This window comes from Celeribacter halophilus (assembly GCF_900114135.1).
Classification (GTDB): domain Bacteria; phylum Pseudomonadota; class Alphaproteobacteria; order Rhodobacterales; family Rhodobacteraceae; genus Celeribacter; species Celeribacter halophilus.
Genome location: NZ_FORY01000007.1, coordinates 19,730 through 129,824, shown reverse-complemented (window position 1 = coordinate 129,824; position 110,095 = coordinate 19,730). Strand labels below are relative to the sequence as shown.

Annotated in this window: 118 protein-coding genes; 69 read left to right on the top strand and 49 right to left on the bottom strand. The window is 59.7% G+C overall.

Translation table 11 applies throughout. From position 1 onward, the window contains the following. Positions 1-144 precede the first annotated feature (144 nt). The 8 genes from pncA to BM152_RS09180 all read left to right on the top strand — a co-directional run bounded on the left by pncA (position 145) and on the right by BM152_RS09180 (position 9,083). Positions 145-744 carry a bifunctional nicotinamidase/pyrazinamidase gene (gene pncA / locus BM152_RS09220; RefSeq protein ID WP_066604358.1) on the top strand — a complete coding sequence of 200 codons (600 nt, stop codon included), beginning with the start codon at positions 145-147 and terminating at the stop codon, positions 742-744. Between the two features lie 4 nt (positions 745-748). After that, positions 749-2,008, top strand: coding sequence for a SulP family inorganic anion transporter (locus tag BM152_RS09215; protein WP_066604359.1), 1,260 nt, complete (start codon positions 749-751; stop codon positions 2,006-2,008). A gap of 102 nt (positions 2,009-2,110) precedes the next feature. Continuing rightward, on the top strand, positions 2,111-3,403 hold the full coding sequence (gene pncB, locus BM152_RS09210) for a nicotinate phosphoribosyltransferase (protein WP_066604360.1): 1,293 nt from the start codon (positions 2,111-2,113) through the stop codon (positions 3,401-3,403). A gap of 186 nt (positions 3,404-3,589) precedes the next feature. Next, the gene (locus BM152_RS09205) at positions 3,590-4,729 is read left to right on the top strand and encodes a capsular polysaccharide export protein, LipB/KpsS family (RefSeq protein ID WP_066604366.1); all 1,140 of its coding nucleotides are present in this window, start codon (positions 3,590-3,592) and stop codon (positions 4,727-4,729) included. Between the two features lie 69 nt (positions 4,730-4,798). Further along, positions 4,799-5,821, top strand: coding sequence for an aspartate-semialdehyde dehydrogenase (locus tag BM152_RS09200; protein ID WP_066604368.1), 1,023 nt, complete (start codon positions 4,799-4,801; stop codon positions 5,819-5,821). Positions 5,822-6,531: 710 nt separating this feature from the next. Further along, positions 6,532-8,184 carry a DUF4139 domain-containing protein gene (locus tag BM152_RS09190; RefSeq protein WP_066604373.1) on the top strand — a complete coding sequence of 551 codons (1,653 nt, stop codon included), beginning with the start codon at positions 6,532-6,534 and terminating at the stop codon, positions 8,182-8,184. 363 nt (positions 8,185-8,547) lie between these two features. Continuing rightward, positions 8,548-8,772: a hypothetical protein gene (locus tag BM152_RS09185; RefSeq protein ID WP_066604379.1), complete on the top strand. Its 225-nt coding sequence runs from the start codon at positions 8,548-8,550 to the stop codon at positions 8,770-8,772. Between the two features lie 35 nt (positions 8,773-8,807). Then, entirely contained in the window at positions 8,808-9,083 is a 276-nt protein-coding gene (locus BM152_RS09180) for a hypothetical protein (protein WP_066604381.1), read from the top strand. A 2-nt stretch (positions 9,084-9,085) separates the two neighbouring features. On the opposite strand, the gene BM152_RS09175 is transcribed toward BM152_RS09180, so the two are convergent. Beyond that, positions 9,086-9,733, bottom strand: coding sequence for a carbonic anhydrase (locus BM152_RS09175; RefSeq protein ID WP_066604383.1), 648 nt, complete (start codon positions 9,731-9,733; stop codon positions 9,086-9,088). A 166-nt stretch (positions 9,734-9,899) separates the two neighbouring features. Here BM152_RS09175 and BM152_RS09170 point away from each other — a divergent pair, with 166 nt between their 5' ends. The 3 genes from BM152_RS09170 to BM152_RS09160 all read left to right on the top strand — a co-directional run bounded on the left by BM152_RS09170 (position 9,900) and on the right by BM152_RS09160 (position 12,610). Then, entirely contained in the window at positions 9,900-10,277 is a 378-nt protein-coding gene (locus tag BM152_RS09170; RefSeq protein ID WP_074914159.1) for a hypothetical protein, read from the top strand. A 126-nt stretch (positions 10,278-10,403) separates the two neighbouring features. Continuing rightward, a complete protein-coding gene (locus tag BM152_RS09165; protein WP_066604386.1) occupies positions 10,404-11,786 on the top strand; it encodes a leucyl aminopeptidase family protein in 1,383 nt (460 codons plus the stop codon). Beyond that, a complete protein-coding gene (locus BM152_RS09160) occupies positions 11,783-12,610 on the top strand; it encodes a C40 family peptidase (protein ID WP_066604388.1) in 828 nt (275 codons plus the stop codon). Before BM152_RS09165 ends, BM152_RS09160 begins: the two co-directional genes overlap by 4 nt. Positions 12,611-12,641: 31 nt before the next feature. On the opposite strand, the gene BM152_RS09155 is transcribed toward BM152_RS09160, so the two are convergent. Together BM152_RS09155 and BM152_RS09150 are read right to left on the bottom strand one after the other, a co-directional pair. Further along, complete coding sequence (locus BM152_RS09155; protein WP_066604392.1) at positions 12,642-12,995, bottom strand: DUF2794 domain-containing protein; 354 nt, start codon at positions 12,993-12,995, stop codon at positions 12,642-12,644. Between the two features lie 291 nt (positions 12,996-13,286). Continuing rightward, the gene (locus tag BM152_RS09150) at positions 13,287-13,910 is read right to left on the bottom strand and encodes a TetR/AcrR family transcriptional regulator (RefSeq protein WP_066604394.1); all 624 of its coding nucleotides are present in this window, start codon (positions 13,908-13,910) and stop codon (positions 13,287-13,289) included. A 245-nt stretch (positions 13,911-14,155) separates the two neighbouring features. Between BM152_RS09150 and mbfA the strand changes: the two genes are divergently transcribed. From mbfA to BM152_RS09135, 3 genes are read left to right on the top strand one after another with little or no spacing between them, the layout of a single operon-like run. Further along, positions 14,156-15,133, top strand: a complete 978-nt coding sequence (gene mbfA, locus BM152_RS09145; RefSeq protein ID WP_066604397.1) for an iron exporter MbfA — start codon at positions 14,156-14,158, stop codon at positions 15,131-15,133. A 33-nt stretch (positions 15,134-15,166) separates the two neighbouring features. Next, positions 15,167-15,625, top strand: coding sequence for a YaiI/YqxD family protein (locus BM152_RS09140; RefSeq protein ID WP_066604400.1), 459 nt, complete (start codon positions 15,167-15,169; stop codon positions 15,623-15,625). Next, positions 15,622-16,242 carry an HAD family hydrolase gene (locus BM152_RS09135; RefSeq protein ID WP_066604403.1) on the top strand — a complete coding sequence of 207 codons (621 nt, stop codon included), beginning with the start codon at positions 15,622-15,624 and terminating at the stop codon, positions 16,240-16,242. The genes BM152_RS09140 and BM152_RS09135 overlap by 4 nt, the downstream gene beginning before the upstream one ends. On the opposite strand, the gene BM152_RS09130 is transcribed toward BM152_RS09135, so the two are convergent. Further along, complete coding sequence (locus BM152_RS09130) at positions 16,234-17,487, bottom strand: MFS transporter (protein ID WP_066604405.1); 1,254 nt, start codon at positions 17,485-17,487, stop codon at positions 16,234-16,236. The genes BM152_RS09135 and BM152_RS09130 overlap by 9 nt on opposite strands. Before the next feature lie 111 nt (positions 17,488-17,598). On the opposite strand from BM152_RS09130, the gene zapE reads away from it, so the two are divergent. Next, positions 17,599-18,684: a cell division protein ZapE gene (gene zapE, locus BM152_RS09125; protein WP_066604410.1), complete on the top strand. Its 1,086-nt coding sequence runs from the start codon at positions 17,599-17,601 to the stop codon at positions 18,682-18,684. Between the two features lie 47 nt (positions 18,685-18,731). Here zapE and BM152_RS09120 read toward each other — a convergent pair whose 3' ends face one another. The 3 genes from BM152_RS09120 to BM152_RS09110 all read right to left on the bottom strand — a co-directional run bounded on the left by BM152_RS09120 (position 18,732) and on the right by BM152_RS09110 (position 21,958). Further along, entirely contained in the window at positions 18,732-19,967 is a 1,236-nt protein-coding gene (locus tag BM152_RS09120) for a bifunctional folylpolyglutamate synthase/dihydrofolate synthase (protein WP_066604724.1), read from the bottom strand. Between the two features lie 35 nt (positions 19,968-20,002). Continuing rightward, positions 20,003-20,968, bottom strand: a complete 966-nt coding sequence (gene accD, locus BM152_RS09115) for an acetyl-CoA carboxylase, carboxyltransferase subunit beta (protein ID WP_066604413.1) — start codon at positions 20,966-20,968, stop codon at positions 20,003-20,005. A 78-nt stretch (positions 20,969-21,046) separates the two neighbouring features. Beyond that, complete coding sequence (locus tag BM152_RS09110) at positions 21,047-21,958, bottom strand: CPBP family intramembrane glutamic endopeptidase (protein WP_074914129.1); 912 nt, start codon at positions 21,956-21,958, stop codon at positions 21,047-21,049. Positions 21,959-22,148: 190 nt separating this feature from the next. Between BM152_RS09110 and BM152_RS09105 the strand changes: the two genes are divergently transcribed. The 5 genes from BM152_RS09105 to BM152_RS09085 all read left to right on the top strand — a co-directional run bounded on the left by BM152_RS09105 (position 22,149) and on the right by BM152_RS09085 (position 27,326). Continuing rightward, a complete protein-coding gene (locus BM152_RS09105; protein ID WP_158527950.1) occupies positions 22,149-22,805 on the top strand; it encodes a hypothetical protein in 657 nt (218 codons plus the stop codon). Positions 22,806-22,913: 108 nt separating this feature from the next. Further along, the gene (locus BM152_RS09100; protein WP_066604423.1) at positions 22,914-23,687 is read left to right on the top strand and encodes a DUF6478 family protein; all 774 of its coding nucleotides are present in this window, start codon (positions 22,914-22,916) and stop codon (positions 23,685-23,687) included. Between the two features lie 14 nt (positions 23,688-23,701). Then, on the top strand, positions 23,702-24,088 hold the full coding sequence (locus BM152_RS09095) for a hypothetical protein (protein ID WP_066604428.1): 387 nt from the start codon (positions 23,702-23,704) through the stop codon (positions 24,086-24,088). 100 nt (positions 24,089-24,188) lie between these two features. Next, positions 24,189-26,207: an oxidoreductase gene (locus tag BM152_RS09090; protein ID WP_066604433.1), complete on the top strand. Its 2,019-nt coding sequence runs from the start codon at positions 24,189-24,191 to the stop codon at positions 26,205-26,207. A 213-nt stretch (positions 26,208-26,420) separates the two neighbouring features. Next, positions 26,421-27,326, top strand: coding sequence for a LysR family transcriptional regulator (locus tag BM152_RS09085; protein ID WP_066604438.1), 906 nt, complete (start codon positions 26,421-26,423; stop codon positions 27,324-27,326). 41 nt (positions 27,327-27,367) lie between these two features. On the opposite strand, the gene BM152_RS09080 is transcribed toward BM152_RS09085, so the two are convergent. The 3 genes from BM152_RS09080 to BM152_RS09070 are packed head-to-tail and all read right to left on the bottom strand — an operon-like array spanning position 27,368 to position 29,773. Next, complete coding sequence (locus BM152_RS09080; protein WP_066604440.1) at positions 27,368-28,327, bottom strand: OmpA family protein; 960 nt, start codon at positions 28,325-28,327, stop codon at positions 27,368-27,370. Positions 28,328-28,338: 11 nt separating this feature from the next. After that, positions 28,339-29,046, bottom strand: a complete 708-nt coding sequence (locus tag BM152_RS09075; RefSeq protein WP_066604443.1) for a GNAT family N-acetyltransferase — start codon at positions 29,044-29,046, stop codon at positions 28,339-28,341. Continuing rightward, positions 29,033-29,773 carry a competence/damage-inducible protein A gene (locus BM152_RS09070; protein ID WP_066604448.1) on the bottom strand — a complete coding sequence of 247 codons (741 nt, stop codon included), beginning with the start codon at positions 29,771-29,773 and terminating at the stop codon, positions 29,033-29,035. The genes BM152_RS09075 and BM152_RS09070 overlap by 14 nt, the downstream gene beginning before the upstream one ends. 161 nt (positions 29,774-29,934) lie before the next feature. On the opposite strand from BM152_RS09070, the gene sfsA reads away from it, so the two are divergent. The 3 genes from sfsA to BM152_RS09055 all read left to right on the top strand — a co-directional run bounded on the left by sfsA (position 29,935) and on the right by BM152_RS09055 (position 32,794). Beyond that, complete coding sequence (gene sfsA, locus BM152_RS09065) at positions 29,935-30,627, top strand: DNA/RNA nuclease SfsA (RefSeq protein WP_066604450.1); 693 nt, start codon at positions 29,935-29,937, stop codon at positions 30,625-30,627. A 75-nt stretch (positions 30,628-30,702) separates the two neighbouring features. Further along, positions 30,703-31,542 (top strand): type I methionyl aminopeptidase, encoded by an 840-nt coding sequence (map, locus tag BM152_RS09060; RefSeq protein ID WP_074914157.1) that lies wholly within the window; start codon positions 30,703-30,705, stop codon positions 31,540-31,542. A gap of 154 nt (positions 31,543-31,696) precedes the next feature. Beyond that, a complete protein-coding gene (locus BM152_RS09055; protein WP_066604455.1) occupies positions 31,697-32,794 on the top strand; it encodes a TRAP transporter substrate-binding protein in 1,098 nt (365 codons plus the stop codon). A gap of 119 nt (positions 32,795-32,913) precedes the next feature. Here the strand turns inward: BM152_RS09055 and BM152_RS09050 are convergent, their stop codons facing one another. The 3 genes from BM152_RS09050 to BM152_RS09040 are packed head-to-tail and all read right to left on the bottom strand — an operon-like array spanning position 32,914 to position 35,323. After that, positions 32,914-33,561 carry an HAD family hydrolase gene (locus BM152_RS09050; protein WP_066604457.1) on the bottom strand — a complete coding sequence of 216 codons (648 nt, stop codon included), beginning with the start codon at positions 33,559-33,561 and terminating at the stop codon, positions 32,914-32,916. Further along, complete coding sequence (gene rsmD, locus BM152_RS09045) at positions 33,558-34,118, bottom strand: 16S rRNA (guanine(966)-N(2))-methyltransferase RsmD (RefSeq protein WP_066604464.1); 561 nt, start codon at positions 34,116-34,118, stop codon at positions 33,558-33,560. The genes BM152_RS09050 and rsmD overlap by 4 nt, the downstream gene beginning before the upstream one ends. Next, positions 34,118-35,323: an NAD(P)/FAD-dependent oxidoreductase gene (locus BM152_RS09040; protein ID WP_066604467.1), complete on the bottom strand. Its 1,206-nt coding sequence runs from the start codon at positions 35,321-35,323 to the stop codon at positions 34,118-34,120. The genes rsmD and BM152_RS09040 overlap by 1 nt, the downstream gene beginning before the upstream one ends. A 78-nt stretch (positions 35,324-35,401) precedes the next feature. On the opposite strand from BM152_RS09040, the gene BM152_RS09035 reads away from it, so the two are divergent. Beyond that, positions 35,402-35,890 carry a peroxiredoxin gene (locus tag BM152_RS09035; protein ID WP_066604469.1) on the top strand — a complete coding sequence of 163 codons (489 nt, stop codon included), beginning with the start codon at positions 35,402-35,404 and terminating at the stop codon, positions 35,888-35,890. Positions 35,891-36,026: 136 nt separating this feature from the next. On the opposite strand, the gene BM152_RS09030 is transcribed toward BM152_RS09035, so the two are convergent. Genes BM152_RS09030 through BM152_RS09000 form a run of 7 tightly spaced genes read right to left on the bottom strand, consistent with a single transcriptional unit; the run spans position 36,027 to position 42,687 of the window. Then, entirely contained in the window at positions 36,027-36,875 is an 849-nt protein-coding gene (locus tag BM152_RS09030) for a mechanosensitive ion channel family protein (RefSeq protein WP_066604475.1), read from the bottom strand. Further along, positions 36,868-37,170, bottom strand: coding sequence for a 4a-hydroxytetrahydrobiopterin dehydratase (locus BM152_RS09025; protein WP_066604476.1), 303 nt, complete (start codon positions 37,168-37,170; stop codon positions 36,868-36,870). The genes BM152_RS09030 and BM152_RS09025 overlap by 8 nt, the downstream gene beginning before the upstream one ends. Further along, entirely contained in the window at positions 37,163-38,341 is a 1,179-nt protein-coding gene (locus BM152_RS09020; RefSeq protein WP_066604479.1) for a GNAT family N-acetyltransferase, read from the bottom strand. Before BM152_RS09020 ends, BM152_RS09025 begins: the two co-directional genes overlap by 8 nt. 48 nt (positions 38,342-38,389) lie before the next feature. Further along, positions 38,390-39,148, bottom strand: a complete 759-nt coding sequence (locus BM152_RS09015; RefSeq protein WP_066604481.1) for a glycerophosphodiester phosphodiesterase family protein — start codon at positions 39,146-39,148, stop codon at positions 38,390-38,392. After that, positions 39,148-39,606 (bottom strand): RidA family protein, encoded by a 459-nt coding sequence (locus BM152_RS09010; RefSeq protein ID WP_066604483.1) that lies wholly within the window; start codon positions 39,604-39,606, stop codon positions 39,148-39,150. Before BM152_RS09010 ends, BM152_RS09015 begins: the two co-directional genes overlap by 1 nt. Before the next feature lie 28 nt (positions 39,607-39,634). Then, the gene (locus BM152_RS09005) at positions 39,635-40,951 is read right to left on the bottom strand and encodes an HlyD family type I secretion periplasmic adaptor subunit (RefSeq protein ID WP_066604486.1); all 1,317 of its coding nucleotides are present in this window, start codon (positions 40,949-40,951) and stop codon (positions 39,635-39,637) included. Next, a complete protein-coding gene (locus BM152_RS09000; protein WP_066604489.1) occupies positions 40,948-42,687 on the bottom strand; it encodes a type I secretion system permease/ATPase in 1,740 nt (579 codons plus the stop codon). Before BM152_RS09000 ends, BM152_RS09005 begins: the two co-directional genes overlap by 4 nt. A gap of 220 nt (positions 42,688-42,907) precedes the next feature. Here BM152_RS09000 and BM152_RS08995 point away from each other — a divergent pair, with 220 nt between their 5' ends. Beyond that, on the top strand, positions 42,908-43,681 hold the full coding sequence (locus BM152_RS08995; RefSeq protein WP_066604492.1) for an MlaA family lipoprotein: 774 nt from the start codon (positions 42,908-42,910) through the stop codon (positions 43,679-43,681). Next, positions 43,674-44,258, top strand: a complete 585-nt coding sequence (locus BM152_RS08990; RefSeq protein WP_066604494.1) for an MlaC/ttg2D family ABC transporter substrate-binding protein — start codon at positions 43,674-43,676, stop codon at positions 44,256-44,258. Before BM152_RS08995 ends, BM152_RS08990 begins: the two co-directional genes overlap by 8 nt. Before the next feature lie 138 nt (positions 44,259-44,396). On the opposite strand, the gene BM152_RS08985 is transcribed toward BM152_RS08990, so the two are convergent. Next, a complete protein-coding gene (locus BM152_RS08985; protein ID WP_066604497.1) occupies positions 44,397-46,574 on the bottom strand; it encodes a transglycosylase domain-containing protein in 2,178 nt (725 codons plus the stop codon). A 272-nt stretch (positions 46,575-46,846) separates the two neighbouring features. On the opposite strand from BM152_RS08985, the gene BM152_RS08980 reads away from it, so the two are divergent. The 3 genes from BM152_RS08980 (at position 46,847) to BM152_RS08970 (ending at position 49,444) form a co-directional block, all read left to right on the top strand. Next, complete coding sequence (locus tag BM152_RS08980) at positions 46,847-47,185, top strand: P-II family nitrogen regulator (RefSeq protein ID WP_066604500.1); 339 nt, start codon at positions 46,847-46,849, stop codon at positions 47,183-47,185. Positions 47,186-47,219: 34 nt separating this feature from the next. After that, the gene (locus BM152_RS08975; RefSeq protein ID WP_066604503.1) at positions 47,220-48,557 is read left to right on the top strand and encodes an ammonium transporter; all 1,338 of its coding nucleotides are present in this window, start codon (positions 47,220-47,222) and stop codon (positions 48,555-48,557) included. A 128-nt stretch (positions 48,558-48,685) separates the two neighbouring features. Continuing rightward, positions 48,686-49,444 carry a lysozyme family protein gene (locus tag BM152_RS08970; protein ID WP_066604505.1) on the top strand — a complete coding sequence of 253 codons (759 nt, stop codon included), beginning with the start codon at positions 48,686-48,688 and terminating at the stop codon, positions 49,442-49,444. A gap of 51 nt (positions 49,445-49,495) precedes the next feature. Here BM152_RS08970 and BM152_RS08965 read toward each other — a convergent pair whose 3' ends face one another. From BM152_RS08965 to dapA, 4 genes are all read right to left on the bottom strand, one after another. Beyond that, positions 49,496-50,680, bottom strand: coding sequence for an amino acid aminotransferase (locus BM152_RS08965; protein WP_066604507.1), 1,185 nt, complete (start codon positions 50,678-50,680; stop codon positions 49,496-49,498). After that, positions 50,680-51,534: a 3-mercaptopyruvate sulfurtransferase gene (gene sseA, locus BM152_RS08960; protein WP_066604510.1), complete on the bottom strand. Its 855-nt coding sequence runs from the start codon at positions 51,532-51,534 to the stop codon at positions 50,680-50,682. Before sseA ends, BM152_RS08965 begins: the two co-directional genes overlap by 1 nt. Positions 51,535-51,653: 119 nt before the next feature. Further along, a complete protein-coding gene (gene smpB / locus BM152_RS08955; RefSeq protein WP_066604513.1) occupies positions 51,654-52,136 on the bottom strand; it encodes an SsrA-binding protein SmpB in 483 nt (160 codons plus the stop codon). A 120-nt stretch (positions 52,137-52,256) separates the two neighbouring features. Next, positions 52,257-53,129, bottom strand: coding sequence for a 4-hydroxy-tetrahydrodipicolinate synthase (gene dapA / locus BM152_RS08950; protein WP_066604524.1), 873 nt, complete (start codon positions 53,127-53,129; stop codon positions 52,257-52,259). Between the two features lie 186 nt (positions 53,130-53,315). Here dapA and BM152_RS08945 point away from each other — a divergent pair, with 186 nt between their 5' ends. After that, a complete protein-coding gene (locus BM152_RS08945; protein WP_066604527.1) occupies positions 53,316-55,253 on the top strand; it encodes a lytic transglycosylase domain-containing protein in 1,938 nt (645 codons plus the stop codon). Between the two features lie 22 nt (positions 55,254-55,275). Here BM152_RS08945 and BM152_RS08940 read toward each other — a convergent pair whose 3' ends face one another. Both BM152_RS08940 and mnmC2 read right to left on the bottom strand, forming a co-directional pair. Further along, the gene (locus tag BM152_RS08940) at positions 55,276-56,151 is read right to left on the bottom strand and encodes a DMT family transporter (RefSeq protein WP_066604529.1); all 876 of its coding nucleotides are present in this window, start codon (positions 56,149-56,151) and stop codon (positions 55,276-55,278) included. Then, positions 56,148-56,813, bottom strand: a complete 666-nt coding sequence (mnmC2, locus tag BM152_RS08935) for a tRNA (5-methylaminomethyl-2-thiouridine)(34)-methyltransferase MnmC2 (RefSeq protein WP_066604531.1) — start codon at positions 56,811-56,813, stop codon at positions 56,148-56,150. Before mnmC2 ends, BM152_RS08940 begins: the two co-directional genes overlap by 4 nt. Before the next feature lie 76 nt (positions 56,814-56,889). On the opposite strand from mnmC2, the gene BM152_RS08930 reads away from it, so the two are divergent. After that, positions 56,890-57,930, top strand: a complete 1,041-nt coding sequence (locus tag BM152_RS08930) for an NAD(P)/FAD-dependent oxidoreductase (RefSeq protein ID WP_066604538.1) — start codon at positions 56,890-56,892, stop codon at positions 57,928-57,930. Here the strand turns inward: BM152_RS08930 and BM152_RS08925 are convergent. From BM152_RS08925 to BM152_RS08915, 3 genes are read right to left on the bottom strand one after another with little or no spacing between them, the layout of a single operon-like run. Then, complete coding sequence (locus BM152_RS08925) at positions 57,922-58,458, bottom strand: NADPH-dependent FMN reductase (protein ID WP_066604540.1); 537 nt, start codon at positions 58,456-58,458, stop codon at positions 57,922-57,924. The two genes, BM152_RS08930 and BM152_RS08925, sit on opposite strands and share 9 nt — an antisense overlap. A 12-nt stretch (positions 58,459-58,470) precedes the next feature. Continuing rightward, positions 58,471-59,187 (bottom strand): LrgB family protein, encoded by a 717-nt coding sequence (locus BM152_RS08920; RefSeq protein ID WP_066604543.1) that lies wholly within the window; start codon positions 59,185-59,187, stop codon positions 58,471-58,473. Further along, positions 59,184-59,546 (bottom strand): CidA/LrgA family protein, encoded by a 363-nt coding sequence (locus BM152_RS08915; RefSeq protein ID WP_066604546.1) that lies wholly within the window; start codon positions 59,544-59,546, stop codon positions 59,184-59,186. The genes BM152_RS08920 and BM152_RS08915 overlap by 4 nt, the downstream gene beginning before the upstream one ends. A 238-nt stretch (positions 59,547-59,784) precedes the next feature. Here BM152_RS08915 and BM152_RS08910 point away from each other — a divergent pair, with 238 nt between their 5' ends. From BM152_RS08910 to smc, 4 genes are all read left to right on the top strand, one after another. Continuing rightward, positions 59,785-60,615, top strand: coding sequence for an MOSC domain-containing protein (locus tag BM152_RS08910; protein ID WP_066604553.1), 831 nt, complete (start codon positions 59,785-59,787; stop codon positions 60,613-60,615). A gap of 96 nt (positions 60,616-60,711) precedes the next feature. Next, complete coding sequence (locus BM152_RS08905; RefSeq protein WP_066604554.1) at positions 60,712-61,074, top strand: hypothetical protein; 363 nt, start codon at positions 60,712-60,714, stop codon at positions 61,072-61,074. 78 nt (positions 61,075-61,152) lie between these two features. Next, entirely contained in the window at positions 61,153-61,305 is a 153-nt protein-coding gene (locus BM152_RS19280; protein WP_170125652.1) for a hypothetical protein, read from the top strand. Positions 61,306-61,478: 173 nt separating this feature from the next. Continuing rightward, complete coding sequence (smc, locus tag BM152_RS08900; RefSeq protein ID WP_066604559.1) at positions 61,479-64,934, top strand: chromosome segregation protein SMC; 3,456 nt, start codon at positions 61,479-61,481, stop codon at positions 64,932-64,934. Between the two features lie 85 nt (positions 64,935-65,019). Here the strand turns inward: smc and BM152_RS08895 are convergent, their stop codons facing one another. From BM152_RS08895 to BM152_RS08880, 4 genes are all read right to left on the bottom strand, one after another. Then, a complete protein-coding gene (locus BM152_RS08895; RefSeq protein WP_066604560.1) occupies positions 65,020-65,793 on the bottom strand; it encodes a siderophore-interacting protein in 774 nt (257 codons plus the stop codon). Between the two features lie 104 nt (positions 65,794-65,897). Continuing rightward, positions 65,898-67,076 carry a lytic murein transglycosylase gene (locus BM152_RS08890; protein ID WP_066604562.1) on the bottom strand — a complete coding sequence of 393 codons (1,179 nt, stop codon included), beginning with the start codon at positions 67,074-67,076 and terminating at the stop codon, positions 65,898-65,900. Between the two features lie 52 nt (positions 67,077-67,128). Then, entirely contained in the window at positions 67,129-68,043 is a 915-nt protein-coding gene (gene cbiB, locus BM152_RS08885) for an adenosylcobinamide-phosphate synthase CbiB (RefSeq protein ID WP_066604565.1), read from the bottom strand. Continuing rightward, entirely contained in the window at positions 68,040-68,987 is a 948-nt protein-coding gene (locus BM152_RS08880; protein WP_066604567.1) for a threonine-phosphate decarboxylase, read from the bottom strand. Before BM152_RS08880 ends, cbiB begins: the two co-directional genes overlap by 4 nt. A 368-nt stretch (positions 68,988-69,355) precedes the next feature. On the opposite strand from BM152_RS08880, the gene BM152_RS08875 reads away from it, so the two are divergent. Beyond that, positions 69,356-69,721: a response regulator transcription factor gene (locus BM152_RS08875; protein ID WP_066604733.1), complete on the top strand. Its 366-nt coding sequence runs from the start codon at positions 69,356-69,358 to the stop codon at positions 69,719-69,721. 5 nt (positions 69,722-69,726) lie between these two features. On the opposite strand, the gene BM152_RS08870 is transcribed toward BM152_RS08875, so the two are convergent. Beyond that, positions 69,727-70,701 carry a glutathione S-transferase family protein gene (locus BM152_RS08870; RefSeq protein WP_066604731.1) on the bottom strand — a complete coding sequence of 325 codons (975 nt, stop codon included), beginning with the start codon at positions 70,699-70,701 and terminating at the stop codon, positions 69,727-69,729. Between the two features lie 329 nt (positions 70,702-71,030). On the opposite strand from BM152_RS08870, the gene BM152_RS08865 reads away from it, so the two are divergent. Beyond that, on the top strand, positions 71,031-71,378 hold the full coding sequence (locus BM152_RS08865) for a hypothetical protein (protein ID WP_066604574.1): 348 nt from the start codon (positions 71,031-71,033) through the stop codon (positions 71,376-71,378). A gap of 35 nt (positions 71,379-71,413) precedes the next feature. Here the strand turns inward: BM152_RS08865 and BM152_RS08860 are convergent, their stop codons facing one another. Further along, entirely contained in the window at positions 71,414-72,592 is a 1,179-nt protein-coding gene (locus tag BM152_RS08860; protein WP_066604735.1) for a MalY/PatB family protein, read from the bottom strand. A gap of 206 nt (positions 72,593-72,798) precedes the next feature. Between BM152_RS08860 and def (BM152_RS08855) the strand changes: the two genes are divergently transcribed. The 7 genes from def (BM152_RS08855) to BM152_RS19275 are packed head-to-tail and all read left to right on the top strand — an operon-like array spanning position 72,799 to position 75,841. Continuing rightward, positions 72,799-73,320, top strand: a complete 522-nt coding sequence (gene def, locus BM152_RS08855) for a peptide deformylase (RefSeq protein WP_066604737.1) — start codon at positions 72,799-72,801, stop codon at positions 73,318-73,320. Then, positions 73,320-73,811, top strand: a complete 492-nt coding sequence (gene def, locus BM152_RS08850) for a peptide deformylase (protein WP_066604581.1) — start codon at positions 73,320-73,322, stop codon at positions 73,809-73,811. The genes def (BM152_RS08855) and def (BM152_RS08850) overlap by 1 nt, the downstream gene beginning before the upstream one ends. Continuing rightward, a complete protein-coding gene (def, locus tag BM152_RS08845; RefSeq protein ID WP_066604583.1) occupies positions 73,808-74,311 on the top strand; it encodes a peptide deformylase in 504 nt (167 codons plus the stop codon). The genes def (BM152_RS08850) and def (BM152_RS08845) overlap by 4 nt, the downstream gene beginning before the upstream one ends. Next, positions 74,308-75,213, top strand: coding sequence for a methionyl-tRNA formyltransferase (fmt, locus tag BM152_RS08840; protein ID WP_066604585.1), 906 nt, complete (start codon positions 74,308-74,310; stop codon positions 75,211-75,213). Before def (BM152_RS08845) ends, fmt begins: the two co-directional genes overlap by 4 nt. Before the next feature lie 10 nt (positions 75,214-75,223). Continuing rightward, positions 75,224-75,463, top strand: a complete 240-nt coding sequence (locus BM152_RS08835) for a hypothetical protein (protein WP_066604587.1) — start codon at positions 75,224-75,226, stop codon at positions 75,461-75,463. 4 nt (positions 75,464-75,467) lie between these two features. After that, the gene (locus BM152_RS08830; RefSeq protein WP_066604595.1) at positions 75,468-75,707 is read left to right on the top strand and encodes a GlsB/YeaQ/YmgE family stress response membrane protein; all 240 of its coding nucleotides are present in this window, start codon (positions 75,468-75,470) and stop codon (positions 75,705-75,707) included. Then, a complete protein-coding gene (locus tag BM152_RS19275; protein ID WP_156444363.1) occupies positions 75,704-75,841 on the top strand; it encodes a hypothetical protein in 138 nt (45 codons plus the stop codon). The genes BM152_RS08830 and BM152_RS19275 overlap by 4 nt, the downstream gene beginning before the upstream one ends. 25 nt (positions 75,842-75,866) lie before the next feature. On the opposite strand, the gene BM152_RS08825 is transcribed toward BM152_RS19275, so the two are convergent. The 4 genes from BM152_RS08825 to BM152_RS08810 all read right to left on the bottom strand — a co-directional run bounded on the left by BM152_RS08825 (position 75,867) and on the right by BM152_RS08810 (position 78,595). Continuing rightward, the gene (locus BM152_RS08825; protein ID WP_066604597.1) at positions 75,867-76,490 is read right to left on the bottom strand and encodes a trimeric intracellular cation channel family protein; all 624 of its coding nucleotides are present in this window, start codon (positions 76,488-76,490) and stop codon (positions 75,867-75,869) included. Further along, positions 76,487-76,948 carry a ribonuclease HI gene (rnhA, locus tag BM152_RS08820; RefSeq protein ID WP_066604600.1) on the bottom strand — a complete coding sequence of 154 codons (462 nt, stop codon included), beginning with the start codon at positions 76,946-76,948 and terminating at the stop codon, positions 76,487-76,489. Before rnhA ends, BM152_RS08825 begins: the two co-directional genes overlap by 4 nt. A gap of 19 nt (positions 76,949-76,967) precedes the next feature. Next, complete coding sequence (ispH, locus tag BM152_RS08815; protein WP_066604603.1) at positions 76,968-77,930, bottom strand: 4-hydroxy-3-methylbut-2-enyl diphosphate reductase; 963 nt, start codon at positions 77,928-77,930, stop codon at positions 76,968-76,970. 104 nt (positions 77,931-78,034) lie between these two features. Further along, positions 78,035-78,595, bottom strand: coding sequence for a LabA-like NYN domain-containing protein (locus BM152_RS08810; protein ID WP_066604608.1), 561 nt, complete (start codon positions 78,593-78,595; stop codon positions 78,035-78,037). 146 nt (positions 78,596-78,741) lie between these two features. On the opposite strand from BM152_RS08810, the gene folK reads away from it, so the two are divergent. The 11 genes from folK to recO all read left to right on the top strand — a co-directional run bounded on the left by folK (position 78,742) and on the right by recO (position 87,490). Further along, entirely contained in the window at positions 78,742-79,353 is a 612-nt protein-coding gene (folK, locus tag BM152_RS08805) for a 2-amino-4-hydroxy-6-hydroxymethyldihydropteridine diphosphokinase (RefSeq protein WP_066604611.1), read from the top strand. Positions 79,354-79,440: 87 nt separating this feature from the next. Further along, positions 79,441-79,794, top strand: a complete 354-nt coding sequence (gene rpoZ, locus BM152_RS08800) for a DNA-directed RNA polymerase subunit omega (RefSeq protein ID WP_066604614.1) — start codon at positions 79,441-79,443, stop codon at positions 79,792-79,794. A 45-nt stretch (positions 79,795-79,839) separates the two neighbouring features. Continuing rightward, positions 79,840-81,957 carry a RelA/SpoT family protein gene (locus tag BM152_RS08795; protein ID WP_066604617.1) on the top strand — a complete coding sequence of 706 codons (2,118 nt, stop codon included), beginning with the start codon at positions 79,840-79,842 and terminating at the stop codon, positions 81,955-81,957. A gap of 16 nt (positions 81,958-81,973) precedes the next feature. After that, entirely contained in the window at positions 81,974-82,624 is a 651-nt protein-coding gene (locus BM152_RS08790) for a DUF2062 domain-containing protein (RefSeq protein WP_066604620.1), read from the top strand. An 84-nt stretch (positions 82,625-82,708) separates the two neighbouring features. Further along, positions 82,709-83,455, top strand: a complete 747-nt coding sequence (locus BM152_RS08785) for a pyridoxine 5'-phosphate synthase (RefSeq protein ID WP_066604623.1) — start codon at positions 82,709-82,711, stop codon at positions 83,453-83,455. Then, positions 83,452-83,856, top strand: a complete 405-nt coding sequence (gene acpS, locus BM152_RS08780) for a holo-ACP synthase (protein WP_066604625.1) — start codon at positions 83,452-83,454, stop codon at positions 83,854-83,856. Before BM152_RS08785 ends, acpS begins: the two co-directional genes overlap by 4 nt. Before the next feature lie 110 nt (positions 83,857-83,966). Then, positions 83,967-84,749: a signal peptidase I gene (gene lepB, locus BM152_RS08775; protein WP_066604627.1), complete on the top strand. Its 783-nt coding sequence runs from the start codon at positions 83,967-83,969 to the stop codon at positions 84,747-84,749. After that, complete coding sequence (gene rnc, locus BM152_RS08770) at positions 84,746-85,435, top strand: ribonuclease III (RefSeq protein WP_066604629.1); 690 nt, start codon at positions 84,746-84,748, stop codon at positions 85,433-85,435. The genes lepB and rnc overlap by 4 nt, the downstream gene beginning before the upstream one ends. After that, entirely contained in the window at positions 85,428-86,342 is a 915-nt protein-coding gene (era, locus tag BM152_RS08765; protein ID WP_066604631.1) for a GTPase Era, read from the top strand. The genes rnc and era overlap by 8 nt, the downstream gene beginning before the upstream one ends. After that, positions 86,342-86,674 (top strand): DUF1491 family protein, encoded by a 333-nt coding sequence (locus tag BM152_RS08760; protein ID WP_111481358.1) that lies wholly within the window; start codon positions 86,342-86,344, stop codon positions 86,672-86,674. Before era ends, BM152_RS08760 begins: the two co-directional genes overlap by 1 nt. Positions 86,675-86,746: 72 nt before the next feature. Continuing rightward, a complete protein-coding gene (recO, locus tag BM152_RS08755; RefSeq protein WP_066604633.1) occupies positions 86,747-87,490 on the top strand; it encodes a DNA repair protein RecO in 744 nt (247 codons plus the stop codon). A gap of 18 nt (positions 87,491-87,508) precedes the next feature. On the opposite strand, the gene BM152_RS08750 is transcribed toward recO, so the two are convergent. Beyond that, positions 87,509-89,182: an acyl-CoA dehydrogenase family protein gene (locus tag BM152_RS08750; protein ID WP_066604635.1), complete on the bottom strand. Its 1,674-nt coding sequence runs from the start codon at positions 89,180-89,182 to the stop codon at positions 87,509-87,511. Between the two features lie 303 nt (positions 89,183-89,485). On the opposite strand from BM152_RS08750, the gene BM152_RS08745 reads away from it, so the two are divergent. Continuing rightward, on the top strand, positions 89,486-90,259 hold the full coding sequence (locus tag BM152_RS08745; RefSeq protein ID WP_066604641.1) for a sulfite exporter TauE/SafE family protein: 774 nt from the start codon (positions 89,486-89,488) through the stop codon (positions 90,257-90,259). Between the two features lie 141 nt (positions 90,260-90,400). Here the strand turns inward: BM152_RS08745 and BM152_RS08740 are convergent, their stop codons facing one another. Then, positions 90,401-91,999 (bottom strand): phosphoenolpyruvate carboxykinase, encoded by a 1,599-nt coding sequence (locus BM152_RS08740; protein WP_066604644.1) that lies wholly within the window; start codon positions 91,997-91,999, stop codon positions 90,401-90,403. Between the two features lie 379 nt (positions 92,000-92,378). Here BM152_RS08740 and BM152_RS08735 point away from each other — a divergent pair, with 379 nt between their 5' ends. Genes BM152_RS08735 through BM152_RS08705 form a run of 7 tightly spaced genes read left to right on the top strand, consistent with a single transcriptional unit; the run spans position 92,379 to position 97,778 of the window. After that, positions 92,379-93,080 carry a response regulator transcription factor gene (locus tag BM152_RS08735; RefSeq protein ID WP_066604647.1) on the top strand — a complete coding sequence of 234 codons (702 nt, stop codon included), beginning with the start codon at positions 92,379-92,381 and terminating at the stop codon, positions 93,078-93,080. Then, positions 93,080-94,804, top strand: coding sequence for a sensor histidine kinase (locus BM152_RS08730; RefSeq protein WP_066604649.1), 1,725 nt, complete (start codon positions 93,080-93,082; stop codon positions 94,802-94,804). The genes BM152_RS08735 and BM152_RS08730 overlap by 1 nt, the downstream gene beginning before the upstream one ends. Beyond that, on the top strand, positions 94,801-95,244 hold the full coding sequence (locus BM152_RS08725; RefSeq protein ID WP_170845862.1) for an HPr kinase/phosphorylase: 444 nt from the start codon (positions 94,801-94,803) through the stop codon (positions 95,242-95,244). The genes BM152_RS08730 and BM152_RS08725 overlap by 4 nt, the downstream gene beginning before the upstream one ends. Positions 95,245-95,264: 20 nt before the next feature. Beyond that, the gene (gene rapZ, locus BM152_RS08720; protein ID WP_414835850.1) at positions 95,265-96,146 is read left to right on the top strand and encodes an RNase adapter RapZ; all 882 of its coding nucleotides are present in this window, start codon (positions 95,265-95,267) and stop codon (positions 96,144-96,146) included. 14 nt (positions 96,147-96,160) lie between these two features. Further along, complete coding sequence (locus BM152_RS08715) at positions 96,161-96,553, top strand: PTS sugar transporter subunit IIA (RefSeq protein ID WP_066604653.1); 393 nt, start codon at positions 96,161-96,163, stop codon at positions 96,551-96,553. A 33-nt stretch (positions 96,554-96,586) separates the two neighbouring features. Then, complete coding sequence (locus BM152_RS08710) at positions 96,587-96,862, top strand: HPr family phosphocarrier protein (protein ID WP_066604660.1); 276 nt, start codon at positions 96,587-96,589, stop codon at positions 96,860-96,862. A 1-nt stretch (position 96,863) separates the two neighbouring features. Next, a complete protein-coding gene (locus BM152_RS08705) occupies positions 96,864-97,778 on the top strand; it encodes a lysophospholipid acyltransferase family protein (protein ID WP_066604663.1) in 915 nt (304 codons plus the stop codon). A 153-nt stretch (positions 97,779-97,931) separates the two neighbouring features. Here BM152_RS08705 and BM152_RS08700 read toward each other — a convergent pair whose 3' ends face one another. Then, entirely contained in the window at positions 97,932-98,807 is an 876-nt protein-coding gene (locus BM152_RS08700; RefSeq protein WP_066604665.1) for a 3-hydroxybutyryl-CoA dehydrogenase, read from the bottom strand. 292 nt (positions 98,808-99,099) lie between these two features. On the opposite strand from BM152_RS08700, the gene BM152_RS08695 reads away from it, so the two are divergent. Further along, entirely contained in the window at positions 99,100-99,927 is an 828-nt protein-coding gene (locus BM152_RS08695; RefSeq protein WP_066604667.1) for a DUF6473 family protein, read from the top strand. Between the two features lie 60 nt (positions 99,928-99,987). Here the strand turns inward: BM152_RS08695 and BM152_RS08690 are convergent, their stop codons facing one another. The 6 genes from BM152_RS08690 to BM152_RS08665 all read right to left on the bottom strand — a co-directional run bounded on the left by BM152_RS08690 (position 99,988) and on the right by BM152_RS08665 (position 104,213). Then, the gene (locus BM152_RS08690; RefSeq protein ID WP_066604668.1) at positions 99,988-100,908 is read right to left on the bottom strand and encodes an electron transfer flavoprotein subunit alpha/FixB family protein; all 921 of its coding nucleotides are present in this window, start codon (positions 100,906-100,908) and stop codon (positions 99,988-99,990) included. Then, a complete protein-coding gene (locus tag BM152_RS08685) occupies positions 100,908-101,660 on the bottom strand; it encodes an electron transfer flavoprotein subunit beta/FixA family protein (protein ID WP_066604669.1) in 753 nt (250 codons plus the stop codon). The genes BM152_RS08690 and BM152_RS08685 overlap by 1 nt, the downstream gene beginning before the upstream one ends. Positions 101,661-101,826: 166 nt before the next feature. Beyond that, positions 101,827-102,405: a cob(I)yrinic acid a,c-diamide adenosyltransferase gene (locus BM152_RS08680; RefSeq protein ID WP_066604671.1), complete on the bottom strand. Its 579-nt coding sequence runs from the start codon at positions 102,403-102,405 to the stop codon at positions 101,827-101,829. A gap of 1 nt (position 102,406) precedes the next feature. Continuing rightward, complete coding sequence (locus BM152_RS08675; protein ID WP_066604673.1) at positions 102,407-102,610, bottom strand: twin transmembrane helix small protein; 204 nt, start codon at positions 102,608-102,610, stop codon at positions 102,407-102,409. Between the two features lie 75 nt (positions 102,611-102,685). Next, complete coding sequence (locus BM152_RS08670; RefSeq protein WP_066604676.1) at positions 102,686-103,519, bottom strand: SDR family oxidoreductase; 834 nt, start codon at positions 103,517-103,519, stop codon at positions 102,686-102,688. Between the two features lie 82 nt (positions 103,520-103,601). Then, complete coding sequence (locus BM152_RS08665; protein WP_082715390.1) at positions 103,602-104,213, bottom strand: SH3 domain-containing protein; 612 nt, start codon at positions 104,211-104,213, stop codon at positions 103,602-103,604. Between the two features lie 174 nt (positions 104,214-104,387). On the opposite strand from BM152_RS08665, the gene BM152_RS08660 reads away from it, so the two are divergent. The 5 genes from BM152_RS08660 to BM152_RS19530 all read left to right on the top strand — a co-directional run. Further along, complete coding sequence (locus BM152_RS08660; protein WP_066604686.1) at positions 104,388-106,748, top strand: DNA topoisomerase IV subunit A; 2,361 nt, start codon at positions 104,388-104,390, stop codon at positions 106,746-106,748. A gap of 29 nt (positions 106,749-106,777) precedes the next feature. Continuing rightward, positions 106,778-108,040, top strand: coding sequence for a DUF898 family protein (locus BM152_RS08655; protein ID WP_158527951.1), 1,263 nt, complete (start codon positions 106,778-106,780; stop codon positions 108,038-108,040). Next, positions 108,037-109,197 (top strand): M48 family metallopeptidase, encoded by a 1,161-nt coding sequence (locus BM152_RS08650; protein WP_066604690.1) that lies wholly within the window; start codon positions 108,037-108,039, stop codon positions 109,195-109,197. Before BM152_RS08655 ends, BM152_RS08650 begins: the two co-directional genes overlap by 4 nt. Positions 109,198-109,267: 70 nt before the next feature. After that, complete coding sequence (locus BM152_RS08645; RefSeq protein ID WP_066604691.1) at positions 109,268-109,909, top strand: hypothetical protein; 642 nt, start codon at positions 109,268-109,270, stop codon at positions 109,907-109,909. 91 nt (positions 109,910-110,000) lie between these two features. Then, on the top strand, positions 110,001-110,095 hold a 95-nt coding region (locus BM152_RS19530), incomplete at its 3' end, for a GTP-binding protein (protein WP_002583150.1).

Sequence of the window (110,095 nt, the reverse complement as noted above, 5' to 3'; positions counted from 1 at the left end):
CTCACATGGGAGTAGAGCAGAGAAAGCCTAAGAAACTCTTACCCCTGCGTCCGACCCCATCCGGACTTAGCATCGCATGTGGCGACTTTGTCATCTTGCCCGTGTCCGCTCATGGGTTTACCTCTGTGACAAAGGAGATTTCCCATGCCAGCGCCCAACGAAGCCCTTCTCGTCATAGACATCCAAAACGATTTTTGCCCCGGCGGGGCTTTGGCGGTGACGGGGGGCGACGGGATTGTGCCGGGGGTCAATCAGCTCATGGACGATTTCGCCACAGTGATCCTGACGCAGGACTGGCATCCCGCAGGCCACAGTTCATTTGCCAGCAGCCATAAGGCGGAGCCGTTCACCACCACGCAGATGCCTTATGGCACACAGGTGCTTTGGCCCGATCATTGTATCCAAGGCACCGAGGGCGCCGCTTTTCACAAGGATCTGCGCGTTGATGGTGATCTGATCATTCGCAAGGGGTTCAACCCCGAGATCGACAGCTATTCCGCCTTTTTCGAGAATGACCATACAACGCCCACGGGGCTTGAGGGGTATCTGCGCACACGGGGGATCGACAGGTTGACGATGGTCGGTCTGGCGACAGACTTCTGCGTGAATTTCTCTGCCGTAGATGCCGCAAAGCTTGGCTTTGCTGTCACGGTGCGCACCGATCTGTGTCGGGCGATTGATATGGATGGCTCGCTTGCCGCCGCGATGGACGGCATGAAGCAGGCCGGAGTTGAGGTTCGATAAGGCGATGACACCTAAAATTATTACAACACTGAAAACCTATACACGGGACGAATTCAGCGCCGACCTTTTCGCGGGGGTGACCGTCGCGCTTGTCGCCTTGCCTCTGTCCATCGCCATCGCCATCGCTTCCGGCGCGGTCCCGGCCGTGGGCTTTGTGACCGCGATTGTTGCAGGCTTCCTGATTTCTGCGCTGGGCGGGAGCCGTGTCCAGATCGGCGGGCCGACCGGTGCGTTCATTGTCGTTGTCGCGGGGGTTATCACAACCCACGGCTATGGCGGGCTGGTCACGGCGACCTTTCTGGCGGGGATTATCCTGATCATCGCGGGATTGTTGCGTGCAGGGCAATTGGTGCGCCATGTGCCCGAAGCGGTGATCAACGGCTTCACAATCGGGATCGGGGTTATCATCGGGACCAGCCAGCTTCCCGATTTTTTCGGATTTACCGGCGCTTTCCCCGCTGATTTTCTTGAGAAAATTCCGGCGTTGTTTGCCGCCTTGCCACAACTCAACCCCGCCTCTCTCATGACGGGTGTTGTGACCGTGGTGCTGATCATCCTGTTGCGGCGTGCCTTTCCGCGTCTGCCGGGGCTGATCGTGGCTGTGGCTTTGACCTCGGCGATTGTTGCGTTTTTTGATCTGCCGGTGGAAACCATCCGCTCGCGCTTTGGCGAGTTGCCGCGCAGCCTGCCTGCGCCGCATTTGCCGGAAATGAGCTTTGCAACCTTGCGGGAGCTTTTGCCCTCCGCCTTGGTGATTGCGTTTCTGGCGGGTGTGGAATCCTTGTTGTCCGCGATGGTGGCGGACCGGATGATCGGCGGCAAACACCGTTCCAACGCCGAGCTTATGGCGCAAGGCTGGGCCAATATCGGATCGTCCCTCTTTGGCGGCCTGCCGGCCACCGGCGCGATTGCGCGGACGGCCACCAACGTGCGCGCGGGCGGGAAAACGCCTGTGGCGGGGATTGTCCATGCGCTGACACTTCTGGCGATCATGATGCTGGCGGCCCCTCTGGCGGGCTATCTGGCGCTTCCGGCGCTGTCGGGGCTGTTGCTTCTCACCGCATGGAACATGTCGGAGCCGCATCGCTGGGGCGAATATGCACGCGGTCGGCGCTCTGATCTTGTGCTTTTGCTGGTCACTCTGATCCTGACGGTTGTCACCGACCTGACGGTTGCCATCGGGACGGGCATCGCGCTTGGCCTCGCCATGCGCCTGTCGCGGCGCGGTGTCGATGATCCGGAGTGGACGCCACGCGACAAATAGGCGGGCAGTCTGCCGCCACAAAGCCCGTTTTGCGGCCTTTTCCTTGCCAAACCGGCGTGTGTCCTGCTTTAACAGCGCCGATACAGGAGAAGGGGCCGCCAAATGGTCGATATCGCAACTCGCGTCTATAATCACAAATGGAAGATCGATCCGATCGTCCGGTCCCTCATTGATACGGACTTTTACAAGCTGCTGATGTGTCAGTCGGTGTTCCGCAACAAGCGCGACACCCATGTCACCTTTTCGCTGATCAACCGTTCGAAAGACATCCGCCTTGCCGATATGATCGACGAGGGCGAATTGCGCGAACAATTGGACCATGTCCGCTCGCTTTCGCTCACGCGCGGGGAAAGCACATGGATGCGCGGCAATATGTTCTACGGCAAGCGCCAGATGTTCCGCTCCGATTTCATGGAATGGTTCGAGAACCTGCGCCTTCCGGCCTACCAGCTTGAAAAACGCGACGGGCAATACGAGCTGACCTTCGAAGGGTCGTGGCCGGAGGTCATGCTTTGGGAAATCCCCGCTCTGGCGATCCTTATGGAGTTGCGCTCGCGAGCTGTGCTTGGCCCGATGAAGAAATTCGAGCTTCAGGTGCTCTATGCGCGCGGCATGACCAAGCTCTGGGAAAAGATCAAACAGTTGCAGCCGCTTGAAGGGCTGAAAATCGCGGATTTCGGCACGCGACGGCGGCATTCCTACCTTTGGCAGGACTGGTGCGTGCAGGCGATGATCGAAGGCTTGGGCACCAAGTTTACCGGCACCTCGAACTGTCTCATTGCGATGAAGCGCGATCTGGAGGCTGTCGGCACCAATGCTCATGAATTGCCGATGATCTATTCCGCCTTGGCAGAAAATGATGCCGCCTTGGCGCAAGCGCCCTATGACGTGTTGCGCGACTGGCAGGAGGAGCACGAAGGCAATCTGCGCATCATCCTGCCGGACACTTACGGCACCAAAGGCTTTCTCGAACATGCCCCCGACTGGCTCGCGGGTTGGACCGGTATCCGTATTGATTCCGGCGATCCGGCAACCGGCGCGGAAAAGGCGATCAAGTGGTGGCAAGAGCGCGGCGAAGATCCGACAAAAAAGCTCATCATCTTCTCCGACGGGCTGGACACAAGCAAGATTGTCGAGTTGCATCAGCAATTCAAAGGCCGTGTCCGCACCTCTTTCGGCTGGGGCACCTTGCTCACCAATGATTTCCGCGGGCTGACACCGGACGATGCGCTCGCACCGTTCTCGTTGGTGTGTAAAGCCGTGGAAGCAAACGGCAAACCGACAGTGAAACTGTCCGACAACCCCAAAAAGGCGATGGGGCCTGCTGACGAGATCGAGCGCTACAAGCGGGTGTTCGGTGTTGGCGCACAAGAGGCGATGGACGTGGTGGTCTAAACCTGTCGTGACGGGCTGTTCGCCGTATTGAGGGTGGCGGGCTGTTGCCCTCTCTGTGTCGCAGCCTTGAGCGCAGGCCCAATGTTGCGGCATCGTGCTCTCTTCCGGCTCCCGCGTGTTTGACGTAAGCTGATTTTGGATTTCGCGCGGTATTTGGCGTGGGGAAATGACGAAAGACGGGCTGCGATGATCACCTATCTCAAGGGCTTTTCGAAGAAAAAGGACACGTTCATGTCCTCTGTCGCCGCAGCCGATGGCGGGGCGCGAGTCTTGTGGACCATTCCGCTGTCACGGCGCGATTTCTCCGAGACTTCTGAGCGCGTGGCGGCGGCTTTGGCCGTGGCTAAACGCCAGCCGAAAGGGGCAATGGGGCGGTTTTTCAAACGTCTTTTGCTGAGGCTGCAATACAACGGTTCGCGGCGTTATTTCATGCGGCACCCCGAGACGGTGGCCCTGTGCTGGAACGGTGTCACGGGGTCGCGTCGGGTGTTCATGGCGGGTGCTGCCGATGCGGGCGTGCCGACACTCTATGCGGAACTCGCGCCTTTTTCGGACCGGATGCAGCTGGATCACACTGGGGTCAATGCCTTGGGCTCTCTGCCGCGTGACCCGCGGTTCTATACGGCATGGGCCGCCGGTGTGGCGGAGCGGCAGGGGGAGGGCTGGCGCGCCCTTGGCGAAAACCTGACATCGCGGGCTTCCCGACGGGCGGATGTGCGTCAGGAAAACGGGGCCGCGCTGGCGGGGGATAAATTTCTCTTTGTCCCGCTGCAAGTGCCCAATGACAGCCAGATCACCTTGTTTTCGGGCTGGATCGGTTCGGTCGAGAATATGATCGCGCTTTTGGCAAAGGTTGCTCCGGCCCTGCCCGAAGGATGGCATATCCGGATCAAGGAACACCCCTCTGCGAAAACCTCTCTGTCGGAGGCGTTGTCGCATGCGGTCGAGACCTCCGGCCTCCGGATCGTCGTCGATAATGACACCGACACCTTCGAACAGGTGCGTGCCAGCCAGACGGTTCTGACGATCAATTCCTCTGTCGGACTTCAGGCCTTTTTCTACGACAAGCCGGTCATCACGCTTGGCGAGGCCTTTTTCGCCCTGCCCGGACTGGTGCATCCCGTGGAGGGGAGCGACGCCCTGAACGACGTGATGGCCCATGTGGAATCACTCGGTTTCGATCCGATGCTACGCGCGGCTTTCATGAATTATCTTGATGTGGTCCATTTCCCGAAAGTATCCAAGAACGCGGATGGAGGCCTGACAATCGACGAAACTGCCGCAAAGACGTGCATTCATGCCGCCCGCGCCGCAATCCGCCATTAAGCCTCTTTCCTCCAAAGCCCCTTTCTAGTAAGGGTCCGCGCCAGTCATGTGGACTAAGAGGAGACCCAAATGGGCTATAAAGTCGTCGTCGTAGGCGCCACGGGCAACGTGGGCCGCGAAATGCTGAACATCCTCGCTGAACGCGAGTTTCCTGTGGACGAGATCGTGGCGCTGGCATCGCGCAAGTCTCTCGGCACCGAAGTGAGCTTTGGCGACAAGACCCTGACCACCAAGGATCTCGACACGTTCGATTTCACCGGATGGGATATGGCCCTTTTCGCTGTGGGCTCCGAAGCCACGAAAAAATACGCACCGAAAGCAGCCGAGGCGGGCTGTGTGGTGATCGATAACTCGTCTCTTTACCGCTACGATCCGGACATTCCGTTGATCGTGCCGGAGGTGAACCCCGACGCTATCGAACAGTATTCCAACAAGAATATCATCGCCAACCCGAACTGCTCCACCGCGCAGATGGTTGTGGCGCTCAAGCCGCTGCATGACCGTGCGAAGATCAAACGGGTTGTCGTCTCCACCTACCAATCCGTGTCAGGCTCCGGCAAGGACGCGATTGACGAGCTTTGGAACCAGACCAAAGGCATGTATGTGCCGGGTCAGGAAGTCGCGCCGAGCGTTTATCCGAAGCAGATTGCTTTCAACGTGATCCCGCATATCGATGTCTTCATGGACAGCGGCGACACCAAGGAAGAGTGGAAAATGATCGCGGAGACGAAGAAAATCGTCGACTCGTCGATCAAGGTCACGGCGACCTGTGTGCGTGTGCCGGTGTTCGTGGGCCACTCCGAGTCGATCAACATCGAATTTGAAGACTTCCTCGACGAAGATGAAGCGCGTGAGATCCTGCGCACGGCACCGGGTATCCTCGTGGTCGATAAGCGCGAGGATGGCGGCTATGTGACGCCGGTCGAATGTGTTGGCGATTTCGCGACCTTTATTTCGCGCATCCGTCAGGATGTGACCATCGAGAACGGCCTGAACCTCTGGTGTGTTTCCGACAACCTGCGTAAAGGCGCGGCCCTGAACGCGGTTCAGATCGCCGAGCTTCTCGGCCGTCGCGTGCTCAAGAAGGGCTGAGACTCGTCTGTCGAGTCGGGCCAGTAAGGTTACTAAAGTCTTAACAAAAGGGCGCTTGCGGGCGCCCTTTTTTGTTGGCGTGCGGTTATGCGATTCGCTGCGGGCGGCCTGTTGCGCTCAGAATTCGGACATTTCTGATGTCGCGCTCTGTTGATACGGGCGTGATGCTATTTTTTGATCAGGAGGGGTGAAGTGTTTATTTCACTGAAATTCAAAGGATTTTCAGAGATGAAAGTCGACTGAGGCGTTAACTTTAAACTTTATTCATTCCCGTGGCGTAATTTTGTCGATGCTATGATCCACTTACCGAGACAACAGAACCGGGAGGGTAGGGTGATGTTTCGTGTGAAGATTGACTTCGGGGCTCTCAAGCATGATGCGCGGCGGCAGGAGGCGCCCTGTGAGAGCGGCCTTAGGCGAACTGCGGTTCAGTCGCACTTGGACGAGCGATTGGGAGACTGGGCACAGGAATTGCGCACGCCCGCCCCGCAGCCACTCACCAAGGAAGATCTGTGTCGAACCTTTCACGACAAATTTCAGGCCGAGAGCGTCACAAGAAACAAAGACATCGCCTGACCCCGCCCGGTGAGACGTGCAACAGATCGGCGGGGTTCCGCCATGTTGCGCCGGAGAGGTGAGACGCGACACGATACCGCTTGCGCCCGGATGTGAGGCATTGGACCTTCCTGTTGTTCGCATAGGAGGAAACCATGTTTTCAAAGTCAGTCAGTATTAGCCATTTCACCGCGACGTGCCTCGTGGGTTCTGTCTTGATGGGCAGTCCCGCGCTGGCGGATCGGTTCGAGGCGACAAGCACTGTGACGACCGCGACGCTCTATCCCCAAGGCGCGATGGTTACACGCGAGCTTCGCCTCACGGTACCGCAAGGGACGCATGAGATTGCTCTGGCCGATATTCCTTTGGGTGCGCAGTCGGCGATGGTCCGCGACAGTCTGCAAATCGCGGTCGAAGGAGCAAGGATCGGGCCGGTGCGCTACGGCACGGCAACGTTGGGGGAGGCGGCGCTGTATCAGAGCGACGAGGCACAAGCGGCCAAGGCGATGCTCGATGCTTTGCGGGATGAGTTGCGGATCAAAGAGCGGGAGATCGCCGCCATCCGGCTTGAGGTCAGTGCTGCGGAGGATAGCCTGGCCTATCTTGAGGGGCTCACCGCTGGCGAGAACGCAACAAGCGAGTCCCTTGCGGCGACGGCCCGTATGATCCGTAAGGAATCCTTGGCCGCGCGTCTCGCCGCGCAGGATGCCACCACGCGCGCGCAAGAGGCGGAGCAGGCGCTGGACGCATTGCGCGAAGACATCCGTCAGGCCGAAGTTGAACTGTCGCGGCTTGTTCCCTCTGATGCGGAGCGATTGGCCCTGACTTTGCCCGTCACAGCGGATGCGGCAGGGGAGGTCCATGTCTCCATGACCTACATGACTCCGAATGCCTCTTGGCAACCGCTTTACACTGCGCGGCTGGATACGGAGGCGGAAACGCTCAGTCTCACGCGCTCTGTGCTTGCCTCACAACAAACGGGCGAAGTGTGGGCCGATGTCGCTCTTTCCTTCGCCACAGACAACCCGACCCGCCGCAGTTTCCCTTCTGAGCTCTATGAGAACATCCGGCGGGTGTATGAGCCGCGTCCGGTTGAGCCGGTGATGCGCTCTGAAGCCATGAGTCTCGATATGGCGAGTGCGCCTGCTCCGAAGATGGAGGCGGCGCAGGTCGCGATGCAAACCAATCTTTCTGGTCTCAGTCAGACCTATCACTTTCCGACGCCAGCCCGACTTTATTCCGGCGATGACGCGGTGGAGTTTGCGCTCTCCACGCTCGACCTGACACCGGAGATCACAGTGCGGGCCGTGCCGCTTTATGAGGATGTGGGCTATCTGATGGCGTCGTTCACAAATGACAGTGGCGAGATGCTGGTGCCGGGTCCGGTGCGCCTTTTGCGCGACGGGGTGAGCCTTGGCGAGACGGAGATGGAAACCTTGGTCGATGGGGCGGAGGCCGAGCTGGCCTTTGGCGCAATGGACGGTATCCAGCTTGATCGCGTTGTCCTGACCCGCAACGAGGGGGATCGCGGCGTGATCTCCAAGTCCGGCGAGCATGAGACGGAATGGCGGATCACCGTGACGAACCTGACCGCGCGGGAATGGCCGGTCGAGATTCTGGATCGGGTGTCTGTGTCCGAGCAGGAAGACTTGAAAATCGACTGGACCGCCTCTCCCATGCCTGATGTGGAGGATGTGGATGACAAGCGTGGGGTCTTGGCATGGCATGTTGATCTGGCGGCTGGAGAGAGTCAGGAGATCGTTTTGAGCGAGAGCCTGCGCTGGCCGGACGGCAAGTTCCTGCAATAGGGTGAAACCCGCAATCACCTTTTGCGTGTAATGCGCGGAGGGGTTGCGGGAGCGGCGGCTGGCGCGATTCGGTTAATTTAGGCCTGTGTTAAGCCTGTCATAAAGTCGCCGCAGTATGGCCCGACCGGTGCCATCGGGATCAAAGGGAATTAACCATTCTTCCCGAGATAAGTCGAATTTTAGCTTTCGGATGTCGCGTCTTTTTGAGGCGGCATCCTTTTGATTTTTAAGGTGTAATTTTTAGATCAAGCAAGACTTTGACGCAGATGTTTCAAATTGTATTCATGCACCGTTTCCGCCGTTCCGGAACTCATGCTCCCATCATTTCAAGGGTTCGGGGGTCTGGGATGAAAGGACGGAAACATGATCAAGCTGATGAGAACCACAGGCCAGTCTGTCGTCTCCAAAGGCGCGCTTCTTTTCAACTGGGACGTGCCGGTTGCTGAGGCCGCAGGCCGTCCGGCCAATCATAATCTGACCCAAGCATCGCGGCGCACCAATGTGATCCTTTTGGGCGGGCATTACACAGAGCCGGATTTCCGACCGGATCTCGGCGCCCGCGTCTCGTCACTGGCCATCGCCGCCTGATTCCACCGGAACACCATTTTGGAAAGGACATATCCATGACTGACTATTTCGCCAAAGCACGCCAAGGCCGCATCAACGCACTCAATCTGCATCAAAGCGGGGCCGTGATGTTTTTCCCTGAAGAGATGGAGGAGCCTGTTGCGAGCGCACGGCCTGACGCCGAGCAGATCATGACACAGAGGAGCAAGGCGATGTTCGTGCGCTCGGATGCCACTCAGGCCGAGGCCGCCAATGTGCCTTGCGTGCCGACAGAAGGGCGCGTGGCCCATGACGCGGACGCTGTTGCAAACGTCCTACGTCTGGTGGCCTGATCTCAGACCAGTTTGAAGGACTTCGTTTCGGGATCGTATTGATGCAGATCGCCCTCGCCAATATCCGTCCACAGGCCGTGAAGGGTCAGATCGCCCTTTTCGACAGCCTCGCGGACAAAGGGAAAGGTCATCAGGTTCTCAAGCGAGACGAGGACGGCTTCCTTTTCCAGAGCGTCTTTGCGCTGCTCTTCGGGCACATCCAGAACGCGTTCGTATCCGGGGCGGAGAATGTCCATCCAGCGGCCAACGAAGGAAGATTTCTCTTCCAGTTCAGGCGCATGGCCCGAACACATGTCGTAACAGCCCTGAACGCCGCCGCAATTCGAATGTCCCAGCACGACGATATGGGCGACTTTCAAAGCGCTCACGGCATATTCGACGGCCGCAGAGGTCCCGTGATGGTCGCTGTCGTCGGTAAACGGGGGCACAAGGTTGGCGATGTTGCGGTGGATAAAGAACTCCCCCTGATCCGCGCCGAAGATAGAGGTCACATGCACACGCGAGTCGCAGCAGGAAATGATAAAGGCCCGCGGGCGCTGCCCCTCATCCGCAAGGCGGCGATACCAAGCCTTGTTTTCCGAAAAGATGGTAGCTTTCCAGCCTTGATAGCGTTGCACCAGATAGCTCGGGAGGGGCTTTGCGTATTTCATCGCTGCGGAACTCACTTTGTGGAGGTCAGGGATAATCTCGCAGAATGTAATGATATTTTTCGTAGAATTCGAGTGGAAAACTTCCCCGCAGGAAACCTTTTCTTGAGGCTGATGGGGCAAAGTGGACCGGTAGCGTGTGGGGCGCATCAAAATTTGGGGTATTGATATGATGGTGGCAAAGTTGCGGCCGGATAGTGCCGTAAAGGTAGAACAGGGTCGTTTGGAACAGCTTTATGAACAGTTGGGGCAATCCGGCGCGGATGGCGTTGTTTCCCGTGCGATGGAGGAGCTTGCGATCCGCCTCGCCAAGGTCGAGAGCTGTTATAAAAGGGGCGAACTTCAGGAGATGCAGCGCGCAGCGCGTTCCATGATCGCCATTTCCGAACAGATCGGCATGGTCACCTTTGCGCAGGTGGCCGAAGATGTGAAATCTCTGGCTATGACGCAGGACAGTGCCGCTCTGGCCGCCTGTGTCGCGCGGCTGATGCGGATCGGGGAAAATTCGCTTCTCGCCGTGTGGGATTTTCAGGGCGAGTCGGTTTAGCCCGATTCGGATGGTGGGTCGGGAGGCGGGGTGGCGTCACGGTGAAGTGACCGCGTGACCGAACCGGCTTGCAGGTGGCATCAGTTGCGCTACTCTTGGCGCAACAGTCAAGAAAGGCCTGAACTTATGCCACTTTCCTTTGCCGCCGCTGACCCTGCGTCCCTGCCGCTTTATCTGATCACGCCCGAGCAGCTTGAAACAACGCTGTCAAACCTTGACGAGGCTCAAGCGCAATGGGTGCGTGCCCAAGGGTTTTCTGCCGGAGCGGGTAGTTTCTGCACATTTCCCGGCGCAAGCGGCATTGCGGGCGCTGTGGCCGGATTGGGCACGGAGAAAGAGCGCAAGCGGACGCGCTTCGTCTTGGGGGCCGTGCGTGCGGCCCTGCCTAAGGGGGTGTATCACCTTGAGACCGATGTGACCGGAGAGGCGCTGGAAGAACAGCTTCTGGGCTGGCTTTTGTCCGGTTATGTCTTTGACAAATATGCAAATAAATCTTCTTCCGAGGCGGAACTCGTTGCGCCGGAGGGGGTTGATGCAGCGCGGCTTGAATCCATTGCCGCAGGAGAGGCGCTGACGCGGGATCTCATCAACACGCCGGCCAATGACATGGGGCCGGCAGAACTGGAAGCCGCCGCGCGGGATCTGGCCGACAGCTATTCCGCCAAAATCAGTGTGACCACCGGTGATGCGTTGCTGGCGCAAGGGTTTCCGATGATCCACGCCGTCGGGCGGGCCTCGCCCCGAGAACCGCGTTTGATTGATATGCAATGGGGCAACACGGGGCCGGTCCTGACGCTGGTGGGCAAAGGGGTCTGTTTCGACACGGGGGGGCTCAACCTCAAACCCGGTGCTTCTATGGGCCTTATGAAAAAGGACATGGGCGGGGCCGCTACGGTTCTGGGGTTGGCGAAGATGATCATGGCGCTAGGCTTGCCGTTGCAGCTACGCGTGTTGATCCCTGCGGTGGAGAATGCGGTTGATGGCTCGGCCTTCCGCCCGCAGGATATTCTGACCTCGCGCAAGGGGCTGACCGTTGAAATCAACAACACGGATGCCGAAGGGAGATTGGTTCTGGCCGATGCTTTGGCGCTGGCTGATGAGACGCCGAGTGATCTGGTGATCTCTATGGCGACGTTGACAGGGGCCGCGCGGGTTGCGGTCGGGCCGGATATCGCGCCCTATTTTGCCACCGATGCTTCCGACGCCGCCACTGTGGCCAAGGCCGGAGCGCGAGTTGCCGACCCGGTTTGGCAACTGCCGTATTGGGAGCCTTACGAGACCATGATTGAACCCGGAATCGCCGATCTCGACAATGCGCCTTCAGGCGGTATGGCCGGCTCGATCACGGCGGCATTGTTCCTGCGTCGGTTCGTGACGGAAACCCCGCGCTACATGCATTTTGACATTTACGGCTGGAACCCCTCTGCCAATCCCGCCCGTCCGAAAGGCGGTGTCGGGCAAGGCGCGCGCGCGATTCTGGCCGCTTTGCCGGAGTTGTTGAGCCTATGAGTGATCGCCGCCTGACCCCCGCCAATGCGCGTGTTGCCATGCAGGGCTTTGCCTCTGACGGGCAGGACATTGTGACCCCGACTCCCGCCAGTGTTGCCGTTCCCGTGGCCAATCTTCGGGCGCAGCCGGCGGGCAAACGTGACCGCCAGCTTCTTTGGGGCGAAGGTTTTGACGTGTTGGAGCGCCGCGACGGCTGGGCCTTTGGGGTGGCGCAGCGGGATGGCTATGTCGGTTATGTCGAAGAGACGGCGCTGGAGCCTGTGCAAACCGCGACCCATCTGATTTCCGTGCGCGCCACCCATCTCTACCTGACGGAGTCGTTCAAGGCCGAAGAAGTGACAAGCCTCTCCTTCGGGTCTCGTGTGCGTGTCGTGGATGAGCGGCACAAATTTATGGAGATCGCGACCGGCGATGGCACGGAGACGGGGTTTGTCCCGAAAGCGCATGTCCGTCCGATCGAACGTCCGTTTTCCGACCCTGTGACCATTGCGCAGTTGTTTTTCGGCACGCCCTATCTCTGGGGCGGGAATTCTGCCTTTGGCATTGATTGCTCCGGTCTGACGCAGGCGGGATTTCTGGCCTGTGGTCTTGCCTGTCCGGGAGACAGCGACATGCAGACGGAACTGGGTGCTGCGGCAACCGGCGGCTATCAGCGCGGCGATCTGTTGTTCTGGAAAGGCCATGTGGCGCTTTGCGTGGATCATGAGGTTCTGATCCATGCCAATGCCCATCACATGGCCGTGTCTTACGAGCCGATAGCGCGGGCGATTTCGCGGATCGAGGCGCAGGGTGACGGTCCAGTGACCGCGCATCGCAGGCTGTAAGGGCGTGAAATTTCGGAGGTTTTGAAACGGGTCACTCGACGGCGCGGATCAGTTTGCGCTCAAGGATTCGCAACACGACTCGCAGGTCGCTGCCGCGTTTCAGGATTTGCCCGTCCATGCCAATCACCGCATACATGCCCTGTTTGCCGCGCAGCTTGGGGCGTTTTTCGATGCGATAAAGCGGGTGTTCGGCGGTGCGGCGGAAGACGGAGAACACGGCGACATCCTTGAGAAAGGACATGCCGTAGTCACGCCACTCGCCCGCAGCGACCATCCGTCCGTAAAGCCCCATGATGGCGCCCAGCTCCAGTCGGTTGAAGGCAACCTTGTCAGGCTGGGAGGTGTGTGGCTGGCCCGGAAAGGGCGTTGGCGTTTGTATCGTCATGGGGCCCAGCTTGGCGGGAACGGGCGCACAAATCAAGAAAACTCCACCTGCGGGAGAGTGCTGCCTTAGTTTGGGCGCAATATGGTCCGACTTATTTCTTTATTGCTTCCTCATTTAGCCCGGATCAAAGGGCAAAACAGGTGTTAGAGCGAGAACGCTTTGCCCCGGTGTCGCGGTTTAACAGCCCCCACCCAGTTCGCGACGCCGGGGATCTCGCTCGAAAACAACTTGTAAGGCCGGGACAGGATGACTGTTTCGGCTTTTCCTTTGCCCGATATAGAGAGCAGGATTTTAAGGGCGGGTTCCGTAGCAGGCGAGAAACAGCGCAACGGCACTTTCAACGATCTTGTCGCGTTCTGCGCTGTCTGGCGCACTTGGCCCCTGAAAAAGACGTTTCGGGATCAGACGCACTTTGCACAGTTCGACAAACTGTTCTGCGGCCAGTTCCACATCATCAATCGTAAGCGCCCCCTGTGCGACCCAACTGGCGAGATATTGCGAAAGCCGGTCTTTGACGAGCCTTGGCCCGCTGTCGTAGAATTTATGACCGATCTCTGGGAAGCGTTCGCCTTCGGCTACGGCGATGCGAAAAACCGCGATGCCAAAATCCGAGAGAAGGAAATCGAGGATTTTTCGTCCGGCGGTCGGTAGCACCACTTCGGGCGGGTGGGTGTCGTCGATTCGCTCTTCGAAGGCATCGGCCTGCCGCCGTGTTTCCAGTGCGGCGATTTCCAGAAACAGCACGCGCTTGTCGGGGAAGTAGCTGTAGAGCGTGGCTTTCGACACCGCAGCCTCGCGGGCAATGTCGTCAACCGAGGCCCCTTCGAACCCGTCCCGCAGGAAAACGGTGCGGGCCCCTGCGATCACCTGATCGAATTTCCGGCCTTTTTTGATGCGGGACGTGTTCTGTATCATACCTGATAATCCTCTGGTGTGACCTTAGTGCCTTCGCAACCCTTGATGCCATAAAAAAGGCAGGCCCATAAGGCCCGCCCAGTGCTCGACAGGGATGTCGATTTTGACCGCGAGGGTCGCGAGATAACTAAACCAAGCAGTTTAGCTGTGCAAGGATTGATTGACTGGACGCATGGAGGTGATTTGATGGTTGCGAAAATCAACAGGCTTTACTAGATTAGAACCATTCTAATTCAGAGGCAGACATGCTCCCGGTCATCGCAAATCGAAAACGCTTCAAGGATTTGAGCGAACAGGAAATCATCGCGCTGGCGATTTCTTCCGAAGAGGACGATGCGCGTATCTATCGTCAATATGCAGAGCATCTTCGGGCGGACTTTCCGGACAGTGCGAAAATCTTCGAAGGTATGGCCGAGGAAGAAGACGGCCACCGCGAAGCCCTGATCTCCCTGCACAAGCGCCGGTTCGGGGATGTGATCCCGCTCATCCGGCGTGAGCATGTTTCCGGCTATTATGCGCGTAATCCCGTCTGGCTGGTGGAAAACCTCGGGCTTGAGCGTATTCGCGAAGAAACTCACGCGATGGAAAAGGGGGCAGAGTCTTTTTACCTCAAGGCGGCAGAACGCACGCAGGACGCCGACACACGCGCGCTTCTCGGACGGCTGGCCGCAGCCGAGGCCGGACATGACCGGCGGGCCTCCGAGCTGGAAGGAGAGCATCTGGATGACGAGACCCGCAGCGAGGAAGAAAAGACTGCCCACCGTCAGTTTGTTCTGACTTGGGTCCAGCCGGGTCTGGCGGGGCTGATGGATGGATCGGTTTCCACCTTGGCGCCGATTTTCGCCACGGCCTTTGCAACGCAGAACACCCATACGACATTCCTCGTCGGTCTTGCGGCCTCTGTAGGTGCGGGGATTTCGATGGGCTTTACCGAGGCGGCCTCCGATGACGGTGAACTGTCTGGGCGCGGCTCTCCGTTCAAGCGTGGCCTTGCCTCGGGCGTGATGACAACGCTGGGCGGGTTGGGTCATGCTCTGCCCTATCTGATCCCGCATTTCTGGACCGCGACCATCATCGCGATGGTCGTCGTGTTTGTCGAACTGTGGACGATTGCGTGGATTCAAAAGAAATACATGAATACGCCCTTTATGCGCGCGGCATTTCAGGTTGTGTTCGGCGGCGCTCTGGTGTTCGCTGCGGGGGTGCTCATCGGCGGTGGCTGATGACGTGGTGTTACCAAGAAAAAGACGGATGCCGTGACCAAGATTTATGTCGATGCCGATGCCTGCCCTGTGAAAGCGGAGGTGGAAAAAGTCGCCACGCGGCATAAAATCCAGTGTTTGCTGGTCTGCAATGGCGGGCTGCGGCCCTCTCCCAATCCCTATGTCGAGCTGGTGTTCGTGCCGGATGGGCCGGACGTGGCCGATATGTGGATTGCGGATCATGCGGGGCGTGGCGATGTGGTGGTCACTGGCGACATTCCATTGGCCGCGAAAACCGTCGAGGCGGGGGCGCGGACACTCAAACATGACGGGGAAGCCTTCACGCCGTCCAACATCGGCAATGCTCTGGCGACCCGTGATCTGATGTATGACCTGCGCGCTGCCGATCCGTTCCGCCAAGGCGGCGGAAAGCCCTTCTCGAAGGCGGATCGTTCGCGCTTTCTTGATGCTCTGGAACGCGCCGTGCAGGCCGCAAAAAGGGATGCGACATGACGATTGATGCGGTGATTTTCGACATCGGCAACGTGTTGATCGAATGGCAGCCGGAGCGGCATTACGATGCTGTCATTGGCGAGGCCCGCCGCAAGGCCATGTTCGAGACGGTTGATCTGCACGCCATGAACGATCTGGTCGATCAGGGCCACGATTTCCGCGCCACGATTGAGGCTTGTGCCGCGCAATATCCGGAGTTCAAAGATGAAATCCTGATGTGGTATTTCGACTGGATCAAGATGGCGCAACCGGCGATCTCCGGTTCCATCAAGCTCCTGCGTGCTTTGCGGGCCAAGGGCGTGCCTGTCTTTGCGCTCACGAATTTCGGGAACGAGAGTTTCGAGTTTGCCGAAACCCGCTATCCGTTTCTGACGGAATTTGACCGGCGCTATGTTTCGGGGCGGATGGGCTGTGTCAAACCCCATGCGTTGATCTATGAGATGGTCGAGGCCGATTGCAAAATCCCGCCGCAGAGATTGCTCTTTGCCGATGACCGGCAGGAGAATCTCGACATGGCGGCCTCGCGCGGCTGGCAGACCCATCTGTTCGACGGGCCGGAAGGCTGGGGCAAACGTCTGGTCGCAGAAGGGCTTTTGAGCGCCGAAGATCTAGCCTAAGGCCCGCTCCGCGCGTTGGCCGAGGGGAATTTCCTTCACCGGCAAATGCACGATGGCCGAAAACGCACCAATGCCGACACCGATCCACCAGACCATCGTGTAATCGCCGTAAAGGTCATAAAGCCGCCCGCCGAGCCAGACGCCCAGAAAGGCTCCGAGCTGGTGGGAGAAAAACACAATCCCGTAGAGTGTGCCCATATAGCGCAGCCCGTAGATATGCGCGACAAGGCCGGAGGTCAGCGGCACGGTTGCCAGCCACAAAGCTCCCATGACGACCGAGAACACCAGCACGGATGTGGGCGTGATTGGTAGGGCTATGAACAGCGCTGCAGCGAAAGTCCGGCCAAGGTAGATTCCGGCCAGCAGGTATTTCTTTGAAAACCGGTTGCCCAGAAATCCCGCCAGAAGCGTGCCGCCAATATTGGCCAACCCGATCAGGGAGATGGACACCGCGCCCAGCGTGGAGGTCGATGACACGCCCAGAGCGGCCAAGGTGCCGGACGGATCAATCGCGCCGCACATCTCGGTCACAAGCGCCGGAAAATGCGCGGTGATAAAGGCAAGCTGATAGCCGCAGGAAAAGAACCCCAGAAAAATCAGCGTATAGGTCGGGTCACGAAAGGCCTTGCCCAGAATGGTGCCGAGGCTTTCTTCCAGTTCGGCCTTGCTGGCGGTTTCAGGGCTGCGCATCATCGGCAGCACGGCAAGGGAGGCCAGAACAGCGACGGCGAAGGCCAAGAAGACATTCTGCCATGACATGAAGCCCAGCATCCATTCGGCCAGAGGCGCACCAAAGACCTGCCCCGCTGAACCTGCCGCAGTCACAATCGCCAGCGACATGGAGCGGTTCTCGGTAGAGGAGGCGCGTCCCACAACCGCGAGGATGACACCAAATCCGGTGCCTGCGATGCCAAACCCCACAAGCGTTTCATAGAGTTGGTGGGCCTCCGGCGTGACGGCCATGGAGGACAGCACCAAACCTGCCGCATAAACCAGTGCGCCGAGGATGATCGCCTTGCGGTCCCCGATCCTTTCAGCCAAAGCGCCGAAAAGCGGTTGCCCGATGCCCCAGAACAGGTTCTGGATCGCAATCGCCAGAGAGAATTCTGCACGCGGCCAGTTGAATTCGGCGGCAATCGGGATTTGGAACACGCCAAAGGAGGCGCGGATCGCAAAGCTGATGACGATGACGACACAGCCGGCGATCAGAACCGGTGTGATGAGAGGGGCGCGTGCGTGGGACATATTGTTTTCCTTTGCCCGACCTTTCTCCGAAACGGTGGTTTCGGTCAATCGAATGATGAAGATGTTTCACATCATCTTTCCTTATGCGCGCTGGCGCAGTAGGAACGGTTTATGACAACGTTGATGGATATCTATGCGGCCCGTGTGGCCGACGGCACGCTCCGCGCCGATCCGGCGCAAGAGACGGTTTTGCCAATGCTGGAGCGCGTGCGCTCCGAACTTGCCCAGCAGCCGACGAAAAAAGGGCTGTTGTCGCTTATTGGCGGGCGTAAAAAGCCCGAAGCAGTGCGGGGGCTGTATTTGTGGGGCGGCGTCGGACGTGGCAAATCCATGCTGATGGACCTGTTCCACGATCACTCGCCTGTGCCATCGCGGCGGGTGCATTTCCATGCCTTCATGCAGGAGGTGCAGGATGGGATCAACGCGGCCCGCAAAGCCGGTGTTGCGGATTCCATTGCGCCGATTGTCGATAAAATCTCCCATGAGATCAAACTCCTGTGCTTTGACGAGATGCAGATCACGGACATTGCGGATGCGATGATTGTGGGGCGCTTGTTCGAGGGGCTGTTTGCCAATGGCGTGACGGTGGTCACCACGTCGAACCGTGTGCCGGACGATCTCTATAAGGACGGTCTGAACCGGCAGTTGTTCCTGCCCTTCATCGAGTTGATCAAGGAAAAGCTGGGGGTGCACCACCTCCACTCGCCCGTCGATTACCGGCAGGGCCGTTTGACGGGAACGCCGGTCTATTTCCATCCGGTGACCGCCGATGTGCGGGCGACGGTTGACGATATCTGGAACGACCTGACCGGTGGGGCGTCGGAAAAGCTGACACTCAAGGTCAAGGGCCGCGATGTTGTCTTGCCGAAGTTTCACAACGGCATCGCGCGGGCGACCTTCTGGGACCTGTGTGGCCAGATGTTCGGGCCGGGGGATTACCTTGTGATTGCGGAGGCTGTGAAGCTTTTGATCCTCGAAGACATTCCCCGCCTCACACGCGGAAATTTCAACGAGGCGAAGCGCTTTGTCACCCTGATCGATGCGCTGTATGAGGCCAAGGTGCGCACCGTTTGCACCGCTGTTGACGAGCCGGAGCGGCTTTATAACGAGGGCGCAGGGGCTTTTGAATTCGAGCGCACCGCGTCCCGTCTGCGCGAAATGCAGGACAAGGATTGGGGTGCTGAGGCGAAAAGCTGAGTATTCAGCCTTTCGCCGGAGGGCGTTGTCATGCGCCTTAAGTGTCGTCAGCCGTTGGTCTGAAGCACATGCCCCGCCAGATAGAGCGAGCCACAGATCAGGATACGCGCCTGCGGATTGTCGGCCACGATGGTCCGCACGGCGGTGAGTACACTGTCGGCCTCAATGGCGTTGAAGCCTTCTCCACGGGCAAAATCCGCAGTCTGCTGTGCAGAGAGCGTGGCCTGTGAATCAGGGATCGACACGGCGATCAATCGCTCTGTATGCCGTCTGAGCGGGCGCAGATAGCCGCTGACGTCTTTCGTGTTGAGCATACCGCAGACCATATAGGTCGGGCGCGGCGGAAGGCGGTCCAGCGCTTCGGCCAGAGCTTCCCCGGCGGCGGGGTTATGCCCGCCATCCAGCCACAAATCCGCGTCAGGTGCGGCCTCGACAAGCGGGCCGGTCTTGAGCGTCTGCATCCGTGCGGGCCAATAGGCATCGGTCAGCGCCGCCTCGAAAGCGGCATCGTCATAGCCCAGATGACGCAGCGCCGCGATGGCCGCGCCTGCGTTGAGGATCTGGTGGTGGCCGATGAGCCGTGGCAGGGGCAGGTCGCGCAGCCCGTGTTCGTCCTGAAAAATCAGTCGCCCGCGCTCTTCCCACACATGCCACTCCTGGCCGTAGCGCAACAAGGGTGCGCCGAGGCGGGCTGCGGTGGCTTCGATCACCTCAAGGGCTTCGTCCGGTTGCGGGCCGACAACACAGGGCACGCCGCGTTTGATGATACCGGCCTTCTCGGCGGCAATCTCCGCCAGCGTCTCGCCAAGGAATTGCGTGTGGTCGATGGAGATCGGCGTGATGATGGTCAGTTCCGGCTTTTCCACCACATTGGTGGCATCCAGTCGCCCGCCAAGCCCGACTTCGAGCAAGGTATAATCCGCCGGAGTGCGTGCCATCGCCAGAAGTCCGGCCACGGTGGTGATCTCGAAATAGGTGATGGGCGCGCCGCCATTGGCGCGTTCACATTCTTCGAGAACTTCCATGAGCGCGTCTTCGGAGATCAACGCACCGGCAAGACGGATACGCTCGTGAAATCGTGCCAGATGGGGGGAGGTATAGGCGTGAACACGTTTGCCCGCCGCCTCAAGCCCCGCACGGATCATCGCCTGTGTGGAGCCCTTGCCATTGGTGCCCGCGAGATGGATCACGGGCGGCAGTTTGCGTTCGGGGTGATCCAGAGCGTCCAGTAGACGCCAAACCCGATCCAGAACAAGATCAATGATCTTGGGGTGCAGGGACATCAGCCGGTCGAGGATGATGTCGGAATTCTGGTCTGTCACTTCTTCGCGTCCTCGGCCGGAGGTGTGTCACCCGCAGCCGGGGAATTTGTGGTGTCGTCAGAGGCCGTTTCCGGCACAGGTTCGGGGGCGGGCAGGTCGCCAGCCACAGCCGGAGACATACCGCCCAACATGCGCAGGATGGTGACCAGCTCGTCTTTCATCTTCCGGCGGTCGGTCACGCGGTCGAGCATCCCGTGGTCGAGCAGGTATTCGGCGCGTTGGAAGCCCTCGGGCAGTTTCTCGCGAATCGTCTGTTCGATGACGCGTGGACCGGCAAAACAGATGAGCGCGTTGGGCTCGGCAATATGGATGTCGCCCAGCATCGCGTAGGAGGCCGTCACCCCGCCCGTGGTCGGATGCGTGAGCACCACGATATAGGGCAGACCGGCCTCTTTGAGCATTTCGATGGCAACCGTGGTGCGCGGCATTTGCATCAGGGAGAGAATCCCCTCCTGCATCCGTGCGCCACCTGCGGCGGAGAACATGATGAACGGGCGTTTCAGCTCGATTGCACGCTCGACGCCTGCAATGAAGGCATTGCCCACATACATGCCCATCGACCCGCCCATAAAGGAAAAGTCCTGCGCGGCGGCCACAACAGGGGTGCGACCGATTTCGCCCTCGGCGACCAGCATGGCTTCTTTTTCGCCAGTGGCCTTCTGCGCGGCTTTCATCCGGTCGGGATATTTTTTCTGATCGCGGAATTTCAGCGGGTCTTCGATGGGGTCCGGCACCGCGACCTCGGAGAAAATCCCCCCGTCGAACATCGCGGAGAACCGCGCGCGCGGGGTGATATGCATGTGATGGTCGCAGTTGGTGCAGACGTTCATGTTTTCCGTCAATTCGCGATGGAACAGCATGGTGCCGCACTCAGGGCACTTGGTCCAAAGATTGTCTGGCGTGTCATGTTTGGAGAAGAGCGAATTGATCTTCGGGCGGACGTAGTTCGAGATCCAGTTCATGCGCGGGCCTTTGGACATTACGTTGCGGACGTTGCGTTAATTCAGGCTTCAGATAAGCCTCTTGCCGATGAATTGCAATCAGCGCCTGATCGCAAGACGGGCGACAAGCCAGCTTGTGAACAAAAGAAGCGTCTGGAACACCATCACCTTCGGGTCGGACAGAAGCGTGCTGGGGTCTTCGGTCTGCACGAAAAGGCCGAACCCCGACATCATGTCCTGTTGTGGAGACAGCAGGATCGGAGGCAGGTTGTTGATGAAATGAAGCGCCACGGCGGGGCCGATCGTGCCGGAGCGCATGGTCAGATCTCCTGCCAGAAGGCCAAACCCCATCGCCCAGATCACCGGAAACACCGCCGCCATCCCCTCATAGGAGCCGTTCATATGGGCCAGCCCGAAGAACACGGCAGAGGCGGCGATCCCCAGCGGATAGGATCCTGTGGCAGCGGCGATCTGGCTTTGCATATAGCCGCGAAAAAACAGTTCTTCTGCCGTGACCTGCACCATTAGCCCGAGCAGCGCGAAGGGCAGCCAGAACAACCACATCGCAGACGACAGGTTCGCCACGGGCTCTGCACCTCCATCCCACGGCAGGAAAAAGGTCAGAACCGTAAACCCTGCAATCCATTTCAGCGTGACGCGAAATTGCGCGCGCATGGTGGCAGCGGGACCGGTCAGATCGCGCAGCCCTCTGTTGTGGAGCCGTTTCGCCAGAAAGATCGTGCCAAAGGCCAGCATGGCAAAGCTGGAAAGGATGGTGAACATCCCGCCCGGCGTTGCGCCCACCATGACCCCGCGCGGGCCGTTCTGGAACGGCAGCAGATTGGGAGCAATCACACCGATCACGGCAAGGAACAAAGGGGTCAGGATGGTGGTGATCACAATGCCGCCGAGAATCAGCATGCCGACGCGCCAAAGCTCGGGCTTGCGCATGGCGGAGGCGATGATCGGCGCATAAGGGTGTTGTGGCACAGGAGTGGAATTGCGGCTCATGGGGCCCTCGGACAGCGTTTTTCGAGCGATAGCATGACCATGACTGAAGGGAAAGCGGAGGGCGAAAGCGCGGGATTTTGCCGATGGGGGCAATCCGTCGCCATCTGGTGGCTTGGAAGCCGCGGGCAAGCCCTGTATGCCCTGCCAAATGGTGCGCCGGTCGGGCGTGTGACAAGTGTTCGGAGAGGTCATGGTCATGATGAAAACGGTGTTTCGGGCGGTATGGATTCCCGTGATTCTCATGATGCTTTCGGCCTGCACGCTGGACACAGCGGGTTTGACCGGAGGCTCCGGTAGCGTCTCGCGTGCGCCTCGCACCGTCATCTTGCCCGCAACAGGTATCACCGTGGCCGGACCGTCCGGCTTTTGCGTCGATCCCGACTCGGTGCGCGACAGTGCGGAGGGCGGCTTTGCGCTTTTGGGAAATTGCACAGGGTTGAGCGGCGGTCACAATCCCGCGCTCAAGGGCAAAACCGCTGTTCTGACCTTGTCGGTCTCCGGCCTTCTGGCCGAAGGAGAGCCGCTGGACCTGCCGAGCGTGGAGGCATTCTTTAATTCCGAAACCGGACGCAAGGCCCTGTCGCGCAGCGGCTCTGCCAGCACGGTGACTTTGATCGAGAGCGGTGTGGATGCGACGCACCTCTGGCTCCATGCCCGCGACACGGCACCGACCATGCTTGCGGGGCAGGGGGATGAATACTGGCGTGCGCTTTTTGTCCTCAACGGGCGTCTTGTCACCGTCACCGCAACACCTTTTGCAGAAGCGCCCATGTCTTCGGACCGGTTGCATAGCTTGCTTGAACGGTTCGTATCCGACCTTGAGCGCCGCAATCGCAGGCAATCTTGAGATACTGTTGCTCAAAAGGAACCAAACTCTGGATTCTTCGAGTGTTTGTTGAGTAGAAACCTGTGTTCGCCATAAGTAAGACCCTGAAGAGTAAGAAAAGGTTGCGAAATGCTGCGTCGCCTCAGAAATCAGATTGAAAAACGGTTCAATACCCTCTCGATCCGGCGCTGGGCGCGGCGTGCGAATATGGCCGAGTCTTTGTCTTTGCGTGCGCTGCGGCGGTTGCGTGGACAGGCGCGGGCGTTGCGCTGGGAAATCGACCGGTTTCTTTTCGTGGCCGACGGTCGCCTCGCCTTGCCTCTGATCGGCTCGAATGCGATGCAACTGCCGCTGTATACGGATTGGTCCTATCGGCTCGAACTGTGGCGGGGTCCGATCACGCGGCAGGGGGCCTCTGCCGTGCCGTCAAAGACGGAGATCGGCTCTGAGGCTACGCTCTATCACGATTGCCAGATCTCCGAACTGACCTACCGACAGGTCCGCAACTCATCCGAAGAAGACCTCGCCCCCTTCGGCCTGCGCCTTGAGGTGTTCCGTTTCGACGGCTCTTTCCTGTCGCTGTCAATTGAACTGCCCGAGGATGCCTGCGACGGGTTGAGCCGCCGCCATCTGGTGCGGCTGGATTATACGGTGGACCTTGAGAAAGAGCTTGAGATTTTCGCACGGTTCAATGTGAAACACGGCCCGAATATGGAGCAGGTGGTGCGCGAGCTGCCGCTGCACACGGACGAAGGCTATGTCGAATTTGATCTGGCCTATACGAAGCTCAACGAGAAACGTGTTGAGAAAATCTGGATTGATCTGATTTTTGAAGGCCCCGAAATGAATCAGGTGTTCATTCGGGACCTGACCCTGTCGCGCCGTCCGCGCGCGGAACTTTGAGGGAGACTGATGCGATGGATGAGGTGACACTGGTTAAGACACGGCTTCAGGCGGGAATCTGGGAGGGCGAGCTTTATGTGCCCGACACGGCGACCGACTTGCCGGAGATCGAAGTGACCTATCTCGACCAGCCGGTTCAGGGTCACACGCTGACCGAAGACCCCGAACGCGATGGTGTCTGGTTCTTCCGCTTCGTCGTGCCCTCCGAGATGATCAATGACGGGGTGCAGACCTTTCTGATGACGGAGCGCGAGACGGGCCGTGTCCTCAATTCGCTGTCGATGATCGCGGGCGAAGGTCTGTCGGAGGATATTCGCGCGGAAATGGATTTGCTGCGTCAGGAACTGGACCTGCTCAAACGCGCCTTCCGGCGGCATTGTGTCGAGACCGGCAGCCACTAGTGCTTGTCCGCGTACATCCTTGTTCTGATCTGACGCCGCGTTTCGGGTGACATCCTTCCCGCGACTGCGCATTTTGATGCAGCAAAGGGAGGCACACGACATGACCCACTATCCGCATCTGCTGGCACCGCTCGATCTGGGATTCACCACATTGCGCAACCGGACCCTTATGGGGTCGATGCACACCGGCCTCGAAGAGCGCGGGGACTGGGAGGCCGTTGCCGCCTTTTATGCCGCACGCGCCAAGGGCGGCGCCGGGCTGATCGTCACCGGCGGCATGGCCCCCAATGTCGAAGGCGGCGTCTATCCGGGCGCGGCCGGTCTTTTCACGGATCAGGACATCGCCAACCACCGTATGGTCACGGATCGGGTGCATCGCGAAGGCGGCAAGATCGCAATGCAAATCCTCAACGCGGGCCGCTATGCCTATGGTCCCCAATGCGTGGCTCCCTCCGCGATCAAATCGCCGATCTCGCCGTTCAAGCCGACAGAGCTTGACGAGGCAGGCATCGAGAAACAGATCGCGGATTATGCCACCGCCGCCGCCCGCGCCAAACAGGCCGGATATGACGGTGTCGAGGTCATGGGCTCCGAAGGTTACCTGATCAACCAGTTCCTCGTGACCCACACAAACCGCCGCGAGGACGCGTGGGGCGGCTCTTATGAAAACCGGATGCGGTTTGCCATTGAGGTGGTCAAACGCTGTCGCGCTGCGGTTGGTCCCGAGTTTATCATCATTTACCGCATCTCCATGATCGACCTGATCCCGAACGGTTCGACATGGGACGAGGTCGTGCAGCTTGCCAAAGAGATCGAGAAAGCCGGTGCGACGATTCTCAACACCGGCATCGGCTGGCACGAAGCCCGCGTGCCCACGATTGCCACCTCTGTGCCGCGTGCGGCTTTCGCCGAGGTGACGAAACGCATGATGGGCGAGGTGGCGATCCCCGTTATCACCTCGAACCGCATCAACCACCCGCAAGTGGCCGAGGATGTGCTGGCCGATGGCTGCGCCGACATGGTCTCTATGGCGCGCCCCTTTCTGGCCGATCCCGATTTCGTGGCGAAAGCCATGGCCGACAAGGCCGACGAAATCGCGCCCTGTATCGCCTGCAATCAGGCCTGCCTTGACCACACGTTTTCGGGCAAGCTCACCTCCTGTCTGGTGAACCCGCGCGCCTGCCACGAAACCGAATTGAGCTACACGCAAATCGGCCAGCCGAAAACCGTCGCCGTTGTCGGCGCAGGGCCTGCCGGTCTCATGGCTGGTCTGGTCGCCAGCCAGCGCGGCCATAAGGTGACGCTGTTCGACAAGTCCGGTGAGCTTGGCGGCCAACTCAACATGGCCAAAAAAGTGCCGGGCAAGGAGGAATTCATCGGCCTCGTTGACTGGTTCACCACAATGGTCGCGCGCTCCGCCATCGACCTGCGCCTGAACACCGAGGCAACCGCCGATCTTTTGGCTCCGTTCGATGAGGTGATCCTCGCCACAGGCGTGGTCCCGCGCGATCCGGAGATTCCCGGCCAGAAGGATCATGGCAATGTCGTCACCTATATCGACGTGCTGCGCGGCAGATGCGAGGCGGGCCCGCGTGTCGTCGTGATCGGGGCGGGTGGCATCGGTTTCGATGTGGCAGAATATCTGACAACCACCGACAGCCCGACGCTCAACCTGTCGGAGTGGAAAGAGGAATGGGGCATCACCGATCCCGTCCAACATCGCGGCGGCCTCTCCCCCGAAGGTCCGCACCCCGAACCGCCCGCACGCCAAGTCACCCTGTTGCAGCGCAAGGCCGAGAAACCCGGCAAACGTCTGGGCAAGACGACCGGCTGGATCCACCGCGCAACGCTTCAGATGAAAGCGGTCAAAATGATGGGCGGCGTTTCCTATGACCGCATTGTGCCCGAAGGGCTGTGGATCACCAAAGACAACACGCCACAGCTGATCGAAGCGGATACCATCGTTCTGTGCACAGGCCAGCTTTCCGAGCGCAGCCTTGTCGATGCGCTGGAAGCGGCAGGCAAGCCCTGTCACGTCATCGGCGGGGCGGATGTGGCTGCCGAACTCGACGCCAAACGTGCCATAGATCAGGGTGCCCGCCTCGCGGCTTCGCTCTAACCTGTTTCCTTTGCTGCATAAAATACTCCCGCCGGAGGCATGATCCGGCGGGCATTTTCGCCCGTGTTTCCACCTGTGTTGCGCCCATTGCCGCGTTTCCCGAAACAACACTATTCGCGAAAGACCATGCTATTGTCTCCCGCCCTCCCCATTCTTGCCTGAATTGCGTGACATACCCGATCGCATTGGGGCCAAGATGGTAGGTAAGATTAAATGGATCGACTGACTGAAATGGAAGCCTTCGCCACGGTTGTGGATCAGGGCGGTTTCACGGATGCAGCCAAGAAGATGGGGATTTCCAAATCCGCCGTTTCCAAACATGTTTCCGCGCTTGAGGCACGTCTTGGCGCACGTCTGCTCAACCGCACAACGCGCCGCGTGTCACCGACAGAGATCGGACTGGCCTATTATGACCGCGCCCGCCGCGTGCTCAATGACGCGGGTGAGGCCGACGCGCTTGTGACCTCGATGCAATCCGCGCCGTCCGGCCTGTTGCGCATTTCTGTGGCCACGGATTTCGGCGTGAATCACCTCTCGCCGGTGTTGGGGGAGTTCCTTTCCGAATTTCCCGACATCACTGTGAATATGGTGCTCAACAACCGGTATGTGGAACTGATTTCCGAAGGGTTCGACATGGCTGTGCGTATCGGCGAGCTGGAAGACAGCACCCTGCGCGCCCGCAAGTTGACCGAGACCACCAAGCGCATGGTCGGTGCGCCTGCCTATTTTGAAAAATTCGGTCGCCCGCAAAAGATTGATGACCTGAACGAGCACAAGCTGCTGCATTATTCCAACCAGTCGAACGGCGCGGTCTGGAAGCTCACGGCCCCGTCCGGTGAAAAGCGGCAGGTCCGCACCGCAGGTTGGCTCACAGTGAATGACGGGCAATCCTTGCTCAACGCCTGTATCTCCGGTCTTGGGATCGCCTATCTGCCGTCCTTTCTCTACGCCGATGCGATGGATCAAGGTCTGGTTGTCGAGGCCATTCCGGAGCTTCCGGCAGAGACCCAAGGCATTTATGCCGTCTATCCGCCGGGGCGGTTTACCCAGCCGAAAGTGCGCGCGTTTATTGATTTTCTCGTCCATTCCTTTGCCGACAAAGGGCCGGACAAGTGGTGAATCACCGCTTTTGAATTCTCGTGGAAGAGAGGGCGCAAGCCTTACTGGGTCGAGGCGATTACCGCTTCGACCCTTCTGTTTTGGTCGCGCCCTTCTTCGGTGCCATTGGACACAAGCGGCGCAAGATAGCCGATGCCTTCGGCGCTGATCTGGGCGGAGGACACGCCGTAGCGGGAAATCAGGCGTTGCCGCACCGATTGGGCGCGTTTGCGCGACAGGGCGGTGTTGCTGTCGAGTGCGCCGACATTGTCCGTATGCCCGACCAGAACAATCCGCACCTCGGGATGGGTCATGAGATAGGAGGCAAGCCTTTGCAGCGAGGCAAAGGGACCGTCGCCAAGCGTGGCCGCGCCTGTGTCAAAGGCCAGATCGCCTAGCACCACACGCCCGCGGCTTTCCAGTTGTGTGGCCAGCGCGCCTGTTGGCTGTGCAAGCTGTGGCAAAATCTCGGTGCTGTCCGGTGGTGTCAGTTCGACGGGTGGCGCGTCCGTGGGGACAACCGTGGTGATCTGCATAAAGCCCGAGGTCGGTGCGCGGCTGGTCAGAATCGAGACCACCCGCTCGCTGTCGTCCTGCGCCACAAGATATTGATAATCCCCGAGGTCCACATGCATCGCAGGTTCCGGCAACAGGTCCAGAAGATAGCGGAAATCAAACCCGCCACAGACCGTATCGGCGCAGGTAAACAGAATGTCGAAGCCTTGCGCTTCCAACTGTTCGCGAAGCGGAGAGATCATCTGATAGCTGGTCAGAGAGGTGCCCGTGAGGCGATAGGCCACGCGCTCGATATCGCCTTCGGCCATAATGCGGGGGGTATCAACGCCTTGATAGGCCCGAACCGGAAAAGGCTCGGCAGAGGCCGCCTCGCTATGTCGTCCGGTTTCACTCGCCGCTCCGGGCAGCTCCAGCCCGAACAGATCGCGCGCCTGTGCGTGACCGGCACAGATAAGACCGCAAAATAGTGTGGGCAGGCACAGGGCAAGGCGAAGCGAAAAGGTCATGAGGGTCCGGTTTAAGAGTTGGTTCTGTAGTGGTAGTGCCCCGCCTCTTCCATTCCAAGCGAAGAATAGAGCGCAAGCGCCGCCGTATTGTCGCGGGTCACTTGCAGGGCGAGCTGCGTGGCACCGTTCCGGCGCGCCCAATCTGCCGCCAGCCCCATCATCGCACGGGCAAGCCCTTGGCGTCGTGCGGGGCGGGCAATCTCCAGCGCGTGCAGCACCGCGATTTCACCGTGCAGCCCGACGAAGGCCGTGCCCGCAGGCATGTCGCCCAACCGCCCGAGCAGGCTGCATTTCGGCTCCGGCGCTCGGCGCATCACATCGACCCGCGCCGCCGTGATGCCGCCCTCGGCCCAGATTTCGCACTGGATCGCGGTGGGTGGCCAGCCGACATAGCCGTCTTCGGGCTTCGGGGCGGCAAACCGTTCCACGGGGGCGGTGAGACAGGCGACTGGATCGAACATGCGGTAGCCGCGCTGTTCGAGTATGGCGTCAAAGGCGTCTTCCCCGCTGCGAATCTGGAACAGGGCAGGGCGGGCGTCTTGGGCAAACCGCGCTTCAATGTTGTCCAGCGCCGCATCAAAGAGCGCCCCCTCCAAAGTCGCAGCGGACACGCGACTGCCGCCCCCCGCGCCTTCGCGATAGGTGAAAGGGCCGATGCGCTCACAACGCGCAGCCGGCCATGTTGCTTCGAAGGCGCGGAAAAGCTCAGCCCTGTTCATCGGCAGGGAACAGTTTGGCCAGTTCCATCATCGCGGCTTCGACCAAGGCCCCGTCCTGTCCGCGGATCACGATATTGGTGCCATAGGCTCCGTTCTGAACAAAAGGATAAGACCCCATCGACAGCGCCGGATATTTCTCCGCCAACGTCCCTAGAGGTTGAGCGACCGCGCTTTCGGGGCGGTTGATGCGGTAGGTTTGCGACAGCAAGGGCTTGCCACCGGTGAGCGTCGGCAAAAGCCCCGCCACCATGGCGGAAAAGATATTCGGCACACCTGCCATGACATGCACATTCTCGACCGAGAACCCCGGCGCGATGGACACCGGATTTTCGATCAGGACCGCCCCTTCGGGAATACGCGCCATGCGCATCCGCGCGTCATTGAATTCCACGCCGCGCCCTTCGTAATGCGCGCTCAGAAGCGCCTTGGCATCGTCGCGCACGTCAATGGTGCGCCCGAAGGCCTCCGCAATACAATCGGCGGTGATGTCGTCATGGGTCGGCCCGATCCCGCCGGAGGTGAACACATGGGTGTATTTCGCAGACAACGCACGGACGGCCTCCACAATCGCGGCACGATCATCGGACACCACACGCGCTTCCTTGAGATCAATCCCCGCGCGGGTCAATTCGCCTGCGAGGTGATACATATTCGCGTCGCGGGTGCGACCGGAGAGGATTTCGTCCCCGATAGTGAGAATTGCGGCTGTTGGGTTTTTACTGGTCATCTCGCGCCCTCCTTGAGCGGCTGTCCCCTCGGATATAATGCTTTTTTTGTGAAAGCTGAATCCGGTTTGGAGAAAAACCTTGCCAAAAGGGGCCGGTCTTGTGTCCTGTCCCGTCCCGACGGCGCTTCACGTTTTGCGCGAAAGGCTTTACTCCTCGGCCCATGCGCTTTCAAACAGACCTGATCCCCGCCACGCTTTTACGTCGCTACAAACGCTTCCTCGCGGATATTCGCCTCGAAGACGGGCGGGAGGTGACGGCGCATTGCCCGAACCCCGGCTCGATGATGGGGCTGGCAGAGGAAGGCACGAAGGTCTGGGTCGAACCCAATGACGACCCGAAAAAGAAGTTGAAATACGGGCTGCGGATTGTCGAGTTGGAACAGGCAAATGTGGTGGTCGATACCGGTATCGCCAACCGCGTGGTGAAAGAGGCCCTTTTGTCGGGCGCTGTGCCGGGGCTTGCGGGCGATGTGCGTGCGGAGGTCAAATACGGGGAAAATTCGCGGGCGGATTTTCTGGTGACGCAAGACGGACATCCGATCTGGGTGGAGGTGAAATCCGTGACGCTCTCGCGCTCTGCGGGGCTGGCCGAATTTCCGGATGCGAAAACTGCACGCGGGTCCAAGCACCTGTCCGTTCTGGCCGATCGGGTCGCCGCAGGGGAACGCGCCGTGATGCTCTATCTGGTCTCGCGCGATGATTGCACACGCTTCAAACCCGCTGCCGACATTGATCCGACCTATGCGCAGGCCGAGGCCGACGCCCGCGCCGCTGGTGTCGAGATCATGGTCTTCGGTGTCGAGATCACGCCGCAGCAGGTCGTTTTTGTGCCCAGACCTTTGCAACAGATGTGACACCGCGGCACTGGCCCTTTTGCGACGAACCCCTTATATCGGGGCCAAAGAGAACGGAGTGGACCCTTGGACGAGATGCATCGCGGCCGCATTACCAAAGACGGAATTCGAATTTACGAGGATGCCGATTTCGCCGGCATGCACGCGGCAGGGGCTGTTGCGGCACAGATCCTTGACGAGGTCGGCCCTCTTGTCGTGCCGGGCGCGACCACGGGCGAGATTGACGCTTTTATCGAGCGTCGCGTGACCGAGCTTGGCACCACGTCCGCGACCATCGGCTACAAGGGCTACAAACACGCCTCCTGCATTTCCACCAACCATGTGGTTTGCCACGGCATCCCCGGTGCGAAAATTCCGGGCCACAAGGATGACACGCTCCTCGATGGTGACATCATCAACATCGACGTGACGGTCATCAAGGATGGCTGGTTCGGGGACACGAGCCGGATGTATTTCGTCGGCCAGCCCAAGAAATTCGCGGAACGTCTGGTGCAGGTCACCCATGACTGCCTGATGTTCGGCATTGAACAGGTCAAGCCGGGCAACACGTTCGACGACATCGCCCGTGCGATTCAGGAACATGCCCACAAGAACCGCATGTCTGTCGTGCGCGACTTCTGCGGTCACGGGCTTGGCCGTGTGTTCCACGCGCCGCCGAATGTGCTGCACTATGTCCCGCATCGCCGTCCGGGGGATGAAGCGCCGGTTCTGGAAGAGGGCATGTTCTTCACCATCGAGCCGATGATCAATCTGGGCCGTGCGGAGACCAAAGTGCTGCGCGACGAATGGACTGCGATCACCAAGGACAAGAAACTCTCGGCACAATTCGAGCATTCCATCGGCGTGACGGCCACCGGTTGCGAGATATTTACGCTTTCGCCGGGTGACATCTACTATCCCACTGTGAAGGTCTGAGCGCGCGCAAGTTTTCTTGCCAGACGTGATCTCCCCCACTAGAACAAGGGCAGTTTGCCGTTTCGGCTGACTTGCGGCACGCTTGCCCCTGTCCAACGGCACTCACGCAGGCCTGTCCGAGCGCCGAACCTTGGCGGGCCTTAGGGGGACACCAATGACATCGACCCTTTTGCGGGCGGCGCTTTCGGGTGCTGCCATTTTCTGTGTTGCCACCACCGCTTTCGCGCAGGATGTGACACTTCGTTTCCAACATTTCGTTTCGCCCAACTCCGGGGCTCCGATCTATTTCATGGAGCCTTGGGTCAGGAAGATCGAGGAAGACAGTGGCGGGCGGATCAAGATTGAGATGTATCCGCTCATGCAGCTGGGCGGCAAAGCCTCCGACCAATATGACCTGATCCGCGATGGCGCGATTGATGGCGGTTGGGTGGTTCCGGGCTATCAGCCGGGACGTTTTCCCGAAACCGAGGCGCTGGAACTGCCGTTCCTGATGCCCAAATCGGGCGAACTGGCCTCTGTGGCCGCTTGGAATTTTACCCAGAAATATCTGCTGGATGATTTCAAGGACGTGCACCTTCTGGCCGCGCATATGCATGGCGAAGGGCTGGTGCATAAAAAGGGCGCGGCTTTGGAGGTTATGGAGGATTTTCAGGGCCTCAAACTGCGCGCACCGACGCGGACCTCGACCCTGTTGCTCGATAAGCTGGGCGCGGTCCCCGTAGGGATGCCTGTGCCTGCCTTTCCCGAAGCTCTGGCCAAGGGCGTTCTGGATGGCGGCATGATTACCTATGAGATGGCCCCCTCCCTGAAGCTCGACGAGTTGACCGACAGCCATACGGATGTTGCGGGGGACACGGCCTTTTACAATCTCTATTTCATCTGGGCGATGAACAAGGCGAAATACGACAGCCTTCCCGATGATCTCAAGGCGGTGATCGACCGGAACTCCGGCCTTCTGGCCTCGCAATGGTCGGGTGCGGCCTATGATCTGGGCGACGAAGACGGGCTGCGGGTGATTGCGCAGACCGACAATGAGATTGCCGTGTTGAGCGCGGAGGAGACCGCGAGGCTCAAAGCTGTGGGTGATGAGGTCGTAAGCGACTGGAGCGCCGAGATGACGGCCAAAGGCTATGACGGGGCTGCTCTTGTGGCGGATGTGAAGGCGATGGTGGCCGAGGCGATGGAGCGCCAGCCGTGGATTGACACGCGCGGGGCCTCTGCCGCGCATCTGTCGCAAGATCGCATCCGGTAACTGGCCGGACTGCGGTGTGAATCGTGTTATGAGATGTGAAAAAGGGCCGCCTTCGGGTGGCCCTTTTGCATATTGAGTGTGCGTATCGGGTGCGCCTCGCGCAGGCTTGCAGCCCGAGGTTACAGCCCGAGGCGCGCGGGCAGATCGTGCATATCCGCAAGATGCTCGGCCCCTTCGGCAATGAGACGTGCGCCATCGCCGTGAGGATCGAACCCGAAACATTTCATGCCCGCCCGCCGCGCGGCGATACAGCCGGAGGTGCTGTCGTCAATCACCGCGCAGCCCTCTGGCGCAACGCCGAGATGCTCTGCAGCGATCAGAAACAGATCGGGGGCCGGCTTGGCCGTGCCATAGGTGTGGGCTGAATGGATGCGACCTTTGAGACGGGCAAAGACCGCAGGATGGGCCCCAAGCGTCACATCCATCTTCTCCATCGGTCCGTTCGAGCCGACCGCATAGGGAATGCCCGCCGCGTCCAGCGCATCAAAGGCGGCTTCAACCCCGTCGATCAGCGGCACACCCGCGCCGAGCATCTCGAAAACGCGGGGGTAGACCTCGTCAATCCAACTGTCCGGCAGGGCCGCTCCGGCTTCGCGGGCACGCTCTCCGACCCGCGCCATTGTGCCCCCGACATATTTCGATTCAAGCTCATGGATCGAGATGTCGAGACCGAACCGCGCGAAGTCCTTTTGCAGGAACTCCAGCAAAGGCGGCTCACTGTCCACAATCACCCCGTCGCAATCGAAAATTACGGCTTTTACAGTCATGCTGGCTCCAGAAAGTTGATTTTCGTGTCGCCATATTTGCGCGTGTCCAAAAGGGCGAGCGCGTCAGGCGGGGTGATGGCGGCGCTGTCTTCCCAGACCACAAGGGCGCGGGGCGTCAGCCAGTTTCCCGCCAGAGCCGCGGCGATGGCGACTTCGCCAAGCCCCTTGGCATAGGGCGGATCGAGAAAGACCAGATCATAGGGCGCGGACGGATTGGCTGGCAGGCGCGTGGCATCGGCGCGCATCAGGGTGCAACGCGTCTCGGCACGGCATTTCCTGATGTTCTCGGCAATCAACCCCTGCGCCTTGCGCCCGTCATCGACAAAGGTGACACATTCCGCCCCGCGCGAGAGCGCTTCCAGCCCCAGCGCGCCGGTGCCCGCGAACAGGTCCAGCACGCGGGCCTCCGTCACCGCATCCCCATATTTGCCAGCGGTCAGAACAGAGAACAGGCTTTCGCGCACGCGATCCGTGGTCGGACGCAAATGCGCCCCCGCATCGCCCTTGCCGACAGAGGCCAGCGCCAGCCCGCGAAACTCTCCCGCGATGATCCGCATCAGCCGCGCATCAACTGTTTGAGATCGGTTGATGGGTCGGCCACCTTGTCCGGATCAGCGGTCTTGCCGCTTTCAATCAGACGTTTGGCGACCATATAGCCGCGCGGATCGTTGATGGCGTCGATGGCGATCAGTTGCCCGTCCTTGTAATACCAATGCGAACGCGTCCCGTCGCCCTCGCGGATCACGACCTGATCGTGACCGGTGGAAAGCCCCGCGATCTGGAGTTTGACATCATATTGATCGGACCAGAACCACGGTTTCGGCGTGTAGATCACATCCTGACCGAGCATGTTCTTGGCCACCACGGCCCCTTGGTCAATGGCATTTCCAACGCTTTCGAGACGCATCTGCACACCCTCATGCGGGAAAGAGGCACAATCGCCCGCCGCGAAAATATCGGGGTCCGAGGTCGCGCCATGCAGGTCGGTTTTGATCCCGTTCTCAAGCGCCAGTCCGGCCAGTTCGGCCAGCTCCGTGCCGGGGATGATCCCGACGCCGACAATGACGAAATCCACGTCCAGCGTGGTGCCATCGGTCAGGTCTGCGGTCTTCACGCGACCGTCTCCGCTCAGTTTGACAAGCCCCACGCCCTCGCGCAGGTCAACGCCGTGGGAGCTGTGCAAAGCGCGGAAATAGTCCGAGGTTTCTTTCGAGGCAACGCGCTGCAAAATCCGGTCGGCCATTTCAACGAGCGTGACCTTGAGCCCTTTTTTCGAGGCCACAGCCGCCGCTTCCAGCCCGATATAACCGCCGCCGACGATCAACACAGAGGCCCCTTCGCGGAACTCCGGTTCGATCGCATCGGCATCGGCCAGCGTCCGCATGGTGTAGACCCCCTCAAGCTCTCCGCCAATGGCGGCGGGCAGCAGGCGCGGGGCGGAGCCGGTGGCCAGCGCGAGCTTGTCATAGCTCAACACCTCATCCCCGATGGACACGGTTTTGGCCTTCGGGTCGATGCCGGTGACCTTGGCATTAGTGCGCAGGGTGATGTTCTCGTCTGCGTAATAGCTTTCCGGTCGCAAGAACAGGCGCTCCAGTTCCATCTCTCCCAGAAGATAGGCTTTCGACAGGGGCGGGCGCTGGTAGGGCGGAGCCGGTTCATCCCCGATCAGAGTGATCCGGCCGTCGAACCCTTGGCCGCGCAGAGTGGTGACAATGCTTTGACCGGCCTGTCCGGCCCCGATGACGATGAAGTGGCTCATGATCTTTCCTCTGGTCGTGAAACGCGCTGACCCTATATCGTGGAGAGACAGAATGACAACGCACAGAGGAACAGAATCATGACAATTCGCGTGGGAGACAGTCTGCCGGGTGGCAGCGTGCTTGAAATGACAGCAGAGGGGCCAGCTGCCGTCGAGCTTTCGGACAAGTTCAAGGGGCGCAAGGTTGTGCTGTTCGGTTTGCCTGGTGCCTATACCGGCGTCTGCACAACGGCGCATGTGCCCAGCTTTATCCGCACCAAGCCGAAATTCGAGGAAAAAGGTGTGGACGAGGTGATCTGCGTCGCCGTCAACGACCCTTTTGTGATGGGCGCATGGGCGAAAGACACCGGCGCAGATGAGGCGGGGATCACTATGTTGGGCGATGCGGAAGGCGCGTTTATCAAGGCGCTGGGTCTGGATTTCAGTGCACCGCCTGCGGGGCTGATCAACCGCTCCAAACGCTTCGCGCTCTATGCCGAAGATGGTGTGGTGAAGGTGCTCGAAGTCGAGGCCAGCCCCGGCGAATGCACGATTTCCGCAGGCGAGTCCCTGTTGGAAAAAATCTGATCGGAAGCGTTTCGCGAAAACTTGGGTGACAGGTTGGTGGGAAGCGCTTTGGACAATGCCCTGACACGGGGCCTGAAATGACAAACGCCCGAGGGATGACCTCGGGCGTTCGTGTATTGGTCTTGTTGCTCCGGCCTTATTCGGCGGCGTTGATGACCGTGCGGGTCGGGAAGGGAATTTCCACACCCGCCTCGTCCAGCGCCTCTTTGACCGCACGTTTCATATCGGTCGAGAAGGCGAAGTAGTCCGAGGATTTGACCCAGACACGCACAAGGAAGTCGACCGAGAAGTCGCCCAGATTGTTGACCTGAATGAACGGCTCCGGATCGGTCAGCGCACGCGGATCGGACAGGATCGTCTTGCGGATCACGTCTTCCGCGATTTTCAGGTTCGCGCCATAGCTCACGCCAAAGGTCCACTCCGCGCGGCGTGTGTCATTGGTGGAGTAGTTGGTGATGATATTGCCCCAGACCTGCGAGTTCGGCACGATCACCTGCACATTCGACAGATCGGCAAGCTCGGTATAGTTCAGGGAAATATCCTTGACGGTGCCCATCTTGCCGGAGACTTCGACGAAATCCCCGATTTTGAAGGGGCGGAACAGGATGATCATCACCCCCGCCGCGATGTTCGACAGGGTGCCTTGTAGCGCCAGACCGATGGCCAGACCGGCGGCACCGATCACAGCGACGATCGAGGTGGTCTGGATGCCGAAGGTGTTGAGAACGATCAGAAGGGTAAAGGCCAGAACCGCATAACGCGCGATATTGGCGAGGAAATTGAACAGCGTGTCGTCGAGGGTCTCATATCTTAGCCCGATGGCGCGGATACGGCGACCGACCCAGCCGGAAATGATCATCCCGATCAGCAGCAGAACCAGAGCGCCGACGATGGACCCTGCAATTCCGGCCAGAAATTCGATCGAGAGATACTCGCCCAACGGATGGCCTTCGTAGATTTCGTAACTCATAAGCTTTTCAAACATGTGCGGCTGCCTCGTCCATTGTTCTTGCCAGTTCGATGTCTTTCGCGGTCAAGCCTCCGGCGTCATGGGTGGAAAGCTCCACCTCGACCGTCCGGTAGACATTGCGCCAGTCGGGGTGGTGATCTCTTTTTTCCGCAAAAAGCGCAACCCGTGTCATAAACCCGAAAGCCTCGTTAAAGTTCCGGAATGTGAAACGCTTCCGGATCGCGTTTCCATCGGCGGTTTCTGTCCAGCCTTGCGCCAGAAGCGGGGCCAGCGCCTCGTCGCGTGTGGCACCTTGCAACAGTTCAGTCATGGTCTTGCTCCTGTCCTGTGGATTTGAACGGGCCGTAAGAGGTCAGCACCTCGACCTCCTCGGCCACGGCGGCGCGTTCGGCATCAAGATAGTCGCCCACGGCCCGCGCAAACCCCGGATCCCTGATCCAGTGCAGCGAATGCACCGTGTTGGGCAAATAGCCGCGCGCCAGTTTGTGTTCGCCCTGCGCACCGGCCTCGACACGGTCGAGACCGTGGGCAATGGCGTAGTCGATGGCCTGATAATAGCACAGCTCGAAATGCAGGCTCGGGTGATATTCGGTGCAACCCCAATACCGCCCGAAAAGCCGCGTCCGCCCGATGAAATTCAGCGCCCCCGCAATGGCTCGCCCGTCTTTGAGCGCCAGCACCAAAAGGACATCGTCGCGCATTGTGTTGTGTATCTCGTCGAAAAAGGCGCGGGTCAGGTAAGGCGTGCCCCATTTGCGGCTGCCCGTGTCCTGATAGAACTGCCAGAAAGCATCCCAATGTTCCGGCCGGATCGCCTCTCCGGTCAGTTGCACGATCTCTCCGCCAAACCCCTGCGCCTGCGCACGTTCCTTGCGGATGTTCTTGCGCTTGCGTGAAGACAGCGCCTGTAGGAAATCGTCGAAACTGCCATATCCGGCATTGTCCCAATGAAACTGCTGCCCCGTGCGATGCATCAAGCCCATTGCCTCGCCCGCCGTGACCTCTTCTTCGACGCAAAAGGTCAGGTGCAGCGAGGACAGCGCATTTTGCGAGGCGATCTCAACCGCGCCTTGCACCAAGGCCGCCATGCCGGTCTCCTCGAACCCCGGACGGGTCAGAAGCCGCCGCCCCGTCACAGGGGTAAACGGCACCGCGATTTGCAGCTTCGGATAATAGCGCCCGCCCGCCTGTTCATAGGCATGGGCCCAGTTGTGATCGAAAATATATTCGCCCTGACTGTGCTCCTTGGCATACATCGGCGCAACGGCGATCACCTCGCCGCCAAGCCGCGCCACAAGATAGCTCGGCTGCCAGCCCGTGCCCGCACCGACAGAGCCGGACCGCTCCAGCGCCAGCAGGAAGCGATGGGTCACAAACGGATCTTCCGGCGCGCCCGCCCCACGGGTGGCACAGGCATCCCAGTCCCCGGCGACTATCGCGTCGAGGCTGTCGATCAGGCTAATCTCAATCTGTTCCGTCATATCCCGTGCACCGTGGTCTTCCTGTAACTGGCGCGCCGGACCGCCGCGTCAAGTCGGAAGATAGTTCTCGAATGTGATGTTCTCAGCAACCTTGCTGGCGGTGGCCTCTTCTTCGGCGCTTTTGATCGTCCAGCACAGAATATGCGCACCCGACGCTTTCAACTCCGCAACACGCGGACGCTCCAGATCGGACCATTGATGGCTGATGAAACTTGCTCCCACACGTTCGTAATCGACAATGTCGCGCAGAGGCGCACGGCGCGAGGCCGGAATGAGCTTGGCCGCGTCATCTTCCCAGCTTGCGGTGGTGAGACCGCGCGGCAGATGCGGACAAAGCTCGGCCAGAACTGCAACGGAATGGGGGTTGAACGACATCATGGCCACCGGCCCCTGATAGCTTTCGAGCACCTTGGTTGCGGCCACTTCCAGCCGCCCGACACTCGGCCCCATCGCCCCGTCCTGATCCTTTACCTCGATCAGAAGCGGCGCACGCCCGTCCACATGGTCGAGAACCTGTTTCAGCGTCGGCACCCCGACCTCGCCGGTCTTGAACCGCAACTGCGCCAGTTCCTCCGCCGTGTTGAGCGCAAAGGCCCCGTGCCCTTCGGTCAGGCGGTTGAGCGCATAGTCGTGAAAGACCATCGCCTCCCCGTCCGAGGACATTTGCAGGTCGATTTCAATGCCGAACCCTTTTGCAATGGCCGCATCCAGCGCGGCAAAGTTGTTTTCGGCACGGGTGACATTGCCATCATGCAGGGCACGGTGCGCGATCGGTGTCTTCAGAAAGATCTCTGGTAATTGGGGCATCAGACGAGCTCGAACACCGCTTCAATTTCCACGGCAACACCCAGAGGCAGGCTGGCGGCGGAGACCGCGGAGCGCGCATGGCGGCCCGCTTCGCCCAGCACCTTGACCATCAGATCGGAGGCACCGTTGATGACTTTGGGCTGTTCGGTGAAGTCAGCGGTCGAATTGACGAAACCGACGAGTTTGACCAGTCGTTTCACCTTGGAGAAATCCCCCTCCACGGCAGCATTGGCCTGCGCCAGAAGGGCCAGCGCACAGGTTTCGGCGGCTTTGGCCCCTTCTTCGGTGTTCATATCGTCTCCGAGCTTGCCACAGATGAGCCCGTCAGGCCCGTTGGAGATCTGGCCGGAGATAAAAAGCTGCGTCCCGCTGATGACAAAAGGCACATAATTGGCGGCAGGGGCCGGAGCGGCGGGAAGGGTGAGGCCGAGGTCGGCCAGTTTGGCGGAAAGATCCATGGGGAGGGTCCTTTGTGTTGGCTGCGCGTCAGTTCTCGCGGAAGGCGCGGATGAAATAATCTGTCAGAGGTTTGGTCAGATAGGCAAGAGGCGAGCGTTCGCCGGTGGACATATAGGTTTCTACGGGCATTCCGGGGATCAGCACAGCCCCGTCGGGGAGGCGGGCGCGCTGAGCCTCGGAAATATGGATGTCCGCACGGTAATAATTTTCTCCGGTGACGTCATCGACAAAAGCATCGGGAGAAACGCGCATGACCTGTGCTTCGAGTTCCGGTGTGGTGCGGCGGTCGAATGTGGAAAAGCGCAAACGCACCGGCTGGCCGGGGTAGACCTGGTCGACATGGGTCGGGCTGACCCTTGCCGTGATGATGAGGGGGCGGTCCTGCGGCACAATATAGAGTGCGGGTTGCGCGGGCGGGATCACCGCGCCGGGGCCGAAGACGGACAGGCCGTAGACGACGCCCGACACAGGGGCGCGGATGTCGAGGCGCTCCAGTCGCGCGGTGAGGCCGGAGAGCTGTTCGCGCAACCCTCCGATCTCTGCCTGAATGTCGCGCAACTCGGTGATCGCGGTTTCGCGGCGGTCGCTGCGGGCCTTGAGGATGTTCAACTCGATCTCGGTGATCTGCACCTGTGCCTGTGCCTCGGACGTGTCCAGTCGCCCGATTTCGGCGGTATATTGCACCGCATCACGGCGCAGGCCGGTCACGCGGCTTTGCTGGGTGAGGCCGCGTTCGAGCAAGACGGTTTGCGCCGCAAGGTCGTCTTTGAGCAGCGCAAGCTGTTCCGTGAGGGCGGCTTTCTGAGTTGTGATCCCCTTGATCTGCACGTCGATCTGGCTGCGCTGTTTGTTCAGCTGTTCGATTTCCGCGCGGGCCGTTTCCTGACGGGCGTGGAACAGGTCGATCTGTCCGGCCACGGATCGCGCCACTTGCGGGTCGTCGGCCATACGCGCGACCAGTTCCGGCGGCAGGGTGATTTTGGCGGCCCCGTCGCGTTCGGCCTCAAGCCGTGCCGCGCGGGCCAGCAGTTCGAACAACTGGCGTTCCAGCACCGCGATGTCGTTGAGGTCGTCCTCGGCAGCCAGTTCGATCAAAAGCGCCCCTTTTTCGACCTTTGCGCCCTCGTTCACATGCACCGCCGCCACTTCGCCGCCGTCACGATGGGCCACGGCCTGACGGTTCTGTTCGACCTGCACCTGCCCGTGGGCGACAACGGCCCCGTCGATTCGCGCAAAGATCGCCCAGCCGCCAAAGCCGACGAACAGGATCGCAAGGCAGGCCAGCCCGAACCAGACGAGGCTGCGTGCGGACCAGTCCTGTTGTGTGGGGCGCGGCGTGCTCATCGGATGCCTCCCTGAGCCGTGCCGCTGCGCAGAATGTCCTTGGAATTCTTGACCATCTCGCCCAGCACCTGATCGCGCGGCCCGAACGCACGACGCAGACCGCCTTCCAGCACCAGAAGCTTTTCACATTCCTGAATCGCAGAAGGCCGGTGCGCCATAATCAGCACGGCCCCGCCCTCGTCCTTATGGCGGCGAATCGCGGTGTTGAGCGCGAGGGAGCCGGCATTGTCGAGGTTGGCATTGGGCTCGTCGAGAATGACGATCACCGGATCGTCGTAAAACGCCCGCGCCAGACCGATCCGCTGCAACTGCCCGCCGGACAACAGCCCGCCCGCCGCAGAGACCGGCGTGTCGTAGCCCTCCGGCAGCGACAGGATCAGGTCATGGGCATCGGCTTTCTTTGCGGCGGCAATCACGGCCTCGGCCTGAGGGGTAAGCGCGAGTTTGGCGATGTTTTCGGCAATCGTGCCGTCGAAAAGTTGCACCTGTTGCGGCAGGTAGCCGATGTAACGGCCAAGCGCCTCGCTGTCGTAATGCGAGAGTTTCGCACCATCGAGGCGGATCGTGCCGCCCGTAGGCGACCAAACCCCCGTCAGTGCCCGCGCCAGCGTGGATTTTCCGGCGCCTGATGGCCCGATGACGCCCAGAGCCTCGCCGGGGGCAAGATCGAACCCGACCATCCGCAGAGCGGCCTGCGTTTGTCCCGGTGGCGTAACGGTGAGGTGTTGAACCGACAGCGCGGCTTTCGGACGGGGCAGAGCCGTGTGCGAGGTCTCGGCGGGGGTGCGCCCGAGCAATTCGGCCAGATCACGCCAGCCGCGCAGACCATGTTGCACCAGCCCCCACTGGCCGATCAGCATATCAACCGGCTGCAAGGCGCGCCCCAAGAGAATCGAGCTGGCCACCATCGCCCCCGCGCTCAACTGGCGCTCCAGTACCAGCCACGCACCAAGCGCCAGCATGGCGGATTGCAGGAACAGACGCAGCGCTCTGGAGGCGGCGGTAAAGCCGTGGGTCGTGTCCTCGCTGGCCACGCTTTGGCGCAAGGCGGTCTCGCGGGCCTTGAACCAGCGCCGGAAAGCGGCCTCTTTCATACCAAGCGCGGCAAGTGCCTCCGCCGCCGAGGTCATGCGACTCGCGGTCTGCTGCGCCTCGTTTTCAGCACGGATGAGCGCGTCCTGCTTCGGTTTCGCCGCCGCACGGTGCCACAGCGCAACCGCCACAAGCATTCCTCCGCCGCCCACCGCCAGAAGGCCGAGATAGGGGTGGAACAGCGCAATGCCACAGAGAAAAATGGGGGTAAATGGCAGGTCATAAAGCGCCGACAGGGCCGGAGAGCCGAGAAAACGGCGAATGGCGGTCAGATCGTCCATGCCGCGAATCTTGCGGGTGTCGCGCGGGTTTCGGGCCGCTTGCGCCATCGATGCATGGAACACGCGGTTTTCGAGCCGCGTCTGGAAACGCGCCGCGATTCGCGACAGAATCCGCGCCCGCGTGCCGTCGAGCAGCCCCATCATCAGATAGAGAAAGGCGACGATGGAAAACAGCGCCACCAGAGTCGCCTCCGAGCCAGAGCCCAGAACACGGTCATAGACCTGAAGCATGAACAACGGGCCGGTGAGCATCAACAGATTGATACATATGGAAAATATACCACAGGTCCAAAACAGCCCGCGAGAGCCGCGCCGGACAGTGGCGAGCTCTTCTTGACCGAGGCGGATCTCTTCTTGGGTCATGGCGGTGTCTTAACGCGGTCCTGTCTGATATGGCATCGCTGCCTGTGGCCCGGCGCGGGCCGGAGGTGATCTGTTGAAACAATGTCACAGGATTTCTAACAGGAGGTGTGTTAATATTGGGCTTCTGTTTCAGGAATACTATGTGGCTTATACCCACTGAAACGGGCTGTGTTGTGACGCTCGTGTCTTGTTCAATCTGTTAGTCCGAAGGTTCGCCATAATGACCCTATCTCCCCTAAGGCCGTTACTCGCCAAGACTTCGCTTTTTGCCGGGGTCATTGTGTTGGCCGGCTGTGCGACCCCCGGTCCCGACGGGATCGCGGACCCTTACGAAGAGGTGAACCGTGGCTGGCATGACACCAATGTCGCGCTGGACAAGGCGGTGATCAAACCCGTGTCCACGGCCTATGGCACAGTGGTGCCTGACCCGTTGCGCAAGGGGTTGTCGAATGTCTCCGACACGCTGGGTATTCCGGGCAGTGTGGTCAATGATGTGTTGCAGTTGCGTTTCGGTGACGCGCTGCACAACACCGCGCGGTTTGCCGTGAACGCCACCATCGGGATCGGCGGGCTGTTCGATCCGGCGACCGGCATGGGGCTTGAGGAGCGCGATGCGGATTTCGGAGAGACGCTTTATACATGGGGCATGGGCGAGGGGGCTTATGTTGTCCTGCCGCTTTATGGTCCTTCGACAGAGCGCGACTCTTTGGGGCTTCTGGTCGATATCGCGCTTGATCCCGTGGGCAACCTGCTTGGCAATCCGGAAAAAGGGTACAAGACAGGGCTGAAAGTCGCCGATTTGGCGGACACACGTTATCGTTATTCCGATCTCTATGAATCCGTGATTTATGACAGCGCGGACAGCTATGCCCAGATGCGCCTGACCTATCTCGACAACCGCCGCTACGAATTGGGAACCCCGATCGTGGCCGGTGCGGGAGCTGCGGATCAGGAGGCTGCGGCTTTTGACATATATGAGGACTTCTATGAGTGATTTCGCGTTTACACGCCGGACGGTTCTGGGCGCTTTAGGGGCGGCTCTGATCCTGCCCCAATCGGCCTTGGCGTTTTCTTCGGCTCAGGCCGAATCCCTGATCGACAAGGCCGTGGCGGACATCAACGCCATCATCAATTCGGGCAAATCCGAAGCGGCCATGTATGTGGATTTCGAGAAGGTGCTGGTGCGCTACGCCGATATGCCCAACATCGCGCGTTCGGTGCTTGGCCCGCCTGCGCGTAGCGCGTCTGCGGCGCAGTTGCGGAGTTTCACCAAGGCGTTCCAGGCCTATGTCGCGCGCAAATACGGGTCGCGTTTCCGCGAGTTCATTGGCGGCAGGGTCGAGGTCAACAGCACGCAGAAGATCAACTCGATCTACGATGTGCGCTGCACGGCTGTGCTCAAAGGGGAGCCACCCTTTGCGATCTCGTTCATCGTGCATGACAAGGCGGGCAAATTTATCGATCTTCAGATCGAGGGGATTTCGCTTCTGAAATCCGAACGCTCCGAGATCGGTGCGATGCTCGACAAGGCTGGCGGAAATATCGACAAGCTGGCCGCCGCGTTGAGCTGAGCGAAGATATTTTTGTGAATGTGAAAAACGCGCCCTGTGAGGCGCGTTTTTTGATGCGTGTTGTGTGGAGGGCGGGGCAAAGAGCCTGTCAAAATGCCCGACACATGTCCGACATGTATCCGACAGGATGCAGACGCCTCAATTTCCCCCGCCGAAGATCGTTCCCAAGAGGTCGAGCAGCACATTATCGGCCTTGTCTCCGCCGCGACCGGTGTTGGTGTCGCGCTCGACCGTATTGACCGTGGGCGGTGTGGCAGGGCGGATCATGGGCAGCGGTTTGGGCTCAAGCCCCTCTTGGACCTGCGCCATAGTGCGTTGCCAGATTTCCGCCGGAAGCCCGCCGCCTGTAACGCCTGTGAGCGGCGAGTTGTCGTCATATCCCATCCAGACGCCCGCGACGTAATCGGCAGTGAAACCCATGAACCATGCGTCCCGCGCGGCCTGTGTCGTGCCGGTCTTGCCCGCCACTTCGACACCGGGGATTTGTGCGCGGGCCCCCGTGCCGGCTTGCACGGCATTATACATCATATAGATGAGTTGCTGGGCGCTGTCCGGCGTGATGACCCGCTCGCCAAGCCCGCCTTCCTGACCCATCAGGGGTGTGCTATCCCCTTTTAAACGCAGGGATTTCAGCCCGTAAGGGGTAACGGATGACCCGCCGTTGAGAATGCCCGCATAGGCGCCGGTCATCTCCAGAAGCGTCGTTTCCGAGGCGCCGAGTGCCAGTGCCGGTCCCTGCGCCAGATCGCTTTCGATGCCGAACATCTCGGCCACAGTGCGCACGTTCTCAAGGCCCGCATCCATCGCCAGTTTCACGGCGGGGATGTTGTAGCTGTGTTTGAGCGCATCGGTGACGGTCACGGGGCCGTGGAACTTACGGTCGTAGTTTTGCGGCGACCACGGGCCGGAGCCGGGAATGTCCAGCGTGATCGGTTCGTCCATGATGACATCGTCATAGGACCAGCCCATGTCGAGCGCCGTGGCGTAGACAAAGGGTTTGAAGGAGGAGCCGGGCTGGCGTTTGGCCTGTGTCGCACGGTTGAAGGCGCCGGAGACCTTGAGCTTGCGCCCGCCGACCATAGCCCGCACCGCCCCGTCCGCCGACATCACCACAATAGCCGCCTGCGCCTCGGACCCCGCGCGAACCTTGTTCTCGAAGATCCACGTCAGCGCCTCTTCGGCGGCAGACTGGATGCGCTGGTCAAAGGTGGTTTCGATCACCACGTCTTCGGTCGTGTCACGGGTCAGAAAGTCAGGACCTGCTCCCATAACCCAATCGGCAAAATAGCCGCCTGCGCGTTTTTCTGCGGTTTCGGACAGTTCCGCCGGATGTGCCTTGGCATAGGCGCGTTCTTCTTCGGAGATGTAGCCTTGCTGGTTCATCAACAGCAACACAATCCCCGCGCGTTCCTGCGAGCGTTGCAGGTTGTTGGTGGGGGCGTATCGCGTCGGGGCCTGCAAAAGTCCTGCCAGCATAGCGCTTTCGGCGATGTTGACCTCTGCGGCGGATTTGCCGAAATAGCGCTGTGCGGCGGCTTCAAACCCGTTTGCCCCTGCGCCGAGATAGGCACGGTTCATGTAGATCGACAGGATTTCGTCTTTGGAATAGCGCGCTTCCATGGCCATGGCGAAGACCATTTCCTTGATTTTGCGCGCCATTGTCGTCTCGCGACAGTCGGCCTCGTATTCCGTCTGGTTTTTCCAGGTGTTCGGATCATAGGGCACACCAAGGCACAGCAGTTTGGCCGTTTGCTGGGTCAGCGTCGAGCCGCCGTGCCCCGAAAGAGGGCCGCGCCCTTCCGACAGGTTGATGCGGATGGCGGAGGCGATGCCGCGCGGAGAGACGCCGAAGTGGCGGTAGAACCGTTTGTCTTCCGTTGCGATGATCGCGTGTTTGAGGTGGGGCGAGACCGTGTCTGCCGTAATTTGCCCGCCAAACTGTTCCCCGCGCCATGCAAAGACCGAACTGTTGCGGTCCAGAAGCGTAACAGAGCCGCGAGCGCGCCCGTCCAGAAGCTCGGAATAGGGCGGCAAGGTCGAATAGATATAGAAGACCGCAATGCCGATCACCACCGCAAGCGCCAATGCGCCGCGTGACACAGTGAGCCAGATCAGCCGCCCGATCCAGCGGAAAAGGCCGCTGACCAGCCGCACCACAGGGTTCGACGGCGACTTGCGCGTCGGTTTGCGCCGCACGGGTTTTTTCCGTGGTGTCGGCGTTTTGGCCTTCTTTTTCGGCTTTTTCACCGGTTTCGAAGCATTGGGATAGCGGCGCTCGGCCACCAGCTTGCGCTTGCCCCCGTTCGGTCCTGTCATGTCTTTTGCTCGATATCTGCCAGGTTTGATTGCGACAGACTGTAATGAACTGGTGTCTGAATGTTGAGGGGAAACGAGTCGCCTTCACATCTTTATTTTTCGCCTATTTTTTAATCCCAACGCACAAAATGTATAATTTTTGTGCAGGTGTGCTTGAAAAAGTCTCACAACGATCAGCGCCATCGCTTGTGAAGAAACTCTTAACATCGTTTTGCTGAGGCCGTGGCAAGCATTGCAAAGTGCACCACCCGCTCAAACGGAAGGGGAAAAACGTGAAACTTATTATTGCTGCAATCAAGCCATTCAAGCTTGAAGAAGTCCGCGAAGCGCTGACAGGGATCGGCGTTCGGGGCATGATGGTGACGGAGATCAAGGGCTTTGGCTCTCAGTCCGGTCACACCGAGATCTACCGCGGCGCGGAATATGCCGTGAACTTCGTGCCGAAGGTGAAACTTGAGATCGTCGTGGCCGATGCCATGGCCGAGCAAGTTGTCGAAACCATCGCAACCACCGCCAAGACCGACAAGATCGGCGACGGCAAGATTTTTGTCCTCGACGTGGAAGGCGCAACCCGCGTCCGTACCGGCGAGACCAACGACGACGCGATCTAATCGCGCTTACCCGAGACGAAAGGGACTGAAACCTATGAAACTCACCAAGTTTATTCCGGCCACAGCGCTCGCAACTGCGATGCCGCTTATGGCCTTTGCTCAAGACGCTGAAGAGGTTGTCGCCGTTGCTGTGCCGACCGACACTGTCTTTATCCTCAACACCTTGCTCTTCCTGATCGGCGGCTTCCTCGTCTTCTTCATGGCCGCTGGTTTTGCCATGCTCGAAGCCGGTCTCGTGCGCTCCAAGAACGTGGCGATGCAGCTCACCAAGAACGTTGCGCTGTTCGGTCTCGCGTCGATCTTCTACTACCTGATCGGCTACAACCTGATGTACCCGCTGGGAACTTGGGCGGTTGACGGTGTGCTTTCCGGCGTCTTCGGTCCGGGTGTGCTCGAAGCTGTTGGCATCACGGCGGAAACTGCTGACGATTACGGTTATGCGTCCACCGGTTCCGACTTCTTCTTCCAGTTGATGTTCTGTGGTGCAACCGCGTCCATCGTCTCCGGTACGCTTGCCGAGCGCATCAAACTGTGGCCGTTCCTGATCTTCACGATCGTTCTGACTGCCATCATCTACCCGGTTACAGCCTCCTGGACTTGGGGCGGTGGCTTTGTTGGCGAAGCTGGCTTCTCCGACTTTGCCGGTTCCACAATCGTGCACTCCGTAGGTGGCTGGGCCGCTCTGACCGGTGCGATCATCCTTGGACCGCGCCTTGGCAAATACAAAGACGGCAAAGTGACGGCATTCCCGGGTTCCAACCTGACGCTTGCTACTCTGGGTACGTTCATCCTGTGGCTCGGTTGGTTCGGCTTCAACGGTGCATCCCAGCTTGCTATGGGCTCTGTGGGTGACGTGGCTGACGTGTCCCGCATCTTCGCCAACACCAACACCGCTGCTGCCGGTGGCGCGATTGCCGCTCTGGTTGTGACCCAACTGGTCTACGGCAAGGTCGACCTCACCATGGTGCTCAACGGCGCTCTGGCTGGCCTCGTCTCCATCACTGCCGAACCGCTCACCCCGACTTTGGGTGCTGCAACGCTCATCGGTATGGTCGGCGGCGTGATCGTGGTCTTCGCTGTCCCGTTCCTTGACAAGCTGAAAATCGATGACGTTGTCGGTGCGATCCCGGTCCACCTGATCTGCGGCATCTGGGGCACCATCGCGGTTGTCTTCACCAACTCTGACGCAACCCTCGGTGCACAGCTCTACGGTATCGTCGTGATTGGCGGCGCAACTGTGATCGCTTCCGGTATCGTCTGGTTCATCCTGAAAGCTGTCATGGGTATCCGCGTCTCCGAAGAAGAAGAGATGATGGGCCTCGATAAAGCCGAGCTTGGCATGGAAGCCTATCCGGAATTCTACAAAGGCTGATCCCTTCCTCAGTCTGAAAATCCTGACCCGGGCATGAAAATGCCCGGGTCTTTCTTTTGCCGGAAACCCTTTCTCAACCAAGTTGCTTTATCCCTGTCCGTGAGATGCGAGAAACGCTTGAGGTCGGAATGCTGCGTCGGATTTGGGTGCTCTGGATTGCCGTTCTGCTCTGGCCTGTGGGGCTTTGGGCAGACCCTCTGTCCCTGTTGCGTCCCAGCGGGCAGGGTTGGGATCTGGAGCGACAGCCTTTGGTCATCAGCCTGCCGCAACCGCTTGTCGGGAGGGCATCGGTTGCCGGTTCCGCGTTTGGCCCGAGCCTTTTCGCGGGCCGTGCTGAAGGCAGTTTTTTCGAACCTTTGCCCCCACGCCCAGAGGCGCGCGTGAGGATTCGAGGGATGGCGCAGCTGCCCGTCGACATTGCCTTGGTTCGCGCCATGATCGGACGGGCGGAAAGCCCGCGTAACGGGTATGACGCTGTGCAACACGGGGCCAAGCAAAAGCCGCGCAAACCGCCAACGCAGATGTCATTGGGCGAGATATTCGCATGGATCGACGCCACCCCGGGGCAGCCACATGCCATCGGTTTCTATCAGTTTATCCCTTCGACACTGGCGCGGTTGGTCACCGAGCTGGATCTCGGGCCGGAGGTGATCTTTACGCCCGCCGTGCAGGATGATCTGGCCAATATTCTCTTGGCGGACGCGGGGATTTTTGATTTGCGCGCGGGGCAGATCACGCGGCATCAGTTCATGAACAATCTGGCCAAGATCTGGGCGGGGCTGCCGACCTCGTCGGGCAAATCCCATTACCACGGCTATGCGGGCAATAAGGCGACTGTGACATGGGCCGAGTTTGATCGGGAAATGGCGCGTGCCTTTCCGAGTTAACAAAAACGCGCCCCGAAGGGCGCGCATTGCATCAGATCAGATGGGGCAGACTTATTTGCAGATTTTCGCCACAGCTTCGGCGAGAAGCGGCACGGTCTTGCTGTTCAGCCCTGCGATGTTCATCCGAGAATCGCCCACCATGTAGATGCCGAAGTCCTCACGGATTTTCATCACTTCCTCCGGCGTTGCCCCGATACGGGAGAACATGCCGCGGTGACCGGCGATGAAGTCGAAACGATCCGAATTTGTCAGGCGTTTCAACTCGTCGGCCAGTTGCTGACGTAGCCCCAACATGCCGAGACGCACTTCTTCAAGCTCCGCCATCCAGTCCGCTTTCAGAACGTCGTCATTCAGGATCATCGTCACCAGACGCGCACCGTGATCCGGCGGGAAGGAGTAGTTCTGGCGGTTCAGGAAATTCAGCGTGCCTTGGGTCACAGGCGTTTGCTCTGCGGTTTCGGACATCGCCATGAGGCAACCGGTGCGCTCGCGATAAATCCCGAAATTCTTGGAGCAGGAGGCAGCCACCAGAAGTTCCGGCAGTTTCGAGGCCAGAAGGCGCGTGGCGGCGGCGTCTTCTTCGAGACCGTCACCAAAGCCCTGATAGGCAATGTCGACCAGCGCGGTCGCGCCTTTCTCGATGATCAGGTCCGCGACAAGCCCGTATTGCTCCAGCGTCAGGTTCGCGCCGGTCGGGTTGTGGCAGCAGCCGTGCAGCAACACCAGATCGCCGGCTTTCACGCCCTTGAGGCTCTCCATCATCGCATCGAAATCGACGGTGCAGGAGGCTTCGTCGAAATAGGCATAAGACTCGTTTTTCAGCCCCATGAATTTGATGATCGACACATGGTTCGGCCATGTCGGGTTGGAGGTCCAGACCGTGACATCGGGATTGGCGAGCTTGGCCAGTTCAAACGCCTGACGGATCGCACCCGTACCGCCCGGAGTGGCAATCGCGCCCACGCGGGCATGATCGACACTGTCGGCCAGAACCAGAGACTTCATCGCATCGCCATAGGCCGGATCACCGGAGAGGGCTGTGTATTTCTTGGTGGTTTCGGTTTCCCACAGCTGCTTTTCAGCGGCCTTGACCGCGCGCATCACGGGGGTCTCGCCATCGGCATTTTTGTAGATGCCGACGCCCAGATCGATTTTCGTGTCGCGCGGATCATCACGATACAGCGCCATAAGTTCGAGGATTTTGTCCGCCGGTCGCGGTTTCAGTGTGCTCAGCATTACGCTTCTCCAGTTGCGACCTTCAAATCGCCATACATGCCCCATTCCGCCCATGATCCGTCGTAAAGCGAAAAAGGAACGCCAAGACGGGTGAGCGCGAGGCCCAGAATTGCAGCCGTCGCCCCCGACCCGCAGGTGGTGATCGCCGGCTTGTTCAGATCAACGCCCGCATTCTCGAAAACCGCGCGCAATTCGTCATTGGATTTCAGCGTGCCTTCGGATGTCAGAACTTCGGTGAAGGGCACGTTGCGGGAATTCGGGATATGGCCGGATGCGAGGCCGGGACGGGGTTCCGGCACTTCGCCTTTGAATCGCGCGGCAGAGCGGGCGTCTATGATGGTGTAATCGCCAAGTTTTGCGGAGGCAGCGACTTGTGTCACATCGCGGACAAGCTCGGGGCGGATTTCGGTGATCATGTGGCGGTCGCGAATGGTGGGCGGCTGGTCCGTGACCGGATGCCCTTCGGCTTTCCACTTTGGCAAGCCACCATCGAGGACGGCGACATTGTCCTGCCCGAAATATTTGAACATCCACCACACGCGCGGCGCAGAGAAGATACCGGCGCTGTCATAGACAACCACCTGATGCCCGTCCCCGATGCCGAGCGCACGCATGCGAGACATGAATTTTTCCACGGGCGGCAACATATGCGGCAGGTCGGAGCGCAGATCGGCCACTTCGTCGATATCGACAAAACGTGCGCCGGGAATATGTTCGCGCTCGTATTCGGCCAGACAATCGCGCTCATCCGTCGGCATATACCAACTGGCGTCGATGAGGCGAAGCTCCGGCGCTTTGAGGTGCTCGGCGAGCCAGTCGGTCGAAACGAGCGTTTTGGGGTCGCTATAGGGCATGATGAGACCTTTGCTGACAAGGCTTTCGGCCCCTGCCTTAGCGTTCTCTCAGGGCGCGTGCAAGCAAAGCAAGCCGCACATGCGGTTTGCGGCGCAAGAAAACGCGAGGGGAGGGCGGATCAGCCGCCGTGGCGCAGGAGTCTTTGTTTCTGACGGCCCCAGTCGCGCTTTGCCTCGGTCTGGCGTTTGTCGACGGTTTTCTTACCTTTGGCGATGCCGATTTTGATTTTGACGCGGCCCTTATGGTTGAAATACATCACCAGCGGCACAAGGGTCATCCCCTCGCGTCCGGTCGCTTGCCAAAGTTTTGCCAACTGCCGTTTCGACACCAGAAGTTTGCGCTTGCGCCGCTCTTCATGGGGGAACATCGCCTGCTCATAGGGCGCGATATAGGAGTTCGTCAGCCACAGCTCGCCATTGTCCACCGATGCGTAGCTTTCCGCGATGTTGGACTGGCCGGTGCGCAGGGATTTGACCTCCGAACCGGTGAGCATGATCCCGCATTCTATGTCATCCTCGATGGCATAGTCGTAACGGGCCCGCCGGTTTTCGGCGATGACCTTGTAGTTCTTGTCTTCCGGGGTCTGTTTTTTCTTGGCCATGGTGGAGTGGAGATAAGGGCTTGCTGCGGCTGTGTCTACAGGTGGCGCCAGTCGTTGCGCAGAAAAAGACAAAGAAAAAGGGGCGCGTGGCCCCTTTTCCGTCTTATGCAGTGTGCAGGTTCAGAGAAGACCTGCGTGTTCCATCGCCGATTTGATCTCGGCTTTGGTGTCAGAAGACAGCTCGGTCAGCGGCAGGCGCACTTCGTGCGAGCACAGGTCCAGAAGCGACATGGCATATTTCGCGCCGCTCACGCCCGGCTCCAGAAAGATTGCGATGTGCAAAGGCATCAGTTTGTCGGTGATTTCCAACGCTTTCGCATAATCCCCTGCCGCACAAGCCGCCTGCATCTCGGCGCAGAGTTTGGGCGCGACGTTGGCGGTGACGGAGATGCAGCCAACCCCGCCGTGGGCGTTGAACCCGAGCGCCGTGGCGTCCTCGCCGGACAGTTGGCAAAATTCCGGTCCGCAAGCGATGCGGGTTTTCGGCACGCGGGAGAGATCCCCCGTGGCATCCTTGACGCCGACGATCCGCGGCAGTTTCGCAAGCTGCGCCATTGTGTCGGGGGTCATGTCGATCACGGAACGGCCCGGAATGTTATAGATCACGATCGGCAGATCAGCCGCGTCGTGCATGGCTGTGAAATGGGCGATCAGTCCCTTTTGTGTCGGTTTGTTGTAATAGGGGGTCACAACCAGCGCCGCATCCGCGCCGACTTTGGCTGCGTGTTGAATGAGGCCGATGCCTTCGGCCGTGTTGTTCGAACCGGCCCCCGCGATCACAGGCACACGCCCTGCGGCAGCTTCGACCACGATTTCGATCACCTGCTGGTGCTCGGCATGGGACAGAGTCGGGCTTTCCCCAGTGGTGCCGACAGGAACAATGCCCGAAGAGCCTTGTTCGATATGCCACTTGACCAAGCGTTTGAGCGTATCGACATCCACAGCGCCGTTCTTGAACGGCGTGACCAGTGCAGGAATGGATCCTTTGAACATTGTACGCTCCTTTTCGCTTTGTCGATGAGGCGCCCGGGTCATCCGTGCCCTGAGTCGCCCGTAAAAGTTCCGGCGGAAACTAGCCGCCTTCGCGCCTGTTCACAAGAAACTGTGTTGCCGGAATGCGAGAACCCGTTACTTTGCTCTGAAATACCAGAGCAGCTCCAAAAAGACCAAGATCAGATCATGCCCCTCACGCTTTCGACAAAGGCAGTTTATGCTTTTGTTTTCTTTCTTCTTTTCCCGTTTTCTCTCGCGGCGTCTTCCGAATCGGATGCGCTGAAGCGGGCCTATGAGGCGCGCGCGCAGGGGGACTGGTCGCAGGCGCTCAATGAGGCGCAGGGCGTCGGGCGCGATATTATCGAGTGGCATTACCTGCGCACCGGGCGCGGCACATTCGAGGCGTATCGTGATTTTCTCTACCGCAATGCGGATTGGCCGGGCCTGCCGCTTCTGGCCGAAAAAGGCGAGGCGTCGATCCCTGCTGACGCGAGTGCGCAGGCGGTGCTCGACTATCTCACCGCCTATCCGCCGCAGACCGGACAGGGGGCGCTGCGTCTGATCGGGGCCTATGAGGCACTGGGCAAGACGGCGGATGCACAGGCGCAAGCGGTTCTGATCTGGAACACTCTGCCGATGAAGGCGGAGGAAGAAGCCATTTTTCTGGGCCGATACGGGTCGATCCTGAAACGGCATCATGTGGCGCGTGCGGAGATGTTGCTTTGGGCAGGGCGGTTTGATGACGCCGAGCGGATGCTGCCCAACCTACCCACGGGTTGGGACAAACTCATCACCGCCACACGCAAACTCGTGCGCGACGAGGCGGGGGTGGATGACGCGATTTCTGCCGTGCCGGCCACTTTGGCGGACCATCCTGTTCTGGCGCATGCGCGGTTTGAATGGCGGGTGAAACGCGGACGGAACGAAGATGCGACCACGCTTTTGCTGCAACATTCGACTGCGGAAGGGTTGGGAGAAGCCGAAGCATGGGGCAATCGCCGCCGCACGCTGGCACGTCAGATGATGCGCGATGGCAAGGCCAAGATCGCCTATGCTGTGGCCGCGCGTCACGGGCTGGCACCGGACGAAGACCACTACGCCGATCTCGAATGGCTCGCGGGCTATATTGCCCTGCGTTATCTCGATGACGCGGGGCGGGCGCTGGATCATTTCAACCGGTTCCGTATGGCCGTTGGCACGCCGATCTCTCTGGGCCGTGCGGGCTATTGGGAAGGGCGGGCCTTGGAAGCGATGGGCGCGCGCGACGATGCCGCGGCGGCCTATGCCTTCGGAGCGCAGTTCCAGACATCTTTTTACGGGCTTTTGTCGGCGGAGAAAATCGGGCGCTCGCTTGATCCTGCATTGACGGGTGAGATGCGGTTTGCGGATTACAAAGAGGCGGGGTTCATGAACTCGTCGGTTTTGCAAGCCGCGCTGCTTTTGGAAGAGGCCGGAGACAAGCCCTTGGCCGCGCGTTTCCTGCGGCATTTGGGCGAAAGTCTCAATCCGCAGGAGCTTGGGCAACTGGGCGATCTGGCGCTTGATCTTGATCCTTATCTCGCGGTGCTTGTGGCGAAATTTGCGGCGGATCAGGGGATTGTCCTGAACCGCGCCTATTACCCGCTGCACGAATTGGCGCAGGCCGATCTGCCGGTCAAACCGGAGCTTGCACTGGCGATTGCCCGCCGCGAAAGCGAGTTTTATGACAAGGCCCGCTCTCATGTCGGGGCGCGGGGGCTGATGCAGTTGATGCCGCGCACAGGGGCGGCTATGGCCGAAAAGCTGGGCGTCGACGGGTTCGAAGAACGCCAGCTCGAAGATCCGGTGCTCAACGCGCGGCTCGGCTCGGCCTATCTGGCGCAACTGATCGAAGAGTTCGGCTATAACATTCCGCTTGTCGCGGTGGGGTATAACGCCGGACCGTCACGGGCGCGGGACTGGATTAAACGCTATGGTGATCCCCGCACGGGAGAGGTTGATCCTGTGGACTGGATCGAACACCTGCCGTTTCGCGAGACCCGTAACTATGTGATGCGTGTCGCAGAAAGCCTTCCGGTCTATCGCGCGCGTTTGCAAGGTGAGGCGGGATCGGTTCATCTCATGGAATTGTTGACGGGGCGCTAAGGCGCTCCGCCCGTTCTTCACATTACCCTGTGCGTTGCGCGACCTGACGCGCACGTAAAAAGGTAAAGACACCAGCGCCTACCACAATAACTGCTCCGATCAGCACATTCGCACGGATTACATCGCCAAATACAAAGACGCCAATCAAGGCGGCAAATGGCAATTGCAGATAGGCAAAGGGCTGGATCGCTGAGGCTTCTGCGGCTTCATAAGCTTTGATCAACAGGTAGTGGCCACTCACGGAGGTTAGGCACAAAAGCCCCATCCAGAGCCAGTCTGATGGCAGCATGGCTTCCCAATACCACACACCGGCCAGAGTGGTGAGGATCATGCCTGCGATCCCTGTGTAGAAAAAGGTCACATGCGACGGGTCGAAGCGCGAGACGTAGCGATTCAGCAATCCGTAGAGCGCAAAGAAAAGCGCTCCGACAAAGGCGATGAGCGCGTCCGGCGAGAAAATGCTACTGCCGGGTTTGATGATGATTATCACGCCAACAAATCCCACAGCAACCAGACTCCAGCGCCGCCAGCCGATGCGTTCCCCCAGAATGGGGCCGGACAAGGCGGTGATGACCAAGGGATAGGCCGCAAAAATAGCGGGCGCATCGACCAGCCCCATGCGGACAAAGGCCGTGACCATGATGAGGATTTGCACGGCCAGAAGGGCGCCACGGAAGAGTTGCAGCTTGGGACGTTCGGAGGTGATCGCCTTGCGAAGCCCACCGCTGCGCAGGGAGAGCGCCACGACGAAAGCGGCGAAGAACCAGTAGCGGATCATAACGATCATGAAGACGTTGTATTGTCCGGCAAGGTGGCGGGAGATGCCGTCCTGTATGGCAAAGATACAGATCGCGCCAATCATCAGGAATGTGCCGAAGGCGGGATTGTCGCGGGTCATGGTTTGCGTCCTTGGCTCATATGGCGTTTGCGACCGAAGCCGGGGGTGCGGATCACCTCGAAGCCTGCGTCTGTGAGTTTCTGGCGCACATGACCGGCTGCGGTGTAGGTGGCGAAAGTGCCGCCTTGTGCGGTGTGCCGCCCGACCTCGCGCATCAGGTCTTCTCCCCAGAGTTCGGGGTTTTTGGCAGGCGAGAACCCGTCGAGAAACCATGCATCCGCTTGCCCGTCCCACGCCGCAAGCGTGTCGCGGGCGTCGCCGATCTTCACATCCACCTCGACCTGACCGATCCGGAACTGGCGTTTGCCCTCTGCCCATGCGGCGATGAACGGGCCGGCGATGGCTGTGGCCTCGGAAAAGGCGGCAAGTGCCGTGGCGATGTCATGAGCGGTCATCGGGAAGGCTTCAAAGGAGGTGAATTTCACCACGCCCGGACCATCCCAGACCAGCGCCAGTGCCAGCATGTTGAGGCCCGTGCCAAAGCCCAGTTCGGCCATATGAAACCCGTCGCGCAGCCGTGCGGGCAGGTCATTGCCCGACAGGAACACATGCCGCGTTTCCTCCAGCCCGTTGCCGAGCGAGAAATAGGGGTCGTCGAATTGGGTCGAAACAGGGATTTTCCCGTCGCGCCAGTCGATCTTGGCTGTCTGGTGGTCTGTCATTGTATGTCTTATGAATGTGCTGAATGCGGCCGACCATGCTTTGGGCAGTCGCCACTTGCAATGGGTAAAAGCGCAAATGGGCAAAGCGGAAATCACGATCTATGGCGCAGGTGCCTTCGGGCTGTCCTGTGGATACGAGGCCGCTCGTCGCGGGGCGAAGGTGCGTGTGATTGATCCCAACGGCGTGCGGTTCGGCTCCTCAGGCGGTGTGGTTGGCGCACTTGCCCCGCATACGCCGGAGCGTTGGAACGCGAAGAAGGAGTTCCAGTTTCAAAGCTTGATCCTTGCACGGACCCACTGGCCGGAGGTCGAGGCAACCGGAGGCGTGTCTTCGGGGTATGGCAATCTCGGGCGGGTGCAGGCGGTGAAGGACACCCGTCAACTGGAACTGGCACGAGAGCGCGAAGAGCAGGCGAAAACCCTGTGGCAAGGGCAGGCCGAGTGGCGTGTGGTGACACAGGCGGAGATTGGCGACTGGGCACCGGTCAGCCCGACGGGATATCTTATCCGCGACACGCTTTCGGCGCGGCTGAACCCGTGGCGCGCGTGTCAGTCTCTTGCGGCGGCGATCACGGCGCTGGGCAGTGAGGTCGTTGCGGACGGGCCGGAAGAGGGGGCGGTGATCCATGCCTCCGGCTGGTGGGGGCTGAAGGCGCTGAACGAGGCCTTTGGCAAAGAAGTCGGGAACGGGGTGAAGGGGCAGGCGATTCTGCTGGATTTGTCCCTCCCCAAAGCGCCGCAGCTTTATGGCGAGAGCCTCCATGTCATCCCGCACGCTGACGGGACCACGGCCATCGGCTCGACGTCCGAGCGCGAGTTTGACGACCCGACAACGACGGATGCTCAGGCGGATGACTTGTTGGAACGTGCCCGTGCGGCGGTGCCGATGCTGCGTGAGGCCAAGGAGCTTCGCCGCTGGGCCGGTGTGCGTCCGCGGGCCAAATCCCGTGCGCCTATGCTCGGAGCGTGGCCCGACAGGCCCGGACATTTCATTGCCAACGGTGGTTTCAAGATCGGTTTCGGCATGGCCCCGCTGGCCGCAAGGGTCTTGATCGACCTCGTTTTGGACGGGCAGGACGCGATCCCAGAGGCGTTCCGTGTCGAAGCCTCACTCTGAGGCCAGCCTGCGCAAATCCGACATCAGCTTTTCAAGCCCGCTTATTGTGCGCGGATCGTTTAACCGCCCCTGATCGTCGAAGGCGTTCGAACTGTCCGCGACCAGCACTTCGGGGGCCTGCAACAGATGCGCGTTAAACGGTGTCATCGCCCATCGCAGGCTGTATTGCGCCCGCTCACCACCGGCGCGCCCTGCGGCGGCGGACATAATGGCGACGGGTTTTCCCTCCCACGGTTTCACACCGGAGCGGCTCACCCAGTCGAGCGCGTTTTTAAGCACGCCGGAGATCATCTTGTTATATTCCGGTGTCGAAATGACCACCGCATCGGCGTCACGGATCTGTTCGGCCAGTGTCATGACTTCGGCGGGAATGCCCTCGGCCTCCAGATCACCGTCATAAAGCGGCAACCGCAGATCGGCCTGTGTGAACTCACAGGGACCAAACAGCCGCGCGGCTTCGTGCAACAGTTTTGTATTGGTGGATTCGGCGCGCAATGCACCGGAAAGGCCGAGAAGGTGTAGCGTCATGTTCGAAGGCTCCTAGAAGAAGAGGTGAACAAAGACCGGTGCGATCAATGCGGTGAAGATTGCGTTTAGGACCATGCCGATCCCGGCAAAGGCTCCTGCTGTGCCGTGAACCTGAAAGGCACGCGCAGTGCCGATCCCGTGGGCCGCGATGCCGGTGGCCAGCCCCCGTCCGCGATAGTCACGGATGCCCAAGGCATTGAGCAATGGCGTGGTGACAATGGCGCCGACCACACCGGTGATCAGCACCAGCGCTACGGTGAGCGTGGGCAGGCCACCAATGGCTTCGGACACGCCAATGGCGACGGGAGAGGTGGCGGCCTTGGGGATCAGGGAGAGCACCAGCTCCCCGCGCAGCCCGCAGGCATAGCCAATGGTCACCGCAGAGATCATAGAGACGGTGCCCCCGACGAAAAGTGCGGCCAGCATGGGGATGGCAGACTCTTTGATCCGTTGCCAGTTTTGCCAGAGCGGCACCGCCAGCGCGACGGTGGCCGGTCCTAGCATGAAATGCACGAATTGAGCCCCTTCGAAATAGGTCGCGTAGCTGGTGTCGGTGAGTTCGAGTAGGGCGGACAGCAGGACCATCGAGATCAGCACGGGGTTCACAACGGGCCGGTTGCCCGACAGGTTGAAACAGCCCAGACCGATCAGATATGCGAAAATGGTGACGGTGAGCCAAAGAAGCGGCCCTTCGGAGAGATAGCTCCAGATATCAAGAATTTCGGTCATTCCGGTGTTTCGTCACGGACGCCTCTGAAACGGTTTACATATTTGAAGGTCAAAGCCCCCGCTCCGATGGAGAGCACGGTCGAACCAATGACCGCAGCGGCAAGCGGCAGACCGATCTCGGACATCTGGTCGAAATATTGCACCACACCGACACCGGCGGGAACGAATAGAAGCGAGAGATGCGACAGGAACCCGCCAGCGGTTTTCTCGATGGCATGACCGATACGGGGCTGAAGCAACAACAGCGCGGCCAGAAGGATCATACCGATCACGGGGCCGGGCAGGCTGAGAGATAATATACGGGCGAGTATCTCGCCAATGAGCTGGAAGCCCAGAAACAGGCCGAAGTGGAAAATCATGATGAAGCGATGCCTTGCTTTGGCCTTCTTGGATAGGGCCACGAGGCGCGAGTTTACTACGCGCAGGCGTCACTGCAAGCGCGATCAGGTCACAAAAATGCGCGCCAAGCCACTCCAGATGGGGCGAATCTTTTCATGTCCACGTCAAGCGCACGCCTCCTGTCTTTTGAGCCAACTGGCTCTCGCGTGGTTAACGCGTTAGATGTGCGTATAGACTGATCTGTTGTTCGGGGGAGCGATGAAACTCGCACGTATTACCACCTATCCAGTGAAAAGCCTGACGGGCACGGATCATGCTTCTGCCAATGTTCAGGGCGTGGGCCTTGCGGGGGACCGGCGCTGGGCGGTTGTCTATCCCGATGGCCAGGTGGCCACGCGCCGCGAATTGCCGAAAATGGCGCACTTGAATGCGATGAGCACGGATCGGGGCGTGTCGATTACTTGTGGGGAGAGCCGGATTGATGTGCCTGTCCCTAGCGGTGCGCCTGTTTCGGTCAAGGTTTTTTCAACAAAGATCGATGGTGTCGAGGACGCGGGCAATTATGCTGCGCTTTTTTTGTCATCTGCGCTCGAACAGGTTGTGCGTCTGGTCTATTTTCCGGACCATGCCCGTCGGCCCGTGGATCATAGCTACGCACCGGAAGGGCATTTCACAGCCTTGTCCGACGGTTTTCCCCTGCTCCTGACCACAGAAGCCTCGCTCGCTACTTTGAACGCGACGCTGGAGGCTCCGGTCACGATGCGCCGCTTTCGCCCCAATGTGGTGATCTCGGGGGAGATCGCACCGTGGAGTGAAGACACATGGCGGGTGGTGCGGATCGGTTCGGCGGTGTTTCGTGTCGTCAAACCCTGTGAACGTTGTGTCATGACGACACAGGATCCGGATACGGGAGAGCAAACCCATCCGCGAGAACCTTTGGCAACGCTGGGGCGGTTGCATCGCTCTGCGAGAGGAAAGATAATTTTCGGCCAGAACCTGATCGTCGAGGAGGAAGGGCATATCGTGCTGGGCGATGAGGTGGAGGTGCTGGAGACGGGGCCGTCCAATCTCTTGGAGCAGAAGCGTTAGGGGACGCGTTCCGTGTGGAGATGGGGACCGTGTTTTTGCAGGTGGCTTAACACTTGCTTAACCTTGTTGGCACATCCTGCGGGCATGAGAAAACATTTGCCCCTCCTTGCGCTCATCGTTTTGTGTCTGCCGGCTTGCGTCGCGGACAGTCCTGCCCTTGGTTATTCCCGTGCGGGGTTCTCGACCGTAGAGATTGGCGGCAATACCTATCGCGTCTATACCGAGGAGACCCGGAACTGCGTCGAGGTGCATCGCGTCAATTTCGTATTCCCGCCCCCCTCGCGCAGGGAAATCCTGATGCAGATGGAAACGGCAGCGATGCAGGTGACCCAGTGCAAGCTCAAAAAAGGCACGTTCATCGGTGATCAGGCTATGTCCAAGGGGCAACTGGATTGCTCGGAAGGGGCAGGGGCGAAAGAATGGGTGCCGGGGACATGCAACATCCGTCCTTGGGGCTGAGCGACTTGGAGGAAGGGGCGTCGCCACCTTGCCTTCCATCCGAATTCAGGGCATCAGGCGGGCAACCGGAGGTGATCCATGGATTATTCGAAATCGGGCGGCCCGAAGCGGCGCTCTACGGCGCCGAAACATGGCGAGCATAAGGTGCAGGAACCAAAGGGCAAAGAGCCTCCGAAAGAGGCGCTTTTGGCGCGTATGAAAGCTGCGGCGCAGGCAAAAGCGGCCAAGTGAGTCGCCCGCGTTGGCGTGTGTCCCGACATGTGATGTCCTGAGAGACGCACGCGATCATGCGATATTTTGTGGATAACTCGGCGCTTTCCCCCGCATCTCGGGGTTGACCGGTTGACAGGGACGCGCCCTTCACAAACAGTTTTCCCTCAAAAAGAATCAAACAGAGGCTTCACTTGCGTTTTACCCGTCTTCGGCTCAATGGCTTCAAAAGCTTTGTGGATCCCACAGATCTTGTGATCGCGGATGGGCTGACGGGGGTTGTCGGTCCGAACGGCTGCGGCAAGTCGAACCTCTTGGAAGCGCTGCGTTGGGTGATGGGGGAGAACCGCCCCAAAGCCATGCGCGGCGCAGGCATGGAAGACGTGATCTTCGCGGGGGCAGCCTCCCGGTCGGCTCGCAACTTTGCCGAAGTCAATCTTATGATCGACAATTCGGACCGTCTGGCACCTGCGGGGTTCAACGATAGCGACAGTCTCGAAATCGTACGCCGGATCACGCGGGACGCGGGCTCGGCCTATAAGGTGAACACCAAGGATGTGCGCGCGCGGGATGTGTCGATGTTGTTCGCGGACGCCTCGACGGGCGCACATTCTCCCGCACTTGTGCGTCAGGGGCAAATTTCTGAACTGATCAACGCCAAACCGAAGGCCCGCCGCCGTATTCTCGAAGAGGCGGCGGGGATTTCGGGCCTGTATCAGCGCCGCCACGAGGCTGAACTGAAGCTCAAAGGGGCCGAGACCAACCTCGCCCGCGTTGATGATGTGGTGGAACAGCTTGCCAGCCAACTGGCCTCACTGGCCCGTCAGGCGCGGCAGGCGGCGCGGTATCGTGAGATCGGGACGGAATTGCGTCATGCCGAAGGGCTGCTGCATTTCCGGCGCTGGCGCGATGCGGATCAGGCGCGGGTGGAAACCGAAGAGGTTCTGCGCACACGGGTAGCACAGGCCAACGAGGCGGAAGGCCGCGCGCGGGCCGCCACGGCCCAACGTATTAAACAGGAAGAGGCCCTGCCGCCCCTGCGCGAGGAGGAGGCCATCGCCGCGGCGGTGTTGCAACGCCTCACCGTGTCCCGCGACCAGCTTTCGGACGAAGAGCGCCGCGCCCGCGAGATGATTGAAACTCTGTCGCGTCGGATTGACCAGTTGGTTGCCGACATGGCGCGCGAGGAGCAACTCAACAAGGATGCTGGCGAGACGATTTCGCGTCTTGAGTGGGAGCAACGGGAACTCATCAAGGCCGCTGAAGGCCACGAACCCAGACTGCTGGAAGCGGCGGCGGAGGCTTCGGAAGCCAGCCAGATTCTGGCGGATCGGGAAACCACGCTCACCGAAATGACCGAGGATGTGGCCCGACTTGCAGCACGGCATCAGTCGGCGAACCGTTTGGTCGAGGACAATCGTAAAACGCTGGATCGTGCGCGGGCGGAGGCAGATCGCGCGCGCGGGGCTGTGGACGAGGCCCGTCAAACCCTGAGCTTGTCAACGGAGACGTTGGCCGAAGCCGAAGCGCAGCAGGAAGAAGCAGTGGCGCGCGCCGAAGAAGCCGAGGCCATGTTGATCGAAGCGGATGAGGGCCGCACCGAAGCGCAATCGCGTGAGGCGCTGGCCCGTGCTGCGCGTTCCGAGGCCGAAGGCGAAGTCGGCGCGCTCAAAGCCGAGGTGTCCGCACTGGCCAAGATGCTGGATCGTGACCAGATTGGCGGCGCGCAGCTTCTGGACCTGATCAAAGTCAAATCAGGATATGAAAAGGCGCTGGGTGCCGCGCTTTCTGATGATTTAAGACAGCCTGAGATTGAGAGTTATCAAGCCTCCGGCTGGGTCACCTTGCCGGATTATCTCGATGATCAGGACCTGCCCAACGGGGTGGAGCCGCTTGCGGATTATGTGTCTGCCCCACCGGTCTTGGGACGTCGTCTGGCACAGATCGGGTTGGTGCGGGCAGAGGACGGTGCGCGTCTTCAGGCTGATCTGGAACCGGGTCAGCGGCTTGTTTCTGTCGAGGGGGATTTGTGGCGCTGGGACGGTTATCGCGCGGGGGCGGAGGATGCCCCGTCTGCGGCGGCATTGCGTCTGCAACAGTTGAACCGTCTCGAAGATTTGAAACAGGAACTCGCCGCAGCAGAGGCCAAGGCCAACGGGGCCGCGCAGGCGCACGAGCATCTCAAATCCGAACTGGCGCGGCTGACCGAAGCCGATCGGCTGGCCCGTGAGGCGCGTCGGGATGCGGATCGGGCGATGTCGGATGCGGCGCGTAGGCTGTCCAAGGTCGAAAACGAAAAGACGCTGGCGGAAGGCAAGGTCGAGAACCTCGGTCTGGCCGTTGCGCGTCACGAGGAAGAAGCCCGCGGCGCAGAGCAGCGCCTGCGTGAAGCGGAGACGGTCGTCAGGGAATTGCCGGATCTGGACGCTGCGCGTTCCAGCATCGAAGAGGTGAAGCTCGCTGTCGAAGCGGCGCGGATCACGATGATGACGAAACGCTCCGCCCATGACGAAATTCGCCGCGAAGGGGATGCGCGCACCCGCCGCTCACAGGAAGTGACGAAAGAACTCTCCGGCTGGCGGCATCGCCTTGAAACTGCGGGCAAGCGGATTGCCGAATTGCAGGAGCGCAAGGAAGCCAGCGAAGAAGAACTTTACGAGGCTGCGGTGCAACCGGAGGAGATCGCGGAGAAACGCGAGGCTCTGTTGGCGCAGATCGAAGAGGCGGAGCATCGCCGCAAAAAGGCAACGGATGCCTTGGTCGAAGCCGAAGAGGCGTTGCGTGAGGTTGTGAATGCCGAGCGAGAGGCGGAACGCATGGCCTCCGAGGCTCGTGAGACCCGTGCTGCCGCAGAAGCCCGCCGCGACGCCGCGCGTGAGACCGTCGAGGCGGCGCTGGAGCGTATTCGTGAGGAGTTGGAGACCACGCCCGAGAAGCTCTTGGAAGAGCTGGATGTCGATCCGGAGAAAATCCCCTCGCATGAGACCATCGAAGTGGATGTGAACCGGCTGAAGCGTCTGCGCGATAGTCTGGGGGCAGTGAACCTGCGGGCGGAAGAAGACGCCAAAGAGGTGCGCGAAGAACATGATACGCTCCTGAAAGAAAAAGAAGATCTCGAAGAAGCGATCAAGACGCTCCGCTCCGGCATTGCGTCGCTCAACCGTGAAGGACGGGAACGTCTGCTCACCGCGTTTGAACAGGTGAATAACAATTTCTCCATGCTGTTCACCCATCTGTTCGGCGGCGGTGAAGCCAAACTGATGATGGTGGAAAGCGATGATCCTCTGGAGGCCGGACTTGAGATCATGTGCCAGCCGCCGGGTAAGAAACTCTCGACCCTGTCGCTTCTGTCCGGTGGGGAACAGACGCTCACGGCTCTGGCGTTGATCTTTGCGGTTTTCATGGCGAACCCCGCGCCGATCTGTGTTCTGGACGAGGTGGACGCACCGCTCGACGATGCGAACGTGACGCGGTTCTGCGACATGCTCGACGAGATGACCCAGCGCACCGACACGCGGTTTCTGGTGATTACCCACCACGCCGTGACGATGGCCCGCATGGACCGTCTGTTTGGCGTGACCATGCAGGAACAAGGTGTGAGCCAGCTTGTTTCCGTGGACTTGAAAAAGGCCGAAGCACTGGTGGCTTGAAGCCGCGCGCAATGTCCTGAATTTCAGATCTGTGCGAAAGGCCGCGTTATGGGCCTTTCGCGGTGCGCTTGTGTTTCTGGCGACCTCACCCTTTGGGGGCAGCGTGATCCGGTGTGGGGGCGTCGAAATCCTTGACCGAGGCTTCGGCCTCCCCGTTGACCCAATAGCCTGCGGCCTTGAGCCATGGGAGCGGATGCCCCTGCGCCAGAAGGGCTTCGCGGAGTTTCTTGGCGATGCCTGCCTCTGTCGCGATCCAGACGAATGTGCGCGGCGTCAGGTCGACATTTGCCAAAGCATCAAGGAATGGTCGGGCCTCTGCCGCCTGTTCCAGCGGGCGGTGCAGCCAGTGGATCGTGGCATCGGTCTGAGTGTCGATTGTCTGCTCGTCTTCTGGTCCGGGCACGGCGGCAATCATGGTGACTTTTACACCAGCAGGCAGGTCTTCGAGCTTGCGCCCCATAGCTGGCAGCGCGGTTTCATCACCGATCAGAACCCAATGGGCAATCTCGCCTTCGATTACGCGGGAGCCGCGCGGACCGGCAATCTGGAGTGTATCACCGGCTTTGGCGGCACGCGCCCATGAGGCGGCGGGGCCTTCGCCGTGATCGGCAAAGTCGAGGACCAGTTCCTGCGCATTTGTATCGTATTGGCGCGGCGTGTAGTCGCGTTTTGCGGGATCGCCGTCGGTCGGGATGAAGACCTTGACGTGATCGTCAAAAGAGCTGCTGACAAAATCCGAAAGCGTCTCGCCTTTGAGCGTGACGCGGATCATGTGTGGGGTCAGCCGCTCTTTCTGTGCAACGGTCAAATCGCGGAATTTCAACTCGTGGCGCACGCGGCGGGTGATGGGGGCGGTCATGGCGTTGTCCTTGCTTTGCAACTGTTGCGCAAAACAAAGTGTTTTTGTCGGAAAAGGCAACCCCTTCCCCCGCACAAGTTCTGTGCGCGGGGGGGGGGATAGGCTTAGAGCTTGGCCAGAAGCGCCGGAGTCGGCCATGCATCCGCAGGCAGGCCGAGTTTCTGCTGCACGCTTTGCACGGCTTCGCGGGTCTTCTCGCCCAGAATGCCATCCACACCGCCGACATCATAGCCCATGTTGACGAGCTTCTGTTGAAGCTGCTTCATCTGCGCACCAGAGAGACCTGCCTCGGGATTGCCCGCGTTGAAAACGGGCGCGCCTTCGAGGCGGGTGGCGAAATAGGCTGCAGTGGTCACATAGACAAAGCTTTTGTTCCACTCGAAATAGACCTCAAAATTCGGATAGGCGAGAAAGGCCGGACCGTTGCGCCCCATAGGCAAAAGAACGGAGGCCTTGAGGGAGGACGGGCCGAGGGAGCCGGAGCGCGGCTTGACGCCGAGTTTGGCCCATTGGCTCACGGTCATTTTGTGGTTGAGGCCGGTTTTCGACCAGTCGAGATCGGCGGGCACCGTGATCTCTTGCAGCCAAGGCTCATTCGCACGCCATCCCAGATGCCGCAGCATTTTGGCGCCGGACATGAGCGCATCTGGTGCCGAAGTCTTAAGCCGCACATGCCCGTCACCGTCGCCATCAACGCCGTTTTCGAGAATGTCTTTCGGTAGCATTTGCACCATGCCGATTTCACCGGCCCATGCGCCCTGTGTGGTGGCGGGGTCAAAATCGCCGTGTTCATACAGCGTCAGGGCGGCAAAGACTTGCGGTTGGAAAAGCTCGGGGCGGCGGCAGTCATGCGACAAGGTCATCAGCGCGTTGAGCGTGTTGAAATTGCCCTGCACCTGTCCGTAATCGGTTTCCAGCGCCCAAAATGCCAGAAGCACACCGCGCGATACGCCATAGTCGCGTTCGATCCGGTCAAAGACGCTTTTGTATTTCGCGGCATTGGCAGCCCCATTTTGCATCCGGTTCTGGCTGATGACCGCGCGGGAGAAATCGACAAAGCTCTTTTGGAAGAAACCTTGGGCGCGGTCGGCCTTGATGACGGACGGATCATGACGTGCGGCAGCAAAGAAACGGTCAGCGGCGGCTTTCGAATGGCCTTTGGCGAGGGCTTCGGCTTTCATCTTCTGGACGAAACCGGCGAAATTTCCGCCACAGGAGACATCGGCCAGAGCAGGCGTGGCGAGAAGGGCGGAGAGGGTGAGAGCAAGGCTCAGAGAACGCATGGGATTACCTTTTAAAAGTCCGGTTGCAGGCACGATAGCGGGGGCAGTGGTGTCACGCAAATGACAGAATGGCAACACAGAGGAAAACCGCGCCCCATGCCTGCCAAAGTCGGGTGCAAGCGGCGTGGATGTCGCGCGTATGTGCCTCGCGCCCTGTGGGGTTGACCCAAGGGTAGTCACGCAATTCGCCATGATAGGCGCGCGGGCCGGACAGCGCGACGCCGAGACTGCGGGACAGGGCGGCTTCGGGCCAGCCCGCGTTGGGGGAGCGGTGCCGGTGCGCCTCTGCAAGAATGTCGCGCCACAAGGACAGGGGTTTGCCCCAAGGAAACAGCAGGAGCGCAGAGAGGCGCGCCGGAGCGAGATTGAGCAGATCATCCAGCCGCGCCGCCGCCCAGCCGAAGTCACGGTGCCGCTCTGTCCGGTAGCCGATCATGCTGTCGGCGGTGTTCACTAGTTTATAGACCAGAATGCCGGGCAGGCCGAAAATCAGGAACCAGAAGGCCGGCGCGATCACCCCGTCGGAGAAATTCTCCGCCGCCGATTCAATCGCGGCACGGGACACGGCAGGGGCATCAAGTTCCTGCGTCTCCCGCCCGACAATCATTGCCACGGCGCGACGACCTTCAAAAAGCGAGCGTTCGAGACCATCGGCCACGGCTTTGACATGTTGGATCAGGGATTTTTGCGCCAGAAGAATGGCCCCCAGAAGCACCTCGATCCAAGGGCCGATGAGCGGGATATGTCGCAAAAACAGCCCGAGCATGGCGGCGCAGAGGGTCAGGACAAGGACGAGCAGGGCACCTTTCAGCTTGCGTATGTCGCCTGTGTTGAACCGTGTGTCGGCCCAGCCGATCAAACGCCCCATCAGCACGGCGGGGTGGGGCAGGCGGGACCACAGCCATTTCGGTTCGCCGAATATGGCATCAATGATCAGGGCCAGAGAAAGTGCAAACGCCGTGCTCACAAAACGGCCTCCAACTGATCCCATCTGTCTTCCGGCGGGAGGCCAAGACGCACCCATGTATCGGAATAGGGAAAGATGCGGGACCAGACGTGCCCTTGGGCGAGCCTGTCCTGAAAGGCGCGGGCATTGGCCAGTTTATAGAGACGAAACAACGGGGTGCCGCCCATGAGATCTGCGCCGGTGTTCTGCATAAGGCGGTCCAGCTTTGCGCTGCTTTCGCGCAGTTGGATGCGCTGCTGCTCTGCCCAGTCCGGATCATTCAGGGCTGCCGTGCCAATAGACAGCGCAGGGCCGGACACCGCCCAAGGACCGACCAGCGTGGCCAGCCGGTCGATGAGCTCGGGGGCTCCGATGGCAAAGCCGAGACGCAGCCCCGCCAGCCCCCAGAACTTCCCGAAGCTTTTGAGCACAATGCTCTGCCCGTCGGCCACCCGCGCGATGTGGGTCTGCTCCGGCATTACATCGCAAAAACTTTCGTCGATAATCACATGGGGAGCGGTGAGGTCTTCGGCCTGCCAAAGGCGACCGGTCGGGTTGTTGGGATGGACCACAACTTGCACATCTGCGGGTTGGTCGGGGGCTTGGTCGCATATTTGCCATCCGTGGGCGGCGAAGGCTCCGGCATGTTCGTTATAGGTCGGCGTCCGGATTTCTACCTTGCCCGCGGGCCAAAGGGCGGGGAGGCGGGCGATCAGGCTTGAGGCCCCCGGCGCGGCGAGAATCGCGGCCCCTTTGGGCACGTTCCAAAACGTGTGCGCCGCCTGAACGAGCGCGTCTTGCGCGGCGGCATCGGGGAGCAGCGCCCATGCGCTTTGCGGAATTTTGCCGATGGGGTAGGGGGTCGGATTGATGCCTGTGGACAGGTCGATCCAATCGGCTTTCTCGCCCCCGTAACGGGCAACCGCCGCATCCAGACCACCGCCATGATCGCGATGTTTGCTCATGTCCACGCTCCTGAAACTGCTCGCCGGTGTAAGGGGACGTATAATGTATTTACAAAGGCTTTTCCCCTGCGCCCCCTGCCTCCGGCAGATTGGTCCGAAGGCCACGCCGCGCCGGAGTTCCCAATGATCCGGAAGGGCCTGAAGCCACGGTTTGAAATGTGCCTGTGCGGGCGGAGAAACCTTGTCATATCTCTGTTTTGACGCAGCATGAGGGGAGTGCAAGATAAAATCTTAACTTTTTGATCAGCAAGAACATGCCGGACCAGATTGACCCGCGGGTTGTGGCTTCGCTAAATTGACCCATCGATTCCGTTTTCGTCGCAAGAAGAACAATAATGGAATGCGGCGCGGACCGTGTCGGAGGTAGTATGCAAGTATTGATTGTTGAAAGCCGTCCGGACTTGGGAGAAGTCTGGAAGCGTCATTTAGAACGTCAGGGCATGGTCGTGTCCCTTGTGCGCGGACAGGACGACGCAATTGCCGCGCTACAACTGTCGGCGCCGCATTTGATCGTGCTGGACCTTGTTCTGGAGGATGGCTCCGCCTTCGCCGTGGCCGATTATGCCAATTACCGCCATCCGGACACGCGTGTGATCTTCACCACCAATACAAGCTTCTTTTCCGACGGGTCGATCTTCAGACATGCGGCCAATGCCTGTGCCTTTGTGCCCAATCAGGTCAATCCTGACGACCTGACCGCGATGGTCGAATATTACGGAAAAGCCGCTTCCTGATCCGGTCAGCCGCGCCCGTGTGGCGCATCGAAGTCCAGCTCGGGGCTGACGGGCACGATGCGTTGCGGGTTGACCGTGTTCTGGCTGTAATAATAGTGCCGTATGATGTGGTCGAAACGGGTGGTCCCTTTGATCCCCGGCATCTGGTAGAGCTCACGGGTATAGGCCCAGAGGTTCGGGTAATCCTTGAGCATGTGTTTGTTGCATTTGAAATGCGTGTGATAGACCTTGTCGAACCGCACCAGCGTGGTGAACAGCCGCCAGTCGGCTTCGGTTAGGCGGTCCCCGGTGAGATAACGGTTTTCGCGCAGGATGGTTTCGAGCCAGTCCAGACTGCCAAACAGCGGGTAAACGGCATCATCATAGGCGCTTTGGGTGGTGGCAAATCCCGCTTTGTAGACGCCATTGTTCACTGTGTCATAGATGCGGGTGTTGAGCGCCTCGATCTCGGGGCGCAGGTCTTCTGGCCAGAAATCAAGGCGGTTTCCCGTGATCCCGTCAAAGGCGGAATTGAACATGCGGATGATTTCCGAGGATTCGTTGGAGACGATTGTGCCTGTGTCTTTGTCCCACAGGACCGGCACGGTGACGCGACCGGACACTGTCGGTTCGGCCTCTGTGTAAATCTCGCGCAAAAAGTCTTTGCCCAGCAGCGTGTCTCCCGTCGTTCCCGGGAAATCCGTGTCGAAACTCCAGCCGTCTGACAGCATGTCGGGATGGACCACAGAGACGGAAATATGTGGCTCAAGCCCTTTGAGGCTGCGGAAGATCAACGTCCGGTGCGCCCAAGGGCAGGCATAGGAGACATAGAGATGATAGCGCCCGCTTTCGGCTTTGAACCCATCACGCCCTGAAGGACCGGAGGTGCCGTCCACAGTGATCCAGTTGCGGAAACCTGCGGTGCTGCGCTGGAATTTGCCGCCGGATGCTGCGGTGTCATACCAGCCGTCATGCCAGGTTCCGTCTTTCAGATAGCCCATTTCGATCTCCACTTTGCGTCCCCCTTGGCCTATCGCCTTTGCCGACATGCGCAAACAGGCGTCAGGGCGCATTGATCGTGCGTGAATGCACACTCCAAGCGGAGTAGTGGCGAGAATGGCGCCGTTAACCTGCGACAATCCGGTGACTCTCATGGAGTTCTGCTGACGCAACGTGACGGTTAACTTGACGCTAAACATTTTGCCCCCATCCTTATGGGAGCCGCCCTTTGAAAACACATTGGCTTTGAAAGGGCTTTGAGAAGACAAGCGTTACACAGATGACATCATAAGATGTTATTCGGGAATCGCTTGAAGGGTGGAGAGAGATTATGTCGGATTTTTTGCCGAAAGAAGTGCGCGAAGGTCTTGAGCTGGCCCGCAAGCGCAATCTTAAACGCGGGTCCCGCCTGCGGGTGCGCGTGGGGGAGGAGACCTATCCGATCCTGCGATCTTGGGGCAACGGATTCGCGCTGGACCGTGAGAATACCGAACATCTGCGCGGGTTGGTCGATGTCTTTGACGGGTCGCGTCACCTGTATCAGGCGCTGATTGTCGCGGCGAAAGATGACGGGCACGTGATGAGTTTCGAGTTCAAACGCTCGACCGCCGCGACCGACAAACCGCCACTGGATTACGACCGGCCCGATGACGCGCCAGTCGCACTTTTGCCGCGTTAAGCCTTTCGGAAAACGCTTTGACCTCAGGGGCCTGCTTATTGCAGGTCGCTGAAGGCCTCCTTGAGACGGGCGCAGGCATCCTCGACAATGCTGCGCGGCGTGGCGAGGTTGAAGCGCAGATAATTTTCGCCACCCGCGCCAAAGGTCGGCCCGTGGTTGGGGGCAATCCGTGCGGTTTTCTCGACGCGCGCGGTAAATTCCTCCCGTGACATGCCTGTATCGGTGAAATCGACCCACGCCAGATAGGTGGCTTCCAAAGGCATGGATTTCAGCCCCGGAATCTCCGCAATCGCGGCGTCGAAAATCCGGCGGTTTCCGTCGAGATAGGCGATCAGTTCATCGACCCAAGCGGCTCCTTCCGGGCTGTAGGCGGCAGTGGCCATCTCAAGCCCGAAGGAATTGGGCGAAATGCCCAGAGCCGCCATGCGCGCGGCGAAGGTCTCACGCAGTTTCGCATCCGCAATGATGACATTGCCGGAATGGGTGCCCGCGATGTTGAAGGTCTTTGTGGTCGCGGACATCATGACAAGCCGGTCTTCGATCCCGTCAATCAGCGCCATCGGCGTGTGTGTATGACCGGGCATCACCAGATCATGGTGAATTTCATCGGAGACCAGAACAAGATCATGCTTCCGGCAGAAGGCCGCCACAGCTTCCAGTTCCTCGCGGGTCCAGACGCGACCACCGGGGTTGTGCGGCGAGCACAGGATCAACATGCGTTCCTTGCCGCTCATCTGCGCGTCCCATGCGTCAAAATCCATCATGTATTTGCCGTTTTCAAGCGCCAGAGGACATTCGACGACCTCGCGCCCTGCGGCTTTGATGACGCGGTGGAAGGCATGGTAAACCGGTGTCATCAGAACCACCCCGTCCCCCGGTTCGGTAAAAGCATCAACGCATAGCCCAGTGCCGTTCACCAGACCATGTGTGGTGAACACCCACGCCGGATCAATCTCCCAACCGTGGCGATGCTTCATCCACCAGCCGATTGCGGCAAGGTAATCGCTCTCGTCCCCGAAATACCCGTATACCCCGTGTTCGGCCATTTTTTCCAACGCGGCCTGCACGACTGCGGGCGGACGGAAATCCATATCGGCGACCCACATGGCAATGCCGTCCTTGGCGGGGACACCGTAGATGTCTTCCATCTTGTCCCATTTGGCGCAATGGGTGCCGAAGCGGTTGATGATCGGGTCAAATAGCGGATTGGTCATGAGAGGCTCCAGATGCTCCATCGGGTTTGTCGAAAGCCTAATCCCGCGAAACGGGGAAGGAAAACCGAAAATCCTGTAGGAGGGGTTGCGCGTTTTCAGCGCAGCGCGGTTGTCGCGGCAATTTGATGCCAGATGTTTCGCTTTGAGGGGCGTTTCGATCAAAACTCGGACTTCAAGTTTTACCCGAAAGGCATTAAATGCAAAGCATGACCCTGAAAACGATCCTCATCCACCCCGACCCGCGTCTGAAGAAACATTGCGATCCGGTCACTGACTTTGACCGCGATCTTGCCCGGTTTGCCGATGATATGCTGGAAACCATGTATGATGCACCGGGCGTCGGGCTTGCCGCGCCGCAGGTGGGGCTGATCAAGCGGATGCTGGTCATGGACTGTGCCAAGGAGGCCGAAGGGACTCCGGAGCCGATGGTGCTGGTCAATCCCGAGGTGACGTGGACGAGCGAAGAGCGCAACGTCTATGAAGAGGGCTGTCTCTCGATCCCCGGCCAATATGCCGAGGTGGAACGCCCGAAGATGGTGCGCGTCAAATGGCAGGATGTCGAAGGCAAGGCGCATGAGCAGGAGTTCGACGAGCTTTGGGCCACCTGCGTTCAGCACGAAATCGACCACCTCGACGGGGTGCTGTTCATCGACTATCTCAAACCGCTCAAGCGCCAGATGATCACCCGCAAGATGCAAAAGCTCAAGCGCGACAAGGCGCGGGCCTGATGGCGCTGCGCGAGATTCTGCTTTGGCCGGATGAGCGCCTGAGCACGCGCTGCGCAGAGGTGGACGAGATCACGCCGGATCTGCGCACTCTCGTTTCCGATATGTTTGACACCATGTATGCCGCGCCGGGGCGTGGGCTTGCGGGGCCACAGGTCGGCGCGATGCTGCGGCTGTTTGTGATGGATGCGACGTGGAAAGAGGGGGAGAAGACGCCCTTTGTCGCGATCAACCCCGAGATCACCGCGCGTTCCGAAGATACCTGCGAGATGGACGAGGGCTGCCTGTCGATCCCCGAGATCACCGCTCCCGTGACGCGCCCCGTGCGGATCACTCTGGCATGGACCGATCTTGATGGTGTGCGCCACAGCCGCCCGATGGACGGGGTTGAGGCCCGTATCATTCAGCATGAGTTCGACCATCTCGACGGGCTCGTGCATTTCGACCGTCTCGACGCGAAAACCCGCGCCCGCCTTGAGGAGGCCTACGCATGACCCAGCGCCCGTTCCTGCCCTATCCGGACAAACGTCTGAAAACCGCCGTGCCGCCGGTTGCGGAGATCACCGATGACATCCGCAGCATCTGGGCCGATATGGTGGAGACCATGGACGCCATGCCGGGCTATGGCCTCGCCGGACCACAGATCGGCGTGATGCAGCAACTCGCCGTGGTCGATTGCTCCGAAGAGCGCGGCAAGGCGGTTCTGATGGCCAATCCGGAAGTGCTGCACGCATCTGTGCAACTGCGCGAACATGAGGAAGCCTCCCCGAACCTGCCCGGCATGTCCGCCGTTATCGCCCGTCCGCGGGCCGTGACCGTGCGGTTTCTCAATGCGGCTGGCGAGATGGAAGAGCGCGATTTCGTCGGGCTTTGGGCGACCTCTGTGCAACACCAGATCGACCACCTGAACGGCAAGATGTATTTTGACAATCTAAAACCGATGAAACGCCAGATGTTTCTGAAAAAGGCCAAGAAAATGGGAGCCATGAAATGAAAGTGATCTTCATGGGCAGCCCCGATTTCTCCGTCCCCGTGCTCGATGCGCTGGTCGAGGCGGGCCATGAAATTGCCTGTGTCTATTGCCAGCCGCCGCGTCCTGCGGGGCGGGGTAAAAAGGAGCGCCCGACACCTGTGCACGCCCGCGCCGAAGAGCTGGGCCTGCCGGTGCGTCATCCGGTGAATTTCAAGGACCCTGCGGATGTGGCCGCCTTCGAGGCGTTGCAGGCCGAGATCGCCGTGGTCGTGGCCTATGGTCTTTTGCTGCCGCAATCCATTCTCGACGCGCCGGAACACGGCTGCCTCAATATTCACGCCTCGCTCCTGCCGCGTTGGCGGGGGGCGGCGCCGATCCATCGGGCCATTCTCGAAGGCGACGACAAAACCGGTGTCTGCATCATGCAGATGGAAGCCGGTCTCGACACCGGCCCTGTGCTGTTGCGTCAGGAAACCGACATCACGGCGGAAGACACCACCGCGGTTTTGCATGACCGGCTCTCGGAGATGGGGGCCGATGCCATCACCGTTGCTCTGGACAGTCTGGAACAACTGGTGCCCGAGCCGCAGCCGGACGCGGGTGTGACCTATGCCAAAAAGATCGACAAGGCCGAGGCGAAAATCGACTGGACCCGTCCGGCGGCTGAGATCGACCGGCAAATTCGTGGCCTGTCGCCGTTTCCGGGCGCTTGGGCCATGCTGAACGGCGAGCGGATCAAGTTCCATATGTCCCGCGTCACAGAGGGCGATGCAGCCCCCGGCGAGGTGATCGGCGCCTTTACCATTGCCTGCGGGGAAGGGGCCGTGGAAATTCTCACTGCGCAGCGCGAGGGCAAACGTGCTATGCCTGTGACAGAGATTTTGAAAGGGCTGGACTTGCCGCGGGGCAGCCGGTTCGAATGAGGACACATCCATGTTTCCAGTTCTGATCGGCACAGTGGTGATTGCGGGGATCGTTGGCTATGTCTGCGAAAAGACCGGCTTTACCCGCAACGGCTATCTGCCCTCGATCATCATCTGCGTCGGCGGGGCGTTTCTTGCCTATTTCATCAAGCTGATGTTCGGCATCGGTCTGGGCTCTCCGGGGCTCAACGCCATTGTGTCCTCGCTGGGCGCGCTCATCATCGTGCCGACCCATTGGCGCAGAAGGTAACGACATGCCCGTTCTCTTGCTTATCATCATCGGAGCCGCTGCGGGGTTCATTGCCACCCGCGTCATGGACCTGAAAACCGACCTGATCACCACCGTGGTGATCGGTATGTTCGGGGCTTTGATCGGCGGACTGGTGTTGCGGTTTCTGTTGATGCTGACCGGAGCGGCCGCGGGCTTCGTGGGTGCGATCCTCGGAGCCATGCTGCTCATCTGGGCGTGGAAAGCTGTGACGGGGCGGAAATGATCTGGCTTTTGTCGATACCGGGGATGATTGCGCGCATTCTGCTCAGCATGGCGTTCTGGCTCATGCTGCGCCCCGGTGGCTGGCTTGTCGCCTGTTGTCTGGCGGTTGCGGCAACGTGGTATATCAAGACCTGAGGCGTTGATCCCACCGCGCGTCGTTTCAGGATCGCGGCGGGCGGGATTTGTAGACGGGCAGGGACCAGCCCCAGATCAGACTTCCTGCGCGCAGCGTGAATGTCAAAGCACCACACAAAGCGAATTCAAAAACAGGCGGAAAGTCAAAATAGGACGCGCCAAGCAGGGCCATGGCGCCCAGAAGTGCCGCCGAGGCGTAAAGCTCGCCCTGTTTAAGAACCAAGGGCACTTCGTTGCACACCACATCGCGCATCAACCCGCCGAAACAGCCGGTCGCCACCCCCATGAGCGCCACGATCACAGGCGGTTGCCCGAGTTTGAGCGCCACACCCGACCCTGCGGACACGGCCACGGAAAGTGCTACTGCATCGGCCCACATGAGTGCTGTCATGCGGTTCTCGAACCGGTGCGCGGTAAAGAAAACACCTGCGGCCACAAGGCAGGCGATGAGGATATAGCTTGGTTCTGCGATCCAGAAGACCGCGTCACGGTTGAGCAGCACATCGCGCAACGTGCCGCCGCCAACTGCGGTCAGACAGGCGAGAAAGGCAAAGCCCACGAGATCAAGTTGCGCACGGGAGGCGGCCAGCGCGCCGGAGATTGCAAAGACGATGACCGATGCGTAATCCAGCACCGCCAGCAGGGTCATGACGCCGACTTCTTGAAGGGGGCCATGCCCGCCCGCGCCAGTTCATCGGCTTTTTCATTCTCTGCGTGGCCTGCGTGGCCCTTGATCCATTTCCACGTCACATTGTGGGTGGCCTGCGCTTCGTCGAGGCGCTGCCAGAGATCGACGTTTTTCACAGGTTTCTTCGCTGCTGTCTTCCACCCGTTGCGTTTCCAGCCGTAGATCCAGCCGGTGACGCCGTTTTTCACATAGGCGCTGTCGGTGGTGATGGTGATGTCGGTCGGGCGGCTGAGGGCTTCCAACGCATTAATCGCGGCGAGCAGTTCCATCCGGTTGTTGGTGGTCTCCGCCTCTCCGCCTTTCAACTCCCGTTCCTTGACGATTTCGCCATCCTTGAAGGCGCGCATCAAAACGCCCCAACCCCCGGGGCCGGGGTTGCCGGAACAGGCGCCATCCGTCCATGCGTGAATCTCGGGCATAGGGTCTGTCCTCTTCGGCTTAGGCAAGGTCGCGCAAGACGCGCGGCACTTTGAATTCTACATTTTCCTGCGCGGTTTCGACCAGTTCAACGGTCACGTCAAAACGCGCACGGAAGGCGTCGATCACCTCGTTGACCAACACTTCGGGCGCGGAGGCCCCCGCCGTGATGCCGATGGAGGTGATGCCTTTCAGGGCCCGCCAGTCGATGTCATCCGCACGTTGCACCAGTTGCGAATAGGCGCAGCCATTGGCCTTGCCCACTTCAACCAGACGTTTGCTATTTGAACTATTTGGCGCACCAATCACCAAAAGAGCGTCGATATTTGATGAAATGGCTTTCACCGCCGCTTGCCGGTTGGTGGTGGCATAACAGATGTCTTCCTTATGCGGCCCGACGATGCTCGGGAACCGCGCGCGCAGGGCGGCGACCACTTCGACCGTATCATCGACCGACAATGTGGTCTGGGTGATAAAGGCCAGACGCTCGGGATCGCGCACCTCAAGCCCCGCCACATCTTCCGGCTTTTCGACCAGCAAGACCTCACCCTCGGGCAGTTGCCCCATCGTGCCGATGGTTTCGGGATGTCCGGCATGGCCGATCATGATCATCTGGAGACCCGCCGCATGGTGCCGCTCCGCCTCGATATGCACTTTCGACACGAGCGGGCAGGTGGCATCGACATAGACCATTTCGCGCTGCGCCGCTTCGGCAGGCACGGCTTTGGGCACGCCGTGGGCGGAAAAGATCACAGGCCGGTCGTCTGGGCAGTCTTCAAGTTCTTCGACAAAGACGGCGCCTTTTTCCTTGAGGCTGTCGACCACGAATTTGTTGTGCACGATCTCGTGGCGGACATAGACCGGCGGGCCCCATTTCTCGATTGCCATTTCGACAATCTTGATGGCGCGGTCCACGCCTGCGCAAAACCCGCGGGGGGCGGCAAGGTAAAGAGAGAGGGGGGGCATGTGTGTCGTTTCGGTCATGGCGCGCTCCTGATCTTGTGCAGAGGTAGCGAGGAACGCCTGTGAGTGCAACTGAGTGCAGCGACCGGAATGGGAAAAGCCCCCGCTTTCGCGAGGGCTTTTGATCAGCTTTCGTAACCGTCGTCCTCGCGCGGTTCGCGCGGCGGGCGTCCGAGAACGTCTTTGAGATCGTTCAACTCGATGAAGTTGTCGGCCTGACGGCGCAGCTCGTCCGCGATCATCGGCGGCTGGGTGCGGATCGAGGAAACCACGGATACACGCACGCCCTGACGCTGGAGGCTTTCAACCAGCGGACGGAAATCGCCATCGCCGGAGAACAACACAATGTGATCGACATGGGGTGCAAGCTCCATCGCGTTCACGGCCAGTTCGATGTCCATATTGCCCTTGATCTTGCGCCGGCCCATGGAGTCGGTGAACTCTTTGGCCGGTTTTGTGACCATGGTGAACCCGTTGTAATTCAACCAGTCGACCAAGGGGCGGATCGGGGAATAGTCATCATTTTCGAGCAGAGCTGTGTAGTAAAAAGCACGCAACAGCTTGCCACGGCGCATGAATTCTTGCCGGAGAAGTTTGTAATCAATGTCGAATCCGAGCGACTTTGCCGCTGCATAGAGATTCGATCCATCGATGAACAAGGCAAGACGTTCATCTTTATAAAACATCTAAATGTCCTTTATAGTTTGCTTTTTTGGGCTGGACCCATGCAAATTAGGGCATGAACAGCCGGTTGTTCTTGGCTTTCGGATGCGCTGGATAGTATGAAACGGACCAGAGCTAAACTAGCCAAAAAAGATAGGGCGGATTCTGCGTGGGTCGAGATTTACATTCGCAATGGGCAAAAACACGCGCATGGATCGCTTTTGGCGCGAACCTGCCCTCGGTCGTCGGCACCCCGCTGGAGACCTTGCGCGCGGCGGTGAAACAACTCAGGGACGCGGGCGTTACCGTCACCGCTGTGAGCCGCGTTTACGAGACGCCCTGCTTTCCGGCGGGGGCGGGGCCGGACTATGTGAATTTCGTCGCCGAAGTGCAAAGCGCCGATGCGCCCGAGGAACTTTTGCAGACGCTGCACAGGATCGAGGCCCGTTTCGGCCGTGTGCGCAAGCTGCGGTGGGCGGGGCGCTCGATTGATCTTGATCTTTTGGCGGTCGAACAGGAAATCCGCCCCGATGTCGTGTCCGTGCGGGCTTGGATAACCCTGCCCTTTGTCGAGCAAAGCGTGCGTGCACCGGACCAGTTGATCCTGCCGCATCCGCGTATTCAGGACCGTGCGTTCATGCTGATTCCCTTTGCCGATCTCGCGGCGGACTGGCGGCACCCGATTTTGGACAAAACCGTCAGGGAAATGCTGGATGCCCGCCCCACAGACGAGAAATCCGAGATAAAACTCATGCCTGAAGTGGAAATCCTCACGGATTAAAGGCAACGGCGCTTGTCAATGGCGGGTCAAGTCCCTAAATAGAGCCTTTGTATAAATGCCCCGTCAGTCTGAAAGATTGGAGATCCCATGGCCCGCGTGACCGTTGAAGATTGCGTCGACAAGGTTCCGAACCGCTTCGAGCTTGTGATGCTCGCCGCCCACCGTGCGCGTGAGATTGCGGCCGGTTCGCAGTTGACCGTGGATCGCGACAACGACAAGAATCCGGTCGTCGCCCTGCGCGAGATTGCCGAAGAAACCCAATCCGCAGATGCGCTGCGCGAACGGATGATCGAAAGCAACCAGACCCAGATCGAAGTTGACGAGCCGGAAGAAGACCAGATGGCACTTCTCATGGGTCAGGAAACTGACAAGCCGGCAGAGGACGATATGTCCGAAGAAAAACTGCTGCGCGCCCTGATGGAAGCGCAAGGGCAAAACTAAGGTGCGGGGCCGTATGGTCCAAAGCATAGGAGTTCGCGGACCAAAATGATCGACGTCGAAGACCTGATCGCACTGGTCCGCAACTACAACCCCAAAACTGATGCCGATTTGATCCGTGAGGCCTATGCCTACGGTAAAGAGATGCATGAGGGGCAGTTCCGCCGCTCCGGCGAGCCCTATTTCACCCATCCCGTCGCTGTGGCCGCCATTCTGACCGAGCAGGCGCTGGATGATGCGACGATCATCACCGCTTTGCTGCATGACACGGTGGAAGACACCCGTGCCTCTTATAGCGAAGTGGCACGCAAGTTCGGGGAAGAGATCGCCGAGCTTGTCGATGGCGTGACGAAACTCACCAATCTTCAGCTGTCCTCGACAGAGACCAAACAGGCGGAGAACTTCCGCAAACTGTTCATGGCCATGTCGAAAGACCTGCGCGTTATTCTTGTGAAACTCGCCGACCGTCTGCACAACATGCGCACGATCAAGTCGATGCGGCCCGAGAAGCAGCTGCAAAAAGCGCGTGAGACGATGGATATTTATGCGCCTCTGGCGGGGCGTATGGGGATGCAATGGATGCGCGAGGAGTTGGAAGACCTCTCGTTTCGCGTCATCAACCCCGAGGCGCGCAATTCGATCATCCGCCGTTTCATCCTGTTGCAGCGTGAAACCGGCGATGTGATCCACAAGATCACCAATGACATTCGCGTCGAGCTTGAGCGCGAGAATATCGATGCCGATGTGTTCGGGCGCGCCAAGAAACCCTATTCCATCTGGCGCAAAATGGAGGAGAAACAGCAAAGTTTCTCCCGTCTGTCAGATATTTACGGCTTCCGCGTCATCACGCGCTCGGAGATGGACTGTTACCGTGTTCTGGGGGTGATCCATCATCGCTGGCGTGCGGTGCCGACGCGGTTCAAGGACTATATAAGCCAACCGAAATCCAACGGCTACCGTTCGATCCACACCACGGTGTCGGGGCGTGATGGCAAGCGGGTGGAGGTGCAAATCCGCACCCGCCAGATGCACGAAGTGGCGGAATCCGGCGTCGCCGCGCACTGGTCCTATCGGGACGGTGTACCTGCGCAGAACCCTTTTGCGGTGGACCCGACGAAATGGCTGGCCCAGTTGACCGAGCGTTTCGAGAATGCCGAGGATCACTCCGAATTTCTCGAACACGTCAAGCTGGAGATGTATACCGACAAGGTCTTCACCTTCACGCCCAAGGGCGAGGTGGTGTCCTTGCCCAAGGGCGCAACGCCGCTTGATTACGCCTATGCGATCCACACGCGGATCGGGGACAGCTGCGTGGGGGCCAAGGTGGACGGGATTCGCGTGCCGCTCTGGACCCGTCTCAAGAACGGTCAAAGCGTCGAAATCCTCACCGCAGAGGGCCAACGTCCGCAGGGCACTTGGCTCGACATTGTGGTGACGGGGCGTGCCAAGGCGGCGATTCGCAAATCCCTGCGTGAAGAAGACCGCGAGCGTTTCGTGAAACTCGGGCGCGAACTTGCCCGTGTTGCGTTCGAACATGTCGGCAAGAAAGCCTCTGAAAAGGCGCTGGCGACCGCTGCAAAACAGATGACGCTGGCCAGCACCGAAGAACTTCTGGCGCGGCTGGGCTCGGCTGAACTTGCCGCCTCGGAAGCGGTCAAGGCGGTCTATCCGGAACTCGTCCGCGAGAGCGGGGCGATTGACGCGAAACGTGCGGTGCTTGGTCTGTCCGAAGGCGAGACCTACAATCGCGCCCAGTGCTGTCAACCGGTGCCGGGGGAGCGGATCGTCGGGATCACCTATCGCGGCAAGGGCGTGGTGATCCATGCCATCGACTGCCCCGCGCTCGAAGAACTGGAAAGCGAGACGAATCGCTGGGTTGATCTGCAATGGCACGCGGGGCCACATGCGCCGGAATATACCGTGTCACTGGACATCACGATCTCCAATGACACCGGCGTACTGGGCCGGATTTGCTCGCTCATCGGTGAGCAAAAGGCCAATATCTCGGACCTGAGATTCGTGGATCGCAAACCGGATTTTTACAGGTTGATTGTAGATGTCGACCTGCGGGATGTGGAACATCTCCATGCGGTGATGCTTGCGGTCGAGGCCGAAAGCGAAGTTGCGCAGGTGCGCAGATACAGGAATTTGGACAGGCGACCCTAAGGGGTTCGGGGGAAACGTGGTCTTCAAGCGCCGGGAAAAACTTACGCCACTCAAATGGCTGGCGCAGGTGATCTGGCCCAAAGGGGGCTGGTCACGGGCCGTGCGCTATATGAAGCACCGCCTTCACCGCCTGCCGGATACGCCGCATAAAATCGCGCGCGGGGTCTTCGCGGGCGTGTTTGCTGTCTTTACCCCTTTCTTTGGCCTGCATTTCCTGCTTGCCTTCCTGCTCGCCAAGCTGATGCGCGGCAACGCTATTGCGGCGCTGCTGGCGACCTTTGTCGGCAACCCTTTGACCTATGTGCCGATCGGGGTGATCTGTATGAAAATGGGTCACTTCATGCTGGGCACCACCTTCGACCCGCATCACGAGCGCAGCTTTGTCGGCAAATTCTTTGATGCGGCGGATGATCTCTGGCGCAATTTCCTCGCGCTGTTTACGGAACGCGATGCGAATTGGGACGCGCTCATCCGCTTCTGGCACGATATTTTCCTGCCCTATCTGGTAGGCGGCATTGTTCCGGGCATCGTCGCGGGCATCGTCGCCTATTACGTCATGCTGCCGATGGTGGCCGCCTATCAGCACCGCCGCCGTGGCAAGCTCAAGGCCAAGCTCGAAGAATTGCGCCGCAAGAAGCAGAGCCAGAAAACGCCGCACAAGCCTTGATCGCGCGGATCAAAGATTGTCGGTTTTCTTTCTGTGCGTGCGGAGTATTGTCCGGCTGAGAGAAAACCGTCTGGGAACAGGAATATGAGCCGGAAACTTCGCCTTGGCATGAATATCGATCACGTCGCCACCGTGCGCAATGCACGCGGGTCGGCCTATCCGGATCCGGTGCGCGCCGCGAAACTGGCCGAAGAGGCGGGTGCGGACGGGATCACCGCGCATTTGCGTGAGGACCGCCGCCATATCACGGATGCCGACATCGAGGCGCTGGTCTCGAACCTCACCGTGCCGCTCAACCTCGAAATGGCCGCCACCGACGAGATGCAGGCCATCGCCCTGCGCCACAAACCCCATGCCATCTGCCTCGTGCCGGAAAAACGCGAAGAGCGGACCACGGAAGGCGGGCTTGAAGTGGCGCGGGAGGAAAACCGTCTGGCGCATTTCATCGCACCCTTGCGCGAGGCCGGATCGCGCGTTTCGATCTTTATCGCCGCCGACCAGCCACAGATCGAAGCGGCCCACCGGATCGGCGCGGCTGTGGTCGAGTTGCACACCGGCGCTTATTGCGACCTTCACGCCGAAGGAAAATTTGCCGAGCGCGACGAAGAACTGGCACGCCTCACCGAAATGGCGAAATTCGCTCACGGGCTCGGGCTGGAGGTCCATGCGGGCCACGGGCTGACCTATGACACGGTGCAGCCCATCGCGGCCCTGCCGGAGATTGCCGAGTTGAACATCGGGCATTTCCTGATTGGGGAGGCGATCTTCCGTGGCATCAAACCCGCCATCGCAGAGATGCGCCGTCTGATGGACGAGGTGCGCGCTGAATGATCCTCGGCATCGGCTCAGATCTGGCGAATATCGACCGGATTTCCGGCACGCTTGAGCGGTTCGGGGCGCGGTTCAAGAACCGTGTTTTCACGCAGACCGAACAGGACAAGGCCGAGCGCCGCAGGGATGTGGCGGGCACCTATGCCAAACGCTGGGCCGCCAAGGAAGCCTGTTCCAAAGCTCTGGGCACGGGGCTTGCCATGGGCATCTCGTGGAAGGATATGGCGGTGAGCAACCTGCGCACGGGTCAGCCGGTGATGGAGGTCACAGGTTGGGCCAAGGACCGTCTCGCAGAGATGACACCGCCGGGACATGAGGCCATCATCCATGTAACCCTGACTGACGATCACCCTTGGGCACAGGCCTTTGTGGTGATCGAAGCCCGCCCGATTGCGGATTAACGCCCGTAAATCCGCGAAAACCCGATCATCACGGGTGTTTGGCTTGACTCCCATAGTCCTGCCTTTCATATCCCGCGTAACACCAAAGCAAATTCCCAAAGGATTTTCAGATGAGCAGTGCTAAGGACAGTCTGGTCGAAACCGTCAAAACCGTGGTCTACGCCCTGCTGATCGCCGGGATTTTCCGCACGCTGTTCTTCCAGCCGTTCTTCATTCCGTCCTCGTCGATGAAAGATACGCTGTTGATCGGTGACTTTCTCTTCGTCAACAAAATGTCCTATGGCTACTCGCAATGGTCCTGCCCGAAGGCGGTCAATTTCCTTTGCCCGATTTCAGGACGTATTCTGGGCTCGGAGCCGGAGCGCGGGGACATTGTGGTGTTCGAACATCCGACACAGCACCGCACCTTTGTGAAACGTCTGATCGGGATGCCGGGGGATCGTGTGCAGATCACCGACGGGGTGATCTTCATCAACGGCGAAGAAGTGACACAGACCCCTGATGGCAACTTCGTCGAGACCTTTGAAAAGCAAGGCGCCGCGGGCCGCTATCCGGCCTGTGCCAACACGCCGGGTGAGGGTGGCGAGTGCATCAAGGAAAAATTCATCGAAACCCTGCCGGGCGGGCGTCAGCACTCGATCCTGAACATCCGCACCACAGGCGTGGATAACACACAGGTTTATACCGTGCCGGAGAACAACTACTTCTTCATGGGCGACAACCGTGATAACTCCGCCGACAGCCGCGTGCCCACGACGATGGGTGGGGTAGGCTTTGTCCCCGAAGAATATCTTGTCGGCAAGGTCAGCCGCGTGATGTTCTCTGCGGCGGGCAAACATCTGGTCTACTTCTGGACCTGGCGCAAAGATCGATTCTTCAAGGCATTGCAGTGAAAATTTCCGCCGACATACAAGCATTCCAGAAACGTCTCGGGCATGAGTTTTCTCATCCCGAGCTTTTGCTGCGTGCGCTGACACACAGTTCCATCTCATCGGCCACGCGCCCCGACAACCAGCGTCTCGAATTTCTGGGCGACCGCGTTTTGGGGCTGACGATGGCCGAGGCGCTGTTCGAGAAAGACAAATCCGCCTCCGAAGGCCAGCTTGCGCCACGGTTCAACGCGCTTGTGCGCAAGGAAACCTGTGCCGATGTCGCCCGCCAGATCGACCTTGGCGCGGTGTTGAAGCTGGGGCGTTCGGAAATGATGTCCGGTGGTCGCCGCAAGGAGGCGCTGCTTGCCGATGCGATGGAGGCGGTGATTGCCGCAGTTTACCGCGATGCAGGGTTTGAAGTGGCCAAGGCCCTCGTGCGCAGGCTTTGGGGCAAACGCATTGACCATGTGGAGAATGATGCGCGCGACGCCAAGACCGCGCTTCAGGAATGGGCGCAGGCACGCGGCCAGAAACCTCCGAAATATGTTGAAATTTCCCGCAAGGGGCCGGATCATGCACCGGTGTTTACCATTGAGGTGACGCTGGAAAGCGGCCAGTCGGAATGCTCCGAGGCCAATTCCAAACGTCATGCCGAACAGGCCGCTGCCAAGGCGCTTCTCAAACAACTGGAGGCCGGGAATGGCTGAGACCACACGTGCGGGCTTCGTTGCCCTGATCGGTGAACCCAATGCGGGTAAATCGACGCTGCTGAATCGTATGGTCGGGGCGAAAGTCTCCATCGTCACACATAAAGTCCAGACCACGCGCGCGCGTATTCGCGGCGTTGCGCTGGAGGGCGACAGCCAGCTTGTCTTTGTTGACACGCCGGGGATTTTCAAACCCAAACGCCGCCTTGACCGTGCCATGGTCACCGCCGCGTGGGGTGGTGCCGCCGATGCCGATGTCATCGTTTTGCTGATCGAAGCGCATAAGGGCGTCACCGAGGGCGTCGAAAACATTCTGGCCGCGCTGGATGAATATTCCAACCCGAACCAGAAAGTCGCGCTGGCGATCAACAAGATCGACATGGTGGATGTGGAAAAACTGCTCGCGCTGGCCAAAGACATGAACGAGCGCCATCATTTCGTGGAGACCTTCATGATCTCCGCTGAAAAGGGCCGTGGTGTCGATGATCTGCGCAAATGGCTGGCCAAGGAACTGCCCGAAGGACCGTGGCTCTATCCCGAAGACCAGATCGCCGATCTGCCCATGCGTATGATCGCTGCCGAGATCACCCGCGAGAAACTGACGCTCAACCTGCATCAGGAACTGCCCTATCAGCTCACCGTCGAGACCGAGAACTGGGAAGAGCGCAAGGACGGCTCCGCGCGGGTCGATCAGGTGGTCTATGTCGCCCGTGATGGCCACAAGGGCATCATCCTTGGCAAGCGTGGCGAGACGATCAAACGGATTTCGCGGGCCTCGCGCGAGGACCTGTCGGAGTTTCTGGGCCGCAAGGTCCATCTCTTCTTGCAGGTGAAAGTGCGCCCGAACTGGCTTGAAGAAGCCGAGCGCTACGGCGAGATGGGCCTCGATTTCAAAGACGGAAACTGATGGCGCGACTGACCGCAGATGTCTGGGTTTCGGCCTATCTGACACGGCTTCGCCTTGTCGATATTCCGGCCTTTGTCGTCAAGAAAGGCGATGCTACGGCGGGCGCGGTTCTGGTCAAGCTCAACACGCTCGACGGCAAGGCCAAGGCCTTTCAACGCGAGTTCAACCTGATGGAAGACCGCCGCGAATGGCGGGTGCTTTCCGAGGGGGAAGAGCGTGACGTGGATGCCTCGCTGATGAAGCAGCGCAGCTTTGACCCCGATCTCTGGATCATCGAAGTCGAGGACCGTCATGGGCGCACGCTTCTGGAAGAGCCGGGCCTGTCGGAGTGAGACGATTGACCTCGCCCCTGTGGCGCGGCAGGGTCCAGTGAGTATTTTTGCCAACGGAAAGCGGGAACGCGCATGATCGAGTGGCGCGACGAAGGGGTGGTTCTGGCTGTGCGCAAACACGGCGAGACTTCGGTGATTGTCGAGGTGTTCACACCTGATCACGGACGCCATGCCGGTGTGGTGCGCGGGGGCATTTCTCGCAAGATGGCCCCGCATTTGCAGCCGGGTGGCCAGATCGCGGTGACATGGAAAGCGCGGCTCGAAGATCACCTTGGCGCGTTTACCTTTGAACCTGTAAAAAGCCGCACCCATGTGCTGGGCGATCCTCTGGCGCTTGCGGGGATGACGGCCACGGCGGCGATGCTGTCCTTTCTGCTGCCCGAACGCGAGGCGCATGGCTATCTCTATGCCGACAGCCTTGCCCTGTTTGACCGGATCGGGTTGGCCCCCCGCTGGCCTCTGGCCTATCTGCATTGGGAAGTCTCCCTGCTGGAAGAACTGGGCTTCGGCCTTGATCTGTCTTCCTGTGCTGTCACCGGATCGCCGGATGATCTGGTTTATGTGTCCCCGAAAACCGGACGCGCCGTGTCACGACAAGGCGCAGGGGAATGGGCCGACCGGCTGTTGCCCTTGCCGCAATGTCTATTGGGGCAATCCTCAGTCGATTTCGCGGAGATCGGTCAGGGGCTTTTGACCACGGGGCATTTCCTTTCCAGGATCGCGGCGGAACTGTCGGATCGTCCTTTGCCCGCCGCACGGGACCGGTTTCTCGACCGGCTCGCAAAAAAGGCGGCGCAGGAGGCACCGCCTTTCTAAAGCTCTGGTCGGGGCAGATCAGGCCAGCAAACGCCGTGCGATGACCTGTGCCTGAATTTCGCCTGCGCCTTCGAAAATATTCAAAATCCGCGCATCGCAGAGGATGCGGCTGATCTGATACTCAAGCGCAAAGCCGTTGCCGCCGTGGATTTGCAACGCATTGTCCGCCGCCGCCCAAGCCACGCGCGCGCCCAAGAGCTTGGCCATGCCCGCCTCAAGGTCGCAGCGGTGTCCGTTGTCCTTTTCCCATGCGGAGAAATAGGTCAGCTGGCGGGCCACCATGATCTCGACTGCCATCATGGCGAGCTTGCCGGAGACGCGGGGGAATTCGATCAGGGACTTGCCGAACTGTTTGCGGTCTTCGGCATATTGCATCCCGACCTCAAGCGCGTTCTGGGCCACGCCGATGGCGCGGGCGGCGGTTTGGATGCGCGCGGATTCGAAGGTCTGCATCAGTTGCTTGAACCCTTGGCCTTCTACACCGCCCAGAAGGTTCTTGGCATCGACCTTGAACCCGTCAAAGCCCAGCTCGTATTCCTTCATGCCGCGATAGCCCAAGACCTCGATCTCGCCGCCGGTCATGCCGGGTGTGGGGAAGGGGTCTTCAGCCGTGCCCGGCGTTTTCTCGGCCAGAAACATCGACAGGCCTTTGTAATCCGTGGTGTCGGGATCGGTGCGGGCCAGAAGCGTCATCACATGGGTGCGTGCGGCGTGGGTGATCCATGTCTTGTTGCCGGTCACCGTGTAGCTTTCGCCCTCTTTCACCGCGCGGGTGCGCAGGCTTCCGAGATCGGAGCCGGTGTTCGGTTCGGTGAACACGGCAGTGGGCAGGATTTCGGCGGAGGAGAGCTTCGGCAGCCAGTGTTCCTTTTGCTCTTCCGTGCCGCCACCGAGGATCAGTTCGGCGGCAATTTCGGATCGTGTGCCCAGAGAGCCGACGCCGATATAGCCGCGGGAGAGTTCTTCGGAGACCACGACCATCGCTGCTTTCGGAAAGCCGAAGCCGCCGTATTCTTCGGGAATGGTCAAGCCGAAGACGCCAAGCTCGGCCAGTTCCTCGATGATCTCCATCGGGATGAGTTCGTCTTTGAGATGCCAGTCATGGGCAAAGGGGGCGACTTTCTCATCGGCGAAGCGGCGGAACTGGTCGCGGATCATTTCCAACTCGTCATCCAGCCCCGACGCGCCAAAGGTCGCATGACCGGAATTGTCCCGCATCAAGGCCACAAGCCGTGTGCGCGCCTCGGTGGAATTGCCGTCGAGCATGAGCTTGACCACTTCGGGGTGGCTGGGCTGCACAAGACCAAGGCCCAGATCGGCCAACCGGCAGATCTCGCCCTGATTCATCGGGATACCGCCGTAGATCTGGCTCAGATACTCCCCGAAGGCGATCTGGTGGATCAGTTGCTCCATCTCGCCGAACTTGTCTTCGGCGGAGAGCGCCTCGGCCCATTTCTGCATCTGGCGCAGGCTTTCCACATAGGTGGCCAGCCATGCAAGACCGTGGGCGGCGGTTTGATTGGCCTCGACCCTGCGACTGGAAACGCGTCCGTTCTCCAGAAACTCCGAGCGCAGAGCAGCACGGGCACGCTCCAGAATGGCCTCGGCAGGGGCCACGGCCGCACGGGTCAGGGCCAGAAGATCGGGCAAAATGGGGTTCGACACGGGTCTCTCCTGTTGATCAAGGGCCATGAGACTCTCTCCTCCTTCGAGCGCTTCGCGAAAACCCGAGCCACAGATTTCCGACCACACAGCGCAACATATTGATGTCGTGGCCTTCCGCACCCTGCGTGTGACGCAAGCGGGGGCGAGAGGCGTCTGATCTTGGAACTGTCTACCTACTTCGCAGTTGCAGCGCAATAATATTTTGCCGTGAAGATGTATTTTGACCTAAAATGTCGCAACGGAACGGAAGCGCCCTCTGGCACCTCCAAGAACGGATGCTGGCCTGATCTTTGGGCTATACGCGGAGAAATCCGCGTCCTAACAGGGGCTATGACATTCGATAGCATCCTGACCCTTCTCACCCTCCCGCAGATTTTTGCCGCCATTTGCATCACGCTTCTGGCCGGTTTCGTCAAAGGTGCCATCGGTTTCGCCATGCCGATGATCATGATTTCGGGGTTGGGCTCGTTTTTGTCGCCGGAACTGGCTCTTGCGGGGCTGATCGTTTCCACCGTGGTCACGAATGTCTGGCAGGCGTTGCGTGGTGGCGGGAGAGAGGCCGTGGAGGCGGCGTGGCAATACAGGCTCTACATCGGGGCTTTGTTGCTGTTGATCGCCCTATCGGCGCAACTCGTGGTGATTCTGCCGCAATCAGTGGTCTTTCTGACGCTGGGGATCATTGTGGTGGTGCTGGTCAGCTATCTGTTGTTCGGGCGCGCTTTGCACATCCCCGCGCAACACAGAGGGGCGTATGATCTGGGTTTCGGTGCTGTTTCGGGGCTGATTGGCGGTATCGCGGGCATCTGGGGGCCGTTGACGGTGGCCTATCTGACCGCTGTGGACACGCCGAAGAAACTCCAGATCAAGGCCACCGGCGTGATTTTCGGCTCGGGCGCCTTGGTGCTTATGCTGGCGCATATGCGTTCCGGTGTGCTCAATGCCCAGACTATTCCGCTCTCCGTGGCGCTTTTGGTCCCGGCGATGGGGGGGATGATGCTTGGCCAGCGGGTGCAGGATCGTCTGGACCAGAAGAAATTCAAACGTGTGACGTTGTTCGTGCTGATGGTCGCGGGCGTCAACCTGATCCGGCGCGGCCTGTTCTGACATCTCGCACCTGACATTTTACGCCTGAGTTCTTACGCCTGACATCGTGCTGCGTGCGTTCCGTCCGCACCAAAGGCACGGCCAAAGAAAACGCCCCGATCCGGATGGGTCGGGGCGCAATTTTTCTCGATGTAGAACAGCTTAGCCGATGGCGGCGGCTTTCACATCTTCGTCGATATAAGGCAGGTATTGTTCGAAGTTCTCTTTGAACATGGAAACCAGCTTCGCGGCTTGCGCGTCGAAAGCGTCCTTATCGGCCCAAGTGCGGCGCGGGTCGAGTAGCACATCGGCCACTCCCGGCACGGAGACCGGCACTTCAAAGCCGAAGTTCTCGTCCTTACGGAATTCGACGTCTGCCAGCGTGCCTTCCAGAGCGGCGTGCAGCAGGTTGCGCGTTGCCTTGATCGGCATACGCGAGCCGGTGCCGAATGCGCCGCCGGTCCAGCCGGTGTTCACCAGCCAGCAGGTTGCACCATGTTTGGCGATCTTCTCACGCAGCAGGTTGCCATAGGCTTCCGGACGACGCGGCATGAACGGTGCGCCGAAACAGGTGGAGAAGGTCGGGATCGGCTCCACAACCCCCACTTCCGTGCCCGGTGTCTTCGAGGTGAAGCCGGAGAGGAAGTGATACATCGCCTGCGCCGGTGTCAGACGTGCGATCGGAGGCAGAACACCAAAGGCATCACAGGTCAGCAGGATGATGTTCTTCGGATGACCGCCCATCGCCGTCTCGGAGGCGTTGGAGATGTAGTGCAGCGGATAGGCGCAGCGCATGTTCTCGGTAAGAGAGCTGTCTTCGAAGTCCAGATCCTTGGTGAACTCGTCATAGACCATGTTCTCTACGACTGTGCCGAATTTCGACGTGGTCGCGTAGATTTCCGGTTCCGCAGTCTCGGACAGGTTGATGGTCTTGGCGTAGCAGCCGCCTTCGAAGTTGAACGTGCCCTTGTCGGACCAGCCATGCTCGTCATCCCCGATCAGGATGCGCGACGGATCAGCCGACAGTGTGGTTTTCCCCGTGCCGGACAGGCCGAAGAAGATCGCCGTGTCGACGGGATTGTCGGGCGCATGGTTGGCGGAGCAGTGCATGGCCATGATGCCCTTGCCCGGCAGGATGTAGTTCAACAGGGAGAACACGCCCTTCTTGTTTTCGCCTGCATATTCGGTGTTGCCGATCAGGATCAGCTTTTTGGCGAAGTTCAGCGCGATCACGGTTTCGGAGCGACAGCCGTGACGTTCCGGATCGGCCTTGAAGGACGGGCAGTTGATCACGGTGTAATCTGCGGTGAAGTCGTCGAGTGCTTTGAGCTCGGGGCGGCGCAGCATCGTGCGGCAGAACAGGCCATGCCATGCCAGCTCGGTGATCATGCGCACGTCGATCTGGTTCTCCGGGTCGGCCCCGCCGTAGAGATCCTCGACAAAGAAATCACGCCCTTTCATATGCTCAAGCATATCGGCATAGAGCACATCGAATTTCTCGGGGTCCATCGGCTGGTTGTTTTCCCACCAGATGGTGTCTTCCACATCCGGCGTCCGCACGACGAATTTGTCTTTGGGGGAGCGGCCGGTATGTTTGCCGGTGCTTACCAGAAAGGAACCGCCTTTCCCGAGGGCCCCTTCACCACGCTTGATCGCCTCTTCGATAAGGGCAGGCTCAAGAAGGTTGTAATAGACATTGCCAAGCCCCGTGATGCCTTGGTCGTCAAGTGTGAAAGCCGGGTTCACGCGTCCGGTCGTCATATGCAAACTCCTCCGCCGTGTCCTTGACGGCGTCTCTGGAAATAGAATTTGTGCCGCGAAAGGGCCATTCGCGGATGGGCGGCACACGCGCCCAATGGGGGTGCTATAGCACGCCAGCACGGCGCGTAAATAGGACCGAGATCAACAGTTAGCGCAACCACTTAGGGGATAGCGCAAACAGATGTGTGCCAATATGTCGCGCTTCGCTGTGGTGCGGGTGAAATGCCCCGAAGTGAGACAAATTAGCCATTCCTTGAATTTTTCCTGTTTCTCTGACCTCTGACACGCATTTTGATTCGCGGTTTCGCTTGATTTGATCCGGTGAAACACGGAATATGGCAAAAAAATGCAATAGTTGAGCAGTTGAAGGAAACCGACAATGTCCCGCATCGCCTTGGTAGATGACGACCGGAATATCCTGACCTCCGTATCCATGACCCTTGAGGCAGAGGGGTTCGAGGTCGAAACCTATAACGATGGCCAGTCGGCGCTGGATGCGTTCAATAAACGTCTCCCCGATATGGCTGTGTTTGATATCAAGATGCCGCGCATGGACGGTATGGACCTGTTGCAGCGGGTGCGGCAGAAAACCAATATGCCGGTGATTTTCCTGACCTCGAAAGATGACGAGATCGACGAGGTTCTGGGGCTGCGCATGGGTGCGGATGATTATGTGAAGAAACCGTTTTCCCAGCGGCTTCTGGTCGAACGTATCCGTGCGCTCTTGCGGCGTCAGGAGGCGCTCGAAGGGATCGAAGTGGCCGAGACGGACGAGAACAAGGTTCTTGTGCGCGGCGAACTGGAAATGGACCCGCTGCGTCACGCGGTGAAGTGGAAGGGCAAGGATGTCACCTTGACCGTGACGGAATTCCTTTTGTTACAGGCGCTTGCCCAACGCCCCGGCTTTGTGAAGTCGCGCGATCAGCTGATGGATGTGGCCTATGACGATCAGGTCTATGTGGATGACCGGACCATCGACAGCCATATCAAACGTCTGCGTAAGAAAATGCGCACCGTGGATTCCGATTTTTCCGCCATCGAAACGCTTTACGGCATCGGATACAGGTATAACGAGGAATAATGGCCCTGACTTCCGACATGGACCGTGCGGAGAAATCCAGCCGCGATAACACTGACGTAGTGCTCGGTGACGATTGGGTTGCGCCCCGCACATCTGACGCCGAACTGCGCGAAAAGCGCAGGCGGCGCAAATTCATTGCGGTGAAACGCTCGCCGCTGGCACAGAAAATCATCACCTACAACCTCATTGCGATCATTCTCATGGTGGCGGGCATTCTCTATCTGAATCCCTTCCGCAACAGTCTGGTGATGCAGCGTGAGGCGGCAATGGTGACGGAGGCCGCCTTGGTTGCCGATATGCTGGCGGTTACGGCGGGGGCGGACGGGGTTCTGTCGCTTGACAACGAGTCTGGCGATATGTCGACCGTGTCCAATGTGCTGGAACTGCCTCTGCTCGAAAATGTCTATCTATATGACAAGGACGGGGTGCTGATCGCCTCTACCGAAGGCATGGCCCGCGGTGGTCCGGAGAAAGTCTCCGGTGTGCAGCATGAGGGCCGCTCTACGGTCATTTCGGATTTCCTGAATAAGGTCTGGACCACCATTACCTTTTCCAAGGGCAAGAGCGGCGAGGATTTCGAGAATGTGCGCGAACAGGTCGCGGCCCTTGCTGCCAATGCGCTCGGGGATGGCATCCATGTGAACACAAGCGTGAACGGTCACGGTTCCACGCTGTTCTCGGTTGCGGCCCCGATCACGCTGGATGACAGCGGCGAGGTCATCGGGGTTGTCGGGCTGGTGTCCGGCGAAGGAGAGCTTGACGATCTCGTGCGTGTGGAGCGCGAACAGATCCTTCAGGTCTTTATCATCGCTCTTCTGGTCTCCATCGGTTTGAGCCTCATGCTGGCCTCGACCATTGCCAACCCTCTGGCCGATCTGGCCGCCGCCGCAGAAATCGGGCGCGACAAGAACAGCCGGAAAGTTGCGCCGGGGCGTGTGCGTATCCCCGACCTGTCGGGGCGTCCCGACGAGATCGGGCGTCTGTCTGCGGCGCTGCGTGGCATGGTGGCGGCACTCTATGACCGGATCGACGCGAACGAACAATTCGCCGCAGATGTGGCCCATGAGATCAAGAACCCGCTGGCCTCCCTGCGCTCGGCGGTCGGCTCCCTGCGGATCGTCAAGAAGGAAGAGCACCGCGACAAGCTGCTCGACGTGATCGAACATGATGTGCGTCGCCTTGACCGTCTGGTTTCCGATATTTCCAACGCCTCGCGTCTCGACAGCGAATTGGTCAAGGAAGAGGAAGAAGAGTTCAATCTGATCCAGACATTGACGAACCTGATCGAATATCTCGCTCAGGACGCGCAGCAAAAAGGCGTGGAGTTCATCTCCGACATGCCGGACCAGCCGATTGTCGTCTCCGGTCTCGAAGCGCGGCTGGCGCAGGTGTTTGTGAACCTGATCACCAACGCGATCTCCTTCTGCGAGGATGGCGATGCAATCCGTGTCTGGGTGCGCAAGCGGGATCACAGGGTGCTGGTTGTCGTCGAAGACACCGGTCCGGGCATCCCCGAAGAGGCGCTGACGAAAATCTTCAAACGCTTCTATTCGCAACGTCCGGTCGGTCAGTTCGGCAACAACTCCGGCCTTGGTCTGGCGATCTCGAAACAGATCGTCGAGGCGCATGGCGGCGTGATCTGGGCGGAGAACATTCGTCCGACCGATGCCGACATTACCTCCGAGCCACTTGGCGCCCGTTTTGTCGTGGGCCTGCCGGTGTGACTGCGCAGTCGCAGGATGGTCTGATCCTTCATGCCTCCTGCGTCGCGCTGGATGAAGCCACGGGCCTGCTGATCCTTGGCCCCTCGGGCAGCGGAAAATCGACCCTTGCGCTCGAACTCATGGCGCTGGGGGCGGTGCTGGTCTCTGACGACCGGACCCATGTCCGGTGTGATCCAAAGGCCCAAACTCTCACCGCTATAGCGCCGGACACCATCTCCGGCATGATCGAAGCTCGCGGCGTCGGCCTGCTGCGTGCAGAGCCTCTGCCCGCCGCCATCCTGCGCGGCGTTGTCGATCTGTCACAGGTCGAAACTGACCGCTTGCCTCTCCGACGGGAAAAGGCTCTCATCAATGTCTCGATTCCCCTGTTTTACAGGGTGGACGGGCCGCAATTCGCTCCGGCCCTCATACAATGGCTCAAAGGAGGCCGATGCGCGTGAGCACGCCCGCTGACATGCCCATTCCGCAATCGAAAAGCCGCCATCGCGTCGTGCTTGTGACCGGCCCTTCGGGGGCAGGGCGCTCCACCGCGATCAACACGCTCGAAGATCTGGGTTTTGAGGTGATCGACAACCTGCCGATCTCGCTGCTTCCGCGCCTGCTCGAAGGTGGCGGGCTGACCCGTCCACTGGCTCTGGGGCTCGACGTGCGCAACCGAGATTTCTCGGTCAACGGCGTGATCGAAGTGATCGACGATCTCACCCGCGACCCGAACCATGATGCCGAGGTGCTCTACCTCGACTGCGCACCCGACGTGCTGATCCGCCGCTATTCCGAAACCCGCCGCCGCCACCCGCTCGCCTCTGCCGAGACGGCACAGGACGGGGTGGCACGCGAAATCGACCTTTTGGGTCCGATCCGCGCCCGCGCCGACATTCTGATCGATACCTCCGAGATGACGCCGCATGACCTGCGCGACGACATCGAGCGCTGGTTTGCCAAAGGGCGCGAGGCTGACATGGCGCTCTCCGTGCACAGCTTTTCCTATAAACGCGGAATGCCGCGCGGCGTCGATATGGTCTTTGACGTGCGCTTTCTGGCCAATCCCTATTGGGACGAAAGCTTGCGCGCACTCGACGGCACCGACAGCCGTGTGCAGGGCTATGTGCAAAATGACCCGCGCTTTGCCGCTTTCTTCCAGAAAGTGCTCGAACTGACTTTGCTCTTGCTGCCGGCCTATCAGGACGAAGGTAAGAAACACCTCGCAATCGCCTTCGGCTGCACTGGCGGACAACACAGATCCGTCACTCTGGCCGAAATTCTTTCCAAAGCCCTTGCAGAACATAATTGGCCGGTGTCAATAAGGCATAGGGAACTTGAACGCCGCCAAAGCGGCATCTGATCGGGGAAGCTGACGTGATCGGAATTGTTATCGTTGCCCATGGAGGACTGGCCCGCGAATATCTCGCGGCGGTCGAACATGTGGTCGGCAAGCAGATCGGCATAGAGGCCATATCCATAGAGCCGGATCACAACCGCTCTGACAAGCAGCGCGAGATCTGTCTGGCCGCCGACGATGTCGATAGCGGCGATGGTGTCGTTGTTGTGACCGATATGTTCGGGGGGAGCCCGTCGAACCTGTCGCTTCTGGCCTGTCATCACGATGATCGCCGGATCATTTACGGCGCGAACCTGCCGATGTTGATCAAACTGGCGAAGTCCCGGCATAAACCGGTTGCGGAAGCCGTCGGCAACGCGCTTGATGCCGGACGAAAATATATCGACAGTTTTGACGTGCAGGGCCGTTAAAAAGAACAAGAATGAAAGACCGAGGTGGGAGTGATGGCGCAAGTGACGCGCACGCACGAGATTATAAACGTCAAAGGACTGCACGCGCGGGCCTCTGCGAAACTCGTGGAAGTGGTCGAGGAATTTGACGCCACGGCAGAAGTCTCCAGAGACGGGCTGAGCACATCTGGTGACAGCATTATGGGGCTTTTGATGTTGGCAGCGTCCAAAGGAACGACTATTGACGTGACAACGGCAGGGCCAGAGGCAGATGCGCTGGCAGATGCAATTGAGGCCCTGATCAAGGACAGATTTGGCGAGGATATGTAAGGTGTCTCAACCCGAAGAGCATGGGACGGAGATTGACGCCCCCGAGGACGCCTTTCAGAATGTGCCCAAACCCGGTGACCCCGATTTCGTAAGGTATGACGGGCGACGCCTGTCCTATGCGGGGACGTTTTCCGACCCCAAGAAAGTTCTGGTCATTCGCACGATCGAATGGCTGACAGGTAAACTCCCGCTTCTGCGTCGTATTCGCCGGTTCGAGCGGATGGGCACGCCGATGGGGCAGCCGTTCTTCAGTCAGGCGCTCGAAGTCATGGGGATCGACGTTTTGACCCCCGAGGAACAGATCGCCAAGATACCCGCAACAGGTCCGCTTGTCGTGGTCGCCAACCACCCGCACGGGCTGGTGGACGGTCTGGTGATGGCGGAACTGATCGGCAAGGTGCGCTCGGATTACAAAATCCTGACGCGCTCGCTGTTGACCGGCATCCGTGAGATCGACCCTTTCATGTTGCCCGTGCCCTTCCCGCATGAGCCGGACAGCCATCGCGCCTCGATCCGGATGCGCAACGAGGCGATGGCGACTCTCAAGGCGGGCGGGGTGATTATTCTGTTCCCTGCGGGGGCCGTGGCCTCCTCCGAGACGTGGTGGGGACCGGTCAAGGAAAAGCCGTGGAACCCGTTTACCGCCAAGATGGTGCTGAAATCCGGCGCAACGGTTCTGCCGATCTATTTTCCGGGGCGCAACACGCGGCTGTATCAGATCGCTGACAAGATTTCCGCGAGTTTCCGTCAGGGGCTTTTGCTTCATGAGATCGCCCGCGCGATGGACAAGCCGCAGGCCCCTGTCATCGGCGATCCTCTGACGCCGGAAGACCTCAAGGAGTGGCAATCGAAGACGCGCGAGTTCATGAACTGGATGCGGTCTCACACGCTGGCCTTGGGGGGGCGCACCGACTAGGCGCGGTTTCGGTGGTTTTGGACAAAGTGACGGGCCGGATCGTGGTTTGACAGGTTGCCCGACAAAAGTCCGACAGATGTCCGACACATATCCGACAGCAAAAAAGGGGCCTTTGCGGCCCCTTTGTTTTGTCCTGTTTCCGGTCGTTCGGATTTAGCGCGTGGGCACCGGAGTTTCGCCACGGTAGTCGTAAAATCCGCGCTGGGTTTTGCGCCCGAGCCAGCCCGCTTCGACATATTTCGTTAGCAGCGGGCAGGGCCGGTATTTCGTATCCGCCAGCCCGTCATGCAGCACGTTCATGATCGCCAGACAGGTGTCGAGTCCGATGAAATCCGCAAGCTCAAGAGGCCCCATCGGATGGTTCGCGCCGAGCTTCATTGATTCGTCGATGGACTTCACGGAGCCGACGCCTTCGTAGAGCGTATAGACGGCTTCGTTGATCATCGGCATCAGGATGCGGTTGACGATGAAGGCAGGAAAATCCTCGGCGCTTGCGGCAGTTTTTCCAAGGTTTTCAACCACTTTCAGAAGCGTGTGATAGGTGGCCTCATCGGTGGCTATGCCGCGGATCAGTTCCACCAGTTGCATCACTGGCACCGGATTCATGAAGTGGAACCCCATGAATTTTTCCGGCCGATCCGTGCGCGAGGCCAGCCGCGTGATCGAGATCGACGAGGTGTTCGAGGTCAGGATGGTCTCGGGTTTGAGATGCGGCAGGAGGCGCTCGAAAATGGCGTTCTTCACGTCCTCGCGCTCGGTCGCCGCCTCGATCACCAGATCGGTCTGGCCGAGGTCTTCAAGCTGCAATGTCGTCGTGATCCGCGCCAGCGCGGTGTCGCGTTTCTCTGCGGTGATCTTTTCGCGCGATACCTGACGGTCAAGGTTGCGCGTGATCGTGGCCACAGCCTTGTCCAGCGCCTCCTGCGAGATGTCGTTCACAACCACATCATACCCCGCCAAAGCGAACACATGCGCGATCCCGTTGCCCATCTGGCCGGCACCGACGATTCCGACTTTTTTGATCTCCATCCCGCATTCTCCCTGGACCGGTTTGCAGAGAGTTTACGCAGCTAGAAGCGCGGTATTCAAGGGGTAAGGCAGGGGGGCGAAAGTCTTTCGCAATGAACCGGTGTTACAAGGGGGGCGGCCGCGGTTTCCGGCCTGATTTCGCGGGATCGTATGTCGCGGAAAGCTTGTGGTTCGAAAGCGCTGTGAGGTAGATAAATGCCTAAAATTTATATCGAATCGGCGGTTTAGCGATTTAGCAACTTGTGTCTGCGACTCTCCCACTCGGGTGAAAATTAAAGCAGTGGGTGGACACATGGCTTATCAAAACATGGGCGAGGGCGCGCTTAACTATACGCCGTGCCGGTATGGCAATTCTAAACTTCTCTTTCGCGGGCCACAGAAAGATCTTGATGCGCCCTATGTGGCCTTTCTGGGCGGCACGGAAACTTATGGCAAATTCGTAGACATGCCGTTCCCGGCGCTGGTGGAGACGAGCCTTGGCATGACAGGGGTGAACCTCGGCTGTGTAAACGGCGGGGTAGATGTGTTTTTGAGCGATGAAACCGTCCTCGACATTTGCCGCAAGGCCGAGGTGACGGTGCTGCAAATTCCCGGAGCGCAGAACATCTCGAACCGTTTCTATACTGTTCACGCGCGCCGCAATGACCGTTTCCTTCGCGCGTCAGACGAATTACAGCGTATGTATCGCAATATCGATTTCACGGATTTCAATTTCACGCGACACTTGCTGCACACGCTTGGCGCGGCCTCATCAAAGAAATTCGCGATGGTGCGCGAGGAGTTGCGCAGGGCTTGGAGTGCGCGGATGGAAACCATGGTGGAAAAGCTGCACGGTGATGTTGTGCTGTTGTGGCTCTCGGATCATTCACCGGATGATGGCGCCGCCTGTGATGCCATTGCGGGTGATCCTTTGTTCGTCAACTGCGAGATGGTCGAAGGCCTGCGTCCCTTGGTCAAAGATGTGGTGGAGGTGGTCGCCACGAAAGACGAAATCGCGACCGGATATGAGCTTATGGTTCATTCCGACCTTGATGCACCCGCCGCGCGGGAGATGCTGGGGCCTGTGGTCCATGCCGGAGCGGCGGGGATGCTCAGAGAGGCGTTGATGCCTTATGTCTAGCTCGCGTCAAACGAAAAAGGCCCGCTTGTGGCGGGCCTTTTATTTTATTTTTAAATGGTTTCAGAGTTTTTCAGTCAGCTCTGGCACCGCATCGAAGAGATCTGCCACGAGGCCGAAGTCGGCGACCTGGAAGATCGGAGCTTCTTCGTCCTTGTTGATTGCAACAATGACTTTCGAATCCTTCATCCCGGCGAGGTGCTGGATCGCACCGGAGATGCCGCAGGCGATGTAGAGATCGGGAGCGACGACCTTGCCGGTCTGGCCCACTTGCTGATCGTTCGGGGCAAATCCCGAATCGACGGCTGCACGTGACGCACCCACGGCAGCGCCCAGTTTGTCGGCCAGCGCTTCGATGATGGCAAAGTTCTCTTCGGAGCCCACACCACGGCCGCCGGAGACGACGATCTTGGCGGAGGTAAGTTCCGGACGGTCGCTTTCGACCACCTTGTCCTCGACAAAGGCCGAAAGCCCCTTGTCGCCCGCGCCGGACACGGTTTCGACCGCTGCCGAACCGGTGGAGCCAGCCGCATCGAAGGTCGAGGTGCGGAAGGAAATCACCTTGGTCGCGTCGGTCGATTTCACGGTCTGCACCGCATTGCCCGCGTAGACCGGACGTTTGAACGTGTCGGCGTCGACCACTTCGGTCACATCAGTGATCACCATCACATCCAGAAGGGCGGCCACGCGGGGCAGGATGTTTTTGCCGGTGGTGGTCGCAGGCGCGATGATGTGGGAATAATCGCCCGCAAGAGAGACGATCAGATCGGCAAGGTTTTCGGCCAAGCCGTTGGCATATGCGGCGTCATCGGCGAGCAGGACCTTGGTCACACCGTCGAGTTTCGCGGCCTCGTCGGCTGCGGCTTGGGGACCACATACGAGCACGGTCACATCGCCCAGCTTGGCGCCGGCGGTGGCCGCCTTGGCGGTTGCGTCAACAGCGAGCGTATCGCCCGCGACTTCAGCGAGAAGCAAAACAGCCATCAGACCAGACCTCCCTCTTTAAGTTTCGCAATCAGCTCGTCGACGGAGCCCACTTTGATCCCGGCCTGACGGCCTGTAGGTTCTTCGGTGGTCACAACCGTCAGACGCGGCGTGGTATCGACGCCATAATCCGCTGCGGTTTTCTCGTCCAAAGGCTTTTTCTTGGCCTTCATGATGTTCGGCAGCGACGCATAACGCGGCTCGTTGAGACGCAGATCGGTGGTCACGATGGCAGGAAGATTGACGGAAATGGTCTGAAGCCCGCCGTCCACTTCGCGGGTCACAACTGCCTTGCCGTCTTCGATTTTCACCTCGGAGGCAAAGGTCGCCTGACCCCAGCCCAGAAGCGCGGCCAGCATCTGACCCGTTGCGTTCATGTCGTTGTCGATGGCCTGCTTGCCAAGGATCACCAGTTCGGGGGCTTCCTCTTCGACCACTTTGGCGAGAATTTTCGCCACGGCCAAAGGTTCAAGGTCCACGCCCTGATCTTCGGTCACGAGAATGCCGCGATCGGCCCCCATGGCCAGCGCGTTGCGGATCGTGTCCGTGGCTTTCTTTTCGCCAATCGACACAATGACAACCTCGGAGGCAATCCCTGCCTCTTTCAGCCGAATGGCCTCTTCGACGGAAATCTCGTCAAACGGGTTCATCGACATTTTTACATTGGCGAGATCAACACCCGTGCCATCGGCCTTAACTTTGACCTTCACGTTGTAATCAATCACGCGCTTAACAGGTACTAGGACCTTCATGAGCGTAAACTCCCTTTCGTCTTGCCATACGCGGATGGCACAAAAGCTCTCCGGCATCGTTGTTAGCCGTTTGCGTGCGCAGAAAATAGCCCCCAAACGCAAAAAGACAGGAGCGAAACGTCGCGTCCTGTCTCATTTGCGCCGTAGCGTTACGGGTTGGTCCGGCCTATCGATTTGCACCCGGCACCCAGAGCACATCGGCTTTGCCCGCGTCATTGGCCATGCGTGCTGCACAGAAAAGCCAGTCTGACAGGCGGTTGAGATATTTGATCGCCACGGGGTTCACATCGCCGTCTTCTTCGGCATTCAACTGCACGGCAAGTCGTTCGGCGCGGCGGGCGACGGTGCGGCTCATATGAAGTTGGGCGGCGAGCGGGGTTCCGGCGGGCAGGATAAAGCTTTTGAGCGGTTCCAGCACGGCGGTCATGGCGTCGATCTCGCTCTCCAGCCGCTCGACCTGTGCAGGCACGGCACGGAGGACCGGATAGCCCGCCTCGTCGTCTTTATCCATGTTGGGCCGCGATAGATCGGCCCCCAGATCGAACAGATCGTTCTGAATGCGCGACAGGGCTGCGTCCACATCGCCCTCGGCATGAAGTCGGGCGAGGCCTAAGGTGGCATTCACCTCGTCCACCGTGCCATAGGCCGCGACCCGAGTGGCATATTTGGCGGTGCGCGACATATCGGAGAGCGCGGTTTCGCCGGTGTCACCGGTGCGGGTGTAGATTTTGTTCAGAACAACCATGTCAGTTCCCCGATTTGCGCAGCGCCACGAAAATTACCACGAGGATCACCGCTCCCAACTGGGCGAGAATACGGGCCTGCATGAGTTTGTTTGACCGTTTCGCCCCCTCGACGCCCCCGCGTCCGAACTGGCCGATGCCAAGGGCGAGGATGAGGAGAACGAGCAGGCAGGCGGCGCCAATGACATAGATAAACGGATCGGACATATGCAGCTCCTTGAGCGAAAGGTAGACCAGTCATAGCGCGTTTCGGGCGCTGGCCCAAGTTGCCTTTCGCGTGTCCTAGAGTTTTGCCATCATCCGGTCGATCAGCCGTTGTGGCAGGAACCGTCGTGACAGCCCCGCGATATAGGTGGGGGTGGTGACGTAGTAATGCGCCCGTGGGCGCGGGCTTTCCAAGGCGCGCAGGAGCTTGCGGCTGACCGCTTCGGGGCCAAGCTCGAAGGCGTCCGGCTCCGAGGTGTCGGCGGCTTTGTAGAGGCGCGGCACGAGTTTGGTGCGGTATTGTTCCGCGCGTGCGGAGGCCTCCCAGTCGATCCATTTGTCGAATTGTTTGCGCGCATTGAGGCGAAAGGCGGTGCCAATCGGGCCGGGTTCGATCATGGAGACATGTATCCCCGTGCCGCGCATTTCGAGGCGCAGCGTGTCGGTGAGCCCTTCGAGCGCGAATTTTGTGGAGTTGTAGCTGCCGCGCCACGGCATGGCCATGATGCCAAGGACCGAGGAGCATTGCACAATGCGCCCGTGCCCTTGTTTGCGCATGACCGGAATGACCCGTCGTGTAAGGTCGTGCCAGCCGAAGAAATTGGCTTCGAAATTCTGGCGCAGCGCATCCACGGGGAGGTCTTCGACCGCCGAGGGGATGGCATAGGCGCCGTTGTTGAAAAGCGCGTCCAGCGTGCCGCCGGTGCGCGACATGGTCTCATGGAAACCGGCCTCGATCGAGGCGGGGTCTTCGTAGTCAAGTCGGAAACTTTCCAGACCTTCAATTTGGAGGCGTTGGGCATCTTGCTCCTGCCGGCACGTTGCGAGGACACGCCAGCCGCGCGCCTTCAGAAAATGCGCGGTGTGATACCCGATGCCTGAAGAGCAGCCTGTGATGAGAATGGAGCGCATAAAAAAGCCTTTCCCGAAAGAGACGGGAAAGGCTTAGCTCATGACAGGCGGCGAGGGAATCCACCTTTTCATGAGAGGGAACTCAGTGTGTCAGATCAGCCAGAAATTCAGCGGCCATGTAGCCTTCGACCCCTGCGCCCTCGACCAGAATTTTGACCCAGCCGTTTTCCTCGGGAGAGATGACGCGGACAATTTCCGAACGGACAAGCTGGCCAAGCACCGGATTTGCGGTGGAGGGGCCGGAGCGGACATTGACGCGTGAGGCCGTGACTTCGCGCAGCACCATCCCGGAGGCGGGGTCTGCCGTGGTGGCGTTAGGCGCGGCGGGAGTGGCCGAGAGCATAGCGGCCATTTTCTCCGGATGCGAGACGCGGGTGATGCCGGTCAGGTCGACTGGCTCGGGTTGCGTGCTGGCAAGGTGAATGCGGGCCGTGTCCTGTGCGGGGGCAGTTGTCGATGGCGTTGGCAGGCTGCGCACTGCTTGGGCCTCGGCCAGCGTCGGGACATAGGCGCCCTGACGCTTCGCGCCTGAACCGAAACTTTCGGACAAGGTGTTGGAGAGTTGCGCGAAGACGGACACTTTCTCTGCGCGGCGCGCCTCGAGCGCGGCCTGTTCCTCGGGAGAGAGATCCCGTCCGAACACCATCAATGAAGCCCATAGGCCAAACGCAGTCATCGCCAAAAGACGTAGCATAAACACACCCCCGAATTACCGTTACACACTCGTATACTAGACGATTCGCCCGAATAATGCGGGGAAAGTTCAGTAAAATTTCCACCCCCTGATCCTGCGGGCCTGTGCCGTGCCTGTGGACAAGATGCGACATCCGCTTGCCGGAGCGAAGATGGGCGGCTATTCATCTTGGCCATGAGCAGTGATTTGACCCAAGATTCTGAAAAAGAAGGGGCACCGCAGGGTGAGACCTTCGAACCGTTGCGCCGCGCCATTGGCGAGCGCTATTTGCAATATGCGCTTTCGACGATCATGCACCGCGCCTTGCCTGACGCGCGTGATGGTCTGAAACCCGTGCACCGGCGTATTCTCTATGCCATGCGTGAGTTGCGTCTGTCTCCCACGGGAGGCTTCCGCAAATCCGCAAAAATCTCCGGCGATGTGATGGGGAACTATCACCCGCACGGCGATGCGGCGATTTATGATGCGATGGCGCGTCTGGCGCAGGATTTCAACGTTCGCTACCCGCTTGTGGACGGGCAGGGGAACTTCGGCAATATCGACGGCGACAACCCCGCGGCATCGCGTTACACCGAAGCGCGGATGACCATTGCCGCCGAGGCCTTGCTCGAAGGTCTCAACGAGGATGCGGTCGATTATCGCGACAACTACGATGGCACGCTGCGCGAGCCCGAAGTGCTGCCGGCGGCCTTTCCGAACCTGCTGGCCAACGGGTCTTCGGGGATTGCGGTCGGCATGGCGACGAATATCCCGCCGCATAACATCTCCGAACTGATCGACGCCTCGCTGCATATGATCAAGACGCCGGATGTGCGCGACGAGACTCTTTTGAACTACGTCAAAGGGCCGGACTTCCCGACGGGTGGCATCATTGTCGAGCCGCGCGAGAGCATGGCCAAGACCTATGCGACAGGGCGCGGGTCTTTCCGTCTGCGGGCGAAATGGGAGGTCGAGGATCTGGGGCGTGGCCAGTGGCAGATTGTGGTCACGGAAATTCCCTATCAGGTTCAGAAGTCGAAGCTGATCGAGAAGCTCGCGGAAGTCATCCAGACCAAGAAAGTGCCGATTCTCGCCGATGTGCGCGACGAGAGCGCCGAAGACATTCGCGTGATTCTGGAGCCGAAATCCAAGAATGTCGATCCGGATGTGTTGATGAACACGCTGTTCCGCAACTCGGATCTTGAGACGCGGTTCTCGCTCAACATGAACGTGTTGATCGACGGGCGGACGCCGAAAGTCTGTTCGCTCAAAGAAGTGCTGCGGGCGTGGCTGGATCACCGTCGCATCGTGTTGCAACGCCGTTCGCAACACCGGCTGGAAAAGATCGACCATCGCCTTGAGGTGCTCGAAGGCTTCATTATTGCCTTTTTGAACCTCGACCGTGTGATCGACATCATCCGCTATGACGACGATCCGAAAGCCGCCTTGATGGCCGAGGTCTGGGGCCGCGATTTCCCGCGCGCCATGACGGAAAAGGATTACGTCAGCCCGCTGCCCGCACCGGAAGGTCAGGGTGAACTGACCGAGGTGCAGGCCGAAGCCATTCTCAACATGCGCCTGCGCAGCTTGCGGCGTCTGGAAGAGATCGAACTGGTCAAAGAGCGCGATGCCTTGCTGGCGGAAAAGGCGGGGCTTGTTGCCTTGCTGGAGTCCGAGGACAGGCAATGGCTGCACATTTCCGAGGAACTCAAAGAGACCAAGAAGAAATTCGGCAAGGATTACGGTCCGCGCGGGGCACGGCTGACGCAATTTGCCGAGGCCACAGAGGTCGAGGATGTGCCGCTGGAAGCCATGATCGAGCGCGAGCCGATCACAGTGGTCTGTTCGCAGATGGGCTGGATTCGGGCCATGTCCGGTCATATCGACCTGAACCGCGAGTTGAAGTTCAAGGACGGCGATGGTCCGCGCTTTATATTCCACGCGGAGACGACGGACCGTTTGATCATCATGGGCTCTGCCGGCCGGTTCTATACGCTCTCGGCGGCGACCCTGCCTGGTGGACGCGGAATGGGCGAACCGGTGCGCCTGATGGTTGACCTGCCCAATGAGGTGGAGATCGTCGACATCTTCAAACATGACCCCGAAGGCAAGCTGCTTGTCGCGTCGAACGCGGGTAACGGGTTCCAGATCGCGGAAAAAGACGTGGTCGCCCAGACCCGCAACGGCAAACAGGTGCTCAACGTCAAAGGCGACGAAAAGGCCGTGATCGTGCATCGCATCAAAGGCGACCATGTGGCGGTGATCTCGCAGAACCGCCGGTTCCTCGTCTTCCCGCTAGCCGATGTGCCGGAGCTCGGGCGCGGCAAGGGGGTTCGGTTGCAGAAATACAATCAGGCCCGAGGTGCGCAAGGGATGCTGGAACTTGATGGCGGCCTGTCCGATCTGACCACATTCATGTGGGACGAGGGGCTGAGCTGGACCATGGGCGGTGGCAACACACGCACGGAGAAAGACCTTACGCAATGGCTCGGCAAACGCGCAGGCGTGGGCAAACAGCCGCCGCACGGGTTCCCGAGGGACAACAAGTTCAGCTGATCCTGACGGCGTATGTCGGGGGGCATGCTGTGACACAATTACTGAAGACCGAGTTTGAAGGCCGCGTGGGTTCCACCCTGCGGCTTTCGCTTTGGACCGCGATGCTGTCCGTCGTCACGCTCGGATTTTACCGGTTCTGGATGAAAACGCGGCTCCGGCGGCACTTCTGGTCTGCTGTGCGACCTGACGGAACGCCTCTGGAATATGTCGGCAAGGGGATCGAGAAATTCACAGGATTTCTTATCGCGCTCGTCGTCCTCGCGTTCTTGATTGGCGTGCTGGCGCTTGTGCTGGTTTACGCCTCCTACGCGGTGTTTCAGGGAGAGCTCGAAGCCTATCTCGTTGCCGCGCTGATTGCCGTGCCGCTGATCTATTTCGCTTCCTATCGGGCCAAACGCTATGTCTATGCCCGCACGCGGTGGCGGGGGATCCGGTTCGGGCTGGAGCCTGCGGCGGGCAAATATACGCTTCATGCGATGGGACATTTGCTTTTGACCGTGTTGACGCTGGGCTTTCTCTGGCCGCGCATGACCTTCAAGCTGGAGAAATTCCGCACAGACCGGACGTTTTTCGGGGATCAACGGCTGCATCAGGGCGGACGATGGTGGGGGCTGGCGAAATCCTTCCTGCCAACGCTTGTCTGCATCTGGCTGGGCTTGGGGCTCATCGGGCGTGTCGCGTTTCTTGAGGCCGGCCCGCAGGCGACAGACAGTGGTTTTTTCAGTCCTTCGGAGCAAATGCAATCTTTGGCCTTTGTGCCTGTATTGCTGTTGCTCGGCGTTTTCCTCTACCTGCGGTATCGGGTCGTTGCGCTGCGCTATCTTGCCAATCACAAGACTGCAGGCGGGGTCGGGCTGATCTCGCGCCTTTCGTTTCCCCGTGTGCTCTGGATCAATATTGCGGGCTATACGCTGACCAACATCTGCACGGCCATCGCCACCTTTGTGGTCGGTGCGGCGGCGTCTGCGGTGCTGGTTGCGGTCTATCCGGGGCTGGCGGATTTTGGCATTTTTGCCTCGGGTGCTGTGACAGAGGGCACGGGGATCAGCGAAGAGGGCATGCCCTCGGCGGGCGTGTCTCTGGCTTTCGGGCTGTTTCTCTACATGACCACGCTGTTGTTCTTTGCTGTGTTCCGGCAAACCTTCGTGCTGTTCCCGACGTGGCGGCACTATGCGCAAACCTTGTCCCTGACAGGCGGCGAGCATCTGGCGGACATCCGTCAGCGCGACCGGGATCATGCGGGGCAGGCGGAAGGCATGGCCGAGGCCTTTGATCTGGGGGCCGCGATATGAGCATGAACCCGTGGATCCCCAAGCCGAAAGGCGTGCGCTGCGATTTTGTCGACGGGAAAACGGCCAAGCGCCACGACGCCTATGTCACGCTGCATTCCGGTGAGGGGATTGCCGATCTGAGCTACACGGATGAGGCGGGCGAGGCGGTGACGGTGCATTGGTCCCTCTCGCATCTGCGCCATGTTGAAGGGCAGGGGGCTTTGCGCGGCGACATGGGCCGGATCGGCGTGTTGACCAATGTGATGAGCCCGACCGCGCGTCTCTATGTACGTGACCCGAAGCTGCTCGCGGAGATCGAGCGTTCCGCGCCCTCTCTGACGCGTCGTGCGCCGGTGACGGGGCGGCGGCGTCTTGCCGGTTTGATTGTCGGGGCGGTGGCCTCTGTGGTGCTGATCGTCTTTGTTCTGATTCCCCTGATTGCGGATCAGCTGGCCGCACGTTTGCCGGTGGAGGGGGAGCGCGCCTTGGGAGACAAGACCTATGAGCGCATCCGCGAGAGTTTTTCACAAAACGAGATGTTCCCGATCGAAGAATGCCGTGAAGCACATGGGGTGGCCGCGCTTGAAAAGATGCAGGACAGATTGCTGTCAGCCTCCGATCTGGATGCGCAGGCCATGCGTCTCACCGTGCTTGATCTGGATATGATCAATGCCTTTGCCTTGCCCGGTGGACGAATCGTCGTGATGCAGGGGCTGATTGATGCTGCCGAAGCTCCCGAAGAAGTCGCCGCCGTGATCGCGCATGAGATGGGCCATGTCGCCCATCGTGACCCGACGCGCCACGCATTGCGCGGGGTCGGCACTTTCGGAGTGCTGTCGCTGGTCTTCGGGGATTTTGCAGGTGGCACCGTGGTCTTGCTTGGCGTGAACCAACTGGTGAATGCGCAATACAGCCAAGGTGCCGAAAGCGCCGCCGACGCCTATGCCCATGCGCTTTTGCCGAAGGCCGGTGTGTCGCCGGGGGCGCTTGCGCCTTTATTCGAGCGGTTGAAAGAGCAATACGGTGATACGGAGGGGCTTGCCTCGCATCTCGCCTCGCATCCGCAGCTCGGGGACCGTGTGGCGCGGGCCCATGCCGCAGCCGAAGGATTCGATGGCGCGGGCGAGCCTATTCTCTCTGCGTTGGAGTGGCACAGGCTGCGCCATATCTGCGACTGAACCGCTGACGTTGCACCGCAGGCCGTTTGTCGCTACCTCTTGGGAACACAGAATTCAGGAGCAGTCCCCAGTGTTGTCATTTACCCGCCGCGTTTTCCTTGGTCTTTCTCTTTTGGCTCTGACGGCCTGTAGCGATGCCAAGGAGATTACCGAAGACACGCCTTTGGTGGATCTCGGTGATTTTGCTTTGGGGCATAACGTGGTGGTGGCCACAGATGCACAGAAAGCACCGTTCTCGCGCAATGCCACGGAAGAAGAGCTTGAAACCGCGCTCAAGGCCGCGATGCAGGCCCGTTTCGGACGCTATGATGGGGATAAGCTTTATCACATCGGAATCAAGGTAGACGCCTACGGTTTGGCCGCGCCGGGTATTCCGGTGCTGTTCACGCCAAAGTCCGTTCTGGTCCTGACGGTCAACATCTGGGACGATTCGAAAGGCGAGAAGCTGACGGAAAAACCGAAGCTTCTGACCGTGTTCGAAAGTCTGAACGGCCATACATTGGTCGGCTCCGGCCTGACGCGGACGCGGGAGGAACAGCTTGACATTCTGACACGCAACGCGGCTCTGAAAGTGGAGCGCTGGTTGCTGGAAAACGGCCAATGGTTCGGGGTTGAGCCGATTGCGCCGGAAAGCTCGGATGCCGAAGAGGCGAAAGCCGCACTCGAAGTTCTGGCCCCCGAAGCGGTAGAACAGCCGACAATTAGCAACTGACGCTTGATTTTCTCGCTCAGAGTCAATAACTAGCCCGCGATGTTAATTTCGGGCCGTGTCCAGGCCCCTTCAATCCAAGAGGCGCCGCAATATGGCTAAGGAAAAGTTTGAGCGTTCGAAACCGCACGTGAACATCGGGACCATTGGTCACGTTGACCACGGTAAGACCACGTTGACCGCTGCGAT

Excerpts from the sequence above, each read along its gene's own strand:
- BM152_RS09205 (WP_066604366.1), top strand. The coding sequence starts at position 3,590 with ATGATCACCTATCTCAAGGGCTTTTCGAAGAAAAAGGACACGTTCATG.
- pncA (WP_066604358.1), top strand. The coding sequence starts at position 145 with ATGCCAGCGCCCAACGAAGCCCTTCTCGTCATAGACATCCAAAACGAT.
- BM152_RS08890 (WP_066604562.1), bottom strand. The coding sequence starts at position 67,076 with ATGCGTTCTCTGAGCCTTGCTCTCACCCTCTCCGCCCTTCTCGCCACG.
- BM152_RS09080 (WP_066604440.1), bottom strand. The coding sequence starts at position 28,327 with ATGACCTTTTCGCTTCGCCTTGCCCTGTGCCTGCCCACACTATTTTGC.
- BM152_RS08695 (WP_066604667.1), top strand. The coding sequence starts at position 99,100 with ATGGCTTATCAAAACATGGGCGAGGGCGCGCTTAACTATACGCCGTGC.
- BM152_RS09030 (WP_066604475.1), bottom strand. The coding sequence starts at position 36,875 with ATGTTTGAAAAGCTTATGAGTTACGAAATCTACGAAGGCCATCCGTTG.
- BM152_RS08940 (WP_066604529.1), bottom strand. The coding sequence starts at position 56,151 with ATGACCCGCGACAATCCCGCCTTCGGCACATTCCTGATGATTGGCGCG.
- BM152_RS08745 (WP_066604641.1), top strand. The coding sequence starts at position 89,486 with ATGACATTCGATAGCATCCTGACCCTTCTCACCCTCCCGCAGATTTTT.
- BM152_RS09110 (WP_074914129.1), bottom strand. The coding sequence starts at position 21,958 with ATGAGCCGCAATTCCACTCCTGTGCCACAACACCCTTATGCGCCGATC.
- BM152_RS08795 (WP_066604617.1), top strand. The coding sequence starts at position 79,840 with ATGATCGACGTCGAAGACCTGATCGCACTGGTCCGCAACTACAACCCC.
- ispH (WP_066604603.1), bottom strand. The coding sequence starts at position 77,930 with ATGACCGAAACGACACACATGCCCCCCCTCTCTCTTTACCTTGCCGCC.
- BM152_RS09120 (WP_066604724.1), bottom strand. The coding sequence starts at position 19,967 with ATGTCCCTGCACCCCAAGATCATTGATCTTGTTCTGGATCGGGTTTGG.
- BM152_RS09190 (WP_066604373.1), top strand. The coding sequence starts at position 6,532 with ATGTTTTCAAAGTCAGTCAGTATTAGCCATTTCACCGCGACGTGCCTC.
- BM152_RS08675 (WP_066604673.1), bottom strand. The coding sequence starts at position 102,610 with ATGTCCGATCCGTTTATCTATGTCATTGGCGCCGCCTGCCTGCTCGTT.
- BM152_RS09050 (WP_066604457.1), bottom strand. The coding sequence starts at position 33,561 with ATGACTGTAAAAGCCGTAATTTTCGATTGCGACGGGGTGATTGTGGAC.
- BM152_RS09130 (WP_066604405.1), bottom strand. The coding sequence starts at position 17,487 with ATGTCCCACGCACGCGCCCCTCTCATCACACCGGTTCTGATCGCCGGC.
- BM152_RS09170 (WP_074914159.1), top strand. The coding sequence starts at position 9,900 with ATGATGGTGGCAAAGTTGCGGCCGGATAGTGCCGTAAAGGTAGAACAG.
- mbfA (WP_066604397.1), top strand. The coding sequence starts at position 14,156 with ATGCTCCCGGTCATCGCAAATCGAAAACGCTTCAAGGATTTGAGCGAA.
- BM152_RS08930 (WP_066604538.1), top strand. The coding sequence starts at position 56,890 with ATGGGCAAAGCGGAAATCACGATCTATGGCGCAGGTGCCTTCGGGCTG.
- BM152_RS08810 (WP_066604608.1), bottom strand. The coding sequence starts at position 78,595 with ATGTTTTATAAAGATGAACGTCTTGCCTTGTTCATCGATGGATCGAAT.
- era (WP_066604631.1), top strand. The coding sequence starts at position 85,428 with ATGGCTGAGACCACACGTGCGGGCTTCGTTGCCCTGATCGGTGAACCC.
- BM152_RS09095 (WP_066604428.1), top strand. The coding sequence starts at position 23,702 with ATGGATGAGGTGACACTGGTTAAGACACGGCTTCAGGCGGGAATCTGG.
- smpB (WP_066604513.1), bottom strand. The coding sequence starts at position 52,136 with ATGGCCAAGAAAAAACAGACCCCGGAAGACAAGAACTACAAGGTCATC.
- BM152_RS08880 (WP_066604567.1), bottom strand. The coding sequence starts at position 68,987 with ATGAGCAAACATCGCGATCATGGCGGTGGTCTGGATGCGGCGGTTGCC.
- BM152_RS08670 (WP_066604676.1), bottom strand. The coding sequence starts at position 103,519 with ATGCGCTCCATTCTCATCACAGGCTGCTCTTCAGGCATCGGGTATCAC.
- BM152_RS09070 (WP_066604448.1), bottom strand. The coding sequence starts at position 29,773 with ATGACCAGTAAAAACCCAACAGCCGCAATTCTCACTATCGGGGACGAA.
- BM152_RS08730 (WP_066604649.1), top strand. The coding sequence starts at position 93,080 with ATGGCCCTGACTTCCGACATGGACCGTGCGGAGAAATCCAGCCGCGAT.
- BM152_RS09150 (WP_066604394.1), bottom strand. The coding sequence starts at position 13,910 with ATGATACAGAACACGTCCCGCATCAAAAAAGGCCGGAAATTCGATCAG.
- BM152_RS09090 (WP_066604433.1), top strand. The coding sequence starts at position 24,189 with ATGACCCACTATCCGCATCTGCTGGCACCGCTCGATCTGGGATTCACC.
- BM152_RS08700 (WP_066604665.1), bottom strand. The coding sequence starts at position 98,807 with ATGGAGATCAAAAAAGTCGGAATCGTCGGTGCCGGCCAGATGGGCAAC.
- BM152_RS08660 (WP_066604686.1), top strand. The coding sequence starts at position 104,388 with ATGAGCAGTGATTTGACCCAAGATTCTGAAAAAGAAGGGGCACCGCAG.
- BM152_RS08990 (WP_066604494.1), top strand. The coding sequence starts at position 43,674 with ATGAGTGATTTCGCGTTTACACGCCGGACGGTTCTGGGCGCTTTAGGG.
- BM152_RS08825 (WP_066604597.1), bottom strand. The coding sequence starts at position 76,490 with ATGACCCTGCTGGCGGTGCTGGATTACGCATCGGTCATCGTCTTTGCA.
- BM152_RS09165 (WP_066604386.1), top strand. The coding sequence starts at position 10,404 with ATGCCACTTTCCTTTGCCGCCGCTGACCCTGCGTCCCTGCCGCTTTAT.
- BM152_RS08945 (WP_066604527.1), top strand. The coding sequence starts at position 53,316 with ATGCCCCTCACGCTTTCGACAAAGGCAGTTTATGCTTTTGTTTTCTTT.
- BM152_RS08975 (WP_066604503.1), top strand. The coding sequence starts at position 47,220 with ATGAAACTCACCAAGTTTATTCCGGCCACAGCGCTCGCAACTGCGATG.
- BM152_RS09015 (WP_066604481.1), bottom strand. The coding sequence starts at position 39,148 with ATGCCCCAATTACCAGAGATCTTTCTGAAGACACCGATCGCGCACCGT.
- accD (WP_066604413.1), bottom strand. The coding sequence starts at position 20,968 with ATGAACTGGATCTCGAACTACGTCCGCCCGAAGATCAATTCGCTCTTC.
- pncB (WP_066604360.1), top strand. The coding sequence starts at position 2,111 with ATGGTCGATATCGCAACTCGCGTCTATAATCACAAATGGAAGATCGAT.
- BM152_RS09075 (WP_066604443.1), bottom strand. The coding sequence starts at position 29,046 with ATGAACAGGGCTGAGCTTTTCCGCGCCTTCGAAGCAACATGGCCGGCT.
- def (WP_066604737.1), top strand. The coding sequence starts at position 72,799 with ATGACCCTGAAAACGATCCTCATCCACCCCGACCCGCGTCTGAAGAAA.
- BM152_RS19275 (WP_156444363.1), top strand. The coding sequence starts at position 75,704 with ATGATCTGGCTTTTGTCGATACCGGGGATGATTGCGCGCATTCTGCTC.
- BM152_RS08685 (WP_066604669.1), bottom strand. The coding sequence starts at position 101,660 with ATGAAGGTCCTAGTACCTGTTAAGCGCGTGATTGATTACAACGTGAAG.
- BM152_RS08920 (WP_066604543.1), bottom strand. The coding sequence starts at position 59,187 with ATGACCGAAATTCTTGATATCTGGAGCTATCTCTCCGAAGGGCCGCTT.
- rsmD (WP_066604464.1), bottom strand. The coding sequence starts at position 34,118 with ATGCGGATCATCGCGGGAGAGTTTCGCGGGCTGGCGCTGGCCTCTGTC.
- BM152_RS09185 (WP_066604379.1), top strand. The coding sequence starts at position 8,548 with ATGATCAAGCTGATGAGAACCACAGGCCAGTCTGTCGTCTCCAAAGGC.
- def (WP_066604583.1), top strand. The coding sequence starts at position 73,808 with ATGACCCAGCGCCCGTTCCTGCCCTATCCGGACAAACGTCTGAAAACC.
- BM152_RS09055 (WP_066604455.1), top strand. The coding sequence starts at position 31,697 with ATGACATCGACCCTTTTGCGGGCGGCGCTTTCGGGTGCTGCCATTTTC.
- acpS (WP_066604625.1), top strand. The coding sequence starts at position 83,452 with ATGATCCTCGGCATCGGCTCAGATCTGGCGAATATCGACCGGATTTCC.
- BM152_RS09010 (WP_066604483.1), bottom strand. The coding sequence starts at position 39,606 with ATGGATCTTTCCGCCAAACTGGCCGACCTCGGCCTCACCCTTCCCGCC.
- BM152_RS08710 (WP_066604660.1), top strand. The coding sequence starts at position 96,587 with ATGGCGCAAGTGACGCGCACGCACGAGATTATAAACGTCAAAGGACTG.
- BM152_RS09200 (WP_066604368.1), top strand. The coding sequence starts at position 4,799 with ATGGGCTATAAAGTCGTCGTCGTAGGCGCCACGGGCAACGTGGGCCGC.
- BM152_RS09000 (WP_066604489.1), bottom strand. The coding sequence starts at position 42,687 with ATGACCCAAGAAGAGATCCGCCTCGGTCAAGAAGAGCTCGCCACTGTC.
- BM152_RS08665 (WP_082715390.1), bottom strand. The coding sequence starts at position 104,213 with ATGCTACGTCTTTTGGCGATGACTGCGTTTGGCCTATGGGCTTCATTG.
- zapE (WP_066604410.1), top strand. The coding sequence starts at position 17,599 with ATGACAACGTTGATGGATATCTATGCGGCCCGTGTGGCCGACGGCACG.
- BM152_RS09155 (WP_066604392.1), bottom strand. The coding sequence starts at position 12,995 with ATGACGATACAAACGCCAACGCCCTTTCCGGGCCAGCCACACACCTCC.
- BM152_RS09100 (WP_066604423.1), top strand. The coding sequence starts at position 22,914 with ATGCTGCGTCGCCTCAGAAATCAGATTGAAAAACGGTTCAATACCCTC.
- BM152_RS09035 (WP_066604469.1), top strand. The coding sequence starts at position 35,402 with ATGACAATTCGCGTGGGAGACAGTCTGCCGGGTGGCAGCGTGCTTGAA.
- BM152_RS08895 (WP_066604560.1), bottom strand. The coding sequence starts at position 65,793 with ATGACCGCCCCCATCACCCGCCGCGTGCGCCACGAGTTGAAATTCCGC.
- BM152_RS08985 (WP_066604497.1), bottom strand. The coding sequence starts at position 46,574 with ATGACAGGACCGAACGGGGGCAAGCGCAAGCTGGTGGCCGAGCGCCGC.
- BM152_RS09040 (WP_066604467.1), bottom strand. The coding sequence starts at position 35,323 with ATGAGCCACTTCATCGTCATCGGGGCCGGACAGGCCGGTCAAAGCATT.
- BM152_RS09085 (WP_066604438.1), top strand. The coding sequence starts at position 26,421 with ATGGATCGACTGACTGAAATGGAAGCCTTCGCCACGGTTGTGGATCAG.
- BM152_RS09020 (WP_066604479.1), bottom strand. The coding sequence starts at position 38,341 with ATGACGGAACAGATTGAGATTAGCCTGATCGACAGCCTCGACGCGATA.
- BM152_RS08830 (WP_066604595.1), top strand. The coding sequence starts at position 75,468 with ATGCCCGTTCTCTTGCTTATCATCATCGGAGCCGCTGCGGGGTTCATT.
- BM152_RS08680 (WP_066604671.1), bottom strand. The coding sequence starts at position 102,405 with ATGGTTGTTCTGAACAAAATCTACACCCGCACCGGTGACACCGGCGAA.
- sfsA (WP_066604450.1), top strand. The coding sequence starts at position 29,935 with ATGCGCTTTCAAACAGACCTGATCCCCGCCACGCTTTTACGTCGCTAC.
- BM152_RS08650 (WP_066604690.1), top strand. The coding sequence starts at position 108,037 with ATGAGCATGAACCCGTGGATCCCCAAGCCGAAAGGCGTGCGCTGCGAT.
- BM152_RS08965 (WP_066604507.1), bottom strand. The coding sequence starts at position 50,680 with ATGCTGAGCACACTGAAACCGCGACCGGCGGACAAAATCCTCGAACTT.
- BM152_RS08690 (WP_066604668.1), bottom strand. The coding sequence starts at position 100,908 with ATGGCTGTTTTGCTTCTCGCTGAAGTCGCGGGCGATACGCTCGCTGTT.
- BM152_RS08995 (WP_066604492.1), top strand. The coding sequence starts at position 42,908 with ATGACCCTATCTCCCCTAAGGCCGTTACTCGCCAAGACTTCGCTTTTT.
- recO (WP_066604633.1), top strand. The coding sequence starts at position 86,747 with ATGATCGAGTGGCGCGACGAAGGGGTGGTTCTGGCTGTGCGCAAACAC.
- BM152_RS08870 (WP_066604731.1), bottom strand. The coding sequence starts at position 70,701 with ATGGGCTATCTGAAAGACGGAACCTGGCATGACGGCTGGTATGACACC.
- sseA (WP_066604510.1), bottom strand. The coding sequence starts at position 51,534 with ATGCCCTATAGCGACCCCAAAACGCTCGTTTCGACCGACTGGCTCGCC.
- lepB (WP_066604627.1), top strand. The coding sequence starts at position 83,967 with ATGAGCAGTGCTAAGGACAGTCTGGTCGAAACCGTCAAAACCGTGGTC.
- BM152_RS08910 (WP_066604553.1), top strand. The coding sequence starts at position 59,785 with ATGAAACTCGCACGTATTACCACCTATCCAGTGAAAAGCCTGACGGGC.
- BM152_RS09215 (WP_066604359.1), top strand. The coding sequence starts at position 749 with ATGACACCTAAAATTATTACAACACTGAAAACCTATACACGGGACGAA.
- BM152_RS09180 (WP_066604381.1), top strand. The coding sequence starts at position 8,808 with ATGACTGACTATTTCGCCAAAGCACGCCAAGGCCGCATCAACGCACTC.
- BM152_RS09025 (WP_066604476.1), bottom strand. The coding sequence starts at position 37,170 with ATGACTGAACTGTTGCAAGGTGCCACACGCGACGAGGCGCTGGCCCCG.
- def (WP_066604581.1), top strand. The coding sequence starts at position 73,320 with ATGGCGCTGCGCGAGATTCTGCTTTGGCCGGATGAGCGCCTGAGCACG.
- BM152_RS09005 (WP_066604486.1), bottom strand. The coding sequence starts at position 40,951 with ATGAGCACGCCGCGCCCCACACAACAGGACTGGTCCGCACGCAGCCTC.
- mnmC2 (WP_066604531.1), bottom strand. The coding sequence starts at position 56,813 with ATGACAGACCACCAGACAGCCAAGATCGACTGGCGCGACGGGAAAATC.
- rpoZ (WP_066604614.1), top strand. The coding sequence starts at position 79,441 with ATGGCCCGCGTGACCGTTGAAGATTGCGTCGACAAGGTTCCGAACCGC.
- fmt (WP_066604585.1), top strand. The coding sequence starts at position 74,308 with ATGAAAGTGATCTTCATGGGCAGCCCCGATTTCTCCGTCCCCGTGCTC.
- BM152_RS08875 (WP_066604733.1), top strand. The coding sequence starts at position 69,356 with ATGCAAGTATTGATTGTTGAAAGCCGTCCGGACTTGGGAGAAGTCTGG.
- BM152_RS08865 (WP_066604574.1), top strand. The coding sequence starts at position 71,031 with ATGTCGGATTTTTTGCCGAAAGAAGTGCGCGAAGGTCTTGAGCTGGCC.
- BM152_RS19280 (WP_170125652.1), top strand. The coding sequence starts at position 61,153 with ATGGATTATTCGAAATCGGGCGGCCCGAAGCGGCGCTCTACGGCGCCG.
- BM152_RS08735 (WP_066604647.1), top strand. The coding sequence starts at position 92,379 with ATGTCCCGCATCGCCTTGGTAGATGACGACCGGAATATCCTGACCTCC.
- BM152_RS08750 (WP_066604635.1), bottom strand. The coding sequence starts at position 89,182 with ATGGCCCTTGATCAACAGGAGAGACCCGTGTCGAACCCCATTTTGCCC.
- BM152_RS08970 (WP_066604505.1), top strand. The coding sequence starts at position 48,686 with ATGCTGCGTCGGATTTGGGTGCTCTGGATTGCCGTTCTGCTCTGGCCT.
- BM152_RS08760 (WP_111481358.1), top strand. The coding sequence starts at position 86,342 with ATGGCGCGACTGACCGCAGATGTCTGGGTTTCGGCCTATCTGACACGG.
- BM152_RS08915 (WP_066604546.1), bottom strand. The coding sequence starts at position 59,546 with ATGATTTTCCACTTCGGCCTGTTTCTGGGCTTCCAGCTCATTGGCGAG.
- BM152_RS08860 (WP_066604735.1), bottom strand. The coding sequence starts at position 72,592 with ATGACCAATCCGCTATTTGACCCGATCATCAACCGCTTCGGCACCCAT.
- BM152_RS09175 (WP_066604383.1), bottom strand. The coding sequence starts at position 9,733 with ATGAAATACGCAAAGCCCCTCCCGAGCTATCTGGTGCAACGCTATCAA.
- BM152_RS08925 (WP_066604540.1), bottom strand. The coding sequence starts at position 58,458 with ATGACGCTACACCTTCTCGGCCTTTCCGGTGCATTGCGCGCCGAATCC.
- BM152_RS08740 (WP_066604644.1), bottom strand. The coding sequence starts at position 91,999 with ATGACGACCGGACGCGTGAACCCGGCTTTCACACTTGACGACCAAGGC.
- BM152_RS09105 (WP_158527950.1), top strand. The coding sequence starts at position 22,149 with ATGGTCATGATGAAAACGGTGTTTCGGGCGGTATGGATTCCCGTGATT.
- rnhA (WP_066604600.1), bottom strand. The coding sequence starts at position 76,948 with ATGCCCGAGATTCACGCATGGACGGATGGCGCCTGTTCCGGCAACCCC.
- BM152_RS08785 (WP_066604623.1), top strand. The coding sequence starts at position 82,709 with ATGAGCCGGAAACTTCGCCTTGGCATGAATATCGATCACGTCGCCACC.
- map (WP_074914157.1), top strand. The coding sequence starts at position 30,703 with ATGCATCGCGGCCGCATTACCAAAGACGGAATTCGAATTTACGAGGAT.
- BM152_RS08835 (WP_066604587.1), top strand. The coding sequence starts at position 75,224 with ATGTTTCCAGTTCTGATCGGCACAGTGGTGATTGCGGGGATCGTTGGC.
- BM152_RS09160 (WP_066604388.1), top strand. The coding sequence starts at position 11,783 with ATGAGTGATCGCCGCCTGACCCCCGCCAATGCGCGTGTTGCCATGCAG.
- dapA (WP_066604524.1), bottom strand. The coding sequence starts at position 53,129 with ATGTTCAAAGGATCCATTCCTGCACTGGTCACGCCGTTCAAGAACGGC.
- BM152_RS09135 (WP_066604403.1), top strand. The coding sequence starts at position 15,622 with ATGACGATTGATGCGGTGATTTTCGACATCGGCAACGTGTTGATCGAA.